The organism is Qipengyuania vesicularis (genome assembly GCF_019711415.1).
Lineage (GTDB): Bacteria > Pseudomonadota > Alphaproteobacteria > Sphingomonadales > Sphingomonadaceae > Qipengyuania > Qipengyuania vesicularis.
Map to the genome: position 1 here is coordinate 956272 of NZ_JAIGNJ010000001.1, position 114400 is coordinate 1070671.

At 61.9% G+C, this 114400-nt stretch carries 112 protein-coding genes and 1 tRNA gene (2 of these 113 running past the window's edge); 37 read left to right on the forward strand and 76 right to left on the reverse strand.

The genetic code is table 11. The features are described from left to right. A protein-coding gene (locus K3146_RS04775) for a lipoprotein-releasing ABC transporter permease subunit (RefSeq protein WP_221545024.1) crosses the window boundary here: on the reverse strand, positions 1-305 show its 5' portion. 937 nt of this gene lie to the left of the window's left edge; only the first 305 of its 1242 coding nucleotides appear in the window; the start codon lies at positions 303-305; the stop codon falls past the left edge of the window. A 168-nt stretch (positions 306-473) separates the two neighbouring features. Between K3146_RS04775 and purF the strand changes: the two genes are divergently transcribed. The 3 genes from purF (at position 474) to K3146_RS04790 (ending at position 3140) form a co-directional block, all read left to right on the forward strand. Continuing rightward, positions 474-1961, forward strand: coding sequence for an amidophosphoribosyltransferase (gene purF / locus K3146_RS04780; protein WP_221545025.1), 1488 nt, complete (start codon positions 474-476; stop codon positions 1959-1961). A 1-nt stretch (position 1962) separates the two neighbouring features. Then, a complete protein-coding gene (locus K3146_RS04785; RefSeq protein WP_221545026.1) occupies positions 1963-2679 on the forward strand; it encodes an SDR family NAD(P)-dependent oxidoreductase in 717 nt (238 codons plus the stop codon). 113 nt (positions 2680-2792) lie between these two features. Then, positions 2793-3140, forward strand: coding sequence for a PilZ domain-containing protein (locus K3146_RS04790; RefSeq protein ID WP_221545027.1), 348 nt, complete (start codon positions 2793-2795; stop codon positions 3138-3140). 134 nt (positions 3141-3274) lie between these two features. Here the strand turns inward: K3146_RS04790 and K3146_RS04795 are convergent, their stop codons facing one another. The 7 genes from K3146_RS04795 to K3146_RS04825 form a co-directional block, all read right to left on the reverse strand. Beyond that, positions 3275-4477: a serine hydrolase domain-containing protein gene (locus K3146_RS04795; protein ID WP_221545227.1), complete on the reverse strand. Its 1203-nt coding sequence runs from the start codon at positions 4475-4477 to the stop codon at positions 3275-3277. A 2-nt stretch (positions 4478-4479) separates the two neighbouring features. After that, positions 4480-5724, reverse strand: a complete 1245-nt coding sequence (locus K3146_RS04800; protein WP_221545028.1) for an SAM-dependent methyltransferase — start codon at positions 5722-5724, stop codon at positions 4480-4482. 41 nt (positions 5725-5765) lie between these two features. After that, positions 5766-7160, reverse strand: a complete 1395-nt coding sequence (locus K3146_RS04805; protein ID WP_221545228.1) for a cryptochrome/photolyase family protein — start codon at positions 7158-7160, stop codon at positions 5766-5768. A 122-nt stretch (positions 7161-7282) separates the two neighbouring features. Further along, positions 7283-8251, reverse strand: coding sequence for a metal-dependent hydrolase (locus K3146_RS04810; RefSeq protein WP_221545029.1), 969 nt, complete (start codon positions 8249-8251; stop codon positions 7283-7285). Between the two features lie 529 nt (positions 8252-8780). Beyond that, positions 8781-9815: a 2-oxoacid:ferredoxin oxidoreductase subunit beta gene (locus K3146_RS04815; RefSeq protein WP_221545030.1), complete on the reverse strand. Its 1035-nt coding sequence runs from the start codon at positions 9813-9815 to the stop codon at positions 8781-8783. Positions 9816-9820: 5 nt separating this feature from the next. After that, positions 9821-10090, reverse strand: coding sequence for a hypothetical protein (locus K3146_RS04820; protein WP_221545031.1), 270 nt, complete (start codon positions 10088-10090; stop codon positions 9821-9823). After that, on the reverse strand, positions 10091-12034 hold the full coding sequence (locus K3146_RS04825; protein WP_221545032.1) for a 2-oxoacid:acceptor oxidoreductase subunit alpha: 1944 nt from the start codon (positions 12032-12034) through the stop codon (positions 10091-10093). A gap of 175 nt (positions 12035-12209) precedes the next feature. On the opposite strand from K3146_RS04825, the gene K3146_RS04830 reads away from it, so the two are divergent. Together K3146_RS04830 and K3146_RS04835 are read left to right on the forward strand one after the other, a co-directional pair. After that, positions 12210-13160: an alpha/beta hydrolase gene (locus K3146_RS04830; protein ID WP_221545033.1), complete on the forward strand. Its 951-nt coding sequence runs from the start codon at positions 12210-12212 to the stop codon at positions 13158-13160. Then, complete coding sequence (locus K3146_RS04835) at positions 13157-13630, forward strand: RNA pyrophosphohydrolase (RefSeq protein WP_221545034.1); 474 nt, start codon at positions 13157-13159, stop codon at positions 13628-13630. The genes K3146_RS04830 and K3146_RS04835 overlap by 4 nt, the downstream gene beginning before the upstream one ends. Positions 13631-14062: 432 nt before the next feature. Here K3146_RS04835 and K3146_RS04840 read toward each other — a convergent pair whose 3' ends face one another. The 4 genes from K3146_RS04840 to K3146_RS04855 form a co-directional block, all read right to left on the reverse strand. Then, positions 14063-14569 carry a tetratricopeptide repeat protein gene (locus K3146_RS04840; protein ID WP_221545035.1) on the reverse strand — a complete coding sequence of 169 codons (507 nt, stop codon included), beginning with the start codon at positions 14567-14569 and terminating at the stop codon, positions 14063-14065. A 61-nt stretch (positions 14570-14630) separates the two neighbouring features. Further along, on the reverse strand, positions 14631-15809 hold the full coding sequence (locus K3146_RS04845; RefSeq protein WP_221545036.1) for an RsmB/NOP family class I SAM-dependent RNA methyltransferase: 1179 nt from the start codon (positions 15807-15809) through the stop codon (positions 14631-14633). 15 nt (positions 15810-15824) lie between these two features. Next, entirely contained in the window at positions 15825-17288 is a 1464-nt protein-coding gene (gene guaB / locus K3146_RS04850; protein ID WP_221545037.1) for an IMP dehydrogenase, read from the reverse strand. Between the two features lie 399 nt (positions 17289-17687). Further along, the gene (locus K3146_RS04855; protein WP_221545038.1) at positions 17688-18443 is read right to left on the reverse strand and encodes a 3-hydroxybutyrate dehydrogenase; all 756 of its coding nucleotides are present in this window, start codon (positions 18441-18443) and stop codon (positions 17688-17690) included. A gap of 89 nt (positions 18444-18532) precedes the next feature. Between K3146_RS04855 and ypfJ the strand changes: the two genes are divergently transcribed. Then, on the forward strand, positions 18533-19387 hold the full coding sequence (ypfJ, locus tag K3146_RS04860) for a KPN_02809 family neutral zinc metallopeptidase (RefSeq protein WP_221545039.1): 855 nt from the start codon (positions 18533-18535) through the stop codon (positions 19385-19387). Between the two features lie 79 nt (positions 19388-19466). Here ypfJ and K3146_RS04865 read toward each other — a convergent pair whose 3' ends face one another. Both K3146_RS04865 and K3146_RS04870 read right to left on the reverse strand, forming a co-directional pair. Beyond that, entirely contained in the window at positions 19467-21155 is a 1689-nt protein-coding gene (locus K3146_RS04865) for a M56 family metallopeptidase (RefSeq protein WP_345723737.1), read from the reverse strand. After that, a complete protein-coding gene (locus K3146_RS04870) occupies positions 21152-21541 on the reverse strand; it encodes a BlaI/MecI/CopY family transcriptional regulator (RefSeq protein WP_221545040.1) in 390 nt (129 codons plus the stop codon). The genes K3146_RS04865 and K3146_RS04870 overlap by 4 nt, the downstream gene beginning before the upstream one ends. A gap of 155 nt (positions 21542-21696) precedes the next feature. Here K3146_RS04870 and K3146_RS04875 point away from each other — a divergent pair, with 155 nt between their 5' ends. Next, on the forward strand, positions 21697-22368 hold the full coding sequence (locus K3146_RS04875) for a peptidylprolyl isomerase (RefSeq protein ID WP_221545041.1): 672 nt from the start codon (positions 21697-21699) through the stop codon (positions 22366-22368). A 106-nt stretch (positions 22369-22474) separates the two neighbouring features. Beyond that, positions 22475-24430, forward strand: a complete 1956-nt coding sequence (locus tag K3146_RS04880; protein WP_221545042.1) for an acyltransferase family protein — start codon at positions 22475-22477, stop codon at positions 24428-24430. Here the strand turns inward: K3146_RS04880 and K3146_RS04885 are convergent. From K3146_RS04885 to sdhC, 5 genes are read right to left on the reverse strand one after another with little or no spacing between them, the layout of a single operon-like run. Beyond that, positions 24427-25305, reverse strand: a complete 879-nt coding sequence (locus K3146_RS04885) for a glycoside hydrolase (protein WP_247711006.1) — start codon at positions 25303-25305, stop codon at positions 24427-24429. The two genes, K3146_RS04880 and K3146_RS04885, sit on opposite strands and share 4 nt — an antisense overlap. Further along, a complete protein-coding gene (locus tag K3146_RS04890; RefSeq protein WP_221545043.1) occupies positions 25305-25835 on the reverse strand; it encodes a hypothetical protein in 531 nt (176 codons plus the stop codon). Before K3146_RS04890 ends, K3146_RS04885 begins: the two co-directional genes overlap by 1 nt. A gap of 26 nt (positions 25836-25861) precedes the next feature. After that, on the reverse strand, positions 25862-27703 hold the full coding sequence (sdhA, locus tag K3146_RS04895) for a succinate dehydrogenase flavoprotein subunit (RefSeq protein ID WP_221545044.1): 1842 nt from the start codon (positions 27701-27703) through the stop codon (positions 25862-25864). Beyond that, a complete protein-coding gene (gene sdhD, locus K3146_RS04900) occupies positions 27703-28089 on the reverse strand; it encodes a succinate dehydrogenase, hydrophobic membrane anchor protein (RefSeq protein WP_221545045.1) in 387 nt (128 codons plus the stop codon). Before sdhD ends, sdhA begins: the two co-directional genes overlap by 1 nt. 15 nt (positions 28090-28104) lie before the next feature. Continuing rightward, entirely contained in the window at positions 28105-28485 is a 381-nt protein-coding gene (gene sdhC, locus K3146_RS04905; protein ID WP_221545046.1) for a succinate dehydrogenase, cytochrome b556 subunit, read from the reverse strand. A gap of 109 nt (positions 28486-28594) precedes the next feature. Here sdhC and K3146_RS04910 point away from each other — a divergent pair, with 109 nt between their 5' ends. Genes K3146_RS04910 through K3146_RS04925 form a run of 4 tightly spaced genes read left to right on the forward strand, consistent with a single transcriptional unit; the run spans position 28595 to position 31794 of the window. Further along, on the forward strand, positions 28595-29305 hold the full coding sequence (locus K3146_RS04910) for an SDR family NAD(P)-dependent oxidoreductase (protein ID WP_221545047.1): 711 nt from the start codon (positions 28595-28597) through the stop codon (positions 29303-29305). Then, positions 29295-30218, forward strand: coding sequence for an MBL fold metallo-hydrolase (locus K3146_RS04915; protein ID WP_221545048.1), 924 nt, complete (start codon positions 29295-29297; stop codon positions 30216-30218). The genes K3146_RS04910 and K3146_RS04915 overlap by 11 nt, the downstream gene beginning before the upstream one ends. Beyond that, positions 30215-31117 (forward strand): 50S ribosomal protein L11 methyltransferase, encoded by a 903-nt coding sequence (locus tag K3146_RS04920; RefSeq protein ID WP_221545049.1) that lies wholly within the window; start codon positions 30215-30217, stop codon positions 31115-31117. The genes K3146_RS04915 and K3146_RS04920 overlap by 4 nt, the downstream gene beginning before the upstream one ends. Then, complete coding sequence (locus tag K3146_RS04925) at positions 31114-31794, forward strand: DUF2459 domain-containing protein (protein ID WP_345723743.1); 681 nt, start codon at positions 31114-31116, stop codon at positions 31792-31794. The genes K3146_RS04920 and K3146_RS04925 overlap by 4 nt, the downstream gene beginning before the upstream one ends. On the opposite strand, the gene ligA is transcribed toward K3146_RS04925, so the two are convergent. From ligA to proB, 8 genes are all read right to left on the reverse strand, one after another. Then, positions 31791-33848 carry an NAD-dependent DNA ligase LigA gene (ligA, locus tag K3146_RS04930; protein WP_221545050.1) on the reverse strand — a complete coding sequence of 686 codons (2058 nt, stop codon included), beginning with the start codon at positions 33846-33848 and terminating at the stop codon, positions 31791-31793. The two genes, K3146_RS04925 and ligA, sit on opposite strands and share 4 nt — an antisense overlap. Beyond that, positions 33848-34498 carry a DUF4240 domain-containing protein gene (locus tag K3146_RS04935; protein ID WP_221545051.1) on the reverse strand — a complete coding sequence of 217 codons (651 nt, stop codon included), beginning with the start codon at positions 34496-34498 and terminating at the stop codon, positions 33848-33850. The genes ligA and K3146_RS04935 overlap by 1 nt, the downstream gene beginning before the upstream one ends. A gap of 2 nt (positions 34499-34500) precedes the next feature. Continuing rightward, the gene (gene recN, locus K3146_RS04940; RefSeq protein WP_221545052.1) at positions 34501-36165 is read right to left on the reverse strand and encodes a DNA repair protein RecN; all 1665 of its coding nucleotides are present in this window, start codon (positions 36163-36165) and stop codon (positions 34501-34503) included. Between the two features lie 54 nt (positions 36166-36219). Further along, entirely contained in the window at positions 36220-37242 is a 1023-nt protein-coding gene (locus tag K3146_RS04945; RefSeq protein WP_221545232.1) for a TerC family protein, read from the reverse strand. Continuing rightward, entirely contained in the window at positions 37242-38438 is a 1197-nt protein-coding gene (nhaA, locus tag K3146_RS04950) for a Na+/H+ antiporter NhaA (RefSeq protein WP_221545053.1), read from the reverse strand. The genes K3146_RS04945 and nhaA overlap by 1 nt, the downstream gene beginning before the upstream one ends. An 80-nt stretch (positions 38439-38518) precedes the next feature. Beyond that, the gene (locus K3146_RS04955; protein ID WP_221545054.1) at positions 38519-38692 is read right to left on the reverse strand and encodes an HP1242/YdcH family protein; all 174 of its coding nucleotides are present in this window, start codon (positions 38690-38692) and stop codon (positions 38519-38521) included. A gap of 220 nt (positions 38693-38912) precedes the next feature. Beyond that, positions 38913-39713: an outer membrane protein assembly factor BamD gene (locus K3146_RS04960; protein WP_221545055.1), complete on the reverse strand. Its 801-nt coding sequence runs from the start codon at positions 39711-39713 to the stop codon at positions 38913-38915. Positions 39714-39795: 82 nt separating this feature from the next. Next, a complete protein-coding gene (gene proB, locus K3146_RS04965; RefSeq protein ID WP_221545056.1) occupies positions 39796-40944 on the reverse strand; it encodes a glutamate 5-kinase in 1149 nt (382 codons plus the stop codon). Between the two features lie 227 nt (positions 40945-41171). On the opposite strand from proB, the gene K3146_RS13615 reads away from it, so the two are divergent. The 4 genes from K3146_RS13615 to K3146_RS04985 all read left to right on the forward strand — a co-directional run bounded on the left by K3146_RS13615 (position 41172) and on the right by K3146_RS04985 (position 45172). After that, positions 41172-41939, forward strand: coding sequence for a pyrroline-5-carboxylate reductase family protein (locus tag K3146_RS13615; RefSeq protein ID WP_345723808.1), 768 nt, complete (start codon positions 41172-41174; stop codon positions 41937-41939). A 45-nt stretch (positions 41940-41984) separates the two neighbouring features. Next, positions 41985-43250: a glutamate-5-semialdehyde dehydrogenase gene (locus K3146_RS04975; protein ID WP_221545058.1), complete on the forward strand. Its 1266-nt coding sequence runs from the start codon at positions 41985-41987 to the stop codon at positions 43248-43250. Positions 43251-43342: 92 nt separating this feature from the next. Beyond that, positions 43343-44191 (forward strand): GNAT family protein, encoded by an 849-nt coding sequence (locus K3146_RS04980; protein ID WP_221545059.1) that lies wholly within the window; start codon positions 43343-43345, stop codon positions 44189-44191. A 51-nt stretch (positions 44192-44242) separates the two neighbouring features. Then, a complete protein-coding gene (locus tag K3146_RS04985) occupies positions 44243-45172 on the forward strand; it encodes a glycosyltransferase family 2 protein (protein ID WP_221545060.1) in 930 nt (309 codons plus the stop codon). Positions 45173-45175: 3 nt separating this feature from the next. Here K3146_RS04985 and K3146_RS04990 read toward each other — a convergent pair whose 3' ends face one another. Further along, positions 45176-46114, reverse strand: coding sequence for a glucosamine inositolphosphorylceramide transferase family protein (locus tag K3146_RS04990; RefSeq protein WP_221545061.1), 939 nt, complete (start codon positions 46112-46114; stop codon positions 45176-45178). Between the two features lie 78 nt (positions 46115-46192). On the opposite strand from K3146_RS04990, the gene K3146_RS04995 reads away from it, so the two are divergent. Beyond that, on the forward strand, positions 46193-47038 hold the full coding sequence (locus tag K3146_RS04995; protein ID WP_221545062.1) for a hypothetical protein: 846 nt from the start codon (positions 46193-46195) through the stop codon (positions 47036-47038). A gap of 6 nt (positions 47039-47044) precedes the next feature. Here K3146_RS04995 and K3146_RS05000 read toward each other — a convergent pair whose 3' ends face one another. The 6 genes from K3146_RS05000 to K3146_RS05025 all read right to left on the reverse strand — a co-directional run bounded on the left by K3146_RS05000 (position 47045) and on the right by K3146_RS05025 (position 56531). Beyond that, the gene (locus K3146_RS05000; RefSeq protein WP_221545063.1) at positions 47045-48139 is read right to left on the reverse strand and encodes a DNA adenine methylase; all 1095 of its coding nucleotides are present in this window, start codon (positions 48137-48139) and stop codon (positions 47045-47047) included. Beyond that, positions 48108-48935, reverse strand: a complete 828-nt coding sequence (locus tag K3146_RS05005; RefSeq protein ID WP_221545064.1) for a DNA adenine methylase — start codon at positions 48933-48935, stop codon at positions 48108-48110. The genes K3146_RS05000 and K3146_RS05005 overlap by 32 nt, the downstream gene beginning before the upstream one ends. Next, positions 48932-50107, reverse strand: coding sequence for a phospholipase D-like domain-containing protein (locus K3146_RS05010; protein WP_221545065.1), 1176 nt, complete (start codon positions 50105-50107; stop codon positions 48932-48934). Before K3146_RS05010 ends, K3146_RS05005 begins: the two co-directional genes overlap by 4 nt. A gap of 4 nt (positions 50108-50111) precedes the next feature. Continuing rightward, a complete protein-coding gene (lepA, locus tag K3146_RS05015; RefSeq protein WP_221545066.1) occupies positions 50112-51929 on the reverse strand; it encodes a translation elongation factor 4 in 1818 nt (605 codons plus the stop codon). Positions 51930-52013: 84 nt separating this feature from the next. Beyond that, the gene (locus tag K3146_RS05020; RefSeq protein ID WP_221545067.1) at positions 52014-54230 is read right to left on the reverse strand and encodes a sensor domain-containing protein; all 2217 of its coding nucleotides are present in this window, start codon (positions 54228-54230) and stop codon (positions 52014-52016) included. Between the two features lie 114 nt (positions 54231-54344). Beyond that, positions 54345-56531: an EAL domain-containing protein gene (locus tag K3146_RS05025; RefSeq protein WP_247711008.1), complete on the reverse strand. Its 2187-nt coding sequence runs from the start codon at positions 56529-56531 to the stop codon at positions 54345-54347. A 195-nt stretch (positions 56532-56726) separates the two neighbouring features. Here K3146_RS05025 and K3146_RS05030 point away from each other — a divergent pair, with 195 nt between their 5' ends. From K3146_RS05030 to K3146_RS05050, 5 genes are all read left to right on the forward strand, one after another. Next, complete coding sequence (locus K3146_RS05030) at positions 56727-58034, forward strand: FAD-dependent oxidoreductase (RefSeq protein WP_221545068.1); 1308 nt, start codon at positions 56727-56729, stop codon at positions 58032-58034. Between the two features lie 67 nt (positions 58035-58101). After that, positions 58102-59790 carry a PHA/PHB synthase family protein gene (locus K3146_RS05035; protein ID WP_221545069.1) on the forward strand — a complete coding sequence of 563 codons (1689 nt, stop codon included), beginning with the start codon at positions 58102-58104 and terminating at the stop codon, positions 59788-59790. Between the two features lie 46 nt (positions 59791-59836). Continuing rightward, positions 59837-60673 (forward strand): alpha/beta fold hydrolase, encoded by an 837-nt coding sequence (locus K3146_RS05040; RefSeq protein WP_247711009.1) that lies wholly within the window; start codon positions 59837-59839, stop codon positions 60671-60673. Positions 60674-60691: 18 nt separating this feature from the next. Continuing rightward, positions 60692-62173, forward strand: a complete 1482-nt coding sequence (locus K3146_RS05045) for an MFS transporter (RefSeq protein ID WP_221545070.1) — start codon at positions 60692-60694, stop codon at positions 62171-62173. Positions 62174-62233: 60 nt separating this feature from the next. After that, complete coding sequence (locus K3146_RS05050; RefSeq protein ID WP_221545071.1) at positions 62234-63985, forward strand: N-acyl-D-amino-acid deacylase family protein; 1752 nt, start codon at positions 62234-62236, stop codon at positions 63983-63985. An 11-nt stretch (positions 63986-63996) separates the two neighbouring features. Here the strand turns inward: K3146_RS05050 and K3146_RS05055 are convergent, their stop codons facing one another. The 7 genes from K3146_RS05055 to K3146_RS05085 form a co-directional block, all read right to left on the reverse strand. Next, positions 63997-65079, reverse strand: a complete 1083-nt coding sequence (locus K3146_RS05055) for a DUF2855 family protein (RefSeq protein WP_221545072.1) — start codon at positions 65077-65079, stop codon at positions 63997-63999. A gap of 515 nt (positions 65080-65594) precedes the next feature. Beyond that, positions 65595-66719, reverse strand: coding sequence for a DNA polymerase III subunit beta (gene dnaN / locus K3146_RS05060; protein ID WP_221545073.1), 1125 nt, complete (start codon positions 66717-66719; stop codon positions 65595-65597). Between the two features lie 141 nt (positions 66720-66860). After that, positions 66861-67241: a P-loop NTPase family protein gene (locus K3146_RS05065; protein ID WP_221545074.1), complete on the reverse strand. Its 381-nt coding sequence runs from the start codon at positions 67239-67241 to the stop codon at positions 66861-66863. Next, positions 67234-67551 carry a hypothetical protein gene (locus K3146_RS05070; RefSeq protein WP_221545075.1) on the reverse strand — a complete coding sequence of 106 codons (318 nt, stop codon included), beginning with the start codon at positions 67549-67551 and terminating at the stop codon, positions 67234-67236. The genes K3146_RS05065 and K3146_RS05070 overlap by 8 nt, the downstream gene beginning before the upstream one ends. Before the next feature lie 16 nt (positions 67552-67567). After that, the gene (gene fabG, locus K3146_RS05075; protein ID WP_221545076.1) at positions 67568-68320 is read right to left on the reverse strand and encodes a 3-oxoacyl-[acyl-carrier-protein] reductase; all 753 of its coding nucleotides are present in this window, start codon (positions 68318-68320) and stop codon (positions 67568-67570) included. Continuing rightward, the gene (gene fabD / locus K3146_RS05080) at positions 68320-69258 is read right to left on the reverse strand and encodes an ACP S-malonyltransferase (protein ID WP_221545077.1); all 939 of its coding nucleotides are present in this window, start codon (positions 69256-69258) and stop codon (positions 68320-68322) included. Before fabD ends, fabG begins: the two co-directional genes overlap by 1 nt. 39 nt (positions 69259-69297) lie before the next feature. Further along, positions 69298-70134, reverse strand: a complete 837-nt coding sequence (locus tag K3146_RS05085) for an LD-carboxypeptidase (RefSeq protein WP_221545078.1) — start codon at positions 70132-70134, stop codon at positions 69298-69300. Between the two features lie 42 nt (positions 70135-70176). Between K3146_RS05085 and K3146_RS05090 the strand changes: the two genes are divergently transcribed. Continuing rightward, positions 70177-71604, forward strand: a complete 1428-nt coding sequence (locus K3146_RS05090; RefSeq protein ID WP_221545079.1) for a glutamate ligase domain-containing protein — start codon at positions 70177-70179, stop codon at positions 71602-71604. Here K3146_RS05090 and K3146_RS05095 read toward each other — a convergent pair. Together K3146_RS05095 and K3146_RS05100 are read right to left on the reverse strand one after the other, a co-directional pair. Beyond that, the gene (locus K3146_RS05095) at positions 71601-73322 is read right to left on the reverse strand and encodes a sensor domain-containing diguanylate cyclase (protein WP_221545080.1); all 1722 of its coding nucleotides are present in this window, start codon (positions 73320-73322) and stop codon (positions 71601-71603) included. The genes K3146_RS05090 and K3146_RS05095 overlap by 4 nt on opposite strands. Positions 73323-73421: 99 nt before the next feature. Continuing rightward, positions 73422-74366 carry a DUF808 domain-containing protein gene (locus K3146_RS05100; protein ID WP_221545081.1) on the reverse strand — a complete coding sequence of 315 codons (945 nt, stop codon included), beginning with the start codon at positions 74364-74366 and terminating at the stop codon, positions 73422-73424. Between the two features lie 204 nt (positions 74367-74570). Here K3146_RS05100 and rpsF point away from each other — a divergent pair, with 204 nt between their 5' ends. The 4 genes from rpsF to K3146_RS05120 all read left to right on the forward strand — a co-directional run bounded on the left by rpsF (position 74571) and on the right by K3146_RS05120 (position 77373). After that, positions 74571-74936, forward strand: a complete 366-nt coding sequence (gene rpsF / locus K3146_RS05105; protein WP_040964017.1) for a 30S ribosomal protein S6 — start codon at positions 74571-74573, stop codon at positions 74934-74936. Then, entirely contained in the window at positions 74936-75160 is a 225-nt protein-coding gene (rpsR, locus tag K3146_RS05110) for a 30S ribosomal protein S18 (protein ID WP_040964018.1), read from the forward strand. The genes rpsF and rpsR overlap by 1 nt, the downstream gene beginning before the upstream one ends. Positions 75161-75171: 11 nt before the next feature. Beyond that, positions 75172-75810, forward strand: coding sequence for a 50S ribosomal protein L9 (gene rplI, locus K3146_RS05115; RefSeq protein WP_221545082.1), 639 nt, complete (start codon positions 75172-75174; stop codon positions 75808-75810). Positions 75811-75882: 72 nt separating this feature from the next. After that, entirely contained in the window at positions 75883-77373 is a 1491-nt protein-coding gene (locus K3146_RS05120) for an AMP nucleosidase (protein ID WP_282098470.1), read from the forward strand. Here the strand turns inward: K3146_RS05120 and K3146_RS05125 are convergent, their stop codons facing one another. From K3146_RS05125 to K3146_RS05200, 16 genes are all read right to left on the reverse strand, one after another. Beyond that, the gene (locus K3146_RS05125) at positions 77374-78204 is read right to left on the reverse strand and encodes a hypothetical protein (protein ID WP_221545084.1); all 831 of its coding nucleotides are present in this window, start codon (positions 78202-78204) and stop codon (positions 77374-77376) included. Further along, on the reverse strand, positions 78204-79109 hold the full coding sequence (rimK, locus tag K3146_RS05130) for a 30S ribosomal protein S6--L-glutamate ligase (protein ID WP_221545085.1): 906 nt from the start codon (positions 79107-79109) through the stop codon (positions 78204-78206). Before rimK ends, K3146_RS05125 begins: the two co-directional genes overlap by 1 nt. A 10-nt stretch (positions 79110-79119) precedes the next feature. Continuing rightward, the gene (locus K3146_RS05135; RefSeq protein WP_221545086.1) at positions 79120-79584 is read right to left on the reverse strand and encodes an ATP-dependent zinc protease family protein; all 465 of its coding nucleotides are present in this window, start codon (positions 79582-79584) and stop codon (positions 79120-79122) included. After that, positions 79581-80585 (reverse strand): YncE family protein, encoded by a 1005-nt coding sequence (locus K3146_RS05140; RefSeq protein WP_221545087.1) that lies wholly within the window; start codon positions 80583-80585, stop codon positions 79581-79583. Before K3146_RS05140 ends, K3146_RS05135 begins: the two co-directional genes overlap by 4 nt. A 43-nt stretch (positions 80586-80628) precedes the next feature. Further along, complete coding sequence (locus K3146_RS05145; RefSeq protein WP_221545088.1) at positions 80629-82491, reverse strand: M2 family metallopeptidase; 1863 nt, start codon at positions 82489-82491, stop codon at positions 80629-80631. Positions 82492-82560: 69 nt separating this feature from the next. Further along, positions 82561-83079, reverse strand: coding sequence for a hypothetical protein (locus K3146_RS05150; protein WP_221545089.1), 519 nt, complete (start codon positions 83077-83079; stop codon positions 82561-82563). Then, positions 83076-83831, reverse strand: coding sequence for an alpha/beta fold hydrolase (locus tag K3146_RS05155; RefSeq protein WP_221545090.1), 756 nt, complete (start codon positions 83829-83831; stop codon positions 83076-83078). The genes K3146_RS05150 and K3146_RS05155 overlap by 4 nt, the downstream gene beginning before the upstream one ends. Next, the gene (locus K3146_RS05160) at positions 83828-84598 is read right to left on the reverse strand and encodes a hypothetical protein (RefSeq protein WP_221545091.1); all 771 of its coding nucleotides are present in this window, start codon (positions 84596-84598) and stop codon (positions 83828-83830) included. The genes K3146_RS05155 and K3146_RS05160 overlap by 4 nt, the downstream gene beginning before the upstream one ends. Beyond that, the gene (locus K3146_RS05165) at positions 84562-85209 is read right to left on the reverse strand and encodes a 2-hydroxychromene-2-carboxylate isomerase (RefSeq protein ID WP_221545092.1); all 648 of its coding nucleotides are present in this window, start codon (positions 85207-85209) and stop codon (positions 84562-84564) included. The genes K3146_RS05160 and K3146_RS05165 overlap by 37 nt, the downstream gene beginning before the upstream one ends. Before the next feature lie 26 nt (positions 85210-85235). Continuing rightward, complete coding sequence (locus K3146_RS05170; protein WP_221545093.1) at positions 85236-85811, reverse strand: hypothetical protein; 576 nt, start codon at positions 85809-85811, stop codon at positions 85236-85238. Continuing rightward, a complete protein-coding gene (locus K3146_RS05175) occupies positions 85808-86833 on the reverse strand; it encodes an aspartate-semialdehyde dehydrogenase (RefSeq protein WP_221545094.1) in 1026 nt (341 codons plus the stop codon). Before K3146_RS05175 ends, K3146_RS05170 begins: the two co-directional genes overlap by 4 nt. Positions 86834-87277: 444 nt before the next feature. After that, positions 87278-87646: a 50S ribosomal protein L19 gene (gene rplS, locus K3146_RS05180; protein WP_247711010.1), complete on the reverse strand. Its 369-nt coding sequence runs from the start codon at positions 87644-87646 to the stop codon at positions 87278-87280. A gap of 13 nt (positions 87647-87659) precedes the next feature. Beyond that, on the reverse strand, positions 87660-88496 hold the full coding sequence (trmD, locus tag K3146_RS05185; RefSeq protein ID WP_221545095.1) for a tRNA (guanosine(37)-N1)-methyltransferase TrmD: 837 nt from the start codon (positions 88494-88496) through the stop codon (positions 87660-87662). Next, on the reverse strand, positions 88493-88843 hold the full coding sequence (locus K3146_RS05190; RefSeq protein ID WP_221545096.1) for a hypothetical protein: 351 nt from the start codon (positions 88841-88843) through the stop codon (positions 88493-88495). The genes trmD and K3146_RS05190 overlap by 4 nt, the downstream gene beginning before the upstream one ends. After that, positions 88836-89801, reverse strand: a complete 966-nt coding sequence (locus tag K3146_RS05195) for a carbon-nitrogen hydrolase family protein (RefSeq protein WP_221545097.1) — start codon at positions 89799-89801, stop codon at positions 88836-88838. Before K3146_RS05195 ends, K3146_RS05190 begins: the two co-directional genes overlap by 8 nt. A gap of 58 nt (positions 89802-89859) precedes the next feature. Then, on the reverse strand, positions 89860-90156 hold the full coding sequence (locus K3146_RS05200; protein ID WP_221545098.1) for a hypothetical protein: 297 nt from the start codon (positions 90154-90156) through the stop codon (positions 89860-89862). Between the two features lie 145 nt (positions 90157-90301). On the opposite strand from K3146_RS05200, the gene K3146_RS05205 reads away from it, so the two are divergent. Then, complete coding sequence (locus tag K3146_RS05205; RefSeq protein ID WP_221545099.1) at positions 90302-91216, forward strand: NAD(P)/FAD-dependent oxidoreductase; 915 nt, start codon at positions 90302-90304, stop codon at positions 91214-91216. Here the strand turns inward: K3146_RS05205 and K3146_RS05210 are convergent. Further along, positions 91213-92130: a LysR substrate-binding domain-containing protein gene (locus K3146_RS05210; RefSeq protein WP_221545100.1), complete on the reverse strand. Its 918-nt coding sequence runs from the start codon at positions 92128-92130 to the stop codon at positions 91213-91215. The two genes, K3146_RS05205 and K3146_RS05210, sit on opposite strands and share 4 nt — an antisense overlap. 103 nt (positions 92131-92233) lie before the next feature. Here K3146_RS05210 and K3146_RS05215 point away from each other — a divergent pair, with 103 nt between their 5' ends. Then, the gene (locus K3146_RS05215; protein ID WP_221545101.1) at positions 92234-92446 is read left to right on the forward strand and encodes a hypothetical protein; all 213 of its coding nucleotides are present in this window, start codon (positions 92234-92236) and stop codon (positions 92444-92446) included. A 157-nt stretch (positions 92447-92603) separates the two neighbouring features. Here the strand turns inward: K3146_RS05215 and rimM are convergent, their stop codons facing one another. The 5 genes from rimM to K3146_RS05240 form a co-directional block, all read right to left on the reverse strand. Beyond that, on the reverse strand, positions 92604-93089 hold the full coding sequence (gene rimM / locus K3146_RS05220; RefSeq protein WP_221545102.1) for a ribosome maturation factor RimM: 486 nt from the start codon (positions 93087-93089) through the stop codon (positions 92604-92606). A 9-nt stretch (positions 93090-93098) separates the two neighbouring features. Then, positions 93099-93602 (reverse strand): 30S ribosomal protein S16, encoded by a 504-nt coding sequence (gene rpsP, locus K3146_RS05225; protein WP_221545103.1) that lies wholly within the window; start codon positions 93600-93602, stop codon positions 93099-93101. Between the two features lie 39 nt (positions 93603-93641). Next, positions 93642-95141 (reverse strand): signal recognition particle protein, encoded by a 1500-nt coding sequence (gene ffh, locus K3146_RS05230; RefSeq protein WP_221545104.1) that lies wholly within the window; start codon positions 95139-95141, stop codon positions 93642-93644. 177 nt (positions 95142-95318) lie between these two features. Continuing rightward, positions 95319-95394 (reverse strand) — tRNA-Ala (locus K3146_RS05235). A gap of 92 nt (positions 95395-95486) precedes the next feature. Then, on the reverse strand, positions 95487-95831 hold the full coding sequence (locus K3146_RS05240; protein ID WP_221545105.1) for an FYDLN acid domain-containing protein: 345 nt from the start codon (positions 95829-95831) through the stop codon (positions 95487-95489). 116 nt (positions 95832-95947) lie between these two features. Here K3146_RS05240 and aroA point away from each other — a divergent pair, with 116 nt between their 5' ends. From aroA to K3146_RS05255, 3 genes are read left to right on the forward strand one after another with little or no spacing between them, the layout of a single operon-like run. Further along, on the forward strand, positions 95948-97297 hold the full coding sequence (gene aroA / locus K3146_RS05245) for a 3-phosphoshikimate 1-carboxyvinyltransferase (RefSeq protein WP_221545106.1): 1350 nt from the start codon (positions 95948-95950) through the stop codon (positions 97295-97297). Beyond that, a complete protein-coding gene (locus K3146_RS05250) occupies positions 97294-97554 on the forward strand; it encodes a CBU_0592 family membrane protein (RefSeq protein ID WP_221545107.1) in 261 nt (86 codons plus the stop codon). Before aroA ends, K3146_RS05250 begins: the two co-directional genes overlap by 4 nt. Then, positions 97551-98174 (forward strand): (d)CMP kinase, encoded by a 624-nt coding sequence (locus K3146_RS05255; protein ID WP_221545108.1) that lies wholly within the window; start codon positions 97551-97553, stop codon positions 98172-98174. Before K3146_RS05250 ends, K3146_RS05255 begins: the two co-directional genes overlap by 4 nt. Here the strand turns inward: K3146_RS05255 and K3146_RS05260 are convergent. Then, entirely contained in the window at positions 98164-98673 is a 510-nt protein-coding gene (locus tag K3146_RS05260; RefSeq protein WP_221545109.1) for an Mpo1 family 2-hydroxy fatty acid dioxygenase, read from the reverse strand. The genes K3146_RS05255 and K3146_RS05260 overlap by 11 nt on opposite strands. Positions 98674-98937: 264 nt before the next feature. Here K3146_RS05260 and rpsA point away from each other — a divergent pair, with 264 nt between their 5' ends. The 3 genes from rpsA to K3146_RS05275 all read left to right on the forward strand — a co-directional run bounded on the left by rpsA (position 98938) and on the right by K3146_RS05275 (position 102474). Beyond that, positions 98938-100641, forward strand: coding sequence for a 30S ribosomal protein S1 (gene rpsA, locus K3146_RS05265; protein WP_221545110.1), 1704 nt, complete (start codon positions 98938-98940; stop codon positions 100639-100641). Positions 100642-100739: 98 nt separating this feature from the next. Then, on the forward strand, positions 100740-101495 hold the full coding sequence (gene gloB / locus K3146_RS05270) for a hydroxyacylglutathione hydrolase (protein WP_221545111.1): 756 nt from the start codon (positions 100740-100742) through the stop codon (positions 101493-101495). A 4-nt stretch (positions 101496-101499) separates the two neighbouring features. Further along, a complete protein-coding gene (locus K3146_RS05275; protein ID WP_221545112.1) occupies positions 101500-102474 on the forward strand; it encodes an NADPH:quinone oxidoreductase family protein in 975 nt (324 codons plus the stop codon). Here the strand turns inward: K3146_RS05275 and K3146_RS05280 are convergent. The 9 genes from K3146_RS05280 to K3146_RS05320 form a co-directional block, all read right to left on the reverse strand. After that, positions 102471-103028 carry a PepSY domain-containing protein gene (locus K3146_RS05280; protein ID WP_221545113.1) on the reverse strand — a complete coding sequence of 186 codons (558 nt, stop codon included), beginning with the start codon at positions 103026-103028 and terminating at the stop codon, positions 102471-102473. The two genes, K3146_RS05275 and K3146_RS05280, sit on opposite strands and share 4 nt — an antisense overlap. 115 nt (positions 103029-103143) lie before the next feature. Further along, positions 103144-103725, reverse strand: a complete 582-nt coding sequence (locus tag K3146_RS05285) for a F0F1 ATP synthase subunit B family protein (RefSeq protein WP_221545114.1) — start codon at positions 103723-103725, stop codon at positions 103144-103146. Then, positions 103718-104212, reverse strand: coding sequence for a F0F1 ATP synthase subunit B family protein (locus K3146_RS05290; RefSeq protein WP_221545115.1), 495 nt, complete (start codon positions 104210-104212; stop codon positions 103718-103720). Before K3146_RS05290 ends, K3146_RS05285 begins: the two co-directional genes overlap by 8 nt. Before the next feature lie 82 nt (positions 104213-104294). Then, a complete protein-coding gene (locus tag K3146_RS05295; RefSeq protein ID WP_138615694.1) occupies positions 104295-104522 on the reverse strand; it encodes a F0F1 ATP synthase subunit C in 228 nt (75 codons plus the stop codon). 36 nt (positions 104523-104558) lie between these two features. After that, positions 104559-105347: a F0F1 ATP synthase subunit A gene (locus K3146_RS05300; RefSeq protein ID WP_345723767.1), complete on the reverse strand. Its 789-nt coding sequence runs from the start codon at positions 105345-105347 to the stop codon at positions 104559-104561. Between the two features lie 54 nt (positions 105348-105401). Next, a complete protein-coding gene (locus tag K3146_RS05305; protein WP_221545116.1) occupies positions 105402-105722 on the reverse strand; it encodes an AtpZ/AtpI family protein in 321 nt (106 codons plus the stop codon). A gap of 190 nt (positions 105723-105912) precedes the next feature. Further along, the gene (locus tag K3146_RS05310) at positions 105913-106317 is read right to left on the reverse strand and encodes a YdbL family probable chaperone protein (protein WP_247711011.1); all 405 of its coding nucleotides are present in this window, start codon (positions 106315-106317) and stop codon (positions 105913-105915) included. Further along, entirely contained in the window at positions 106317-106502 is a 186-nt protein-coding gene (locus K3146_RS05315; RefSeq protein WP_221545117.1) for a YnbE family lipoprotein, read from the reverse strand. Before K3146_RS05315 ends, K3146_RS05310 begins: the two co-directional genes overlap by 1 nt. Before the next feature lie 74 nt (positions 106503-106576). Then, the gene (locus K3146_RS05320; RefSeq protein WP_345723770.1) at positions 106577-109765 is read right to left on the reverse strand and encodes an intermembrane phospholipid transport protein YdbH family protein; all 3189 of its coding nucleotides are present in this window, start codon (positions 109763-109765) and stop codon (positions 106577-106579) included. Between the two features lie 97 nt (positions 109766-109862). Between K3146_RS05320 and radC the strand changes: the two genes are divergently transcribed. Further along, positions 109863-110561 (forward strand): RadC family protein, encoded by a 699-nt coding sequence (gene radC / locus K3146_RS05325; RefSeq protein WP_221545119.1) that lies wholly within the window; start codon positions 109863-109865, stop codon positions 110559-110561. Positions 110562-110567: 6 nt separating this feature from the next. Here the strand turns inward: radC and K3146_RS05330 are convergent, their stop codons facing one another. Next, a complete protein-coding gene (locus K3146_RS05330; protein WP_221545120.1) occupies positions 110568-113381 on the reverse strand; it encodes a DUF3857 domain-containing protein in 2814 nt (937 codons plus the stop codon). 168 nt (positions 113382-113549) lie between these two features. Between K3146_RS05330 and purB the strand changes: the two genes are divergently transcribed. Continuing rightward, on the forward strand, positions 113550-114400 hold the 5' portion of the coding sequence (gene purB / locus K3146_RS05335) for an adenylosuccinate lyase (RefSeq protein WP_221545121.1). It continues 460 nt past the right edge of the window; the window shows 851 of its 1311 coding nt (coding positions 1-851); its start codon is at positions 113550-113552; the stop codon falls past the right edge of the window.

The following is a 114400-nucleotide window of genomic DNA, read 5'->3' on the forward strand; positions in this document are numbered from 1 at the left end:
GGCTGCTCGATCAGAGGCGAGGCCTCGACCACGCCGGGAGTCTGCTCGATTTCCTCAAGGACGCTTTCCCAGTTGTCGAGACGCCCACCATAGGCCTGCACGATCGCGTGGCCGTTGAGCCCCACTATCTTGTCGAGCAACTCGGCGCGAAAGCCGTTCATCACGCTCATCACGATGACCAGCATGGCAACCGACAGCATGACCACCGTGATCGAGATCCCGGCGACGAGCGCAATAAATGCCTCGCTCCTGCCCGGAAGCAGGTAGCGCTTGGCGATCGTCCATTCGAAAGGTGATAGCAGCAAGACGGCCCTTGGGTATGGTTGCCTGTTGGGTTGCGCGTTTAGGCAGAGAATTCTGGCGGCGCAATGAATGCAGGCAAAAACTCCCCCGCCGCGTGGCGGACAAGCCTTGTAATCACGCCGTAACATCGCCATTGGGGCCGCACCGGACGGCAGCGCGGACAGCACCCTGTGGACACCTCTTTTGGGAATTGCACCCACCCCTTCCTCGACGCGGATGGAGACAAGCTGCGCGAGGAATGCGGCGTTTTCGGCGCGATAAACGCAGCCGATGCGGCCGCTGCGACGGCCCTGGGACTCCACGCCCTCCAGCATCGTGGGCAGGAAGCCGCCGGCATCATCGCCTGGGACGGCGCCGAATTTCGCGCCCGCCGCGGTCTCGGCCACGTCGCCGAGAACTTCTCCTCGCAGGAAGCGATCGCCGAACTTCCGGGTCACATGGCCGCCGGTCATGTCCGCTATTCGACCACTGGCGGCGCAGGACTACGCAATGTGCAGCCGCTTTATGCGGACCTCGCAAGCGGCGGTTTCGCAGTCGCCCATAACGGCAATATCTCGAACGCGGGCAAGCTGCGCGCCGAATTGGTCGGACGCGGTGCCATCTTCCAGTCCACCTCCGACACCGAAGTCATCATCCACCTGGTGGCGACGAGCCGCTACCCCACGATAGTCGACCGACTGATCGACGCGTTACGCCTGCTCGAGGGTGCCTATGCGCTGATCGTGATGACGCCCGAAGGCATGATCGCCTGCCGCGACCCGCTCGGCATCCGCCCGCTGGTGATGGGCCGCATCGGTGATGCGACGCTCTTCGCCAGCGAAAGCGTCGCCTTCGATGTCGTCGGCGCGGAAATGGTCCGCGAAGTCGAGCCGGGCGAGCTGATCCGGGTCGATTTCAACGGCAATGTCGATTCGCTGCACCCCTTCGGCACTCACAAGCCGCGCCCCTGCATCTTCGAGCATGTCTATTTCAGCCGCCCCGACAGCTTTTTCGCCGGTCGCAGCGTCTACGAGGCGCGCAAGGCGATCGGCGCGGAGCTGGCAAAGGAATCCCTGGTCGAGGCCGATCTCGTGGTACCCGTGCCCGACAGCGGAGTTCCCGCAGCCATCGGATATGCCCAAGAAGCGGGCATCCCCTTCGAGCTCGGCATTATCCGCTCGCACTACGTCGGGCGCACCTTCATCCAGCCCTCCGACGGCGCGCGCCATGCAGGCGTCAAGCGCAAGCACAATGCCAACCGCAGTCTCGTCGCTGGAAAACGCATCGTCCTGATCGACGATTCCATCGTGCGCGGCACGACCTCGCTCCAGATCGTCGAGATGATGCGCGACGCTGGTGCCAAGGAAGTGCACTTCCGCGTCGCCAGCCCACCGACCGCACATAGCTGCTTCTACGGCGTCGACACGCCCGAACGCTCCAAGCTGCTGGCCGCGCGCATGGATCTCGAGCCGATGCGCGAATTCATCAAGGCTGATAGCCTCGCTTTCGTCTCGATCGACGGCCTCTATCGTGCTGTGGGCGAGAAGCCGAGGGTCAAGAGCTGCCCGCAATTCTGCGATGCTTGCTTTACGGGCGATTACCCCACGTCTTTGACCGATCTTGCCGCGCGCGAGGAAAAGCAGCGGCAACTCGCTCTGCCGGTGGACCAGGTAGCCTGACATGACCAAGCCGCTCGACGGAAAACTCGCGCTCGTGACAGGCGCCAGCAAGGGCATCGGGGCTTCGACTGCCATAGCATTGGCCGAAGCGGGAGCGCATGTGGTGCTGACCGGGCGCGACGTGCGCTCGCTCGAGGCCGTGGAAGACCGGATCCACGAAGCACGCGGCGCCTCGACCATTGCCCCTGTCGATCTGGCCGAAAGCGACGGCATTGCCCGTCTCGCCTCGGCGATCGCCGGTCGCTGGGACAAACTCGACATTCTGGTGATCTCGGCAGCGTACCTGCCAGCGCTGACCCCGGTCACGCAGATCGATGGCAAGCAATTCAGCCAGGCTGTCACCATCAACCTTCTTGCCACACAGGCGCTGCTCGCCAATTTCGATCCGCTGCTCAAGCGGGCCGATGCAGGTCGCGTTATCGGCCTGACCAGCAGCGTCGGCAAGGATGCGCGGGCCTACTGGTCCGCCTATGGCGCGACCAAAGCCGCCTTCGACAACCTGCTCGAATCCTATGCGCAGGAGGTCGAGAAGATCGGCAACGTACGCGTCGCAATCCTCGATCCGGGCGCAACCCGCACCGCGATGCGCGCCAAGGCCTATCCCGGCGAAGACCCGCAAACGGTCAAGCCGCCCGAGGATGTGGCGGCCAGGATCGTGGAGCTGGTGGTTAACGACTACCCGACCGGCCACCGAGAGCGCGTCGGCGAGTCGAATTAACCCTCCGGGGTCACGTCTTCTTAATCCTGTTGCGGCAGTGTCCGATAAATGCCGCGCGCGTGGTTGGCGTGCGGGACTCGGTACTCGGAACTCAGGGCAAGAGGTCTTTGCACATGAACTACCAGACGCAAGATCGCTACACGATGGTCGCACAGGAAGACCGGTGCGCACCACGTACGAAGATCACCATTCCCGGTCAGCTGCGCGCCAGCGGTGGCCGCGCCTTCCAGACAGTCGTCCACGACCTTTCGATCTCGGGCTTCTCGGCTGCTGCGATCAATCGCATGCATGAAGGCCAGATGTGCTGGCTGACGCTGCCGGGTCTCGAATCGCTCCAGGCGCAGGTCGTCTGGTGGGAAAACTGCATGGTCGGCTGCGCTTTCAACGAGCTGCTCTCGCCAATCGTGCATGACAACATCATCGCGCGTTACAGCGGCCAGGGCGCCTACCGCCCTTACTGATCCTAGCAAGACAGGCGACGACACCGACAGTCTTGGCGGCGGCCTGATGGGCCTGGCCTGAACCGTGTCCGGATGGCTCGTCGTCGGTGGCCGTGCGCTCTTGAGCCTCGGCCACCACTTGTTTGAGGCGCTCGCTATTCAGCGTTCAAGGCGATCTCGCGCACCAATCCCTGGAACTTTGCCCTGTTCTCCGAGCTTGTCGCCGTCGGCCAATTGCTGATCACGGCAACCACCAGGTTATGGCTCGGCACGATTGTGATTGCCTGGCCGAAGATGCCCTGCGCCCCGAAGGTTTCGCCGGGATAGGTCCACCACTGGTAGCCATAGCCATAGCCGGGCGCTCTTGGAGAAAAGTCCACCAGCGGAGCACCAGCCTCGGCAAACCAGTTCTCCGGCACGACACCTTCTCCGCCCTCGAGAACAAACTGGCCGAAACGCGCATAGTCGGAGAGGGTGATTGAAAGGCAGCATCCGCCGATGTTCCCGCCGGTCAGGTCCTGCATCCAGAACAGACCGCCCTCGAACCCGGCCGGAGCGACGATTTTCTCGGCCGAATAGGCAGCCAAGGATTTCCCGGTTGCCTCTTCCACGATCAGGCCGAGCAGATTTGTCTCGAGCGTCTTGTAGACCCACTTCTCTCCAGCCGGTGCCTCGCGTTCGAGCGTTCGGGCATAGGTTACCGCTTGGGATTCCCCGGCGACCGGAGTGACCGCAAGCATCTTTGCCACGTCGCTCTCGGGATCGGTGTAATCCTCGTTCCAGGCTACGCCCGAGGTCATCGCGGCGATCTGGCCCACAGTCACACCTTCATAGGCTGTCCCCGCAAGCGCAGGGATCACGTCCGTCACCGGCGTGTCGAGGCTTTCGATCTTCCCGTCCTCGATCGCCGCGCCGAGCAAGGTCGAGGTGAAGCTCTTTGCTACCGAGAAGCTGGTCCACCGGTCATCGCCCGTCATGCCGAGGGCATAGTCCTCGAAAACGACCTTCCCGTCCTTGAGGACCATAACACCCGCCGCCGAAGTCTCCTGCATGAATGTGCGAATCTTTGCCGAAGTATCCGCAGCGAGCGGAGCCCCCTCGCTCAGCTTGCGGGGAAGTGGGGCGGGTTCCACTTCGAGGCCGGGGAACATCGACTCCATGTCACGGAAAGCGGCGGAGCGGCGTTCATCGCTCCAGAACAGGATCGAGTCCGAAGGATCCATGCTCGCCATCTGTTCGGGCATGGACTGAGACACTGCGGGCGGATCAAGCGGAGGAGGCGGCGCGGAGGCAACGTCCTCGACAGTTGTGCAGCCGACAAGCGCTATCGCCAGTGTCGAAGCCAGAATCGCACGCATCATCACTCTCCCTCTTTCACCAGCGTAACCTGGTGGACATCGATCCCGCCGCCGCGGAACCCGCCTTCGCAATACATCAGGTAGAACCGCCAGAGATTGCAGAAGCGCTCGTCGAAACCGGCAGGCAGGTCGCCATTCTCAACCGCGTCATCGAACCTCTCGCGCCAAATCCGCAGTGTTTCGGCGTAGTCGAGCCCGAAATCATTCTGGTCCTGCCAGGAAAGGCCGCGCGCCTTGGCCAGTCGCTTGAATTCGCTGGTTCGGATCAGCAGGCCGCCCGGGAATATATACGCCTGGATGAAGTCGGCGCTCTTCGCATAGGCATCGAACAGCGCGTCGCGAATCGAGATGTACTGGATCGCGGCCCGGCCGCCCGGTTTCAGGTTGCGGGCAATGCAGTCCATGAATGTCGGCCAGTATTCGCGTCCCAAGGCCTCAACCATCTCGACGCTGACGATGGCATCGTATTGCCCGGCCGTATCGCGATAGTCCTGCTTGCGGAAATCGATCTCAGCGGGATGGTGCGCGCGTGCCCAACGCAATTGCTCATCCGACAGGCTGATGGCGGTGACGTGGCTGCCCTCGCCGGCGAGATATCCCGCGAGCGAGCCCCAGCCGCAGCCGATCTCGAGCACCTCGTCAGGATCGCCGATCCGCTTGGCCAGAGCCTCCCACTTGCGCTTTTGCGCCTTGGCCAGCCCGTCCTCGCCAACCGACAATGCAGAAGAGTAGCTCATCGTCGGATCGAGCCAGGCCTGGTAGAAATCATTGCCCAGATCGTAATGCGCGGAGATATTCTTCTGTGCGCCCTTGTGCGTATTGCGATTGAACAGATGCGCGAACTTGAGCGCCTGGCGGAAAGGCCCCTTGGCCCGCGCCGTATCGCCCAGCCGCTCCCCATGCTGCATGAAGAGAGCGAAGAGCGGCACGGGATCGGGGCTCCACCACTCACCCGCCTCCCACGCCTGGTAGAGGCCGACCGAGCCATTGGTGGCGATCCGGATAAGCGCCTTGTAGCTGCGAAGCTCGAACTCGCATTCGAAGCCGGGCGCGCGGCCCCCAAGCTTGCGCGGCGTGCCGTCCGGGAGCGTCCCGTGGATCGTGCCGCTCACCAGCGCCCGGTCGATCCGGTCGAGCATCTTGCCGAATCCCGGCGCCACGAACCTTGCGATCAGACCGGGCTTGCGCGCGAAGGCCTTCGAGCCTTCGATCAGATCGCGTCCGCGCTGGCTGGTCTGCATGTCCATGCCAGCGCCTATGCCGCGCGTTAACCTGATCGACAAGTCCGCTAGGGCTTGGCTGCCCGGTAAGCCTCAAGCGCCCGCTCGCGCGCTTCCTTGTGCCCGATCATCTTGACCGGATAGTCTCCCCGCCGGTCATCGGGCGGGTCGTGAATGCAGGCGTCATCAAGATCGGCAAGCTCGGGCACATATTCGCGAATGTAATCCGCAGCGTCGAACTTTTCGCTCTGCGTGAGCGGCGCCATGATGCGGCTGAACATGTTGGAATCGACGCCGGTGCCGCTGATCCACTGCCAGTTTACGCCATTGTTGCCGTAGTCCGCATCGACGAGGCAGTCCCAATACCATTGCTCGCCGAAACGCCAGTCGATCAGCAGGTGCTTCACGAGGAAGCTGGCCGCGATCATCCGCACGCGGTTGTGCATCCAGCCCGTCTGCCACAGCTGGCGCATCCCTGCATCGACGATCGGATAGCCGGTCATCCCGCGCTGCCAGCATTCGAGGTCCTGTTGGATCAGGTGCCCCGCATTGGGGTTCCGCCACAAGGTCCGCTCGTCATAGTCGCGATAGCTTTCGCGGGGATAGTCGGGGAACTGGTCGATCACATTTTGCGCATAGTCGCGCCAGATGATCTCCTTGGCGTAGGTCTTCCACCCGTCGCTGCGCTTGTCCTTGAGCTTGTGCCAGACCTGCGCGGGGCTGATTTCGCCCCAGTGGAGATGCGGCGAGAGGCGAGAGGTGATGTCGTCCGAAGGAAGGTTGCGGCCCTCGTCATAGTCCGCCACCTGGTCGGTCCACCAGTCAAGCCGCTCATGCGCGGCAGCCTCGCCGAACTCCCAGAACTCGCGAATGCCCCCTGCCCAGTCGGGTTTGGTGGGCAGCAGATTCCACTCCGCGAGGCCGTCGCTGTCGGGCCAGCTGTCGGGTGAGGAGATGGTCTCCGGCTCCCCCAACACATCGCGCGGAGGCATGCATTCGAGCATCGATTTCGAGAACGGCGTGTAGATCTTGTAGGGATCGCCTGATCCTGTGGTGACCGAGCCGGGAGGTAGGAGGTAATTGCCATCGTAAAGGCACAACTTTCGGTCCTCGCCGACCGCATCCCTTAGCTCGTCTTCGGCTTCCTTCCACCACGGTTCGTAATGGCGCATGGCGTGGATGCAGGTCGCGCCCACCTCATCGGCAATCGCGGCGAGGATTTGCGGGGCATCGCCCTTGCGCAGCACGATTTTCGAGCGGCGGCTCCCGAAGCTCTTGCCGAGGCTTTCGAGCGAATGATGCAGCCACACGAGCGACGCGCCGCCGTAGGCATGGTCGCCCGCACGATCCTGGTCGAGCACGAACACCGGAATGACGGGCCCGGCCATGGCGGCAGCATGAAGCGCGGGCTGGTCCGCCATTCGCAGATCGCGCCGCAGCCAGACGATTTGGGGTTCCGAAATCCGATCTCTCCCTTGCGGAAATTTGCTTTCCTCCAACCAACCCCGTCATGCTGAACTTGTTTCAGCATCCATGCTTCAATCTTGTCGACAGGCTGGGCGGAGAGATGGACCCTGAAACAAGTTCAGGGTGACGGCTTTTTCAGCGGTTCGCATTCGACATCGGACAAGGCGACGGTGAACCGATCACGGGCGCGTGGATCGTAGAAGCGGGCGTCGCGTAGGAGGATGGAGCCGTCCGGTGCTCGTTCAGCAAATGGCGCGCGAGACCAGAAAAGAAAGGCCGACGCCTGAGCATCTCCCTCCGCTGCTACGACAACCGGACCTAAAGCGCATGCGCCAAGCTCCAAGACATTTCCTCCCACATCCAAATCACCGCCACCGAGTCCGCTCAGATCGTAGACAAATATTGTGTGCTTTCCGCGCTCAGCAATGATGATCTCGCGCTGCCAGAACCAAAATGGCAGTGGGCTAGAAATTGTCCTAGCCGATGGGAAAAGCACGGTACCTGGCTCGGCACTTTTCTGGGAAATGACCCAGTTCACCCCAATATACGCGAGCGCCACCGCAATCGCCACGCGCGCAGGGTTCTTCCACTCCCCGCCCCGCTTCTCGCGCCTTAGCGAAAACCACGTCGCAAAGCCCATCAGCGCCCACAGCCAAATGTCGATAATGAACAGCGTGTCGCCATAGAACCATTGGCTTGAGAATGGCTCCAGCAGGCGAATGCCGTAGACATTCAGCCAGTCGAGCGCCGGGTGGGTCAGGCAGCCGATGAAGCTCAGCAAGAACAGCCATTTGAAGCTCACCGGCAAGCGGTCCTCGGGGCGTTTCCCGCGGCTCGCCTGCCAGCGGTCGAAGCCGTAGAGCAGCCCGGCCAGGATCAGCGGCAGCAAGACCATGGCGGGCGGCCCATGGGTGATGCCGCGGCGGAAGCCGAGATGCTCCGCTCCCTCCAGCCAGAAGAAGCACGCCGCATCCACATCAGGCAGGTTCGCACCGATGATCAGCGCAGGCATGGCCAGCCCGGTCTTCTTCTTGAGCCCCGCCTGCCCTAGCAATGCGCCGACGAGGGAGTGGGTGAGGTTATCCATTAGTCGATAGCTTGCCGTTCAAAGCAAACTTCGTCACCGCTTAGGACCAATCCACGGTTCTCCAGAACTCTGCGTCGAATGTCTTCAGGACCTAGACTGAAGCAAACCTGTTGACCTCTGAAATCCCCGGCTTCGAGGGCCCAAAGCCTGCCGTCTGATCGTCGGCTCAACATTACCGGCAATTCAATGTCCGTGCCAAGCGAATGCCTTAACCAGTAGAACTTTCTATCCTCCGGAGCTTCGCCATGGTGGACAGAAATGTCTTCGAATGGAATCTCGTACACGCTCCGCCAGCACATCGTGAAAGCAGTGGTGGCGCCGTCTTCCTCGAGGACCCGAACTGTACTCTTGCACGGAGATCCGACGGTGCGATGTCGGATCATCTTTGTTGTCAGAACAATAATGTCCTCTTCAGCGTAATCGGGAATTGGATCGACTGAGAAATCGGGTGAATAGCTCGAGCAGCTTGAGAAAATGAAAGCCACAACAAGCGAAATACCTGCGCGCAGTGGAGTTCTCGTCGCCAATCCTACACCGGATCCTGCGCGGTGCCGCTGACGGTCCAGGTCTGGCCCTTGCCGAGCAGCTTGGCGAGATTGGCTTCCTTGCCCTCGCTCGCTTTCTTGCGCTCTTCGACCACCGCATCCTCGAAGGTCGGGTGCGGATCGTCGTAGAGCACGCCGAGTGCCATCGGGAACGGGCCGAAGGGCATTTCGACCAGCATATGCGCGATCGAGCGGTTGGTGACGTCGTGGACGATCACGCCCGCGCCTTCCCAGTCGCCATCGGCCACATCGACCACTTCGAGGCTCAGCGTTTCGCGATTGAGCGTGATGCCCTTCGCGCCGCCGGCGAACAGCATGGGCTCGCCGTTCTGGAGCCAGAGCTGCTGGTCCTCCGCACCCTTGGGCGCGGCGAAATCGTTGAAGACGTCCTTGTTGTAGACGATACAGTTCTGGAAAATCTCGATGAAGGCTGCACCCTTATGGGCGTGTGCGGCCTTGAGCACGTCGGGCAGGTTCTTCGACACGTCGAACCCGCGACCCACGAAGCGCGCGCCAGCACCCAGCGCAAAGGCCGCCGGGCGAGCGGGATGGTCATAGCTCCCGATCGGTGTCGAGGGCGACTTGGTGCCTTCACGGCTGGTCGGCGAGGCCTGTCCCTTGGTGAGGCCGTAAATCTCGTTGTTGAACAGCATGATCTGCATGTTCACGTTGCGGCGCAGGACATGCATCAGGTGATTGCCGCCGATGGAAAGCCCGTCGCCGTCACCCGTCACCAGCCACACGTCGAGCTCCGGATTGGCGAGCTTTGCGCCGGTCGCAAACGCGGGCGCACGGCCGTGGATCGTGTGGAAGCCGTAGGTCTCCATGTAATAGGGGAAACGGCTCGAACAGCCGATGCCGCTGATGAAGACGGTCTTGGTCGGATCGCACCCAAGCTGCGGCAGCGTGCGCTGCACGGCCTTGAGGATGGCATAGTCGCCACAACCCGGACACCAGCGAACCTCCTGGTCGGTTTCCCAGTCCTTCAGCGTGGTTTCGATCTTAACGGGTGCGTTCATTTTTTTCAATCCGCCAACAAAGGTATGAGAACTGGAAAAGTGCTTGAGATGAAGAAGCCATAGCCAAGCATTCGCGAAAGGTATTGGGCACCACCATGCGCCGACATGCTCGTAGCTGGTTTTGTTTTCCCAAAAACAAACAAAAGGGTGCCAAGAACTAACGCCATCAGTACAAAGGCCCAATCGGTTAGTCCAAATATGTCAGTCAAAGCTGCGCCCAGTGCCGCAGCAAAGATCGTCGCAAGCGGGACCATGCAGGCACTGAGAAATTTCAACTACATCTCCGTGCTCGGAAGCTGCTCGTCATTGGCGGGGACCTGCCCGCCTTCGTTGCCGGGAATGCCGTCGAAGAACTTGGCGATCTCTGCTTCGAGTTCGGCGATCTGGAAGGGCTGGCCGCTGGTCTTTGTCAGCGCTTGCGCATCGACGAGGAACTGGTCGCGCAGCACGGTCTTGAACTGGCCCGTGTTCATTTCCGGCACCAGCACGTGGTCGAACCCACGCAGCAGGTCGCCCAAATTCTTCGGCATCGGCCAGATATGGCGCACATGGATGTGGCTGACCGAGCAGCCCTTCTCGATGCTGCGACGCACGGCCTGGTGGATCGGGCCATAGGTACTGCCCCAGCCCACCACGGCGAGCTTGCCCGAGGTCTCGCCCAGAGCGACTTCCTGATCGGGCACGGCAATGCCCTCGACCTTCTGCTTGCGCAGGTCGGTCATCCGTTGGTGGTTGTCGGGCGAATAGTCGATATTGCCGGTCAGCTCGTGCTTCTCGATTCCGCCGATGCGGTGCATCAGGTCGGGTGTGCCGGGCTTGACCCAGGGACGCGCGCCCTTCTCGTCGCGCTTGTAGGGGAGGAAGGTCGGATTGCCTTCCTCGTCCTCGCCATTCTTCTCCGTCAGGAACTTGGCCGGGAACGGCTCGAATGTATCGGGATCGGGCACCTTCCAGGGCTCTGCGGCATTGGCGATGTAGCCATCGGTGAGCAGCATGACCGGGGTCATGTATTGCGTCGCGATGCGGCAGGCCTCGATTGCGACTTCGAACGCGTCCGAGGGGCTGCGCGCGGCGATGACCGGCATCGGCGCATCGCCATTGCGGCCATAGACCGCTTGGTAGAGATCGCTCTGCTCGGTCTTGGTGGGCAGGCCCGTCGAGGGGCCGCCGCGCTGCGAATTGACGATCACCAGCGGCAGTTCGGTCATGATGCCCAGGCCGATGGCTTCGGTCTTCAAGGCAATGCCGGGGCCCGATGACGACGTGACGCCAAGCTGCCCCGCCCAGCTCGCGCCGATAGCGGCGCAGACGGCCGCGATCTCGTCTTCCGCCTGGAAGGTCGTGACGCCGAATTCCTTCAAGCGTGCGAGGTGATGGAGGATCGCCGAGGCGGGCGTGATCGGATAGCCGCCGAAGAACATCGGGAGTTCGGCCAACTGCGCACCCGCAACCAACCCGAGGCTGACGGCTTCTGCGCCCGTTACGGTGCGATAGAGGCCGGGATCGGTCGGTACTGGGTCGACATGGACCTGCTTCAGAGGCCCTGCCAGCTCCGCCGTTTCGCCATAGGCATGGCCTGCATCGAGCGCGGCGATATTGGCATCGGCGATATCGGGCTTCGATTTGAACTTTGCCTTCAGCCATGCGTGGATCGGCTCGCGCTCGCGGTCGAACATCCACAGCGCTAGGCCCAGCGTCCACATGTTCTTGGACCGCAGCGCATCCTTGTTGCCCAGACCGAAGGGCTTCACCGCCTCAATCGTCTTCTCACTGATGTCGAAGGCCAGCACGTCATACTTCGCAAGGCTGCCGTCCTCGAGCGGATTGGCGGCATATTTCGCCTTGTCGAGGTTGCGCTTGGTAAAAGCGCCGGTGTCGGCAATGATCAGGCCGCCGGGCTTGAGTGCCGAAAGGTTCACCTTCAATGCCGCCGGGTTCATCGCCACCAGCACATCCGGTGCATCGCCTGCGGTGTTGATCGAGCGGCTGCCGAAATTGATCTGGAACGCCGACACGCCGAACAGCGTGCCCTGCGGCGCGCGGATCTCGGCGGGGAAATCGGGAAAGGTCGCAAGATCGTTGCCCGCCAGCGCGGTGGAGAGCGTGAACTGCCCCCCGGTGAGCTGCATGCCGTCGCCCGAGTCGCCGGCGAACCGCACGACAATGGCTTCTGGAGATGCGGGGAGGCCGTCCTGCGGCGCGGTGGCGGCTGTTGCCATCCGGTCAATTCCTTGTCGCGCGCCGTCTCGAGCGGCGCTGTTTCATCGGGAGGGCCCGCCTAGAGGCCGCCCCAACCTCTCGCAATGAAGTTTCTCTGCTAGCCGGAAAAAGCGCGGTGGAAAAGCGCGCAGGAGGGGGTTAGTCCCGATTTGCAACGAATAGTGGAGAGACTCGATGGCCGACACCGAACATTTCGTGCGCGACGACGTGCGCGCCTTCCTCGACATGCTGGAACAGATGGGCGGCCAGGGTGTGGAGGAAGTCGGCGCCGAGGCGGGTCGCACGCAAATGAAGACTTTGGGCATGTTGGCCGAAGCCCCCGCCCGCGACCTCGCGGTGATCAAGGACGTATCCTGCCCCGGCCCTGCGGGTGATATTCCGCTGCGCTTCTATGACGCCAAGGAAAGCCGCGGCCCCTCGCCCTGCGTGATCTTCATCCATGGCGGAGGCTTCGTGATCGGCGACCGCGACGTCTACAACGCCCTCTGCACCGAGATCGCGCATCGGCTCGACCTGCCGGTCGTCTCGGTCGAGTACCGACTCGCGCCGGAACACCCCTTCCCTGCCGCGCCCGACGATTGCGAGGCGGCAGCACGCTGGATCGCCACCTCTCCCGAGGCGCTGGGCCGCGACATCACCGGCCTGGTCATCACGGGCGATAGCGCAGGCGGGAACCTCACCATCGTAACCACCAACCAGCTGATGAACGAGCCAGCAGATGTGCCGGTGATCGTCCAGGCGCCCATCTACCCGGTGGCCAGCGACGTCAGCCAGCACGAAAGCCTGCGCCTCTTTGCCGAAGGCTTCCTGCTGACCGGCGCTGCCATGAGTTGGTTCACCGAGCAATATGCCGCTAATCCCGACGATCCGCGCAACCTGCCTATGATCGGCGATTGTTCGAACACGCCGCCCACCGTCGTGTGCACCGCCGGGCTCGACCCCTTGCGCGACTCCGGACGCGAGTATGCCGCGCACCTGATCCAGCAGGGCACCGAGGTGGTCTATCTCGAATTTCCCGGGATCATCCATGGCTTCACGACGCTGAGAAAGGCGATGCCCAGCGGGCAAGCGGACCTCGATGCCTTTCTCGACGCGGTGGAATTGATGGTGGAGCGCTACAAGTGAGCGAGTTGGGATACCGACCCTGCGTCGGCGTGATGCTCGTCAATGGCGACGGGCGTGCCTTTGTCGGTCGCAGGATCGACAACAAGGAGGGCGACTGGTGGCAAATGCCCCAGGGCGGCGTCGATGAAGGCGAGGACCTCGAGGCAGCCGCGCTCCGCGAACTGGCAGAAGAGACGGGAGCAAAGGCGGAACATGTCTCGCTGATCCAGCAGACACGCGAACCGATCCGTTACGACCTGCCCGAAGAGCTTATCGGCAAACTATGGGGCGGGAAGTATCGCGGGCAGGAGCAGATCTGGTTCCTCGCCCGCTTTTCAGGCGCTGACGAAGATATCGACCTCGAAGCGCATGATCCGGCCGAGTTCTGTGACTGGAAATGGGTCGATCCCGAGCAATTGCCCGATTTGATCGTGCCGTTCAAGAAGCGGGTCTACCGCGCGGTTCTCGAGGAGTTTCGGGAGCTGGTTTGAAGACACGAAACCCTAGCCATCCCCCTAAGAAGCACGCGAGGCACTGAAAGAAATTCGAGATCCAGATCCATTCCGGATATTCTCGCTCGTGGCTCGACAGAAAGAGCGAAGCCATCGCGATAAGGTATGAGGTGGCCATGCCCGCAACGAGCCAAATGACGATATGACGGAAGGGAGAAAGGCGGTCAGCCAAGAATATCATTATCGCGGCGATGGCCATCGGAATGAAGCCAAAAATTGGTGAAACCAGCGCCCAAACGGGGGTCATCGCAATTTCAACCAACACATCGGTAAGACCAACTTCGTCAAGTCGAAATTCGAACCGGTTCAACAGCCTAGTTGGCGGCATCGCTAGTCCAAACCCCAACGCATTGCCGATCAACGCGAATAGAAATGCGCGCGGGGCGCCCGGCCCGCTGTAAGGGCTGTAGCTCAATTCGACTGCGGCGTGGTCGCGTCGGGTACGTTCACTTCGGCCGTTACCACCTGCGCGCGAGCGCCCGCTGCAATCGAATTGGCAAGGCTGAGCGTTTCAGGGCAGCTGTCGCCGCACAGCGACTGGACCTTGGCGAGATTGAGCCGCGCCTTGTCGAGCGCGCCCTTTTCGGCCAGCGCCTCGCCCTCGCCCGCAATGGCGGCGAGGTTGCCGGGATCGCGGTCGATCGCTTCACGGTAGTAACGGATGGCCTTGCCCTGCAGCCCGTCGGACCTTGCGGCCTCGGCAAGCAGGACGAAGACCGGCGTATAGCCCGGATCAACCGCCAATGCGGCCTCGAATGCATCGATCGCGCCCTGCGTGTCGCCAGCGTTCAACGCCGATTTACCCTCGGCAATCAGAACGCCAGCGCGCGGATCGGGATCGCGTTCCTGCCCGATACTGACGCTCGCAGTCATGGCCAGGGCCAGGGACAGGGCGGCGGCGGCAGGGGCAAAACGCATTATCGTCTCCGTTAGCGATCTTTTCGCGGAAGGCTGCATGGTAGCCATAACGGGAAGGCTATCACGATCTAGCTGCACGGGCGATGAAAAATCCGTCCGTGCCGTCGTGATACGGCGTCAGGCGAATCCCGTTCCCGCGCGGGCGACCGAGGGGCAGCGAAATCTCCCGCGATGTGAATGCATTGGCGCGGGAGAGGAAGCTGTCGAACTGCCCAGCGCCCTCCTCGTCCAGCAGCGAGCATGTGACATAGATGAGACGGCCGCCGGGCTTCACCAGCCTTGCCGCAAGATCGAGCAGCTCCGCCTGCAACGCCGTCAAACGTGCCAGTTCTGACTCGTCGAGCCGCCAGCGCGCCTCCGGGTTGCGCCGCCAGGTGCCTGTGCCGGAACAGGGCGCATCGACCATCACGGCGCCGGCCTGCCCCTCGAGATCGGCCAGCGCCTCGAATTCGCGCTTGGGGTCGAGCAGCCGTGTCTCGATGATGGATGCCCCCGCCCGCTCGGCCCGGGGCGCAAGGCGCGAGAGGCGGCCCCGATCGGTGTCGGATGCGATGAGGCGGCCGAGATTGTCCATCGTCGCGGCCAGTGCCAGCGTCTTGCCGCCACCACCGGCGCATAGATCGACCACTGTCTCGCCGGGCTGCGCATCCACTGCCAGGCAAGCGAGCTGGGAGCCCGTATCCTGCACCTCGACCTTGCCTTCGCGCCATTCGGCCCATTGCTCGACCTGCGTGCCCGGCTCGAGCCGGAGACCATTCGGCGCGTCGGTGTTCGCCGCCCCGACTGGAAGGGAAAGCGTAGCGCGGCTGGCCTTGAGTGTGTTGACCCGCAAATCGAGCGGTGCCCGTGACAGGAGCGCGTCGGCATCCGGTCCCGCGATGTCACTGGCAGCGAGCCGCTCGTTCAGCCACAGCGGTGCTACCCCATCTTCCGCAGGTGTATCGGCATCGCCAATTGGCGTGGGACCGTAGTTCGACCCGTCGAACAGGGGAGCGATTGCGGGATCGGTCTCCGCCAGTCGTAGCATGGCTGCGCGCCCGCTATCTGGCATCGGACCACAGGTGCGGATGGCAGAGAAGACGAGCTCGCGGATCGCACGCCGGTCCTTCGATCCGGCGAAACGGTTGTTGCGGAACCACTCGGCAAGGATGCGGTCTGCGGGAGCGCCTTTGGAGCGCGCTGCCTCGATGATCGCATCAAGCATTTCGATCGAGGTCTGTACGCGGGCAGCGGGGGTCATGCTTCCCCTCTCCGATCAGCGCGTCGGATAGTTCGGTGCCTCACGCGTGATCGACACGTCGTGGACGTGGCTCTCGGTCAGGCCGGCGTTGGTGATGCGCACGAAGTTCGCATTCTTGCGCAGGTCTTCGATCGTGGCGCTCCCGGTATAACCCATCGCCGCCTTGATGCCGCCGACAAGCTGGTGGATCACAGCGGCCGCGTGGCCCTTGTAAGGAACCTGGCCTTCGATCCCCTCGGGCACCAGCTTCTGCTGGCTGACATCGGCCTGGAAATAGCGGTCGGCGCTGCCGCGCGCCATCGCGCCCACGCTGCCCATGCCGCGATAGGCCTTGTAGCTGCGACCCTGGTAGATGAATGTCTCGCCCGGTGCCTCTTCGGTCCCGGCAAGCATCGAACCTATCATGATGCTGGAGGCACCCGCGGCAAGCGCCTTGGCCGCATCGCCGCTGGTGCGCAGGCCGCCGTCGCCGATGACGGGCACGCCCTGCTTCTCGGCTTCCTCGACGCTGTCCATGATCGCTGTAAGCTGCGGCACGCCGACGCCTGCGACCACGCGCGTGGTGCAGATCGAGCCCGGGCCGATACCAACCTTCACTGCGTCGGCTCCCGCGCCGCACAGCGCCTTGGTAGCTTCACCAGTGGCGACATTGCCCGCCACCACCTGCACGGCGTTGGAGAGCTTTTTCACGCGCTCGACCGCCTTGGAGACTTCCTTGTTGTGGCCATGCGCGGTGTCGATGACGACCACGTCCACGCCCGCATCGATCAGCGCCTCGGTGCGCTCGAAACCCTTGTCGCCAACAGTCGTGGCCGCCGCGACGCGCAGGCGGCCCTGCTCGTCCTTGGTGGCGTCGGGATAGGCGACTGCCTTCTCGATGTCCTTGACCGTGATAAGGCCGACGCAGCGTCCGCCATCGTCGATTACGAGCAGCTTCTCGATCCGGCGCTGGTGGAGCAGTTTCCGCGCCTCCTCCTGACTTGTCCCGAGCGGCACGGTGGCGAGGTTCTCGGTCGTCATCAGCTCGCTGACGGGCTGGCGCGGGTTCTCCGCAAAGCGCACGTCGCGATTGGTCAGGATTCCGACCAGCTTGCCGCCGCGATCGGTCACTGGGATGCCGCTGATGCGGTTTGCCGTCATGATCTGCTGCGCATCGCCCAGCGTGGCGTCGGGATGGATGGTGATCGGGTTGACCACCATGCCGCTTTCGTACCGCTTTACGGCGCGGACAGCGGCGGCCTGATCATCGACTTCGAAATTGCGATGCAGCACGCCGATCCCGCCCAGCTGCGCCATCGCAATCGCCATGTCCGCCTCGGTCACCGTATCCATCGCGGAGGAGATCACGGGGATGTTGAGGTGGATCCCGCGCGTAAGCCGCGTGGCGGTATTGGCCATCGAGGGAAGGATATCGCTCTCGGCCGGACGCAGGAGAACGTCGTCGAAGGTAAGGCCAAGGGGAATGTCGAGATGTGCCACGTAGAGAATCGCCTGCCGGGAGGAATGTGGCGGCCCATGTAACGACGGTTTGGGGGATTAGCTAGGGGGCGAAGAGCTATTTGGCAGCGAAGCAGCCAGCTGGGCTGACTTCCACTGAATGCTTGCGCCTGATGATCTCGATTCGATCGCCGATCCGGCATCCGACGAGAAGCCTTCTCGGCGCTTGCAGCTGTCTCGTGTCACCGTTTGAATTACGGATGACAACAATGGCGTTCTGACCCTCGGAGCCGACTGAATTGCTCAGTGACACAATCGTGGCGGTTTCCTCTGAACTCGGCCCTGCTGTCTGTAACCAGAAGAAACCAGCACTAACCGCCGTCAGAAAAAGCAGACCAGCCACTAACAAGAAGTCAGCCTTGCGCCGACCCGGCTGAAACATCACTCCGCTGTCCACCCGCCATCGACGCTCCAGTTCGCCCCGTTCACGTTCTGCGCTTCGTCGCGGCACAGGAAGGCGGCCAGAGCGCCAATTTCCTCTGGCTGGACGAATTTCTTGGTCGCCTGTTTCACCAGCAGCACATCGTTGATCACCTGTTCGCGCGTCATGTTGCGCGCTTTCATCGTGTCGGGGATCTGGCCTTCGATAAGTGGGGTCCAAACATAGCCGGGGCTGATGCAGTTCGCCGTGACGCCGAACTCGGCCAGCTCCAGCGCGATGGTCTTGGTGAAGCCGTCCACGCCATGCTTGGTGGCGTTGTAGGCGCTCTTGAAAGGGCTCGCGACCTTCGAATGGGCGCTGGCGGTGTTGATGATCCGCCCCCACCCGCGCTTCTTCATACCCGGCACGACGAGCCGAGTGCAGTGAAACACGGCGGAGAGGTTCAGCGCGACGAGCTTGTCCCACTTCTCGACCGGGAAATCCTCCACCGGGGAGACATGTTGCATGCCGGCGTTGTTGACGAGGATGTCGATATCGCCCGCCTCGGCCATCATCGCCTCGACCGCAGTCACATCGGTGAGGTCTGCGCCGCTGTGGGTCGCGCCCAGTTCCTCGCACAAGGCTGCAATCTCACCTTCGTTGCCGAAGCCGTTGAGGACCACTTGCGCGCCCTCTGCCGCGAGCGAACGGGCAATGGCGAGGCCGATGCCGCTGGTCGATCCGGTAACAAGGGCGCGCTTACCTTCGAGAAACATTTGGCTCTCCGAGCGTTTGGATGTCAGTAAGACAGGCCATCGCGCAGCTGGACGTAGCTGTAAAGCGGGGAAGCACGAAGGGGAGACAGATGCGGCTTAATCCGTTCAACACCAGCAATATCAATGTGCGTTCGAGCAGCGGGGGCGGCATGCCCGGCGGCCGCGCGGGTGGGCTCGGCTGCGGGACGATCATCATCGCCGCGCTGGGCTATTTCGTGTTCGGGCTCGATCCGTTCCAGACCGCCGCTACGGTGGAGAGCGTTCAGCAAGGATCGCAGCAGGCAGGCCCGGCAAGCACCAACGAGGAAGAGATCTGCAACTCGAGCCAATATGCCAATGAGGCGTGCAATGGCTTGCAGTCACTCAATCAGACATGGGCGCGCGTCTTCCAGGAACAGGGCCTCGGCGATCGGTTCCAGCAGCCCACGCTCGACCTGTTCAGCGGATCGGTCCGCACTGCCTGCGGAAGCGGCAGCTCGGCCATGGGTCCGTTCTACTGCCCCGGCGACCAGACCATCTATATCGACACCAGCTTCTATGACCAGTTGGCCCGCATGGCAGGCAACAGCGGCGATTTCGCGCGTTACTACGTCCTTGCGCATGAATATGGCCATCACATCCAGACCATTACCGGGATTTCCGGCCAGATCCGCAGCGCGCAGCAGCAGAACCCGCGCTTGGCGAACCAGCTCAGCGTACGCATGGAGTTGCAGGCCGATTGCTATGCCGGGGTCTGGGCGGGTCGGAACCGCAATCTGATCGAGCCCGGCGATATCGAGGAGGGCATGGAAGCCGCCGCAGCGATCGGCGACGATACGCTGACCAGGGGCCGTGTCTCGTCCGAGAACTTCACCCACGGCACCAGCGCCCAGCGCAGCGAGGCTCTTCGCGCAGGATTGCGCGGCGACGACCGGGTTTGCGACGAGTATACCGTGCTTCGGTAATTGCAGGCCGAGCCAGAATCGAAGACGGCCGGCTCCCGAATGGGGGCCGGCCGCTTTCTTTGATCTATGGTGAGCTAGTTCACTTCTTGCGCTTCAGCTCTGCGATCTCTGCATCGAGCGAGCGCAACGCCTCTGCCCGTTCTTCGGCCGAAAGCGATTTCTCCGAAGCGATCGCCGCGCGAGCCTGGGTCATGGCGCGCAGGGCCATCTTCTCGGTGGCAGTCTCGCAGACGAACAGCGTGGTCTTGCCATTCGCGTCGGTTTCCGACGTTACCGGCGTGAATTCGTCTTTGCACGAAACCACCACCTTGGGCGCATTGGCACTTGCGATGGCACCCGCCTGCTCTGCTTCGGCCAATGCGAGGCGAATCTCGCGGCGCATCTCGCCGTTCTCGCCAAACTGCTTGCGAAGCTTCTCCATTTCCATGTGCAGCTCGCCGCCTTCGGCCAGCTGCGCGCGCAATTCGGCCATCTCGGCACGAAGCTCTGCGCGCTCCTCGGCATCGAGTTCGTCCCATTCCTTGCCATTGACGACTACGTGGCGACGCTTGGACTTGCTGCCATGCTCTCCGGCCAGCTCACGCTCGATCTCGATGATCTCGCGGCGCGCTTCCTCGATTTCGATCTGCGCTTCGGCAATTTCGCGCTCGACCTCGTCGAATTCGCGGTCGAACTCGGAAGGCTCGGGCGGGGCCGGTGGCGCCGGAGGTGCGGGGACTTCCGCCCAAACGGCAGGCGACGGAGGCTGCGGCGGCTCGGGCACCTCGCTTGCCGAAACCTCGGCGAAGCAAATCGTTGCGGTGAGCGGCACGGCCAGGAAGGCGCTTGCCAGTGCGCCCCGGCCCATCAGGCGGCGGCGCGGCGAAATATCGGACATGGATAAACTCCTCAAACGGTGGATTATCGACTTGTCCCCCAGAACTGGACAGGCCATCGGCGCCGCCAGCGCAGGGCGCGGCGTCAGACCCGGAAGGCGAGCGAAATCGGCAATGATACCGGCATAGGCGGCACGCTCCTCGCGGGGGCGGGCGGCGACGACGCGGGTATCGCAGAAGGCTTCCTGGTCGCGCCGCAGCGCGTTCCACCCAAGATAGGCCAGCGGATTGAACCAATGGACCGCGAACAGCGGCTGCACGGCCATATTGACCAGCAAATCGCCGCCGCGATGGTGGGCCAGCTCGTGCTCGATGGCGAGATCACGCTGCTGGCGTGCACGGCTCGCCATGAAGCCTTCGGGCAGCGCGATCACGCGGTCGATGACACCGAAGGCCATGGGTCCGGAGATCGCCGGCGTTTCGATAAGGCGGATCGACCCGACATCGCCGACGGGCCGCGCATCTTCGAGCAGGTCGCGGCGAAGCGCGAAATAGAGCCAGAACCGCCGCACGAGGAAAACCACTGCCCCGCCCAGCCACAAGAGCAGCAATGGCGTCAGGAAGTCGAACGTCGGCGCAGCCTCGACAAGTACCGTCGGAGCGTTGCTGCCCGGCTCGGCGACAGGCATGACGATGGTCTCGGCCTCGAAGGCAAGGACCGGCTCTGCAACCTCCTCTGCCGTCGGTGCCAGCGGACGCATCCAGCTAGGAAGGGTGAACGGTGGAATGACGAGGCGTGCCAGCGGCAGGAACCACAGCGCATAGGCTGCCCCTGCCCCGAAATTTCGTGCGACCGGCCGCCGCAGCAGCATGACCAGCGCGATCAGCGCCCCGGTCCACAATAAGGTGTCGAAGAGGAACCAGTCCCAATAAGCCCGCAAAAGCTCGGTCACTTTCGCATCTCCCTCAGCAGCGCCTCGATTTCCTCGAGATCGTCATCCGTTAGCGCCTCGTTCTCGGCCAGATGGGCGAAAAGCGGCGCCGCGCGCCCGCCGAAAAGGCGATCGACCAGGCGGCGGCTTTCCCCGCCGACATAATCGGATCGTTCGACAAGCGGGTGGTAGAGGAACTTGCGCCCCTCCGGCTCGGTGCCGACCGCGCCCTTGGAGACGAGGCGGCTGAGGAGTGTCTTCACGGTCGGGATCGACCAGTCGTTTGCGGCACAGACGCGGTCGCAGACATCGGCGGCGGACAGCGGGCTCTGGTCCCACAGCGCCTCCATCACGGCGTGTTCGGCTTCACTGATCCGTTCGCCGGGTCCCTGCTTGCGCTTGGCCATTCTCGACTAACTCCCCTCTAGGCGCTTCGTGTACGATTACGCCTGTAGCCATGTCGACTACGATTGTAAACATGAAGCGTGCATGAATGGATGTTCAGCCTCGCGCGGCTGCTGTGGAAAGCAAGCACGCATCTGCGCAGGCATGGCGGAAATCGATGGACGTCGAGCGCGTTAGGCGTATCTTCTCATCCATGACCCTTCGCATGCTCCTGCCCCTCGCCCTTCTCGCCACTCCGCTCGCCGCGCAGGATGAGGCGCCAGTCGAAATTGAAGAGCCCGAGACCACCCTGGTCGTGATCGAAACGACGATGGGCGACATCACGGTGGCGCTGGAGACCGAACGGGCCCCGATCACTGCCGCCAACTTCCTGCGCTATGCCGATGAAGACCGCTTCGACGGCACGATCTTCTACCGTGCCATGCACCTTGATTGGGGCGAGCCGCCCAACGGATTGCTGCAGGGCGGGACGCAAAACAATCCCGACCGCATCGTCGATGGGATCGCGCACGAGCCGACCAGTGAAACCGGCCTCAGCCACACCAATGGAGCGCTTTCGATGGCACGTCTCGATCCGGGCACGGCGACGGGCGATTTCTCGATCATGATCAAGGACCAGACCGGTCTCGACGCCCAACCCGATAGCGATGATCCCAACATGCAGCTTGGCTATGCGGTGTTCGGCTATGTCGTGGACGGCATGGACGTGGTTCTCGCCATCCACGCAAGTCCGCGCGACCCGGAACTAGGCGAAGGCTGGATGAAGGGTCAGATGCTCGCCGATCCGGTCGAGATCGTCGACGTGCGCCGGGTCGAAACCGTCCAATAGTGAGGCGGTCGGTGAAAATGGTCCGCGCGGCCATGAACACGCAGCGTTTTCCCGCTATGCCCTCCGCAAGCAGCTAGACGGGCAGTTGAGGGGCGGGCAAGAGCGAGTGGCAATTTCCTATCGTCCAGAGATAGACGGTATGCGCGCGGTCGCGGTGGTATCGGTCTTGATCTACCACCTGCGCATGCCCTCGCCCGACAGCTATATCCTGCCGGGCGGGTTCCTGGGCGTGGACGTCTTCTTCGTCCTCTCCGGCTTCCTCATCACCAGTATCGTCGCCAAGGAGATCGCGGCGAGCGGACGGATCGATTTCAGCGGTTTCTATCTGAGGCGCGCGAGGCGCATCCTGCCGCCGCTCTTCCTCGTCCTGTTCGCAAGCATTCCGGTTGCCTATGCCGTGCTGCTGCCGAGCGAGATGCAGAGCTTCGCCAACTCGCTGTGGGCGGCGCTTGGCTTCTACAGCAATTTCTTCTGGTATTTCGAACTCGGCGAGTACGGCTCTCAATCGGGGCTGTTGCAGCCGTTCCTGCACACATGGTCGCTCGCGATCGAGGAGCAGTTCTACCTCGTCTGGCCGATCCTGCTCTTGCTGCTGATGCGGTTCGCCCGCAATCGGATCGTCCTCGTTACTGTCGGGCTTCTTGTGGCCAGCCTTGCGCTCGCCCAGCTATCGACCTTCTGGCGCGGCGATTTTTCCTTCTTCTCGACCGCCAGCCGGGCCTGGGAATTGCTCGCAGGCGCAGTCCTTGCGCTTTCGACCAGGGATTTCCGCGCGATGGCGGACAAGTCCATTCTGCTGCGATACGCCCCGTCGCTCGGCCTTGCTGCAGTCATCGTCTCGATGGTGTTCCTGAAGGTCGAGAGCCCCTATCACCCGGGCCTCGCGACGATACCGACGATTCTCGGCACTTGCATGATGATTGCATTCGCCAATCCGCGCGATCCGGCGACGCGGCTGATGGCCGCCGGACCCAGCGTGTGGATCGGCAAGCTCTCCTATTCCCTCTACCTCTGGCATTTCCCGATCTTCGCCTTCGGCCGTCTCTACTTCATCGAGCCGGCCGACTGGATTGACTGGACAGTCTGGATCGCGCTGACCTTTGCGCTGTCCTGGCTGGGCTACAGGCTGGTCGAGAAGCCCCTGCGCTTCAAGCTGGCGACCAAGCCGTTCCTCACCTTGCTGGCCTCGGCAACGGTGCTGGCGATCGCCCTGCCCTTCGGCCTGAAGCAGATCGACATGGACAAGGCCCCAATGGCGGCAAGGCTTGCCCCGATCTATGGCGCCAACGACTATGATAACCAGCGCCTCGACCGGGAAAGCTGGGAAGTCATCGATGCCGTGCCCGGAGGGACGATCGGCAAGACCGAGGCGCACAGCCCCTCGCCCAATGAGCTCGGTGGCCTCTGGTTTAGCCCCGATGCGCGGCTCAAAGTGCTGGTGGTCGGCAATTCGCACGGCAAGGACATGTTCAACGCGCTCTACCTCAACCGCGAGCGCTTCGAGGGCGTGGAGTTTGCCCGTTTCGGCCTCGGCGGGCATTTCGGCGCCGACCAGGTCGCGCAGCTCGTCGCCAGCCCGAATTACAAGGCGGCAAATGTCATCGCGATCGCTCCGCTGTGGGCAGGCGTCGCCGAGCGGCATCTCGAAGTCATCCGGCAGTTTCTTGCGGATGGCAAACAGGTGGTACTCATCGACAATACGGCGAAGTTCGACCAGCCGAGCCAGCTTCCCATCCTCGACTACGAAGCGCGACTGACGGGTGAGATGCCGGACACCGACGAGTTCAATCGTCGCGCCTTCAAGGTTCAGGAAGCGAACGTCGCGCAGGAGAATCGTGAGATCGCCGAGCTTGGCCGCAGGGCCGGAGTGCCGGTCTACTCGCGTTATCGACTGGTTTGCGATGACGCGCTCGGCAGCTGCAGCCAGCTGACCCCGGCGGGCAAGAAGACGGTCTACGACTATGGCCACTGGACCGTCGATGGCGCCCGCCTTTTCGGGGAGCGGGCGGCGGATGCTGGCTGGTTTTCCGAGTTCCTCTCCGCGGGCGATAGCGCGGACTAGCACTCTTCGGCGGTATTCTCCGGGACCGGACCCGGCGGTACGCGCGCGGGGCTCATCCAGAAGGGATCGGACTTGAGGCGGTGGCTATCGCCATAAGCCCTTGCGAGCGCGGCGTAGAGTTGGGGATCGTAGGACTGAAGGTCCGGGTGGTTCAGGATTTGCCGCCCGTCAACGACCACCAGCCGGTTCGAATTGAACCAGATTTGCGTCCCTTCAGCCCAATATTCCTGAATGGTCGTGGTGGCGTATTCATTAAGCCACAGATCATTCGCCAGCGCGTGGGCATAGGCCGCTTCGACTTGCGAATAGAGCGCCGGATCGGTCGCCTGGATCGCATCGAGCACTAGATGCGCGAGCTCGTGGACGAAGATCGTCTCGCCATAGTAGCGGCTCGAATAGAGCCCGAGCACGTCTTCCACCCCGTCGGCCATGCGCTTGCCGCCAATTGCGCGGGCGCGCTCGTCCCAGTATTCGCGGTCGGTCTTGGAGCCGATGCGGGCATCGTAGTGCTTGATCTCACAGCGCGTCAGCCGCGGATCGTCTCGCGCAGGCTTGGTCCAGTGGGCGTTCTCGGGAAGGTCGAGCAGCGCCTCGCTCTCGGCCATGATGGCGATGCGATAGTCGTTGTCGGCGAGCCAGCTCGCGAGCTCGGGCCGATGCGCAAGAATGCTGCGAGTCATATCGCGAGCGGCGACAAGCGCTTCATCGGGGACGCGGGAGGACGACAGGATCGGGATGCCGCGGGCCGAGGCGTGTTTTGAGTAGAAGCTGTTCGTCTCCAGCTCGGCTGGTGGGTCGCCGACTGTCGCGCAGGAGGCGGCCAGCAGCAGGCACGCTCCGCCGAACAGCATCCGTTGCAGCTGGCCGATCGACATCAGGGCGTCGACCTGAAGCGTTCAAGGTCTGCGGCCATCTGGGACTTTCGAAAACCTTTGCCCGATATCAGGCGCTTGAAGTCCGCGGCATTGTCGAAGTGCTGCAACTGGCGATGGTAGTAGTTGACGTATTCGAGCGCGGCCAGCAGTCCGCAGACCGTCGCAGCGATCCGGTCACCAAGCGACACGGACATCTGCGGGAAGACCCAGGATGCCAGTGCAGCTCCTAAAGCAAGGAAGCTGGTCACGCACAGAATGCCATCGAAGCGGTCGGCAATTCTTAGAGCAGCGTGCAGGGCCTCGTCATTGCCATCGAGGGCGAGCAGCTTGCCACGCCAATACAGGCCCCCAAGCACCAGCAAGGCGCACATGGGGAGGAAGGTGAGGATCGTCAGCCAGCCAATGCTCGATTCGCTGGTGTATGCGACGAAAACGGCAGTCGCAGGGACGAGAAACGCGTTCCCGATCTCCAAGCGCCAATAGTCGGAAAGGCGTTTGCGCAGTTTCTCCCGTCTGGTCGAAATTTCCAAGCGCAAACGCTCCCGATGCCTTCAGCCTAGTATACCCGCTTTTTCGGCTCGATATACTTCACATCGTCGGTCAGCGTGTATTCGTGGACCGGGCGGTAGTCGATCTTCACGCCGCCGCCGTTTCCGCCCCAGCCATCGAACCAGGCGATGGTGTGCTTCATCCAGTTCTTGTCGTCGCGCTCGGGGAAGTCCTCATGCGCGTGGGCGCCGCGGCTTTCCTTGCGGTTTTCCGCCGATGCCATGGTGACATTGGCCTGCGCCATGAGGTTGTCGAGTTCCAGCGTCTCGATGAGGTCGCTGTTCCAGATGAGCGAGCGGTCGTGGACCTTGATGTCCGCCATCCGCTTGTTGACGTCCTTGAGCACTTCCACACCCTCAGCGAGCAGCTTGCTGTCGCGGAATACCGCAGCGTGCTTCTGCATGCCCTTCTGCATGTCGGCGCGAAGGGCCGCGGTCGGAATGCCACCATCCGCATGGCGGAAGGTATCGAGACGGGTCAGCGAAAGCTCGGCGCTGTCCTTGGGCAGCTCGGCCTGGCTCACTCCGGGCTTCACGATTTCCTTCAGGCGATGGCCGGTCGCGCGGCCGAACACCACGAGGTCGATCAGCGAGTTCGAGCCAAGGCGGTTTGCGCCGTGGACCGAAACACAGGCGGCTTCGCCGACGGCGAAAAGGCCGGGGACGATCTTTTCCGGATCCTTCGGATCGCCTGCCATCACTTCGCCATGATAGTTACAGGGGATGCCGCCCATGTTGTAGTGGACCGTCGGCGTGACCGGCAGCGGCTGCTTGGTCAGGTCGACACCAGCGAAAATCTTGCCGCTTTCGGTGATGCCCGGCAGGCGCTCGCCCAGCACCTTGGGATCGATGTGGTCGAGGTGCAGGAAGATGTGGTCGCCATCCGGACCCACGCCGCGGCCTTCGCGCATTTCCAGCGCCATCGAACGCGACACGACGTCGCGCGATGCAAGGTCCTTGGCCGAAGGGGCATAGCGTTCCATGAACCGCTCGCCCTCGGAGTTGGTAAGGTAACCGCCCTCGCCGCGCGCACCCTCGGTGATGAGCACGCCCGCGCCGTAAATGCCGGTCGGGTGGAACTGGACGAATTCCATGTCCTGCAGCGGAAGGCCAGCGCGAAGCACCATGCCGCCACCGTCGCCGGTGCAGGTGTGAGCCGAAGTCGCGGTGAAGTAGCAGCGGCCATAGCCGCCGGTTGCCAGCACAACAGCCTGGCTGCGGAAGCGGTGGATGGTTCCATCGTCAAGGCACATGGCGATCACGCCGCGGCAGACCTTGCCGTCGGGTCCGTCTTCCATGATCAGGTCGAGCGCGAAATACTCGATGAAGAAGTCCGCATCATACTTCAGGCTCTGCTGGTAGAGCGCGTGGAGCATGGCGTGGCCGGTACGGTCGGCCGCGGCGCAGGTACGCTGCACCGGCGGGCCTTCACCCATGTTCTGCATGTGGCCGCCGAAGGGGCGCTGGTAGATCGTGCCGTCGTCGTTGCGGCTGAAGGGCACACCTGCGTGCTCTAGCTCGTAAACCGCCTGCGGGGCTTCGCGAACCATGTATTCGATCGCGTCCTGGTCGCCGAGCCAGTCGGAGCCCTTCACGGTATCGTACATGTGCCACGACCAGTGGTCGGGCGTATTGTTGCCGAGGCTGGCGGCGATGCCGCCCTGTGCCGCGACGGTGTGCGAACGGGTCGGGAAGACCTTGGTAATGCAGGCCGTCTTCAGCCCTGCTTCCGCGCTGCCCATGGTGGCGCGCAGGCCCGAACCGCCGGCGCCGACGACGACGGTGTCATAGAGGTGGTCGACGATCGGGTAGCTGCGACCGCCGATTTCGAAAGTTTCGGTGCGTGCCATCAGGCGGCTCCTCCAAGGGCGATGCGGGCGATCGAGACGAGGCCGAAGGCGCCGCCGCCAATGGTTGCAAGGTTGAGATGGGTGAGAACGCCGAACTTGGTGCCGGCGTCGTGGACGTAGTCCTCGATCAACACCTGCAGGCCGAGGCGCGCGTGCCAGAATACGCTGACGATCAAGAGCGCCAGCGCAGTGGCGGGCAGCGTCTGCGAGGCCCACTTGGTCATGGTTGCGTAATCATAGGCCGGCAGCAGCGCGAGGCTGGTCACGAGGAACAGCATCAGCACCAGGTTGCCGATGGCGGTGAAGCGCTGCACCAGCCAGTGATGAGCGCCTTCATGCGCCGAGCCGAGCCCGCGCACGCGTTTGATGGGGGTGTCGTGTGCCATGGTCGCTTACGTCCCTTAGCGAAGCAGGACGAGGGCCCAGAAGCCCGCCGTCAGAAGGATTGCGATAATGGGCGAGAGGATCGACCACGCCTTGTTAGTGTCGAGCTCGTAACCCGCGCCGATATCGAGGACGAAGTGACGGAGGCCGCTCATCATGTGAGTGAAGAAGGCCCAGCTGAGGCCGACCAATACAATCATGCCGATGGGCGAGCCCATGGCTTCCTGGAAGGTCGCATAGCTTGCCTCGCCGCCGGCCATCGCGCCGAGCCACCAGAGCAACACGCCGAGACCGACGATCGCCAGCCCGTCGCCGGTGATGCGGTGGAGGATCGAGACCAGCATATGCGGGCCCCATTTCCAGATTTGCAGATGCGGTGAGAGCGGGCGGTTTGCCATGCGTTTTCGTCCGTTACGGGTAATTCGTCGCGCCTCCTTAGCGAAACGGGCGCGCCAAGCAAGGCGCGCGGCCTCGACATTTGACGCAAAGTTTCGAATAGCGTGATGCATGACACGCATTCTCCTTACCGGCTCCTCGCGCGGGATCGGCGCGGCGGCCCGGACGGCGCTCGAAGCGCGCGGTGCCACGGTCATCGGCCAGGCCACTTCGAGCGACGCTACGGACACCGTGCCTGCGGACTTTACCCAGCCCTATGCACCGCAAGACCTGTGGCAGGCCGCCCTCGCCCGCGCGGGCGGTAAGATCGACGTGCTGATCAACAACGCAGGGCTGTTTTCGCCCAATCCCATCGACCGCTCGGATATCGAATGGCTCGATGGGTGGGAGGATACCATGCGAATAAACCTGACCGCCGCCGCGCAGCTCAGCCGTTTCGCAATCAAGCATTGGCGCGCACGCGGGTGCGAGGGACGCATCGTCCATGTCGCCAGCCGCGCAGGGCATCGCGGCGATTCGCCCGCCCACTGGCACTATGCCGCGAGCAAAGGCGGCATGCTGGCGATGCACAAGAGCATCGCCCGCGCCTATGCGAGCGAGAAGATCTACAGCTTCGCGATCACACCGGGCTTCACCGACACATCGATGGCAGGCGACTATCTGGAAAGCCGTGGCGGTGACGGCTTGCTGGCAGACATTCCCCTGGGCCGTGTCGCTAAGCCCGAAGAAATTGCGAAGATCATCGAATTCTGTGCACTCGACGCCCCGCCAAGCATGACCGGAGCGACACTCGATGCCAATGGGGCGAGCTATGTTCGCTAGGCACCTGACCGTTCCGCTCCTGATGGCCCTAACGGCCTGCGCCTCGACATCCGCGCAGGAGGCTGCCGATGCTTCGCCTGCGATCCCTGCCGACCAGCAGGCTTTCCTCGACACGTGCGAAGACTGGGACGGCTGGGACAAGCCCGCCCCGCCCTTCAAGATCCTCGGCAACACCTATTACGTCGGAACCTGCGGCATATCCTCAATCCTGATCACGACGGATGACGGACACGCGGTCATCGATTCTGGTACCGAGGCAGGGGCCGATCTCGTGCTCGCCAACATCCGCTCGCTTGGATTCGATCCGGCAGATGTCAAACTGCTGCTCCTCAGCCATGAGCATTTCGATCATGCCGGAGGTATGGCGAAACTACAGGCGGCAACGGGCGCTGTAATCGTGGCTTCGGAAATCGGTGTCGAAACCATGAGCACCGGCAAGGCGCATGCCGCAGACCCACAATTCGGCATGCACGAGGCCATGGAGCCGGTTATCGGCGAGGCTTACCCATGGTTCTGGGGTGATGCCCCCTATCTGATCGACTACTTCGGCATCTCACCCATTGAAACTCCGGGCCATACTCCGGGCGCGATGAGTTGGCGCTGGTCGGTTTGTGACGACAGCAGCGGTTCGGATTGCACGGACATAGTCTACGCAGACAGCCTCAGCGCGGTCAGTGCCGACAATTACAAGTTCTCCGACCATCCGGAATATGTTGTCGCCTACCGCAAAGGTCTCGAGTGGCTGCGCGAAGCCGATTGCGACCTTTTGCTGACGCCGCATCCTTCGGCGAGCGATATGCTGGAACGCATGGGCGGCGAAGCTGGCCTGATGCTGAAGGGTGGTTGCGGCTGGTATCCGGACAGAATCGAACAGCGGCTCGATGCGCGCCTCGCGAAAGAGGCAGCTGAATGAGCGCATGGAAACTCTCGGGAGAGGCACCGAAGAAGATCGTGCAAGCCGCCCTGCTCGCGCATGACGAGGCGTGGGATTTCCCGGAAGAACTGGTCGTTTCCGGACGCGAGATTGCCGAGGACAAGCCCGACGACTGGATCCTCGAGGTCTGGCTCGATCGCAAGCCGACCGCTTCGGACAAGAAGGCCGTCGTTGGGCTGTTCGCGGGCGATGCGCCCGCTCTCGCCGCCGAGAAACTTCCCGAACAGGACTGGGTGACACTCAGCCAGCAAGGAGTCGAGCCGATCCGCGCGGGCCGATTCCATGTTCGCACGCCCGAATATCCCGCCGTCCCGTCACTCGTCGATTTCGTGATCCCTGCAAGCCAGGCATTCGGGACAGGCCAGCACGAGACCACCGCCGCCTGCCTCGCCATGCTCGACCTGATGAAGCGCGAGGGACTGGTCGTGAAGAACCACGCCGACATCGGCACGGGCACCGGCCTGCTCGCCTTTGCCGCCATGCATCTCTGGCCGCATGCCAAGGCGACTGCGTCGGACATCGACCATGTCTGTGCGGGTGTGGTCGAGGATAATTGCAGGGCCAATGGTGTCGCGATGGGTGCGGGTCCCGGCGAACTCACCATGGTGATCGCGCCCGGCACCGATGACCCGCTGATCCAGGCGCGCGCGCCCTACGACCTGCTGATCGCGAATATCCTCGCCGGGCCGCTGGTCGAGCTGGCGCCCGACTTCGCCTCCGTGACTCATCCCGGTGGCAGCCTGCTTCTCGCCGGATTGTTGCAAACGCAGGAGGCCGAGGTCCGCGCGGCCTATCGCAAGCAGGGCTTCCGCCTCGCGCGGCGTGTCACCAATGGCGACTGGTCGATCCTGTGGCTGCGCAAGAGCCGGGTGCGGTGAGCCGCAGGCGCGCTTTGAAACTGCTGGGCGTTGCGCTGGCAGTGCCTATCGCCGCCGTCCTGCTCTTCCTGCTTTCCGCGTGGATCGGCAGTTCGATCCCCCGCAATGCAGACTGGGTCGAACCAGCAACGGGCATCGAGATCATGATTGGCGACAACGGCGTCCACACCGAAATCGTCATGCCGCTCATCACGCCGGTTAAGGACTGGCGCGAGACTTTCCCCGCCAGCGACCTGCCCGAGCCCTATCGCCCCTACACGCATGTCGCCGTGAGCTGGGGCGAGCGTGAGGTCTTCCTCAACACGCCGACCTGGGGCGATCTCGAGCTTTCCACCGCATTTGCGGCAGCCGTCGGCGGAGACGGGCTGATCCATGCCTCGCATTACGTCCGCCCTGCACCCGGTCCGGCAAATCGCCCGCTGAGGCTGACTGAGCAACAATATGCCCGCCTCGTCGCGGCGATCGAGGCGCAGGTCCCGCCTCCGGGCGATCGTCAGACCTACCCGGGCTACGCGCATTACGACGTCTTCTACGACGCCGCAGGCACCTATCACCTAGGCAATACCTGCAATCAGTGGACGTCCGACACGCTGGCGAGTGCCGGGGTGAAGACGGGATCGTGGGCGCCGCTGCCCGGCGGGGTGATGAAGTGGGTGGAGAAACCCGCCGAACGCTAGCTCGCGGCTGCGACGATGGCCGCCCAGCCCGCTTCGTCGATCACCTCGATCCCGAGTTCCGCGGCCTTCTTGAGCTTGCTGCCCGCACCCGGCCCTGCGACGAGCAAATCGGTCTTTGCGCTCACCGATCCGCTGGCCTTGGCACCGAGGCGCTCGGCCTGCGCCTTTGCCTCATCGCGGCTCATGGTTTCGAGCTTGCCAGTGAAGACCACCGTCTTGCCGCTGACAGGACTATCCTTTGTCTCGACGATATAGGGCGGCGGAGAGACTTCCGAGAGAAGATCGTCCCACACGGCCTTGTTGTGATCTTCGTGGAAGAAGTCGCCTAGCGCTTCGACCACCGCGCCACCGATCCCATCGATGGAAGTGAGTGCCTGTGCAGCATCCTCGTCACCGGAATGCGCGGCCTCGGCGGCCTCTCGCAAGGCCGGCAACTCGTGGAAATGCTTCATTAAATCGCGTGCCGTCACGGCGCCGACATGGCGAATACCCAGCCCGAAAAGCAGCCTCGCCGCATCTGGCTCCCGCCGCGCTTCGATGCTTTCCACAAGTTTTTCCACAGACCGCTCCTGCCAGCCTTCGAGCGCCAGGATGGCGTCACGACGCTGGTGGAGACGGAAGATATCAGCAGGGCTTTCGAGCCATCCCAATGCGAAGAATTGGTCGATGGTCTTCTCGCCCAGCCCGTCGATATCGAGCGCGCCGCGGCTGACGAAATGTTTCAGTCTTTCAGTGCGTTGTGCGGGACATATCAGACCGCCTGTGCAGCGCACATCGACCTCGCCCTCCTCCGCCACGGCCTCGCTGCCGCATTCTGGGCAGTGATCGGGGAAGTGGAAGGGCTCGCGAGGGGTCTCGCGCGTGAGGTTATCCACAAGCTGTGGAATAACGTCGCCCGCGCGCTGGACCACCACCCGGTCGCCCGGACGCACGCCAAGCCGCTCGATCTCGTCACGGTTGTGGAGTGTGACGTTGGTGACAGTCACCCCGCCTACCAGCACGGGCGCAAGGCGCCCTACGGGCGTCAGCTTGCCCGTACGACCGACCTGGATATCGATAGCCTCCAGCGTAGTCTCGGCCTGCTCGGCGGGAAACTTATGCGCCAACGCCCAGCGCGGCGCCTTGGCGACAAAGCCGAGGCGCTGCTGCCAGTCGAGGCGGTCGATTTTGTAGACGACGCCATCAATTTCATACGGAAGATCAGGGCGTTGAGAAGCGATGTTCTCATAATGCGCAAGCATGGATGCGACGTCATGCACGCGGGTGAACAGGGGCGAGATCGGCACGCCCCACGCCTCGATCTGTCGCACTACCTCTTCCTGCGTTGCGCCCGGCACCTCTGAAGCCGCCCCCCAGCCATGCGCCCAGAACTTGAGCGGACGCTTCGCCGTCACGCTGGCATCCTTTTGCCGCAGCGATCCCGCCGCCGCATTGCGCGGATTGGCGAAGAGCTTGCCGCCCGCCTCCTCCTGCGCCGCGTTGAGCGCGTGAAAGTCCGCCTTCGACATGTAGACCTCGCCCCTGATCTCGAAGACCTCGGGCACATCGCCCGTCAATTGCTGCGGGATGTCGGCGATATGCGCGATGTTGGGCGTGACATCCTCACCCACCTGCCCGTCCCCGCGCGTGGCGGCGCGGACAAGCTTGCCATGTTCGTAGCGCAGCGAGCAGGACAGGCCATCGATCTTGTCCTCTGCGGTGATCGAGACCTCTTCTCCATCGTCCAGCGAAAGGAAGCGCCGCACGCGCGCCACCCATTCCTCGACCTCCTCGGCGGAAAAGGCATTGTCGAGGCTCATCATGCGAACCTCGTGCGTCACCTTGGACAGTGGCGAAGCAGCAATTTCGTGGCCCACAACCTTCGAGGGTGAGTCCTCGCGCACAAGGTGCGGGAAGGCCGCCTCCAGTTCCGCATTACGCCGGACCAGTGCATCGAACTCCTGGTCGGAGATCTCGGGATCGTCCTTGGCGTGGTAGAGCTTGTTATGCTTCGCGATCTCGCGCGCGAGCCGCATCAACTCGTTCGCGGCATCGGCTTCAGTCATATCCGGCATTAGAGGGGATTTTCTCCGAACCGCGCGTATAGCTTGGGATACTGCCTCGCGAGTCCATCCGGATCCTCGGGGAACATCTCACCGTCCGGCTCGCGCATTGGCATCATTGCGGGTTGCGCCTCGAATTCCGATCCGCCTGTCTTCTCTTCCCAGACTTCGGTCGCCACATAAACGAGAAGCTCGAACTCCGGATACCCGTCGAAATCAGGGGGGAGCATGACCGCGATGCTGTCAGGGTCGGCGACAGCTCGCTCGTAGAAGTCCCGTCCGCGCGAAATCAGCCAGACCCTGAAATACTCAAAACCATCGTCGCTCGCGCCGCCCATAATGAGGTAGGCAGCGCCCCAGAGGTTCCAGCTGTATGATGCATTGAGAAGGCCATCGAATGTCTGCGCGAATTGCTCGATCTCGTGTGGCGGGAGCTCCCTCAAGGCCACCCTGAGGGCATCTGCTTGCGCATCCTCATCTGGATTTCCGGGACCGCTTCGTTCGATAAGGGACCAGAACTTGTCGAGGTCCGCCTCCGAAATCGCAGAAACTGGATCCTGATCCGACACTCTCGCTTCTCCTTCTACCGATTCGGCCCACAATGTGCTTGGCGCAAGGAATGCGAAAACTGCCAGCAAGGGCAGGACGAGCCTGATCCGCATACTCAAACCCCCTCCAGCAGCCGGTCCGCCTGCGCGCGCGCCTCTGGCGTGACCTCCGCGCCGGATAGCATTCTTGCGATCTCTTCCTGTCGCCCGGCGTCGTCCAGCAGGGCGACGCTGGTGCGGGTCACCGTACCGTCGCTGCTCTTCGCGATCATGTAGTGCGTCTGCCCGCGCGCGGCGACCTGCGGGCTGTGCGTGACGGCGAGCAATTGTCCTTCGCTGGCCAGCCTTGCGAGCCGCTCACCGATGGCGCTCGCCACTGCACCGCCCACACCGCGGTCGATCTCGTCAAAGATCACCGTCGCCGCCCCGCCCTGCTCTGCCAGGGCGACTTTCAGCGCCAAAATGAAGCGCGACAGCTCTCCGCCGCTGGCGATCTTGTTCAGGGGTGCAAAATCGGCGCCGGGATTGGTGGCGATCAGGAATTCCACGCTATCCATGCCGTGTGCACCCCAACGTTCTTCAGGCAATTCCGCTACTGCCGTCTTGAACCGCGCCGCATCGAGCTTGAGCGGTGCGAGTTCGCGCGCCACCGCCTCGTCGAGCCGCATGGCCGCAGCCACGCGGTTCGCATGGAGCGCCTCGGCCTCGGCCTTGTAGCGCTTGCCCGCATCGGCGGCGGCGGCTTCCAAGGCGTCAAGTTCGGCCTCGCCGCCCTCGATCGAGTCGAGCCGGCTACGCATGGAGCGCATGATTTCGGGCAATTCGTCGACCTCGCAGCGATGCTTTCGTGCAAGCGCGCGCAGTTCGAATAGCCGCGTTTCGGCCTCTTCCAGCGCGGCGGGATCGTGGACCAGTGCCTCGGCTGCCTTTTCGAGCTTTTCCTCGGCCTCGCCCGCCTCGATCACGGCACGATCAAGCGCGGCCAGCGCGTCCGCCAGCAAGGGATGCTCGGCAGCGATCCGGTCGAGCTTGCGCGCGGCCACGCGCAAGGACGCGAGCGGCGAATCCGATCCTTCCCAGAGGTGTCGCAATTCCTCGAGATCGCCCGAGAGCCGCTCACCCTTCTGCATATCGGCGCGGGTACCCGCGAGCCGCGCTTCCTCGCCAGCCTGCGGTTCGAGAGTTGTTAATTCGGCGAGATGTGCGAGCAGCAGGTCCTGGTCGAGCTTGGCCTGTTCCACCGCTTCGCGGGCTTCGGCCAGCCGCGCTTCTGTTTCGCGCCACTTGCTCCACGCCTGTTCCACCCGCGCCGTGTCCGAACCGGCGAAGCGATCGAGCAGCGCCCGGTGACCGCGCGGATTGACGAGGCCGCGGTCGTCATGCTGGCCGTGCAGTTCGACCAGCGCGCCCGCAATCTCGCGCAGCAGCGCAACGCCCACGCCCTGGTCGTTGATGAAGGCCTTGCTGCCCCCGTCCGCCTTCAGCTGGCGACGGATGATCAGCGGTTCGCCCGGCTCGATCTCGATATCGGCATCGTCGAGCGCCTCAGCCACGGCATCGGGAAGCTGCGCGAATTCGAAACTGGCCGATACGCCGGCCTTCTCCTCGCCCGCGCGCACCAATCCGCTGTCGGCACGATTGCCCAGTACGAGACCGAGCGAATCGAGCAGGATCGACTTGCCCGCCCCCGTCTCGCCCGTAAGCACGCCCAGCCCGCGCCCGAAATCGAGGTCGAGCGCCTCGATCAACACGATGTTGCGGATGGACAGGCGGGTCAGCATTTCCGGCTTTTCCTAGCCCAGCCTCACCCGCGCGTCATCCTTTCCCGCGCAGTTTCAAACAGGCGGGCTTGCCGCGCTCTTTTCCGGCTGTGCGGGCCAGTCCTCTTCCTCGCCTCCGCGGGTCTTCCACAAGGAGTAGAAAATACCCGCGGCGATGAGCCCGAAGGTCACGCCAAGGCTGATCCAGGCAGGCATTTTTCCACCATCGAGCAGGAAGTCAGTGACGAAGATCTTGCTGCCGATGAAGACGAGCACCGCGGCCAGCGCGTATTTCAGGTAATGGAAGCGGTGTATCATGGCTGCCAGCGCGAAATAGAGCGCACGCAGGCCGAGGATGGCGAAGATGTTCGACGTGTAGACGATGAAAGTGTCGGTCGTGATCGCGAAGATCGCCGGCACGCTGTCGAGCGCGAACACGAGGTCGGCGAGGTTGATCACCACCAGCGCGAGGAACAGCGGCGTTGCCGCGCGAACCAGCTTGCCGGTCTTTTCGTCGGGCACCTTCACGAAGAACTTCTGCGCATGCAGTTCCTTGGTCACGCGCATATGCGTGCTGATCCAGCGGATCACGGGGTTCTTGCCGACATCCATCGGCTCGTCCCCGGCGAAGAACATCTTGATGCCGGTCACGATCAGGAAGGCCGCGAAGAGGTAGAGCACCCAATATGCCTGCGCCAGCAGCGCCGCACCGCCGGCGATCATCAACCCGCGCAGCACGATCACTGCCATGATGCCCCACAACAGCGCGCGATACTGGTATTTCGGTGGGATCGCGAAGTATGTGAAGATCAGGCTGATGACGAAGACGTTGTCGATCGACAGCGCCTTCTCGATGAAGAAACCGGTGAAATACTCCATGCCGGACTGCTCGCCGCGGGCGAACCAGACCCAGCCGCCGAACAGAAGCGCCACGCCGATGTAGAAGACGCTGAGTTTGAGGCTTTCCCTTATGCCGAGTTCGCGGTCTTCCTTGTGCAGGATACCGAGATCGAAGGCGGTCAGCGCGATCACGATGACCAGGAAGGCGGCCCAGAACCACACGGGGGTTCCGAGCCAGTCCTGCATGATGAATTCGATCATTCGACGTAGCTTTCTTCAGGCGCTGCGGTTTCGGGCAGCGCCGTTTTGAGGAGAAGGTATCCGGCAATCGCGGCGATGGTCGAACCGCTGAGCACGCCCAGCTTGACCGCATCGACCTGTTCGGGGGTCGCAAAGGCGAGGTTGCCGATAAACAGGCTCATGGTGAAACCGATCGCAGCGAGCAGGGACAGAGCGTGGATCTGTCGCCAGTTCACCTCGTCCGGCAGGGCTGCCAGCTTCGCCTTCACGGCGAGCCAGGCGAAACCGAAGATGCCAACCTGCTTGCCGATGAGGAGGCCAAGCGCGATGCCGAGGGGCAAGGGCTCGATCAGGGCGGAAGGCTCGAGACCGACAAGGGTCACGCCGGCATTGGCAAAGCCGAAGATGGGGATCACCAGGAACGCGACCCAGGGGTGAAGCGCATGCTCCATCCGTTCCAGCGGGCCGTGATCGCTCTTCGCGTCGAGCGGGATCGTGAGCGCAGCCGCCACGCCTGCAAGTGTAGCGTGCACGCCGGACTTGAGCACGAAGGCCCACATCAGGATGGCGAGGAGGATGTAGGGAATGGTCGACTGCACCTTCGCCCGGCCGACTGCCAGCATGATCACGAAGACGACTGCGGCCGCGCCCAGCATGCCGGTGTCGAGTTCGCCCGAGTAGAACAGCGCGATAATCGCGATCGCGCCGATGTCGTCGATCACGGCGATTGCCAGCAGCAGCGCCTTGAGCGCCACGGGCACGCGCGGGCCGAGCAGCGAGAGGATACCGAGCGCAAAAGCGATGTCGGTCGCCGCCGGAATCGCCCAGCCGCGGATGTTTTCGGGACTGTCGAGATTGAGGCCGATGAAGACGAGAGCGGGAATCGCCATGCCCCCGACCGCCGCGATCAGGGGGAGTGAAGCCTTGTTCCAGCTCGACAGCTGGCCTTCGAGGACCTCGCGTTTCACTTCGAGGCCGACGAGGAAGAAGAATACCGCCATCAACCCGTCATTGATCCAAAGCAGGAGCGGCTTGTCGATGACGAAGCTGCCGATCGCGGCCACGACGGGGATGTCGAGGAACCCGGTATAGGCCGATGCGAGCGGTGAATTCGCTACCGCCAACGCAAGCGCCGCTGCGAAGATCAGAACGATGCCGCCCGCCGATTCCTTTTGCAGGAAGTCGCGCAGCATGGGTGCGATGGCTTTTACCATGGTTGAATTTCCCTCATGATTTTGGGGGTAAGCGTTCCGCGGCATGCCGGGGTTCCGGCCATGCCGCGGATTTTCGCTATTCATGCAGTCGCTTTGCGACGCAGGATCCTGTGGAGCGCGTCTTTTGCGCGCAGTTTCATCTTCTTGAGGCGCGAGATTTCCCATGGATCGGGTGCGCGCTTCTTCAATTCCATGCGCAGACGCTCGTCGATGCGCTGGTGGATCTGGGTAAGTCGAAAACTTCGGGCCGTCATCATTGTCTCCTTGATCGAGGCAAAGTCGATCGGACACCGATGGCGTGGCAAGCTGGGATGGGGAGGAAGAGGGCCCGCCAGCGCGCATCGGATGTCCGATGCGGTCCGACATCACGTGGGCTGGAAAGCGCACGCCAGAGGGGCCCGGTCCGCATTGACTAAATGCGACAGGATCGATCTGGTTTCAAGATGCTGGAAAAAATTTCCCGGCAGGCGGAAATCAGCTGGCGGTCACGCCTTCGGCATGATCCTCGATGAGCTCGAAGGCCTTCTCGTACCACTCCGTACCTGGATAATTTGCACCAAGGACCGCGGCATACTTCACCGCTTCGGGCTTGATGCCGAGCGCAAGGCTGCTCTCCACAAGGCGATAGAGCGCTTCGGGAACGTGACTGGTGGTCTGGTAATCGTCGAGCACGTTCTGGAACCGGATCTGCGCCGCGATCCACTTGCCCGAACGCTGGTAATAGCGCCCGATTTCCATTTCCTTGCCCGCAAGGTGGTCTTCGACGAGGTCGATCTTGAGGCGCGCATCGGCGGCATATTGCGTCGAGGGGAAACGACGGTTCACTTCACGCAGCGCGGTCAGCGCCTGCTCGGTGATCTTCTGGTCGCGCTGCACGTCGCTGATCTGCTCGTAATAGCTGAGCCCGATCAGGTAATAGGCATAGGGCGCGTCCTTGTTACCCGGGTGGATCGACAGGAAGCGCTGCGCCGAGGCGACAGTCTTGTTGTAATCGCCAGCGACGTAATAGCTAAACGCGCTCATCAGCTGTGCCCGGCGCGCCCAGGGCGAATAGGGGTGCTGGCGCTCGACCTCGTCGAACAGTGAGGCAGCGATGCGCGGGCGTCCACGATCGAGCAGCGACCTCGCTTCGGCATAAAGGGATTCGACATCGCGCGCGACATAGGCGGTGTCTTCGGGCCGATTGGAACCGCCCCCGCAGGCGGCGGTGAAAACGGTTGCGGCGAGAAGCGTGCCGACAGCCAGTGTGCGGCGGTTGCGCGAATTCGTGGTCATGGGGCGAGCCTATAGCCACGCCCCCGCTGAACGCCAAGTGAAGTTCGTGCAGCTTTCCCCCCGTAAGGTTTGGCCAGCGCGATCAACCGTCGCCAAGCGCCTCCGGCGCGTCCCACAACAGGTGCCGCGTATCGAGCATGACGAGGTTGTTGGCGCGCACGACATTGCCGCGCGTCTTGTAACCGAGCAATTGCTCGGCCGCCGTGTCGGGGTTGTTTGCCAGCACGCGTAGTTCTTCGGAGGTGAAATCCGAAAGGCCGCGCGCGATCTCCGTACCCTTGTTGTCATAGACATGCAGCACGTCGCCGCGGGTGAAATCGCCATCGAGCGAGAGGATGTCTTCACGCCGGATCGGACGATCGCCTTCTGCAAGCGCATCGGCCACGTCTTCACCCACCACCAGGCTCCCCGCCATCTGGAGGCGATTGGCGATCCAGCTATCCCAGCCCGACAGCGGATTGGGATGCGGCAAGATCTTGGTTGCCCTACGGCTGCCGTCGAGCACGGTTGAAAGCGGCCGGTCGGTTTCACCCTGCGCGATCCAGGTGGTGACGCCCGCTTCCTGCGCCATGTTTGCCGCCTGCAACTTGGTTTCCATTCCGCCCGTGCCCAGCGTGCTCTTGCCGCGCGTCGCTTCCATATAGGGCGCGACATCGGTCACTTCGGAGATGAACTGCGCACCCGGCTCGTCCGGATTGCGATCGTAGAGGCCATCGACGCCTGTCAGGATGATGAGATCGCTCGCCCCGACCATCTGCGCGACCTTGGCAGCGAGGCGATCATTGTCACCCACGCGAATTTCCTCGGTGGTGATCGTGTCGTTTTCGTTCACGATCGGCATGACGCCGGCCTGGAGCAGGCGATGCACCGTATTGCGCGTGTTGAGGAAGCGGCGATGGTCCTCGAAATCCCCCAGCGTCAGCAGCACCTGCGCAATTTCGAAACCGAATTCGTGGCCGACCTGCTTGTAGGCATTGAGCAGCAGCGGCATTCCGCAAGCGGCCGCCGCCTGCTTGTCGGAGATGCCCGCGCTTTCGGGCGTCTCTCCGATGATCCGCAAGCCGAGCGCGACCGAGCCCGATGAACAAAGGATCACGTTGTTACCTTGCGAGCGGAGCACGGCGACGTCTTCCAGCAGGCGCTGGAGAAAGCCGTAGCGGGGTGTCAGGAGCTCCTGATTGGCGAGGAGCGCCGAACCGATTTTGACAACAATATTGCGCTTCTTGGTCATAAAATGAAAATGCATCTGCCTTGAAATTTCTACCGCAGGATGTAGATAGGGATGGTGCAGTGCACAACCCAAATTTGAAAAATATAGAATGCAAAAGTCTTCATCAGTATTCATAGAATAAGCGATCAAGACAAAATATTTATCTATTTGATTTTGAAGACGAACGAACAATTAATCAAAACGCCCACGGGCAGGAACGGATTTCTAATATCATAAATTCTATTCTTATAGTCGGATGCGGAAAGATGGGGTCCGCATTACTGTCGCAATGGGTCAAGGGTGATGAGACCATCACCGTTGTCGATCCCATGGCCGCAGGCCTCCCTGATGGCGTCAGGCTGGTCGGCGACCGCGATCAGATCGAGGGCGAAAGCTTCGATTGCATCGTGGCAGCAATCAAACCGCAGATGATCGACGATGTAATGGCGGATTATGCCGCCAACCTAGCACCCGGCGGATACGTCCTCTCGATCGCGGCTGGATATTCCGCGGACCGCCTCTCGCGGCTCATGGGCGATGCCCCGGTCGTACGCACAATGCCCAACCTGCCCGCCGCAGTCGGCAAGGGCGTCAGCGGGTTGTGCCCAGGACCGCATGCCGGCGAAGTCCACATGGCTCATGCCGAGGCCTTCATGCGCCGCGCAGGGATAGTCATCACCGTCGAGAGCGAAGACCGGCTCGACCGGGTGACCGCTGTGGCCGGATCGGGCCCCGGCTATGTCTTCGAGATCGCCCGCGCCTATGCCGAGGCTGCCATGGCGCAAGGCTTCAGCGAAGACGAAGCACGCGAGATGGTGCTCGGCACCATCGGCGGTGCCATCGCAATGGCCAACGAGCCGGACGCGCCGATGCTCGAGGAATTGCGCAATTCGGTGACCAGCAAGGGCGGCACCACGGCTGCCGGTCTCGAAGCCCTCAATGGAGACAATGGCCTTTCCGACCGCCTGCATGCTACACTGCAGGCAGCCTATGACCGGGCGGTCGAGCTGCGCTGAGAATTGCGCCTCCCTCCCCTGAACGAACTACGATAGAGAAAAGACATGAACGACCAGACGCAAGACCCCCAGATCCACATCGCCACGCTTGGCCGCAATGCCCGAAAGGCGGCGCGCGGCCTGATGTCGGCCAGTACCGATGCCAAGAACACCGCCCTGCGCGAAGCCGCCAACGCCCTGCGCGTGGCGACGCCCGAATTGCTCGCGGCCAATGCCGAGGACGTGAAAAGCGTCGAGGGCACCAAGCCCGACAGCTTCATTGATCGCCTTCGCCTGACCGAGGACCGTATCGAGGGGATGGCAGCCGCGCTCGAACAGATCGCCGAACTGCCCGACCCCGTCGGGCGCTCGCTCGCGACCTTCGAACGCCCCAATGGTCTCAGGATCGAACGAGTTGCGGTGCCCATCGGCGTGATCGGCATGATCTACGAGAGCCGTCCCAATGTCGGCGCGGATGCCAGCGCGCTCTGCCTCAAGAGCGGCAATGCGGTGATCCTGCGCGGCGGCAGCGAGAGCCGCCATTCGACTCGCGTGATCGTCGACTGCATGCGCGCCGGACTGAAGGCTGCGGGCCTGCCCGAGGACGCCGTCCAGACCGTCGGGACCACCAGTCGCGATGCCGTTGCCGCTCTGCTCAAGGCCGATGAATTCGTCGACCTCGTAATCCCGCGCGGAGGCCGCGGCCTCGTCGAACTGGTCCGCGACCAGGCGAGCGTCCCCACCCTCCTCCACCTCGATGGCAACTGCCACAGCTATGTCCACGAAAGCGCCGATCTCGATAAGGCTGCTGCAGTGATCCACAATGCCAAGCTGCGGCGTACCGGCATTTGCGGCGCGACCGAGAGCATCGTGGTGGACCGAGCGGTCGCCGAACAGTTCATCCCGATCCTCGTGCGCATCATGGGCGAGGATTGCGAATTGCGCGGCGACGAGGAATCGGTCGCGATCAACAGCTCGATCACACAGGCGACCGAGGCCGACTGGGACACCGAATATCTCGACACGATCGCCAGCGTGAAGGTGGTCGGCGGGCTCGATGAAGCCATCGCCTGGGTGGAAGAGCACAGCTCGCATCACACCGACGCGATCATGGCGGAGGACGAGGAGGCGGCGCGCCGATTCCTGACCGGCATCGACAGCGCCATCGTGATGCACAATGCCTCCACGCAGTTCGCCGACGGCGGCGAATTCGGCATGGGCGCCGAAATCGGCATCGCCACCGGCAAGATGCACGCCCGCGGCCCGGTGGGGCTTGAGCAGCTGTGCAGCTTCAAATACCTGGTGCACGGTAACGGGCAGATGCGTCCCTGATGTGTCTTGGCGAGACAATTGTCCGCCACGCCTTTCCTTTTCGTGCTTAGCCCATTAGCCAATTCCCTCAGGTTTCAGGGGGAACTGGGCTGATGTCCGACGTGAACATCGAATTCGTGACTATCGATTCAATCGATACGGATTCCGATATCGCGCGGCAGATCGAGACGGTGGTTCGGCAAGCGCTCGGCCTCGACCAACCGCTGGAGAAGACCCTTCGTCAGATCAATTTCGGTGATGGCGGCACGGTTATCGTCTTGGGCAAGGTCGGTGATGATCTTGCTACGATGAATGCCTTCATGGGCCACCCTTTCAGCAATGGGAAAGACAAGTTCACCGCTTATCAGTCGGGCTTCAGTGCGACGGCCAATGACTATCGGGGAAAAGGTCTGTGGCCGAAAATGCTGGTGGCTAGCGAAGCCATGCTGGCGGAGCGTGGTGGGCGGTTTATTTTCGGCTTTCCCAATCCGGTTTCGCACCCCCTGTTCGTCAACAAGCTTGGCTACGTGACGCAGAACATGATGCGCACCGTGCTCCCATCTCTCGCCGCCGCCCTGCTGCGCCACGAACCAGACGCGGATCGCTACAGGCCCGATGTGAGAGCGACCTATCGCTGGAAACAGGCAAACAGCGAAGAATTCCTTGTAAGCCATGAGTATCAAGACGCCTTCCTGTTCGGTCGGATGAGTGCGGCAAGGGGTGTGAGATACCTCGACATAGGCGCGGTAGACTTCGGCACGTGCGATCCGCGAGATGTCGTCAGGGCAGCTTGCAAGGCAACCGGGGCGCATCTGTTCCGCCTAGAGGTTTCCCAGGGCTCGCGCCTCGCATCCACTACTCCGCTCATGCGGCAATCCCGGCCGGTAATCTTCAAGCCGCTCGGCGGGCAAGCCCTGCCTTCGAAAGTGGACATCTTCGGCGGCCTTGCCGACACCTATTGATCGGTGGCGATCGAAGGGTACTGACGCAGAGCAAACCTCGGAAAGATATTGATGCCAGCTGGATCGCGCCCAAAGGTTATCCTTGCCGTCTGCACCTACTATCGCAACGAGCCGCTCACCTTGCTGCTTGAACGGGCAGCCGAGTTGTCGCGCACGCATTGGGCGTCGGTGGAAATCGGCGTCACTGTCGTCGACGACAGTCCGGAAGGCCAAGCCCGTCCGGTCGCGGATAGGATGCGCGAACGGTTTCCCCTCGGCCTCGAATACTGCCAATGCGGCCATGGCAATATCTCGCTAGCGCGAAACATGGCGATCGAAAATGCCATGCATCGCGGCGATTTCATCGCCATGACCGATGACGATTGCGAACCTCATACCGAATGGCTTTCCGAGTTGATGTCGGTGCAGGCGGCAACCGGGGCACAGGCAGCTACGGGCTTGATGCTACGCCGCGCACCTGAGCACGCGCCCAGATGGCTAACGGAGCAGCCTTTCCTTGAACTGGGTGAATTCGACGCAAAGGACGGGCAAGACCTGGAAACCGGCTACACCAACAACTGCCTGCTGAAGAGCAGCGTGATCCGGGACAACCCGCAGCTGCGGTTCGATCCGGCGCTCGGAAAGACGGGCGGCGAAGACATGGTGTTCTTCCAGAACTTCCGAAAAGCGGGGAACCGTATCGCCTTTGCCGCGAATGCCTTCGTCTACGAGAACGAGCCGGACGAACGTCTGACATTGAACTATCAGCTCGGGCGCTACTTTTGGCACGGTAACTCTTCGATCGTCACCTCCCTAAGGGCAGGCCAGTCGCGCCCGCGCATGGGCATTCACGCCGGTGCCACGATCGCCCGCGCGGCCCTGCATCCACTACGGCGGATCGGATCGGGCAAGCGGCCGCAGCTGCTCTACAGCCTTGCCAAGCTTAGCGAGGGATTGGGCAAGCTGGTCGGCGTGTTCGGGGTCCAGGTCGACCATCACTAGCGGCTAGCGGGTCAGGCGGCCCAGTCCGTCGAGCGCAGGGGAGAGAGTGCTCTCGAGCCGCGCTGCGTCGAGTACGCACACTTCACCAGCATGCGACAGCGTGTGGCAGCCGTAGTCATATGCGCCACCCTCGGGCATGCGCACTTCAGCCGCTGCGCTTTCCTCGAAACCGTCTTGGTCGAGCCGTGTCACCTCGTTGATCACGATGCTCTCGCCGTAGAAGCTGGCGCAGTTCTGGGCCGGGCGGAACAGCGCGCCCTTGTGTTCGAAGAGCTGCCCCGCTGGCCTCGCATTGGCGCGCTCGCGCTTCACCGGATTGCCTGGATGCGCGGTCCATGGGCCGGCCAGCGTATCGGCGTGGTAGAGATGGAGCGCCTCGTTTTCGCTCCCGTCGAGATGGGTGGCGAAGAGCCATAGCTTGCCGCCATGGCGCACCAACGTGCTGTCGATCAGCGGCTTGCCCTGGAAGAGCACCCTCGGCTCCCCCCACTCCCCCTCGCCCGACAACGGAAAGGCCCGCAGCTGCCGCGCCTCCCCTTCCTCGGGCAGGACCAGCACCTCGCCGCCATCCTCGAACACAAAGGGATAGGACAGGTGATGCCCCTCGCGCAGCACCGGTACGGGCGAGCCGAACCCCGCCTCGCTCCAGTCGACACAGGCGATCGTCCCGCGATCCTCGGCCCACAGCAGGCTCTCGTAGAAGATCCGATAGCGCCCCGTGCCAAGCGGCACGACGAAGGGATCGGCGCGAAACTCCGCCCGGTCCTCCGCCATCCACGCGATCCGCCCGTGCGCTTCGGCCTGCGCCGCCGCGCCCTCCAGCCCGGCCACCACGGCCACCGGCGCACGCACCGCGCCCACGTTCCACTTCTGCCGGAACAGGCTGTAGCGCGCCTTGCGCTTCAATCGTTCGAGCACGCGCGTGACCCCCTCAAGCTGCACCGCCCCCGCCCGCCATGCGCGAGGGCCCGCCAACGTAGCATTTTCCTACCACCCCCCACCTGTGCTGCAAGGCCCCGCATGACCCGCCGCAAGAACCCCCGCGAAACCCGCCTCCCCGTTCCCGCAGGAGAGCTCCCCGCCTTCACCCCCGTCCCGCGCAAGCGCAACCGGCACGATGGCTGGACCGAGGACCGCCAGCGCCGCTTCATCGAGGCGCTCGCCAGCACAGGCAGCGTTATGGCCGCAGCACGCGCGGTGAACATGAGCCAGGAGGGCGCCTACCACCTCCGCCGCCAACCCGGCGCGGAAAGCTTCCGCAAGGCCTGGCAGACCGCGCTCGACCTCGGCGTGCAACGGATCGAGGACGTCGCCATGGACCGCGCATTGAACGGGGTGGAGGTGCCCGTCTACTCCTACGGCCAGCTCGTCGGCACGCGCACCGCCTATAACGACCGCCTGCTCATGTTCATGCTGAGAAACCGCGCGCCCGAGCGGTTTGCGGATGGCCGCGCCAAGGGCATGAACGCGATCGGCAAGATGGACCTGAAGCGCAAGAAGAAGCAGTGGCGCAAGGAATGGGAGGAGGAGCAGGCCCAAGTCTCCCCCGCCGAGATCCGCGCCAGCATCGAGCGCAAGGTGCAGGCCCTGCGCCAGCAGATCGCCGAGCGAGAACGCCGCGAAAGCCCCCGCGTGAAGCGCCTACGCGAGCAACTGGAACAAGCCCTCGAAGCCGACCGCGCCGCAGGCTACCAGCCCGAACGCGACCCGGAGCATGAGCTGTATGACCCCAACTATGGCAAATGGGGGCACGCGGGGCCGAGCCTGCCGCTACTCTCGCCGAATCGGGGCGAGAGTGGGCTGGAGGAGGACAGCGAGGAGGAGAACCCGCGCTGGCGGACGATCAAGGATGAGGGGTGGGATTAGGTCAGCCTATTCCGCAATAAACAACAGCTCTTTCACCTTGTTGCGCACCGGTTGCTTCGCATTCGCTTGATTTGCGAACGAGTATCTATGATCGACCTCACGGATTGTGCAATGACGACCATGCCTCTCAACAATTCGTTTTATGGCCGAAGCGTTCGGCAGGGAGTTGGAGCTGTAGGACAGTATAACCGGTACCTTTCGGTATCCATCGAGCACTCGTTCAATCGTTTGAGCGCAGCTAAGTTCTTTGGCAAACGGATTGGCGTAATTTTTAAATTTCTTAGTCTTTGTTCGCTCTTGGATCTCAATACCGTCCCAATCACGTGCGATCGCCTCAGTGAAGTGATATCTCCGGACATAGTGATTATCGGAGAGCGGACTATAATATGGCGGGTCCATGTAGACCACGTCCACATCTACTGCTGGCAATTGCTCACTGAGATCAATTTTTGTAACCTGGCTCTCGCGTCCATTATCGAAAACTGCTTCGCTAAGTTTCTCGCAAGCCAACCGAAAGTGATCGCGAAGGCTCACCTGCAGATCTTTACGACCGTCATCATACCGACGACCTGTGTATGTAAAAATCCCGCGAGGCCTTCGTTTTAAGCAGGCCCGAATTAATGCGGCGCGAGCAAGGCTGCGTTTATGTCCTGAGAGACGGTTGATAGCTAATCGCGCAAAATCCAAGAACCTGACGTCAGCTTCATCGTAGTAGAGGTCCTGATATATGGACCAAATCATGCCGTCCGCAGTCTCTCCTGATGACAGGCTCTCTATTTCCGACTTAGAAAGTTGGGTGGATGAATTGGCGATAAGCGCATTTGCGATGGTTGTAGCCATTGTCATCTGATCATTGGAGACGACCTCACAGCCCTGCGATTTCAGCATGTAGCCGACAACGCCCGAGCCGGAACATATGTCTAGCACTTTCTGCGGCGAGAATTGTCCTACTGCTCGCCAGATGGGTTCGAGCAGTTGCTCTTTGGAACCCATGAAGCGGGTCGAGGGAAATTTCGATGATTGAGGCGACAGATTATACCAACCCAGTTCAGGCGCTTCGCTCTCGAAATCATGCAAACTTTCTAACTTTGGGAGGTACATAAACGATAACATCCTCGCCTTTCCGGCCGCTAGCGCGTGAGTTCACATTGCGGCGGCTTTGGATCACTTCAATGTGATACCCTTGATACAAATCGTGAACAAGGGGGTGATTGGAATTTGTCACAACCGTCTCGCATCCTCGTTCGGATAGAAGCTTTACCAGTTCCGCCATCTCACGATGATCATCATCGTGAAATTGCGTACGAGTGTATCGTTTGAAATCAGAATGCTGAGAAACTGGAATATAAGGCGGGTCAAGAAAGATCAAATCGCCCGCCCGGGCCTCATCAACGAGCACGTCACGGAAATCTCCGAGTTCAATCCTCGCTCGAACAAGTAACGCGCGCGCGGCCTCAAAATGAGGCCGGCTTGGTTCAAACCGCTTCTTATAACGCCCCCATGGCACATTGAACATGCCATCCCGATTAACTCGATATAGCCCGTTGAAGCAGCTTCGATTGAGATACAAGAGCCGCGCAGCTGCTGTTACAACATCGAGATCTTCAAATCTTAACGATCGAAGTTCGTAGAATGTACTTTCGTCAAAGGGCCACGCATCGTATTGTGACAAGACAGCATCGAGATGCTCAACAATGGCCCGATAGAAGCCGACCAATTCTGGATTTACGTCAGCAATTAGCCCCCGATCAGGCGCCAAAGCGAAGAACAGAGCTCCACCTCCAATCATTGGCTCGACGTAGCGGCCGGAATGTGAATCTACATAGCGTTGTAGGGCAGGAAGTAGCTGGGCCTTTCCGCCCGCCCATTTCAGCAGTGGCTTTGTCGTCTGTTTCATACCGCAGCCCAAGCACGGAGAACTATTTCACGATCTGGCTCTCGCCAGCCGCGGGTCCCTTTGTTTGCCAAGTAGTCACCTACGATGGCACGAGTCTTAGCCGGTAGTCCACCTGTAGCATCGAGCATCGATGCTAAGGTCTCTAGGTCTTTCAACCTTAGAGAAGGATAATCCCTACCGGTGTTGGCTAGAAGCTCAATCACTTGAAGGAGTGGCCGGATTTCTGCTGCTGGCGCAGTACAATTGGTTAGGTAAAATTCGCGCACGACCTTAGGGAGGCGCCAAAATGTTGCGAATGCAATCCGTGTTTGCTCGAGCATTCCAGAAGGACTCGTAGAAGATATCTCCGCCGTCGACGCCTGTTTAAGCCATTGCATCCACAATCGAGCAATCGTTTCCTTCTGCTGACCTCTCGCCTGCATTCCCAGGGGGGTCAGTTGACCATTAGCGGCGAACCCGATGAGCTTGAATTCACTGAGGGCCTTACCTTCGAGCAAGCGTGGCTGGTCAAGAATGGCTTGGATCCTCTTAAGGGTTCGCACGTTATTTGCAGCCTTGTCGGCGTTGAGAGGAACGACCAAACTTGGAAGGGAAGCAAAAGCCGCTTCGATGGTTTCGGTGGCAACGGCGACGTCAGTCGATGCTGTGGCCTCCTTCTGAGTGCGAGCGAATACAAGGTTGCTCTTCACCCGCGCGGTATATAGCGTCTCCATCTTCTCAAGAATTTCCGTAGAAAATTCAACCGACCGATCGGAAAAAAGCCTTTCAAACCAATCTCGCGCCTTACCCTCTTTGTCATCGATCAAGCTTATAGCCTCAACACCCGATACCAACGCTGATCGACTTAAATTTGCGCTGCCCACAAGGACGCAATCTGAGCCATTATTTCTAACAATCACAACTTTAGGGTGAAATACATTAGAACCGTCGTATGCGCGAATAGATACCCCAGCTCTTTGCATAGCGATTACCGCTTTGGGGTCGGTTATTCCCAACTGGTCCGTACACAAGACACGTACTCTGTTTTCTTTCCCACGAATAAGCGGTTTTAAGATTTCCCATCCCGAAAATTGAATATAGCTTATCGCTAAGTCAATTTTTTCGAAATTCCTGATGGATTCCTTCAGGACTGATAGAATAACCTCCTTCTGTTCCCCACCGAAGCTAAGCACCTCCCTACTCCTCCCCCATCCGCAGCGCGGCGATAAATGCCTCCTGCGGAATGCTCACATTCCCATACTCGCGCATCCTTGCCTTGCCCTTCTTCTGTTTTTCCAACAGCTTTTTCTTGCGGCTGATGTCGCCGCCGTAGCATTTGGCGGTGACGTCCTTGCGCAGCGCAGCGATCGTTTCGCGGGCGATGATCTTGCCGCCGATCGCGGCCTGGATCGGGATCTTGAACAGGTGGCGCGGGATGAGGTCTTTCAGGCGCTCGCACATCCCGCGGCCGCGCTCTTCCGCCACGCTGCGGTGGACGATCAGCGATAGCGCGTCGACCGGCTCGTTATTGACCATGATGTTCATCTTCACGAGGTCGCCTTCGCGCAGGCCGATCTGCTCGTAATCGAAGCTGGCATAGCCGCGGCTGATGCTCTTCAACCGGTCGTAGAAGTCGAACACCACTTCGTTCAGCGGCAGCTCGTAGGTCACCTGCGCGCGGCCGCCGACATAGGTGAGGTCGGTCTGGATGCCGCGGCGGTCCTGGCACAGCTTGAGGATCGCGCCGAGATATTCGTCGGGCGTGTAGATCACCGCCTTGATCCACGGCTCCTCAACCGCGTCGATGCGGTTCACGTCCGGCCAGTCGGCGGGGTTGTGGATGTCGATGACCTTGGCGTCTTCCGTCTTCGTGTGGGCGAGGTGGACGCGGTAGACCACGGAGGGGGCCGTGGTGATGAGGTCGAGGTCGTATTCGCGGCTGAGGCGTTCCTGGATGATTTCCAAGTGCAGCAGGCCGAGGAAGCCGGCGCGGAAGCCGAAGCCCAGCGCGGCGGAGCTTTCCATCTCGTAGCTGAAGCTCGCATCGTTGAGGCGCAGCTTGCCGATGCTTTCGCGCAGTTTCTCGAAATCGGCGGCGTCGACTGGGAAGAGGCCGCAGAAGACCACGGGCTGGACTTCCTTGTAGCCGGCCAGCGCCTTCTCCGCCCCGCCCTTCACCGTGGTGATGGTGTCGCCGACGCGGGCCTGTTCGACTTCCTTGATCTGCGCGGTGATGAAGCCGATTTCGCCGGGGCCGAGCTCGGGCAGGTCGGTGCGCTTGGGGGTGAAGCAGCCGACGCGGTCGATCAGGTGCTGCGTGCCGCCCTGCATGAACTTGACGTTGAGGCCCTTCTTGATGACCCCGTCCATTACGCGCACGAGGATGACGACGCCGAGGTAGGGGTCGTACCATGAGTCGACGAGCATGGCCTTGAGCGGCGCCTCGCGGTCGCCCTTGGGGGCGGGGATGCGGGCGACGAGGGCTTCCAAGGTTTCCTCGATGCCGATGCCGGATTTCGCGCTGGTGAGGACGGCGTCCGACGCGTCGAGGCCGATGATGTCCTCGATTTCCGCGCGGACCTTGTCGGGTTCGGCGGCGGGGAGGTCGATCTTGTTGATGACGGGGACGATTTCGTGGTCGTGCTCGATCGACTGGTAGACGTTGGCGAGCGTCTGGGCTTCGACGCCTTGCGCGGCGTCCACCACCAGCAGCGCGCCTTCGCAAGCGGCAAGGCTGCGGGAGACCTCATAGGCAAAGTCGACATGGCCGGGCGTGTCCATGAGGTTGAGCTCATAGGTCTCGCCATCCTTGGCGGTGTAGTTGAGGCGCACGGTCTGCGCCTTGATGGTGATGCCGCGCTCCTTCTCAATGTCCATGTTATCAAGGACTTGCTCGGACATCTCGCGGTCGGTCAGCCCGCCGCAATGCTGGATCAACCGGTCGGCCAGCGTGGACTTGCCGTGGTCGATATGAGCTATGATACTGAAATTGCGTATTTTTTTGAGGTCGGTCATCGCGCTTCAATTGGCAAAAGTGCGGCAAGTTCATTGCCTTCGAGCGCGCCTTAGCCGTGCATTGACCTCAGGCCAAGAAGAAGGTCAGCTATCCTGCGGACCGCCGCCCTGCTTGGGAGCATTTGCGGAGAGCTTGAACTGGGCGAAACTGCCCGGCGCAGCTTCCGGGGCCTGGCTGTATTTGCCCGGCGGAAGTGCGGTAAGCGGTGCACCCGCGGCAGCCAGCGCGTAGGGGCTGACACGGTGGCGCGTACACAGCCCCCCTGCCCCGTCGTCGACCAGTTCCTGCTCGAATTCGACACCCTGCGTATCGTCCATTGTCCGGCGCACAGTGCACACGGCGAGCTGGCCCTGCCCGAAGTCGAGCACGAACTGCGTGCCCACCGGGACATCCTCGAGGCCCTGAATCATCGCGCCAGAGCGCGACATGTTGCGCAAGGTCACGTCGTAGTAGTGATCCTCGTGGATCAGCCCGATCTTACGGAACACAGTGCGACGGCTCGCGCGCTGGCTGCCGTTGTCCGTGGGCTCGAGCACCCAATCGCCCTTCGCGATTTCTTCGAGCACGGTTTCCTGTGCGACCGCATCGGAGAAGACGTAACCCTGGACCTGTCCGACCCCGATATTCTTCAGCTCGTTCATCAGGTCCATCGCATGGACACCGGTCGCGATGGTTTCCATTCCCATCGCCCGTGCCAGCGCGACGACCGCGCGGACGAGCTCCATATCTCCCAGGTCGTTGCCCATGACCGGTTCGAAGAAGTTCGCCCCGATCTTGAGCGAATTGAACGGTGCGCGGCGGAGATAGGCGAGCGACGAAAGTCCCGTTCCAAACTGGTCGAGCGTCAGGCGAATGCCGAGCTTGAACAGGGCCCCAAGCGCTGCGTCGACCTTGCTGGCATCGCCGAGCAGGACGGATTCGTTGAGCTCCAGCTCGAGGCGCGCCGGGTCAAGCCCGGTTTCCTTGAGTGCAGTCTCCACCATCTCTACGAAGCCGTTTGCCTCGAACTGGACGGGGGAAATGTTGATCGAAAGGCGGAGGCTTTCGGGCCATTCGCAAGCTTCCTCGCAAGCCTTGCGCAGCGCCCATTCGCCGATCGGAATGATCAGCCGGCTGCCTTCGGCTACCGGGATAAAGGTTTCCTGAGACACGCGGCCACGTTCTTCGTCTTCCCAGCAATACTGGGCTTCGAGTGCGACCACCTCGTTCGCGCCTAGCGCAACGCAAGGCTGGTATTCGAGCTTGAAATCGCCCGCTTCGATAGCGGCCGCGAGGTCTTCCTCCATGCGCTTGCGCAGGTTCGCCTCATGCTCAAGATCGGCGGCGTAGAAGCGGAATTGGCCGCGACCGCCATTCTTCGACGCGTAGAGCGCGAGGTCGGCGGCCCGGGTGAGTTCTTCGCGTTCGACCCCGTCATAGGGTGCGACAGCCACACCAACCGAGCATCCGATCGTGCAGCGCCCCTCTTCGACCGAATAGGGCTGCGAGAGCATCTGGATGATCTTCTTCGCGATCTCGCCCAGCTCGCCACGATCGTCCATGTCGGGAATGAGGACTTGGAATTCATCACCGCCCAGACGTCCGATCTCTCCGCGACCGGCGATCACGGTGTTGAGGCGTTCTGCGACCTGGCGCAGGAGCTGGTCTCCAGCAGCATGGCCGAGCGTATCGTTGACCTGCTTGAACCGGTCGAGGTCCAGCATCATCAATGCTGCTGCACGCTTGGCGCTTCGGAAGGTCTGGAGAGTCGAATCGATCCGCTGCTCCATCCGGTGGCGGTTGGACAGACCGGTCAGGGAATCGAACTTGGCAAGGCGGCTCGCCTCTTCCTCGCTACGGTACTCTTCGGTGATGTCGCTGGCGGTCCCGCGAAATCCGACGAATTCATCGGACTTGTCGTAGACCGGCCTCCCGGACAGCCGAAGCACGAGGTCCGCTTTCGGATCACCCGTTTCGACCGTCAGGTTGGCAAAGCTCTTTCGCGTACCGAGCTTCAAGCCCAATCCGCGAGCGTCGCCATCGCCCGGCACGGGAAGGAGAATTTGCTGGAGCGGCTCGCTGAAGGCCTTGTCGCCTTTCCTGCCCAGCTGCTCGAATATCGCTGGGCTGAGATAGGTCAGGACTCCGCGGACATCGGTCGCCCAGAAGCAGGCGACGCCGGAATTCTCGAGCTGCTCGACGATTGCGAGCTTGTCCGATCCCGAGAACTCGGGTGCGGGCGGTATGTAACGCCCGTCCTCTGCCGCGTTTTCGTTAGATTTGCAGCCTTTGAAGAAATCGGTGAAGGGCATGGCGCCCATGGACTCTCAACCCCGTCGAAGCGATGTTTGGTTCAGATGGCCTAGCCAGAAATGGTTAGCATTGGCCTAACGCTCGGTGCGGATTCGCCTTTGTTGCGCGACGCGATGAGGCCTCTAGATGTCGGCCTGCGCGAACAATGGAATGCTAAGCACGCGCTCGCCAGACAGCATGCCGTATGCATCCTGCGGCAAGGCAGCGAGGGGCCGACCCGCCGCCTGGATGTCGTAAGGCGAAACACGGTGTCGGGTGCATAAGCCGTCCGCACCATCACTGATGAGCTGGGTCTCGAACTCCACGCCCTGAACATGCTTTTTCGAACGGCGGACGGTGGCAACCGCCAGCTGGCCATCTCCGAGATCGAGCACGACATCTGTCCCGACGGGCACGTCGAGCAGTCCTTCGATACGCGCACCTGTCTTCGAGATGTTGCGCAGCGTGACGATATAGCGGTGATCGTCATGGATCAGGCCAATCTTGCGCAGCACTGTCTTGCGGTCGGCGCGATAGCGCTCCGGTCCCTTGGGTTCGTAGGCGAGCTCGCCCTTCTGGAGACGTTCGAGCGCTTCCTTATGGCTGATCGCCCGCGAGAAGATGTAGCCCTGGATGTGGCTGGCACCGCGCTTGATGACGAGTTCGAGTTCGTCCTTCGTCTCGGTACCTTCGGCGACAGTTTCCATCTTGAGCGCGTTGGCAAGGCTGACGATGGCGCTGATGATCGCTGAGTTGTTGTTGCCCTCTTCTGTCGAGCCGCGGACGAAGCTCTGGTCGATCTTGATCTTGTCGAAGGGCGCGTTGCGCAGATAGCTGAGCGAGGAATATCCCGTCCCAAAGTCGTCGAGCGCCAGACGGACACCCAATTCCTTGAGGCTCTTGAAAATTTCGCGCGTCAGCAGGTCATCGCCGGCAAACACGCTCTCGGTGATTTCGAGCTCGAGCCGATCAGGCGCAAGGCCCGACTTCTGCAGGGCGCGCTGCACGACCTGCACGAAATCGCTGCTCGTGAACTGGGTCGGTGACACGTTAACGGCAACGCGAAGCTCGACGGGCCACTCGGCAGCTTCTTCGCATACCCGGTGCAGTGCCCATTCGCCGATCTGACCGATCATGCCGATGTCTTCGGCGCATGAGATAAAAATTTCGGGAGACACGAACCCGCGATCGGGGTGATCCCAGCGGATCAGGGCCTCAAATCCGGAGAGCTTGTAGTCCGAAGTTTTGACGATGGGCTGGTAATGCATGACCAGCTCGTCCTTGACCAAGGCGTCGCGCAGGTCCTCTTCGAGCTGGCGGCGCATCTTCGCGCCTTCCTGCAGTTCGCGCGAATAGAAGCGGTATTGCCCGCGCCCGCCGCCCTTGGCCTCGTAGAGCGCGAGGTCGGCTGCCTTGACCAGTTCTTCGGCATCGAGCCCGTCGTAAGGGGCGATGGCCACTCCGACCGAGACGCCGATGATGGCCCGTGATCCGTTGATCGAATAGGGCTGTGCCACCATCTGGATTATGCGCGAGGCATAGTCGCCGAGTTCCCCGCGGTCGTCGATGTCGGGCAGCATGATGAGGAACTCGTCCCCGCCGAGGCGACCGATCTCCCCCTTCTGGCCGAATATCTGGCTGAGACGTGCCGCGACCTGTTTCAGCAGCTCGTCGCCCGCCGGGTGACCCAGCGTATCGTTGACCTGCTTGAACCGGTCGAGGTCGAGCATCATCAGTGCGCAGACTCGCTTCGCAGCACGATACTGGTGCAGCATCGATTCCAGCCGCTTGTTCATGCGGTGGCGGTTGGCGAGACCTGTCAGCGCGTCATATTGCGCGAGCTTCTTGGCATCGCGCTGGGTCTGGCGGGTATTTGTGATGTCCTTGGCGCTACCGCGATAGCCACAGAAACGGTGCTTCCCGTCGAATTGCGGCTTTCCGGCGATCTCCATGTAAAAATCCTGGTCCGCAGCCACGAACCTCACCGGCAGCTTCGTGATCGAATTGCGCGCCCCGAGGTAATAGGCGAGCGGGCGTTCGCCATCGCTATCCTCACCCATTTCGTCGGCATCGTCGCTTTGCAGGATATCGGTCAGCGGCTTCCCGATAATGTCGCTGTCGGAAAGACCGAGACGGTCCTTGGCGTTCTGCGAAAAATATATGATCCGGCCTTGCGCGTCGGTGGCCCAGAACCACCCCAGTCCCGAATTCTCGAAGCTGTCGAGCAATTCTACACGACGGGCGAAGTCGTCCTCGGAGATAGGCACGAACGAGGCTTCGCCGGCCGCGACTTTCTCGGACCTCGCCCCTTTCGAGAATAATCCTGCCATCCGCTTCCCAGTTCCGGACCCGCTTCCCACCGACGCATGGTCGCGTCGTTTTCCTTGCGATCCGCAATTAGGCGGAATTCCTTACCAAACGCATAACCATTACCTCCCACCGTAGCCGCGCGCTGCGTCTCGAATGCTTGCCATCGGATGCCCTTCCCGCCATTGTGCCCACGCGCGCTTGGGAGAGGGCCGTTTATGCGTCACATCGCCATCGTCGGTTCGGGTCCGGCAGGGTATTACACAGCAGAAGCAGCGGGAAAGCAGTGGGGCGAGGATGTACGGATCGACGTGTTCGACACGCTCCCAGTCCCTTATGGATTGATCCGTACCGGCGTCGCCCCCGATCACCAGTCGATCAAGAAGGTCTCGCTGCGCTATGAAAAGACAGCGCTAACCGAGAACGTCCGGTTCGTCGGCAATGTCCATGTAGGCAGGGATGTAAGCGTCGACGAATTGCAGGACCTCTACGATGCTGTGGTCTTCGCGACCGGCGCACCGCATGACCGCGAGCTGGGCCTGGAGGGAGAGGGCCTCGGAAACGTCTTCGGCAGCGCGGCCTTCGTTGGTTGGTACAATGGTCACCCCCAGTTCGCTTCACTCGGCCCGGACATTTCCGGCAAGCACGCGGTGGTGGTCGGCATGGGCAATGTCGCGCTCGACGTGGCCCGGATCCTTTCAAAGACCGAGAGCGAGATGGCCGGGTCCGATATTGTCGCCCATGCACTCGACGCCCTGCGCGGTTCGCAGCTCGAAACTGTGACAATTCTCGGCAGGCGAGGCCCGCACCAGATCATGATGACACCCAAGGAACTGGGCGAGCTCATGCAGCTCGAGCGCGCCAGCCCGCAGGTCGACAAAGCCGATCTGCCCCCCGAAGACGATGATGCGATCCTCGAGCCGGGACTGCGTAAATCGGTCACGCTCCTGCGCGATTTCGCTGCCATCCCGGAAAGTATCCACGGCGAAACCCCGATCACGATCGAGTTCGACTTTTTCGCCAATCCCAAGGCCTTCTTGGGCAAGGATGGCAAGGTCAGCGCGGTCGAAGTCGAGCGCACGACGATCGAGAAGGGCCGAGCCGTGGGAACGGGCGAGACGTACGAGGTCCCCGCCGACCTGGTGGTGACATGTATCGGCTATCGCTCCTCCCCCATCGAGGGTGTGCCATTCGACGAGCGGGCAGGCCGCTTCGCCAATGACGAGGGTCGTATCCTTCCCGGGCTGTATTGCGTGGGCTGGGCCAAGCGCGGCCCCACCGGCACGATCGGCACCAACCGCCCCGATGGCTACGGTGTTATCGAGCTGGTTGCCGAAGATATCGGTGAAGGATCGCGCAAGCGCGGTCGTGATGGCTTCGACGAACTGGCGAAGGAACGCGGCCTCGACGTGGTGACGTTCCGCGACTGGCAGAAGATCGAGGAGGCCGAGGCCGCCGCAGCACGTGATGGGAGCCCGCGCGAGAAATTTGTCGACATCGAAAGCATGATCGCGGCATTACGCTGATCGGAACGGCAGGGTCGCACCGTCCGTTGATCGCCCGAACACCGAATTAGGAGGACAGACCCCGCCCATGCCCAAGCTCGAAGACGAAGCCGCCCAGCACACCAGCGCCCTCGGTCCCCTGATCGGGTTGACCCGGGAGGACATATTCGGTGCCGTAGCCGTCATGCTGCGCGAAACCGCCTCCGACCCGCAGCGCCTGATGAAACACGGACAGGCGATAGGCGAGGACATGATCAAGATCATGACCGGCCAGAGCGAGCTTGAACCCGACAAGAGGGACCGGCGCTTCCAGGACCCTGCATGGCAGTACAACCCCTTCATGCGAGCCGGCATGCAATATTATCTGGCAGTGCAAAAAGGCGCCTCACAGTGGCTGGAAGACCTCGAACTCGACGAACTGGAAAAGGATCGCGCCCGCTTCATCTCGAACATAATCATCGACAGCCTGGCGCCGACAAACACGCTGATCGGCAACCCCTCGGCGCAGAAGATGGCGATCACGAGCGGCGGCCTCTCCCTCGTGAAGGGCCTCAAGAATGCATACGACGACATGGTCCACAACAAGGGCATGGTCAGCCAGGTCGACAAGAAGCCGTTCAAACTTGGCGAGAATATCGCGACCTCGAAAGGCGATGTCGTCCTGCGCACGGAGATGATGGAACTGGTCCATTACGCACCGACGACGGACGAGGTATACGAGATCCCGCAGCTGACTATCCCGCCGCAGATCAACAAGATGTACATCAACGACCTTTCGCCGGAGAAGTCGGTCGTGAAGTACCAGGTCGACAACGGCATCCAGACCTTCGTGATCAGCTGGAAGAACCCGACTAAGGACCAGGGGCACTGGGACATGGCCGACTATGTCCGCTCCTGCCGCGAGGCGATGGAGGCGGTCAGCAAGATCACCGGCAGCAAGAAGGTCAATGTCTCGGCTGGCTGTTCGGGTGGCCAGACCGCATCCATGCTGGCCAGCAAGATGGCCTCCGACGAAGACGATCTGCTCGGCTCGCTCACGCTGATGGTCTGCGTGCTGCATCCCAAGCAGAACGATATCGAGGCAGGCTCGCTCGTCAGCGAGAACGGCCTCGAACTCGCCCGCCGCCGCGCCTCCAAGAAGGGCGTCATCAAGGGCGACGATCTGGCCCGCGGTTTTGCATGGCTGCGGCCCAACGATCTCATCTGGAACTACGTCATCAACAATTACCTGCTCGGCCAGGATCCGCCGGCATTCGACGTGCTTTTCTGGAACGCCGACGCGACCAACCTGTCCGGCGCACTGATGGGCGACTTCCTGACCGTGTTCGAAACGCTCGCCTTCACCAGGCAGGGCGAGGTCGAGATGGTCGACCACAAGATCGACCTGTCCAAGGTCACCAGCGACCTGTTCATCCTAGGGGGCGTAACTGACCACATCACCCCGTGGAAGGCGACCTATCGCTCGACCCGGCTCTTCGGATCGAAGGACATCACCTACGTTCTGTCGCATTCCGGGCACATGCAGGCGATTCTAAACCCTCCGGGTAACCCGAAGGCAAAGTATTACATCCAGAAGGACGACAAGAAGAAGCTGCCCGAAACCGCCGACCAGTGGCTCGAAGGTACCGAGGAGGTTGCGGGTTCGTGGTGGCCATATTGGATGAACTGGGTGCAGACCCGCTCGGGCAAGAAGAAAAAAGCTCCGGCGAAAACGGGGAACAAGGCCTATCCGCCTCTGGACCCCGCCCCCGGACTATACGTTATGGAAGCCTGCTAAGGGCCATTCGGGACACAATCGCGTGAATTCAAAATCGAAGAACGACATGACCGCTACGGTCGAAATGATGGACGTGGGCGGTCGCACCCTTCGGGTCGCGCACTGGCGGCTCGACAAACCCAGCGATCACCCTCCCCTGCTGTTCTTCAATGGCATCGGCGCCAATATCGAGGCAGTCGCCCCGCTCGCGGAAATGCTGACCGAGCGCGGCTTCGTGATGTTCGACATGCCGGGGACCGGCGAAAGCCCCGACCCGACCGTGCCTTATAATCCCTTCACAATGTGCTGGACTGCTGCTCAGATCCTTGGCCGGCTCGGCATCGACCAGGTCGATGTCATGGGTGTGTCCTGGGGCGGCGCGATGGCACAGCATTTCGCGCTCCAGCATCCTGGCCGTACGCGGCGGCTCGTCCTCACCGCGACCACGGCAGGCATGCTGATGATTCCGGGCAACCCCGCCGCGCTTACCAAGATGGCCGATCCGCGCCGCTACATCGATCCCGAGTTCATGAATGAGCATTTCGCCACGCTCTATGGCGGGGTCGACAAGGACGGTGCGGCACACCAGAAGGACAGCCACATCGGTCGTCTGAAGCCGCCCTCTCCGCGCGGCTATTTCTACCAGCTTATCGCCATGCTCGGCTGGACCAGCCTTCCCGCCCTTCCCTTCATGAACAAGGACGTGCTGATCATGATGGGCGACGACGATCAGATCGTCCCGCTGATCAACGGCAAGATCCTGGCCTCCGCAATCCGGAATTCTCAGCTCGAGGTGATCGAGGGTGGCGGACACCTGTTCCTGCTCACCCACGCCGACGAAAGCGTTGCGATCCTTCGCAGGTTCCTGGACGCGCCCGATGGCGAGACCCTTGCCGCGGCCTGATCCGGCACGGCGCGGCTAGTGGAAAGCGCCGCGCCCGATCCACTGGACCGCCCGCTGGCGGCGAGGCCAGTTCACGGTGACGGTGGCGCGTTGGGCAGAACCGGCTTCGCCTGGGCCGTCTTCGAGTGGGCCCGCAACCCCTACTACATCCTGATCGTCATCTACATTTTCGCGCCCTATTTCGCGCGCGACATCATCGGAGCAGACCTGCTCGCTAGTAGCGAACTGGATGGGCTTGCCGCGGAAGAAGCGCGCGCTGCCGCCAACGCGCAAGGACAGGCGACGATCGCCTCCGTAACGAAGTGGGCGGGAATGATCGCCGCCCTTACCGCTCCTTTCCTCGGCGCGGCGCTTGATCGCGGGGGCAGGCTGAAGCCGATTCTCGCCGTCTTCCTTGGCGCAATTGTGGCGTGTTCCGGTCTGCTCTGGTTCGCAATGCCCGGTGGAGAAGGCCTGTCGGTACCGACGATCATGTCGCTGCTGGTTATCGCCTACGTCGGCTACACCTATTCGGAGGTGACGCATAACGCGATGCTCAGCGTGGCGGGTGAACCGAAGCGACTGGCGATGATTTCGGGCCTTGGGCTTGGCCTCGGCAACCTCGCCGCCTCACTGATCTTCATTTCAATCGCCCTCCTCTTCGTCCTGCCGGAACTAATCTCCTGGCCGTTCTCCGAGCCGCAATTCGGAGTCGATCTCTCCAAGTTCGAACATGCAAGGCTCGCCGGTCCGATCTGCGCAGTCTGGCTGGCTGGTTTCTCGGTCCCGTTTTTCCTTCACGCCAGGGACCCCGGAACACCGGGCGCGAGCTGGCCCAAGGCGTTTCGCGAAGGAGCGCGCAGTGTCCTTCAGACCTTGCGCGAAGCAACGCATTATCGCGAGCTCATGAAGTTCCTGCTCGCCCGCATGTTCTATGCGGACGGGATGGCGGCCCTGCTTGCGCTGAGCGCGGTCTATGTAGCGCTGTTCCTAGAATGGAACTTCCTCGAGATGCTGTGTTACGCCATCTTTGCCAGCGTGTGCGCCTTTGCGGGAGGAATCTTCGGCGGCTGGCTTGAAGGCAAAGTCGGCGTCAAACGAGCCCTTGTCATCCAGGTCGTCGCGATGATTGTTGCGGGCCTTGTCCAATTATCCGTGACGCAGGATCACCTGTTTCTCGGCCTCGTCGCCAATTCGCAAATCTGGGATGGGTTGGTGTTCCAGTCCCTGTCCGACCTTGTGTATCTTGGCCTCGTAAGCATCATTGCAATCACGGTGACGGCGAGCATCTCCTCCAGCCGGACAATGCTGGTCGCTCTCGCTCCATCCGGACGGAGCGGAGAGTTCTTCGGGCTGTATGCCATCGCGGGCACGATCACTGTCTGGATGGGCCCACTGCTGGTCGAGCAATTCACGCTGTGGTCGGGCAACCAGCGGATCGGGATGCTTTCAATCAACATCCTTTTCCTGGTCGGCCTCGCGATCCTGTTGACCGTCCGGATGTCGCCCCGCTCCGACTAGTCTCTCTGGACTCATAGGTTGCAATGTGGAACCTTCTCTTCCGAGAGAGGAGCCAACACCATGCCAGCATTCGACCTGATCATTCGCGGAGGGACTGTCGTCGACGGAACCGGGGAGTCGCGCTTTACCGGCGATATTGCCGTGAAGGACGGGCTGATCGCGCAGGTGGGCCAGGTAGGCGGCGATGCTGCTGAGGAGATCGATGCCTCGGGCCTGCTGGTGACCCCCGGCTTCGTCGATATCCACACCCATTACGACGGACAGGCGACGTGGGATCAGGAAATGGCGCCAAGCAGCTGGCATGGCGTGACCACGGTCGTGATGGGCAATTGCGGCGTCGGTTTCGCCCCTGCCAAGCCAGACAAGCACGAATGGCTGATCGGCCTGATGGAAGGGGTCGAGGACATCCCCGGCACTGCACTGGCCGAAGGTATGAGCTGGGACTGGGAAACCTTTCCCGAATACCTCGATGCGCTCGAAAAGCTGCCGCGTACCGTCGATGTCGGCACGCATGTCCCGCATGGCTCGGTCCGTGCCTACGTTCTCGGTGAGCGTGAACGGCCCGGCGCAGTGCCGACGGAGGAAGACATCAGGCAAATGTCTGCCATTGTAGAGGAAGGCGTGCGGGCGGGTGCGCTAGGCTTCTCGACCTCGCGCACCGTTCTCCACCGCGATGTCGATGGCGAAGTCGTCCCCGGTACGACCGCCACCAAGGAAGAGCTTATCGAGATCGGCCGCGCGATGGGCCGCGCAGGTCATGGCGTGTTCGAAATGGCGAGCGACATGATGCGCGATTGGGACGAGTTTGGCTGGATGGGAGCGCTGAGCCGCGAGACCGGCCTTCCCTGCACCTATGCCGCGCTGCAATCGATCGCCAAGGAAATGCCGCTCGACGAGCAGATTTCCTCCATGCGCGCGGAAAACGACAATGGCGCCAACATCGTCGCTCAGATCGCGCTGCGCGGGAATGGGATCGTCATGGCATGGCGCGGCACCGTGCATCCCTTCCGCCTCAAGCCGAGCTGGAAAGAGATCGAGGAACTGCCCTGGGAAGAGCAGAAAGCGAAATTGTTCGATCCGGACTTCAAGGCCCGGATGCTGGCCGAGCAGCACGACTTTTCCGAGGTCAACCAGGACATCATCGGCCTGATCATGGTGGTCTGCGGTGGCTGGAACATGCAGTTCGAGATGGATCCCGACTTCAATTACGAACCAACTGCGGCTGAGAGCATTCTCGAACGTGCCAAGGCTGCCGGGGTCTCGGGCGACGAATACGCCTATGATCTGCTCTGCAGCGACGATGGAAAGGGCTTCATCTACCTGCCGATCCTGAATTACGCGGACGGCAATCTCGATTTCCTCCACGACCTCCAGCAGGCCGATGACACGGTAAACTCGCTGTCGGATGGGGGCGCGCATTGCGGCACGATCTGCGATGCAGCATCGCCCACCTTCATGCTGCAGCATTGGGTTCGCGACCGGTCGCGCGGCACGATCAGCCTCGAGAATGCGATCAAGCGGCAATGTTCCGATACTGCGCGGCTCTATGGGCTGGAGGATCGCGGCGTGCTCGCGCCGGGCTATCTTGCCGATATCAACATCATCGACATGGAGCGCCTGAAGCTCGGCAAGCCCTGGCTTGCCTTCGACCTTCCCGCGGGCGGCAAGCGCCTGCTGCAGAAGGCAGAGGGCTATGTCGCCACGATCAAGAACGGCACCGTCACATTTCGCGAGGGCGAATGGACAGGCGAGACACCGGGCGGCCTAATCCGTGGCCCGCAGCGCGCAGAACTGGCTGAGGCCGCCGAGTAAGGTTTTCCGGCCTAAGGCTCGATCACGATCCCCTTGGCAGGATCGATCTTGCCGCCAAGCATCTGGACGAAGACGTTGCGGGCTTCCTCGAGGCCGCTGTGGCGTTCGATCTCGATCGATCCGCCTGCATCCTCGAGGAATCCGTGCCAGCTCTCGGCCACCATCGCGCCTGCCTTCTCGGGACCGTGTTCCTTGAACAGCGCCACCGCGTGATCGGGTGCGAAGAACAGTGTCGGCGTGGGCCCGGGAAGGTCCGCACCGGCGCCAAGTCCGGCTCCGCGCTCCTCGATATGCGTAGCGCCAACGAGGCAGGAGTACTTGAGATCATCGCCGAGCTGGTGGTGCAGCTGACCGAGCAGCTTCGCATTGCCGGCAAAGTCCACGGTAACGCTGGCATCGTGGCCAAGGCTGGAAACCTCGTCATAGGACAACACTTCGTCATAAAGGCCGCTGTCGTTCACGAACTGGACGTTGCCCGACGATGTCAGCCCGATACGCTTCACCTGCGGTGAATTGCGCTTGGCCACGCTCGCGAGACCCATGGCCGTTTTCGAAGAGGCGCTGGTCAGGATCACCTGCCCTGCCCCGAACCAGTGGTTCGAGCGCATGAAATACTCGATCAGGAAACCGGTCTTGAACAGAGGACCAAAGATCATCCGCTCACCCTCGCGCGCAGGATCGTGCTCGGGATCGGCGGCTAGACGCGAATACTGGTTGTAGATCGGGCTCATCGGCTGGCGATGCTCGGCCATGTCGACGAAGCCGCCCTTGGTCACCTTGCCCGGCGAGACATCGAGCGTATCGGCCATGGGAAGATAGCCATAGACGCGCTCTCCTGCGGCGAATTCGGGATGGTTGCTCTCGACCACTTTCGCATGGCCCCACATGGGCACGATTCCCTTGCCATCGGGTGCAGGGAAGAAGTTCCAGTATCCGAACCCGTCGCCGACCACGGCGTAGGTCACATTATTCGCGGTGACCGAGAAGCTCTCGATTGCAAGCCGCACGGCCCCGTCTGCGAGAACAGGCTCTTCAATATCGGCGATTTCTGCAGAAGAGAGATCGTTCTTATCGACGTGGACGGCGTGGGCCATGTGGTACTCCTTTTGCTCGCCACATTCCTTCGGGCCACCTGAGGAGCTAGTCAACCGGCAGGACAAGCTGACCTTTGGAATGTTCCGCCAATTTGCGAGCAGTACGCGCATTGATCGACAAGAGGCGACCGGAGTTCCCGAGTTCGAGGCGATAGTATCTCGCCAACAGCAAGCGTGCGCGCTGCGGCCTCAATTGAGCCCACGGAATGAAAATTGGTCGAAGGAATGGTCCGAAGATCTTCATGATCCTGATCCTTAGGCCCGTTTCGCAAGCATCGAGTGTCAGGCAGTTGCTATAGCTTACGTTGCCCCATGGATTTCCCAAGGCACCACTACCGAGCAAGCCCGAGCGCATATGCAACCGCTTCAAGGGTCGTTCCGAGCGATCCTCGAAGACATCCTGCAACAAAATCCATCCGGATAACTTCGCCAGTACCGTTGTGACCAGGAGCCACATTCCAACGAAGAAGAATGGAAACAGGACCAAAAAAGCCTCCGGTCCTATGTCCACCTGATCACACCCGCATCGGCATCAGGACGTATAGCGCCGGGCTGTCGTCATTCTTGCGGATCAGCGTGGGGGCACCGGCGTCGGCGAGGTGGATCTCGACCTCGTCGGCATCGATCTGGCTGAGGATATCCTTGAGATAGCCCGCATTAAAGCCGATCTCGAAACCGTCCGAGGCGTACTCGGCGGCCAATTCTTCAGAGGCGGTGCCGTTGTCGGGCGAGGTCACAGTGAGAGTTACCTTGTCCTTGTCGAGGCCCATCTTCACCGCGCGGGTCTTCTCGGTGGCGATGGTCGCCACGCGGTCGACACCGGCGAAGAAGCTCTTCGGATCGATCTTGAGTAGCTTGTCATTGCCCGTCGGGATGACGCGCGAATAGTCAGGGAAAGTGCCGTCGATCAGCTTGCTGGTCAGCACCACGCCGCCTTCGCCGCCGAGCGTGAAACGGATCTTGCTGGCCGACAGGTCGATCTGGACGTCACCATCCATTTTTTCGTCGAGCAGCTTGCGCAGTTCGGCAACGGCTTTGCGCGGCACAATAACGTCCGGCATACCTTCCGCGCCATCCGGGCGCGGCAGCGTAAAGCGCGCAAGCCGGTGACCATCGGTGGCCGCAGCCTTCAGGACCGGCTGGTCCTCATCCGACACGTGCAGGAAGATACCGTTGAGATAATACCGCGTTTCCTCGGTTGAGATGGCGAAACGCGTACGGTCGATCAGCTCGGCCAAGGTCTTGGCAGGCAGCGTGAAACTGGTCGGCAGATCACCTTCCACAATCACGGGAAAATCATCACGCGGCAGTGTCGGCAGCTTGAAGCGGCTGCGACCAGCTTTCACGTCCATCCGGTTTTCGGCGGTCTCGAGGCTTACCTGGCTGCCCTCGGGCAGCTTGCGCGCGATGTCGAAGAGGAGATGCGCCGAAACGGTGATCGCTCCTTCGCTTTCTACACCTGCGGTTTCGACATGCTCGATCACCTGCAAATCGAGGTCGGTCGCCATCACCTTCAGCCCGTCGCCCTCTGCCTCGATCAGCACGTTCGAGAGGATGGGGATCGTGTTACGGCGTTCGACCACCGACTGGACGTGGGAGAGACAGCGCAGCAGCGTCGCGCGTTCGATTGTGGCCTTCATGGTCCTTCTTTCGTCCCTTCTGGGCGCGGTGAAGGCCGGAATCGCTCCACCAGCGCCGGAATACGGATAGTGACCTTAGCTATGCTGTCATGGCTCGCAAGCTTCACCCCCCAAAGCGCGGATTTCCCTTGGGGATAACCTCTAGCCAGCTTCGACTCGCACCCGTGGCCGGGAGCGGATCTTCTTGACTAATGCCGTGCTGGATTCCGCACGCCTACTCCACAGAAAGCCCGTCACGCACGCGATCCCGAACGATGCAACTGCAATCAAAAATGTCACAATGTCGGTAAAATCGGCCTTAGCAGCTTCCAATCTTAGCTGGGAAACTGCATCCAAAGCCGGGAACAACGAACCTATGAATGCGCCGATCGATACGATGCAAATCTCGCTCACTGGTTCTCGGCTCATCTGCGAAACTTTGTCCAATTCATCGTCTGTGATGTAGTGGCAAAGGCTTTCAGATTGGACGGTGACGAATGTCGCCTGCGCAGCGCTGGAAATTTTTAGTGAATCATCAGCCATCTGCTTTTTCCATCAGAGGCTTCAGGCTCTCATAGTAGATTGCCTGCAAGAACTTAGCATTCCCACAATTCTGGCATATTAGGCTAACGTGTGGAGACCCTTTTTCGGGATAACGACCAAACTTACCGTTACTTAAGTAACCCGGGGTGAAGATCAAAAGTCGTGTGTCGACATTCCAATCACTACTTCCGCATAATTCGCAAGCGGCGCTTTCACCAAGACGAGAATCTATTTCCTCTACCAACGCCTCCCTCGTCTCTTCGCTAAACTCGCTATCTTCGAATTTCAGTTTTTCATCATCGTCCTTCACTTACTTATTCCCTCTATCAGCCCTGCATCGCCATGCCGCCGTTCACATGGATCGTTTGACCCGTCACGTAAGCTGCTTCGTCGCTGGCGAGATAGGCCACGGCTGCGCCGATCTCGTCACCCTCGCCCATGCGGCCCATCGGGATACGACCATTGATCGCGGCCTTCTGGTCGTCAGTGAGTGCATCGGTCATCGCGGTTCGGATGAAGCCGGGTGCCACGCAATTGACCGTGATGTTGCGGCTGGCTAACTCCTGCGCGAGGCTCTTGCTCATACCGGTCAGGCCTGCCTTCGCCGCGACGTAGTTCATCTGGCCGGGATTGCCCGTGTGGCCGACGACACTGGTGATCGAGATGATGCGGCCGCCCCTTGCCTTCATCATTGGGCGCGCACTGGCGCGCATCAGGCGGAAGCTGGCCTCGAGGTTGATGCGGATCACTTCGTCCCATTCCTCGTCCTTCATCCGCATGGCGAGATTGTCGCGCGTTATGCCAGCGTTATTGACGAGGATGTTCATGCTGCCGAGCGTGTCGACCGTTGCGGGAATCAGCTCTTCGACTTGCGTGGTGTCCGAGAGATTGCAGGTAATCTCGACATGGTCACCGCCGGTATCGGCATTGAGCTGTTCGCGAAATGCGCGGAGCTTGTCGCCGTTCGAACCAGACAGGGCGATCCGTGCACCCTGGCGCGCCAGTGCGTAGGCGATGGAGGATCCGATACCCCCGCTTGCGCCGGTAACGAGAGCGGTCTTGCCTTCGAGGTTGAACATCAGCCGTGCTCCTTCGCGAAATTCTCGAGATCATCCATGGTGACGAGGCTGACCGTGGTCGCCTCCTTGTCGATGCGGCCGACCATTGGGCCGAGCACCTTGCCCCCAAGCTCTACGAAGCGTTCAACACCCGCCTCGCGCATGGCCAGCACGCTTTCACGCCAGCGGACGCGGCCGGTGACCTGTTCGACGAGCAGTCGCTGTTCTTCCGCCGGATCGCTGACGCGCGCGGCGGTGACATTGGCGAAGAGCGGAACGGTGAACGCACCAGGAGAGGTTTCTTCAAGCGCGGCCTTCATGCGCTGTGCAGCCGGTTCCATGAGTGAGCAGTGGAAAGGTGCCGACACCGGCAGCTTGATGCCGCGCTTGATGCCGTGTTCCTTTGCCAGCTCGATCGCGCGATCGATCGCTTCGGCATGTCCCGAGATAACGACCTGCGTGGGATCATTGTCGTTGGCGACCTCGCACACCTGACCCTCGGCGGCAGCCTCGGCGAGCGCAGTGGCTTTCTCGATATCCGCCCCGAGAAGCGCGGCCATGGCGCCGACGCCGATGGGCACGGCATCCTGCATGGCGATACCACGCAGGCGGAGCAGTTTGGCGGTCTCGGAGAGGCCGAACGCACCTGCCGCACACAGCGCACTGTATTCGCCGAGCGAGTGACCGGCGACGCAGCTTGCCTTGTCGGACAGCGCCACACCGAATTCCTTCTCCAGCACGCGCAGGGTGGCGATGGAGTTTGCCATGATGGCGGGTTGGGCGTTCGAAGTGAGTGTCAGCTCGCTTTCGGGCCCATCCCTCATCACGCCGGACAGCTTCTGCTTCAGCGCCTCATCGACTTCCTCGAACACCTCGCGCGCATGGGCGCTGGCTTCGGCGAGCTCGACGCCCATGCCGACCTTCTGGCTCCCCTGCCCGGGGAAGATGAATGCAGTCATGAATCTCTCCTTGTGCCGGGCCGCTTAGGCCCGCATCGCTCAAGCCTCAAGGCCGAAGGGCACGATCCTGTTGGTAGCAGAGTGGCCGATCGAAGCGCGGCCGAGATAGGCAATGCCGTAGCGCTCGCACCAGTATCGAACGATCTGTTCCGCGTCGGCGCCGAAGGGACGGTCATTCTCGGGAATCGCGGTCACCTCTCCCAGGCGGATACCGGCAATGCCACGCAAATGCTCGACAAGATGGAACATCAGCCGGTCGATGGCATACTCGTACTCGCCGACTTCCTCGATCAGCACTTCATGGCCCTCAAGCAGCGGCATCATCTGCGTGCCGACCAGCATGGCGAGCGTGTAGAGGTTGAAGGCCACAGCCGGCTTGCCCGACAGGCCCTGTTCCAGCCCTTCGTCGTTCCCGGACATCCAGGCAAGCGTGCGGCGGACAGCATACTCGCCACCCTCGCGCTTGATATCGACCGGCATCGGAGCGTGGACTGCCCGCCCTATTCCTGCGCGATAGAGACCGCCGAGAAGCGTGCCGCAGTCGGAATAGCCGATGTAGGTCTTCCTGCCTGCCTCCACATCAGCCTTCCCCAGGAACTCCGCTGCAATCCGGTTCGAACCATATCCACCCTTCGCGAACCAGACGGCGTCGACGGAGGCATCATTTACACAGTCCAGCAGCGCGGCGAGACGCACCTCGTCGCTTCCGGCAAAATGGCCATCCTCGACGAAGCACTGCTCGTGGAACTGGAGATCGACTGCAGGAAACTCCTCAGCCGCCAGCGCAGATACGGCTTCGGCATACTTCCGACGCAGGGGGGTCGCGGGCGCGCAGATCGCCACTTTTCGGATCGGTCGGTGCACGCGTGCGACCATGCCCGCTTGTCTTCGCGCTTACAACTGCATAGCGCGTTTGGGATGACCGACTTCCCCAGCCCTGACGAACTTTTCGCGCGCCCGTTTTTCTTCGTGGGGATCGGCGGGTCCGGTATGCTGCCGCTTGCGCAGATCCTGAAAGGCCGCGGAGCCAAGGTTGCCGGCTCCGATCGCAGCTTCGACCAGGGCCGCACGCCAGAGAAATTCGCCGCGCTCGAACGCCAGGGTTTCGAACTGCACCCGCAGGACGGCAGCGGGGTGACATCCGGGGACCAGGTGGTGGTCGCCTCCGCCGCCATCGAGGACACGGTGCCCGAGATCGGCCGCGCCAACGAATTCAGGTGCCTGAGGCTGACCCGCGCAGAGCTCAACTCGATCCTCTTCAACACCAGCGGTGCCGGTCTTGCCGTTGCCGGGACCAGCGGGAAATCGACCGTCACCGGCATGCTCGGCTGGATCCTGGAAGCAACGGGGCGCGCGCCGACGATCATGAACGGCGCGGTGATGAAGAACTTCGTCTCGCCCGAGCGCCCCTTCGCCAGCGCCGTTGTCGGCAGCCAGAGCCTTTATGTCAGCGAAGTCGATGAAAGCGACGGCTCGATCGCGCTCTATCGCCCGGCGGTCGGCGTGCTGCTCAACGTCAGCCTCGACCACAAGAGCATGGAGGAACTCCGGCAGCTTTTCGGCGACTATCTCTCCCGCAGCCGCATCTCGGTCATCAACGCCGATGACGAGGAAGCGCTGGCGCTGCTGCCACACGCCAAGGAAGTGATCACCTTCGGGATCGATCAGGAAAAGGCGCAGATCGGCATCGTGCCGGGCAGCATCGCAGAGGGGCCGACACGGCAGGCCGCGCTTGTCGTGGACCGTCACGAAGGCTCGCAGCACGCGCTGACATTGAATATGCCCGGCCAGCACAATCTGTCGAACGCGCTGGCCGCAATCGCCGGTGCGGCTGCTGCGGGCGTGCCCGTTGCCGCCTCAGTCGAGGCGTTGGCTCGCTTCGAAGGTCTTGCGCGCCGCTTCGACATCGTGGGGACTAATCACTCGGCCATCACCGTGATCGACGATTTCGGCCACAATCCGGAGAAATGCGCGGCAACCTTGCGGACGCTGCGCGCGCATCCTGGCCGTGTGCTCGCCTTCTTCCAGCCACATGGCTACGGCCCGCTGCGCCAGATGGGCGCGGAGCTCGCCCAGACCTTTGCCGACGAGCTGTCCGATGACGATCGCCTGCTCATGTGTGATCCGGTTTACTTCGGCGGCACGGTCGACCGAAGCGAGGGGAGCGAGCGGATCATCCGGCTGGTCGAGGATGCAGGAGGACGCGCCGAATACATCCCGTCACGCAAGGCAGTCGAGGACCGGCTGGTCAATCTGGCCCGCCCCGGTGACCGCATCGTCGTCATGGGCGCGCGCGACGATACACTTTCCGAATTTGCGCGCCGCCTGTTCGAGCGGTTGCCTTAGGTACCCACTCCGCGGGGCCTGAAATCGACCACGATCGGCGAGGAGCCATAGCATTTAACCGCACAGCGATTCCGCCCGGCCTGCTTCGCGCTGTAGAGCGCCTGGTCGGCTTCCTGAAACACTTCGGTCACGCTCCTGCCTCCCCCGAGTGCGCCGCCGACACTGATCGTCGCCGGAGGAATGCCGTAGGAGTTCGATGCCATCTTCCTGTCGATGGAATCGCGCAACTTCTCTCCGGCCTGGCGCAGCTTCTCCTCGTCATCGCAACGAAAGACCACCGCGAATTCCTCTCCGCCGAGGCGGTAGATCGTGGAATCCGGGACGTCGCCGAAACTGTCGCGCATCAGGCTGGACATGTGACACAGCACGGCATCGCCCATGACATGACCGTTGGTGTCGTTGATCGCCTTGAAGTGATCGATATCGGCCACGAGCATGGCTTGCCCGTCCTCGATATGGCGGAGTGAGTTGAAGGCGCGCCGGTTGCCCAGACCGGTCAGGGGGTCGCTCATCGCCATGCGGCCGAGCTTGATGGCGCTGACCCGAGCACGATCGCGCTCCACGCGCAGGACGGTAAACCGATCGCCGACGGCAGCTGCGCTGCCGAGGACGAGAACGACCATTGCGGCAAGCAGGAAGTCGTCGAGCAGGAAAGACGGCCGATACAGCCCGCTTCCGATCAGTATGCGGAGGAAGCCCGTAATGATCAGGCCGGAGAATGCGATAGCAAGGAATCCCGCCGCGCGGCTCTTCCGCGCCAAGGCCACGGCGATGATTGCGATCAGTGCGGCCGTGAGTGGCACTAGCGAGTAAAGGAAGAGCTCGTGGGAAACGATGCGAAGGGATTCGATCTCCACAAAGGTCAGGACCTTGGCGAGGATCATCAGGCCCGTTAGGCCAATCGCCGCCCGTGCGAGCCGGGTCGGGACCGTTCCCTTCTCGAGGATGTCGAGCAGGAACCCGACCGCCGCCACCAGAGCGAGTGCCAGCGTAGTCGTGTTGAGGTGCGAGCGTACGCCCAGCGGGAGATCGGGGAAGAGCTGATACACGAGGCCCGAATTCGATACGACCGATCCCAGCAGGAAAGCAGTCATAACGGCATGCCACAGCATGAAGCGGAAGGGCAGGAAACGCGCCAGCAGTAGGTCGTAGACAATCGGTAGGATCAGGAAACCACACATCAGCGCATAGACCAGGGATCGGGTGAAATGCTCTTGCTGTGCAGCCCCGCTCTCGACGAGCCGCGCGGCGCGCGCAACACTGTAGGTCTTGGGCTGTTCGACCACCATGTCGACCTCGCGGAGCGGCTGGCCGGTGGTTGGCACCCTCACGCTGAAGCGCCCCATGGCAAACCAGTTGCGGCCGGCCGTCTCGGGACCGAACTCTATCGTCCTCTGCTCTCCCCCGGCATAGGTGAACCGCAGGATCATGCGCTCGAAATTCGCCGGATCCGTTTGCCAGAGCAGCTCGTCTTCACCCTGCTCGAAATCCGCAGGCAGCTCTGCATGGGTCCGCACGAACCGATCGCGTTCGGCGAAGCGCCCATCGCCGCAGTCGAGCCGGTCGGAGGCCAAATCCAAGGCCTCGGAGGCACTTTCCGCACCGCCGACACACATGTGGGCCTGCAAATCGAGCGCGCGCGCATGTGCCGGGTTGCCGCCAGGAATAAGCCCCGCGAACAGCATTGCGCATAAAAGGAACAGAATTCCGCGGCGCACGCTACCCCCTGAAAAACGCCTGTTCTGCTAGATCATGGTGCTTATCACGTTAAGGGGGCCGGTGGGACACAAAATGATGTATTGCGCCGGCGCTCCCGCTTAGTGTGCGCCCTCGCCGCGAAACAGGACCTTGTGGATCAGGACCGCGAGGATGAATCCGAGCAGCAGGCCCACCAGCGCCGAAACGGCAGCATAGGCGGCCCAGCCCAGTATGCCCGAAAGCGAACCCGTCGCCGCCTTAACGGCATATTCTGCGCCATGTGCGATATCGTAGAGGAAATCCCACCCGATCTCATGCGTGCCGTGGACGATAATGCCGCCGCCGACCCAAAGCATGGCAATGGTTCCGATGAACGACAGTGCCACCAGTAGCTTGGGCATGGCCCGCAAAAGGAAACGACCGAAGGATTGCGCGCTTGCCGAAGGTTTTTCCGCAAGATGAAGCCCCACGTCGTCCATCTTCACGATGAGTGCCACTGCACCATAGACGACCAGCGTCACCGCAATGCCCACAACCGCAAGCACACCCGCGCGCACGATGAAGCTCTCGTCTGCCACTTCGCTCAGCGTAATCGCCATGATCTCCGCCGAAAGGATCAGATCGGTACGGATGGCCCCGGAAATCCGCTGTTTCTCGAACTCGACCGGATCCTCGATCTCGTCTTCCAGGGTCTTGCCGTGCTTCTCCTCGCCCAGCTTCTCCATGACCTTCTCGGCGCCTTCATAGGACAGGTAGGCCCCGCCGAGCATCAGGATGAAGATTATCGCCTGAGGCAAGAACCAGCTGAGCAGGAGAGCGCCGGGGAGGAGGATCAGCAGCTTGTTCTTGAGGCTGCCGAGAGTGATGCGGCCGATAATCGGGAGTTCGCGGCTCGGGTCGAGACCCGTGACATAGCTTGGCGTGACCGCGGCATCATCGATAACCACACCGGCGGTCTTGCTTCCAGCCTTGCTTGCGGCGACCGAGATATCGTCTATCGAAGCGGCGGCAGTTCTGGCAATGACCGCGACATCATCAAGCAACGCAACAAGTCCACCGGGCACACACACTCTCCTCAGTTTCAAACCCCAACGGCCCCCTGCCCTGCCCGTTCCGCCGCTGCAAGGCGTCAGATGGCTTGCAATCCTGCCGATTCCCGCTATGTGCGCGCATCCCTCGCTTCCGGGCAGGGATTCGAAGAAAGCCGGAGGGGCCCCGCAATCCCGCGGACAAGCCAACGATCGGCCAGCAGTTGAAAGGACAAGAGCATGGCTCTCTACGAGCATGTTTTCTTGGCGCGACAGGACCTGAGCCAGGCTCAGGTTGACCAGCTCGCAGCCACGGCGACCGAGATCGTCGAAGCAAACGAAGGCAAGGTCACCAAGACCGAGACCTGGGGTCTCAAGAACCTCGCCTACAAGATCGACCGTAACCGCAAGGCACACTTCGTGATGCTCAACATCGAGGGCCCCGGCTCCGTTGTTTCCGAGCTCGAGCGCCAGACGCGCATCAACGAAGATGTCATCCGTTACATGACCATTCGTGTTGAAGAGCACGAAGAAGGTCCCAGCGTAATGATGCGCAAGAACGAGCGCGACTCGAAGAAGCGCCGTGACCGTGAGGAGCGTGACTGATGGCCCGCCCGTTTTTCCGCCGCCGCAAGACCTGCCCGTTCTCCGCGAAGAACGCGCCGGCAATCGACTACAAGGACACGCGTCTGCTGCAGGGCTTCATGTCCGAGCGTGGCAAGATCGTCCCCAGCCGCATCACCGCCGTCAGCGCGAAGAAGCAGCGTGAACTGGCCAAGGCCATCAAGCGCGCTCGCCACATCGGCCTGCTGCCCTACATCGTGAAGTAAGGAGAACGACCATGGATATCATTCTCCTCCAGCGTATTGAGAAGCTCGGCACGATCGGTGACGTCGTCACCGTGAAGGACGGCTACGCACGCAACTTCCTTCTCCCGCAGAAGAAGGCCCTGCGCGCCAACGAAGCCAACAAGAAGGTCTTCGAAGCCAACCGCGATCGTCTCGAGAAGGAAAACGCCGAGCGTCGTAGCGAAGCCGAAAAGGCTGGCACGAAGGTCGATGGCGTCGAAATCATTCTGATCCGCGCTGCCTCGAACACCGGCCAGCTCTATGGTTCGGTCAACGTGCGCGACATCGTCAACGGCCTCGCCGACAAGGGTCACGAGATCGACAAGAAGCAGGTCATCATGGGCAACCCGATCAAGACGATCGGCATGCATGACGTGCGCGTCGACCTCCACCCGGAAGTCTCGGTCACAATCAAGGCAAACGTCGCCCGTTCGGACGACGAAGCCGAACTGCAGACGCAGGGCGTCGACGTTCTCGCGCAGATGTTCGAAGACGAGCAGGCTGCGATCGAGGAACAGGCCGAGGCAACCCGCATTGAGACCACCCTCGAGCCGGGCGAAATCTCCGCCGACATGCTCGAAGAAACTGCCGAGGCGGATGCTTCGGACAGCGAAGAGAACGCCGAAGGCTAATCTCTCGCTTCAAGCTAGCAAATCGGGCGCGGCGACTTCGGTCTCCGCGCCCTTTTTGTAATAGGCGCATTCCTGTGGCAGGACGCGTCACGAAAACGAAAAGAGCCAGGAGAAAAAGGCCATATGGACACGATCGAACAGATCCTCGACAAGCTTCAGGGCGTCTATGACGCAGCCGTAACCCGCCTTCGCGACGATGTGATCGCATTCGGCCGGGATCGCACCCTTCCGCCCGCAGAACGCCGCAAGGATGGCAGCTATGCCTATCCCGAACTGCGCCTGCTGTTTCGCGGCGGGGTCATGCCGGAAGGCTCCAGCCGCGCCTTCGGGCGCCTGAACATGCCGGGTCTCTATTCGACCACCGTGACCAAGCCGAGCCTCTTCCGCGACTATCTTCGCGAGCAGATCGAGCTGATCGAGAGCAATTACGAGATCGAGATCGAAGTCGGCTCCTCGCGCCAGGAAATCCCCTTCCCCTACGTGCTGGATGGAGAGGCTGGCGCAGTGCTGGCCGGTATCGATCCGAACGAGATCGCGCGTCACTTCCCTTCGACCGACCTCGCCGACATTGGCGACGAACTGGCCGACGGGATCGAGCTGGACAACCCAGATGATCCGATCCCGCTCTCGCTGTTCGACGGGCTGCGAACCGACTTCAGCCTCGCGCGACTGGCGCATTATACCGGGACCGACGTCCAGCACTTCCAGCGCTTCATCCTGTTCACCAACTATCACCGCTATGTCGATGAATTCGTTGACTGGGCGGGCGCACAGCTCGGCAACAATGGCTATACCGCGCTGGCTGGTGCGGGCGGCCTGATGCTGACCGAGAAGACCGACAATGCCCGCGCGCAACTGTCCGACACGGCATGGCGTCGCCACCAGATGCCGGCCTACCACCTAGTCGGCAAGGAACGCGGCGGCATCACGCTGGTCAACATCGGCGTCGGGCCCTCCAACGCCAAGACTATTTGCGACCACCTCGCCGTGTTGCGCCCCGAGGCATGGCTGATGATCGGCCACTGCGGCGGCCTGAGGCCGAGCCAGAAGATCGGCGATTACGTGCTCGCCCACGCCTATTTGCGCGACGACCATGTACTCGATCCCGTGCTTCCGCCAGAAATCCCTCTGCCCGCCATCGCTGAAGTCCAGCAGGCCCTCGCCGGCGCGGCAGAACATGTTTCGGGCGAACACGGCAGCGACCTGAAAAAGCGCATGCGCACCGGCACAGTCGTCACCACCGACGATCGCAACTGGGAGTTGCGCTACACCAGCTCCGCCCGCCGCCTCTCGCTCTCCCGTGCAGTCGGTATCGATATGGAAAGCGCCACCATCGCCGCCCAAGGCTACCGATTCCGCGTTCCCTATGGCACGCTTCTATGTGTTTCGGACAAGCCTCTCCACGGCGAGATCAAGCTGCCCGGCCAGGCGAACAAGTTCTACGAGGAAGCCATCGCAGCCCACCTGCAGATCGGCGTGACGGCGTGTGATTTGCTGAGACAGGAAGGGCCTAAGCTACACAGCCGCAAACTGCGGGCGTTCAACGAGCCGCCGTTCAGATGATCAAAACCTAGTGACTTCTGAAAATTCCATCTGCATCACTGACAGACTCCGGAACTGAGGGACAGCCAACGGCTTACCGTCAGCATCCCTGGCTGGTTCGAGTTTTCCTTTGGCGATAAAGTCTTGGCAGATCTTTCCGTAGATCTTCTCGTCACCGCTTGCCTTCATTAGGTCGCAGGAGGCGATTTTCCCATCGGAACTGACAGTATAGAGGATCGAGAAGCTAGTTTCCGTGTATTTCCGGGGTAGGTCGACGAACTCATGGATTTCTCCTTTCGGTGCGACGGCCATGCGATCCAAGCTATCGGTGTCGATCTCGAGAAAGGAGTGGAGGTCGGCGAGGCAGGTTTCCATTACCGCCCAAGCTTCCGAGAAACCGTCGAGAGAAAGTTCAAAGTTGTCTCCATAGTCGGTCCTGAGGGATATGCTTGATTGTGTCGCTCCAATGTCTGCGCGAGACAAATCCACGCTGAACTCCCAGATCTGAAAATCGTTCGCATATCCACGTTTGGAGTAGTGCGAGCCTTCACCAGCGCTTCCATCGATAAGCACATCAGCCCGCCCAGCCTTTGGCTTGATCTCGTCTTCTGCGCGCAAAGAAATATGCATCTTCGCGTGGGTAGGGATCGGCTCAAGCGTCAACGAGAATACAGCGTCGGCATCTTTTCCGATCATAGTTCGGTTTAGGCGGCAATGAAGATCGCCAAAATCTGCATTCCATGCGCCCGATGGTTCAAGCGCAATCCGGTCCTCTTCTTTTGCAACGGCGCCAGATGGGACAAGCACGAGGCTGCAAGCCGGGATCAATGTCAGAAAGTTCCGGTTATGCATCACCCCTTCCCCTTCGTCTTCGTCTTCCCGACCTTCGCATTGGCCGCCATGTGGTCGATGATCATCCCGGCGATGTCCTTGCCGGTCGCCTTTTCGATGCCCTCGAGCCCGGGCGACGAGTTCACTTCCATGATGACCGGGCCGTGATTGCTGCGCAGCATGTCTACGCCGCACACATTCAGCCCCATGTGCTTGGCGGCGCGGACCGCGGTGGAGCGCTCCTCGGGAGTGATCTTGATCAGCTGCGCGCTGCCGCCGCGGTGGAGGTTGCTGCGAAAATCGTCTGCCGCGCCCGTACGCTTCATGGCCGCGACGACCTTGCCGCCAATCACCAGCGCGCGGATATCGGTGCCGCCCGCTTCCTTGATGAATTCCTGCACAAGGATGTTGACGTTGGCGCCGCGGAAGGCCTCGATCACCGACTTGGCCGATGACATGGTCTCGGCGAGCACCACGCCGATGCCCTGAGTGCCTTCGAGCAGCTTGATGACGACCGGAGGGCCCTTCACCGCCTTGATGATCTCTTCGGCCTGCTTGGGATCGTTGGCATAGGCCGTGAGCGGCAGGCCGAGGCCATGCTTGGCGAGGATCTGCATGCTGCGCAGCTTGTCGCGGCTGCGACCAATGGCGACGCTCTCGTTCAGTGGCCAGCAGCCGCGCATCTCGAACTGGCGCAGGATCGAGAGCCCGTAATTGGTGATTGAGGCACCGATACGCGGGATTACCGCGTCATAGCCGGTGCAGGGTTCGCCATTGTAGAACACCTGCGGGCGGTGGCTGGCAATGTGCACGGTGCAGCGCAGCGTGTTGAGGATATCGAGCTCGTGACCGCGTTGTTCCGCGGCCTCCACTAGTCGCTGGTGCGAGTAGAGGTTCGGGTTACGCGCCAGCATGGCGATCTTCATGGGACGATCTTCATGGTTTGTGGCCTTTCTTGACCTTCATTTCCGGCGTTTGCAGCCAGGAGTATCCCGAGTCCACGACAAACCGGCGGCGCAGCGATGAGCGGCCGATCAGCATGGGGAATTTCATGTCGCGCCGGTTGGCGAGGCTGATCTCGGCACGGAATTCGAGATCGCCGATCTTTAGCGGCGTCTTGATGACATAGCGATATTGCGTCTCGCCGTTCGAGCTGGTGATGCCGCGCACATCGACATGGACCGCCTCGCACACCTGCCGGACGTGCTGCTGGTCGAAGTCGACCGCGAAACGGACGTAGCGCTGCCCGTCGCGTTCGAATTCCTCGATCACTTCGCCATGCAGCGAGGATGTGCGCGCGCCAGTATCGATCTTGGCGGGAATGGCGTGGAGGCCGAGTTCGGGCAGATGCACCAGCTCGCGCCAGCCGACCACGGGCAGGTCATTGGGCTTCTCGCTCATTCGATGATCGCGATCCCGTCTCCGCCCCCGTCGCCGGGCAGCCGGCGCAGGACCTTGCCGCTGGCGAAATCGACTTCGGCGATGGTGTTCGTGCGGGTTTCGGCGACGTAGATGCGTTCACCGTCGGGCGAGAAGAGGATTGTCACCTGCGTGCGCGCCTCGGCTTCCTCGCGGCTCGAGACGGCGATCGAGCGGGTCTTCGCTCCGGTCGCGGTATCGATGACCGATAGCCCGCCATCGGCAAGATCGGATGTTACGGCATAGTCACCCTGCGGCCGCAGCACGATGCGCAGCGGGAAATCGCCCACCGGCACGTCCTTGATCCGCTCGAGGCTCTGCGGGTCGAGTGCATAGGCCATGTCAGAGCCGCGCGCCGACACCCACAGCGTTTCTCCGTCGGGCGTCAGCGCGATGCCTTCGGGTTCCTCGCCGACGGTCGCGGAATAGGGTGCGCGCCGGGTGACCAGATCGATGCGCGTCACGGTCTTCGAGCCGAGATCGGTCGTCCAGGCATGCTGGGCATCGGGAGAGACGGCGATCATGTGACTGCCGCGCTTGCCAGTCGCATATTCGAATGTCCGCGCCTCGCCCAGCGGATCGCGGATCACGAAGACCGACTGGCGGCCTTCAGCGGTCGAATAGAGGTGGCCGTTTTCGTGCCAAACGATCCCGTGCGGGCGCGCATTGTCGCCAAGCTCGATGCTCTTGACCTTGCCGAGGTCACTGGTGCGGAAGATGTCGACGGTCGTCCCGCCGTAACAGGCCAGCGCAACATGCTGGTCATCCGGAGATGTCGCGAGCTCGTGCGGATTAGCGCAGCTATCGACGCGCGTAACCTCTTCCCCGCTCGCAAGATCGACCTTGGCCAAGGTGTTGCCGAACTTGCCGGCCACGAAAAGCGCGCCGGTCACCCCTTCCGAGGCGACCGGGGTGACACTCTCCTCAACCGTCGGCGAACATGCACCAAGGCCAATAGCCAGCAGGGGTAACATCCTTTTCATTCCGCCCTCTCCATCGTCTCATCCGGCGAAAGTGGATAGCATATTACCAGCCTTGCGGCTTGCCCTCGTTCTGCTCGTCGAGCCACTCCTTGAGGGGAGCGAAATATTCGACGAAGGCCTCGCCGCTCATTTCGCGCTGGCCGGTGAAGGTTTCCAGCGCTTCGGGCCAGCCCTTCGAACGGCCCATCGCCAGCATCGCCTCAAGCTTCGCGCCGACTTCCTTGTTGCCATAGAAGCTGCAGCGATGCAGCGGCCCGTCCCAGCCGGCCTCGTCACAGGCAGCCTTGTAGAACTGGAACATGAGGATGTGGGCGAGGAAATAGCGCGTGTAGGAGACATTGCCCGGGATGTGATATTTCGCGCCCGGGTCGAAAGCGTCTGCCGGACGATCGACCGGCGGCACCACACCCTGGTATTCGAGCCGCAGCTTCGTCCAGTCCTCGTTATACTCGGCAGGAGTGGTCGAACCGTCCGCCACGCCCCAGCGCCAGCGATCGACCAGCAGGCCCCAGGGCATGAAGGCCACGCGGTCGAGCGCCTGGTTGAGCAGCAGGCCGATATCCGCATCTGCACTCGGCACCTTGTCCGCTTCCAGCATTCCGATCTGGACGAGGTATTCGGGCGTAATCGAGAGCGCGATCAGGTCGCCGATGGCCTCGTGGAAGCCGTCATGCGCGCTGTCGCGGTAGATCATGTCCTGCGTGCCATAGGCGCGCTGGTAGTAATTGTGCCCCAGCTCGTGGTGGATGACGCTGAAATCGTCAGCATTGCGGTTGATGCACATCTTGATGCGGATGTCGTTCGGATCTTCAACGTCCCACGCGCTGGCGTGGCACACGACTTCGCGATCGTCTGGCCGAGTGAATTGCGAGCGGGTCCAGAAGGTATCGGGCAACGGATCGAAGCCGAGTGAAGAGAAGAAGTTCTCGCCCGCGCGCACCATTTCGCGTTCGTCGAGGCCCTTTTCCTCGATCAGTTCGGTGAGATCGTAGCCGATGTCACCGCCGCCTTCGGGCGCGACGATCGGATAAATCGCCGACCATTGCTGTGCCCACATATTGCCGAGCAGGTCGGCACGGATCGGGCCGCTGTCGGGCTGCACCGCGTCACCGTAATGATCGCTCAGTTCGCTGCGGACATAGGTGTGGAGCGCGACATAGAGCGGCTTCACCTCCTGCCACAGGCGCTCGGTCTCGGCGGCGAATTCATCGGGGCCCATGTCGTATTTCGAACGCTGCATGGCACCGAAATCGGCAAAGCCTAGTTCCTGCGCGCCGGCGTTCATCAACGCGATCAGGCGGACGTAGTCCTCTTTCATCGGCGCACCGGTGGTGTTGTGCCAACTCGCCCACATCTCGGCATAGTCTTCCGGATCGAGATCGAGATTGCCCATCTGGACCTCTAGCTCGCTGCCGCGCTTGGTTTCGCCGTTCAGCGTGCCCGTCCCCTTGCCGTAGGCAGAGTTGAGCGCGGTCGCGAGGCTGGCGGCCTCTTCCGCCGCGCCGGGCGTGGTCGGCGCCGGCAGCGTGATCTCGACACGCAGGATGTCGAGCTTGCGCGCGACATCCGGATCGAGCCCGTCGACCTCAGCATAGCGAGCAGCCTTGAGCGCATAATCGACGCGCTTTTCGGCAACCATTCCGTTGACCCAGGACGCCAGGCCGTCGGTATCTTCGGTGATGTTGGTCTCATTCACCCACAGAGTGCGCATCTGGAGCGTCCAGAGCTTCTCCATCTCCTCCTCGACATCCGCGATGAAGGCGGCAGCGCCAGCAGGCGTCAGCGGATGCTCCAGTGCATCGGCGGCCGGAGCCACAGGTGCGCTCGCAACGCGCTGGGTGTTGGCGGGCGAGCAGGCGGCAAGCGAGATGGCGAGCGCGGACAGCGCGACAGGTGCGAATTTCATTGTGTCTCTCTCCCCAGGGGAATGATCTTTTCTCTACTGGGGCCCGATTGCACGCCCGACGAGGCTTTATCAAGCGGTTCGGCGCGAACGCCAGTCGAGAAGCAGGGCGCTAAGGATCGCAAGTGTTGCGACTATCCAGGCGGCGACCTTGATCGGGCGCACGGTTGCGGCAAGGCCGGCAAGATCGTCGTCGCCCTCGAAACGCCAGAGCTGGATGAACTGGCTGATCGTTTCCGCGTAGTCAGTGAGCAAGAAGGTCGCCCCGGAAAGAAGCCCGACAATCCCGAGTATGCGCAAGGTCTGGTTGGTCGAAAGGAAGAACCACAGCCCACCCAACACGCAACCGATTCCGTAGACCCCGATGAAGACGAGATCCCCTGCCATGGCGATCGCGGCCTGGTTCCACAGCCCTGCAGAACGCCATGCCGCCTGGATCCGGTCAACCTCTGCGGCGGTGGCGGCAGCCTGGTGGTCGAGGATGCCACCGGGAACCTCGGTCAGCACGAGCGGCATTCCGAGTGCAACAACGATGGCAAAAAGGACCATTCCGCCGATCCAGCACCAGAGGAAGGCTCGCTTGAGGCTCACGCCGGATTCCCGAGCCAGTCGGCCATGGCTTGCCCGAGGTCGGGCTTGGTGACGCTGCCCATATGCGTGCCGGGAACTTCCACGAATGTCGCGCCCGGGATCAGCTTGGCCAATTCCTCGGCAGATCCATTGTCGCGGTCTTCGTCGCCGCACACGACCAGCGTCGGCATGGTGACATTTCCCAGCATGGCGAGATCGAGATCGGGCATGGTATCGAGCAGCAACCGTGCCGCCACGCGGTCGACGCCCTGCGATTTGAGGAACTGCATCGAGAAATAGGCGGGATCACCGCGCGGGATACTCTCGAACTCGTCGATCACGCGCTTGAAGAAGGCGCTGCGCTTGGCCCATTCGCCAAGGCCGGCCGTCCCCATTCCACCGACGATCAATCGGGCCGGATCGAGCACGCCATGCGCCACACCGTGAAGGGAAGTGCGCGCGCCAAGCGAGAACCCGCCGAGATCGTAGTCATCGAGCGCCAGGTGCTCGACCAGCGCAGCCACATCGCGCACCAGCACATTCTGAGGATAGGCTTCGGGTTCGCGCGGCGAGGCGCTTTCGCCATGTACGCGGAAATCGAGCATGAGGACCTCGTAGCCCCGCTCGGCGATCAGCTGAGCATGCCCCCACTTGATCCAGTTCATCTCCGCGCTGGAGAAGAGACCATGCAGCAGGACGAGCGGCCTGCCCTCACCCGCCCGGTGCAACGCGAGGCGCGTGCCGTCGAAGCTTTCGAAAGTTTCGAGGTTCATTCTACATATCCAAAGTCAGCCGGAGGCATCCCTCCATTTGGGTCGCGACGGAGCTCCGGTTCGCTTGCCTTGCCGGGACCTTGAGATACCCGAGACTCCAAGAGCGGTGGGATCTGCAGGCTCGCCTGGTCAATGATCGAGCCATCCGACAAATTAAATGCGACCACCCGTGCCGTACTTTGCTCGTCCCACAAGATGACCCCTACTGAGCCATCCGACCGGACAGTGGGCAGGTCAATGAATTGCACATTGGTTGCTACGACATTGCGGGTCATCGCCGGCAATGCGCCAATCACCAGATCGGCTATGCCTTTCTCCCAATCATCGCGATTGGATATTGCCGCGAGATAGCCAATTGCAGGCTGATCCTTGTCACCTTGGTCGAACAGAAACTCAAATTTGACCACAAGGTCACGACCCGATTGAGCAACCATGACCTGCCGGCCGGTCGCCGGGTCAACTAGCACTACACCCGCTTCTTCCTGACGTTCGAAGTCATCGTCGGCTTCATAGTATGCAACTACTTGCCCTCCATGCGTACCGACTGGATGTCCGATTATCGAGTTGATCTTTTCCTGCCCGCTTCCGAAAGCGCCGGAATCCTCGAAATCGTTGGTGAGATGTCTGTCCTGAATGAAGGTACCGGCCACGAAAATCGATGTCCCAAGGATCAACAGGAAGAATGCGATTGCATTGAAACGTTCGAGATAATGAAAGAACCGATCAATTGTCACCGCTTCACCAGCCCGTTCTGTTCCATCCGCCACTTCACCATCTCGATACGGTCCTGGCCGAAGAAGGGCTCGCTATCGAACACCAATGTCGGGACACCCCAATGGCCTGCCGCTTCGAGCGCGTCCTGGTTGGCGGCGATCTCTGCGTCCAGGGTTTCGGCATCGCCTTCGACTTCGGCGATGATTTCCTCGACGCCGAGCCCTGCGGCTTCGAGCGCGCGGTCGAGATGGCCGCCTTCGTGCCAGCCTTCCTGTCCGCCCCAAATCATCTTCCCCGCCTCATGCGCGAAGACGAGACCCGCACCTCGGCGGGCCGCGGCCTGCCCCATGCGGGTGACGCGGCGGATATAGGGTTGGTCATCGGCAATCTTGCGGGTTGCCATGTCCTGGATGATCGGATCGGGTCGCGGCGCGCCGAAGGGGATACCGTGGAACGCCGCCACGCGGATCATGTCGCGCATGGTGTAGCCGAGCCAGTTGGGATGGTTGCGCTCAAAGAAGTCGGGCTGGCGGATTGCGAGCGGATAGACTGGCTTCAACGCGATGTTGAGGTCGTACTCCTCCGTCATCGCGCGATAGCGGCCGATAGACAGATAGCTGTAGGGCGAACGGAAGCTGAAATAGAGCTCTGCGGTCAGGGTCATGCGACCCCTTATACGCAGCTTCGCGATTAGCGGAAGAAGCAGGTCATCCCGGCGTGGAGCGACTTGACGACACCGTCTTCGACAAAACCGCCGATCGTGCCGTAGTCTGCGCTGGTATACTCGAATTCACCGGGCAGCGTACTGTCGAGCTCACGGACCTGGCGTTCCTGCTTGAGCAGGTGGAAACTGGTCGAACCCGGCTGCACGCCATCGCTGGTGGCAGCCGCCTCGCCTTCGCGCAGGAACCAGCCCGCCAGATTACCATCCTGATAGGCTACCTGCAGCGGCCCGTAATTGCTGAACTGCATCGGCCCTGCCCCGCAATCGAAATTCTCGCCCGTTTCGGCAGCGCTGCCAAAAGCCTTGGCGAGGCCCGCATCTACCTGCGTGCGCGGAGATCCGAAGCGAAAGACGTCTGCGCCCCTCGCGCCCACGCCATTGGCGTCCACCACCAGCAAAGCGTCGGCATGGTCTTCGACCATCGAGCTCTTCGCGGAGGTCGCAGCCGGGCTTTCGCCTGCCTCGATCGTGTCAGTATCGGCCCCGCTCCCGCAAGCTGCGAGGGCGAATGGCAGGGCGAGCAGGAGCGTCTTCTTGATCATCCCTTCTTAAGGCACTCGCGCCCGAGGAGTTCCGCGATCTGCACCGCGTTGAGCGCCGCACCCTTGCGCAGGTTGTCCGAAACGCACCACAGGGTGATGCCATGATCGACGGTCGGATCGTCGCGCACGCGGCTGATGTAGGTGGCGCTGTCGCCCGCGCTTTCGACCGGGGTCACGTATCCCTCGTCCTCGCGCTTGTCGATCAGCATGATGCCCGGTGCCTCGCGGAGGATTTCCTGCGCCTGCTCTGCAGAAAGCTCGTTTTCGAACTCGATATTCACCGCTTCCGAATGGCCGACGAAGACCGGCACGCGCACGCAGGTGGCGTTGAGCTTGATCTTGGGGTCGAGGATCTTCTTGGTCTCGACCACCATCTTCCACTCTTCCTTGGTCGAGCCGTCATCCATGAAGACGTCGATATGCGGAATGACGTTGAAGGCGATCTGCTTGGTGAACTTAACCGGCTCGATCGGGTCGCCGACGAAGATCGCGCGGCTCTGCTGGAACAGCTCGTCCATGCCCGCCTTACCCGCGCCGGAGACCGACTGGTAGGTCGAGACGACGACGCGCTTGATCGTCGCGGCATCGTGCAGCGGCTTCAGCGCCACCACCAGCTGCGCGGTCGAGCAGTTGGGGTTCGCGATGATGTTGCGCTTCTTGTATTCGTGGATCGCGTCGGGGTTCACCTCGGGCACGATCAGCGGCACGTCCGGGTCCATGCGATAGAGCGAGCTATTGTCGATCACCACGCAGCCCGCCGCGGCCGCCTTGGGCGCATATTCCTTGGCCGGACCGCTACCCGCGGCGAAAAGCGCGATGTCCCAGCCCGACCAGTCGAAATGCTCGATATTCTTGCACTTGAGCATCTTGCCCGTGTCGCCGAATTCGACCTCGGTACCGTGCGAACGGCTGCTGGCCACGGCCGCAACCTCGTCACAGGGGAACTCGCGCTCGGCGAGGACCTGCATCATTTCGCGTCCGACGTTCCCGGTCGCGCCGACTACGGCAACACGATAACCCAATGCATTTCTCCAAACTGTATGCGCCGCCGAGATAGCGATTGCCGCCGCGCCCGCAAGCGTACATTCGATTGCGGGCGATGAAGTAGCGCCACCAACGCCCTCGGCGAGGGCTCCCGCGCACCTTTTTATGCCTAATTTCGAGTTAAGCGCGCTTCCTTAAGTTGTCTTAAGGAGCGGCTGTCAGAAACTGGTCTTGTCACCGGGCGGCCACTTCCGGCTCACAGGCTTCCCAGTGACATCAAGACCGGGCCATTTCGGCTCATCATGATCCCCACGTGACAAGGGCAGTGCGTTCAGGCGCACTGCCCTTACTTTTTGGGTTCCTTTGAGGCAGTGCGATCAGCCGCGCTGCCCTTACTTTTCTGGTCAGGGGATTTGGCACGAGCCTGAATCGAAAAGGGCGGCCCCGCAGGACCGCCCTTCCCTTGTTCGCTGTTGCGAGGCTCACGCCTTGGGCGCATTGTCGCGGCGTTCCGCGATACGCGCGCGCTTGCCGGTGCGGCCGCGCAGGTAATAAAGCTTCGCACGACGCACGATACCGCGGCGGACCACGGTGATGCTGTCGACGATCGGCGAGTACAGCGGGAACACACGCTCCACGCCTTCACCGAACGAGATCTTGCGGACGGTGAAGTTGCTGCCCATGCCGCGGTTCGAGCGGGCAATGACAACGCCTTCGAAATTCTGGACACGCTCGCGGGTGCCTTCGACAACCTTCACGCCGACGCGGACGGTGTCGCCTGCGCGGAATTCGGGAATGTCCTTGCCGAGGTTTTCAATTGCCTCTGCTTCGAGCTGTTGGATCAGGTTCATTTGCCTGGTCTTCCTACTTCTTTTGCCGCGCGCCAGAGGCAGGCTGGTCCCGATCGCCACTGTAGCGATCCCAAAGGTCCGGCCTGCGTAACCGTGTGTCTTCCTCGCTCCTTGCCTTGCGCCAAGCAGCGATCTTCGCATGATCCCCCGATCGCAGCACTTCAGGGATCGTGCGCCCTTCCCATTCCTGAGGTCGGGTGTATTGCGGATATTCGATGAGCCCGTTCTCGTAAGACTCTTCGACTCCGCTATCGGGCGCGCCCATTACTCCGGGAAGCAGCCGAATGCAAGCGTCGAGTATGGCGATTGCGGCGGTCTCTCCGCCCGACAGGACGATATCGGCAAGGCTGACCTGTTCGATCTGCGGATAGTGGTCGAAAATCCGCTCGTCGAAGCCCTCGAAACGCCCGCACAATATGGCGACACCGGGGCCTGCTGCGATCTCGCGAATACGCGCCTGAGTGATGGGCTTTCCACGCGGCGTCATGGCGAGGATGGGGGGCGCGGCAGAAGAACCCGTTCGCCCTGAGCTTGTCGAAGGGCCGTCCTTAACTTCTGGTGTGGCGTTCGAAGAAAAGTGCGGTGCTTCGACAAGCTCAGCACGAACGGATTGAGAGCTCAGAACATGATCAAGCGCCCGCCCCAGCACATCGGCCTTGAGCACCATGCCCGCCCCGCCTCCAGCAGGCGTATCATCGACCGTGCGGTGCCTGTCCTTGGCAAAATCACGGATCTGGACCGTCTCGCACGACCAGTCCCCCCGCTCGAGCGCCTTGCCCGCAAGCGACACGCCCAAAGGTCCTGGAAACATCTCGGGATAGAGCGTGAGGATGGTGGCAGCGAAGGTCATTTGCCTTCTTTCGAACGCTTCATGAGCAAGAATCTCGACAGAACTTGGTACGCGCGAATGCCTACACCGGCTCCAAGGAAGCTGAAGCAAAACATGACAACGAACTCAAAAAGGGCCCTCCAGTTCAAATAGTCTGTCACACCAAGGGCACCATGGCCAAAGCTAGTGAGGAACACGACGGTAAAGAACAGGAAGATTGGCAGAACACCCGAAACGACCATCATTTGTCGATCGGAGAATTTGGTCAACCACCGCAGAATAAATCCGATTACAAAGCCAATCAAGAGAATTGAACAAACAAAAGCAATTCCAAAAGCGGTGAACCACGTTTCAGCCAACTCAGTCATGCTCTTGTGCACCCCAAAAAACACTAGACTTCTCGGCCGTGTTTACGCGCAACTCGAACACATCCGGTCGCGAGTAGTGACCATCAGTATCGAGGCTCGCCAGCCCTCGCCCAATCTCAGCTAGATCAAGCTCAGCGAATAGCGTCTCTTCATCGTCGCCCGCTTGAGCCAGCACCCGCGCATTGGGCGCGATAATCATCGAGCCGCCGCGATTTAGCGCCTCGCCCTCGATCGCCTCGATTAGCTCCTTCGCCGCAGCATCGCCGCCAGCACGCTCCAGCCCGTCGAACAAATCGTCCCTCTTCTGCACCAGCCCTGCGGCCAGCACGAAGCAACGGCCCTCCATCGCATAGTGCCGCGAGGCGAGCGCGTATTCCTCGCGCACGGTTGGCCAGCAAGCGACATGCACGCTCTCGCCGAGGTTGTGCATCGCGGCGCGGGCCAAGGGCATCCAGTGCTCCCAGCAGATCAGCGAGCCGACCTTGCCCCACTCCGCCTGATGCACGCCCAGCGTAGAGCCATCGCCGCGCATCCAGATAAGCCGCTCGCCATGTGTCGGCACCAGCTTGCGGTGGTCGAGCACCGGTAGACCGGGCCGGAAGGTCATCTGGTTGTTGTAGAGGCTTGACCGCACCCGCTCATGCGCGCCGATGCTGATGACCGCGCCGGTTGCGTCGCACAGCTCCTGCAGGGGCAGCAGCCGCTCGTCATTCGCCACCACCGCCTGTTCGAGCATGATGCGGTGCAGCGCCTTGGTGCCGGGATGGTCCCACAGCGCCGCGCCGGGCGCCTCGTCGAGCCACAGCGGATAGCCGCCGAGGAAAGTCTCGCCGAACGCGACCAGTTGCGCCCCGCCCTCCACCGCCCCGCGCGCAAGACGCACGGCTTTTTCAATCCCGTCGCCTATCGCGAGCGGAATGGGAGCGGCCTGGACGATGGCGACATGGATCGTGTTCATGGCCAAGCGGTTAGCGCGCGAGGCACCGATTGGCTATCCCACGCTGCGATGGCCCAGCTTAGCTCGAAGGCAATCGCCTCGCATCTCCGCCGCGTGCAGCGACGAACCTCGTTACCCCGATGGAAGTCGCGATGCCCGCAGCCAGCAGGCCGCCAGCAGCGAGCAGGTCGTAGCTGTCGATCGCGACACTCGGCTTGCCGTCGAGCTTCGTCGCAAGCACAGCCGCGAGGGGCGCTGCACCCGTAAAGAGGTGGCGCAACCGCGGGCCGATGGAAGGTGAAAACCTGGCCACGGTGACGCTCAACCCCGCACTCATTACGATATAGGATCCTGTCAGGAAGGCGGCTTCGAGCATATTCTATCCCTTCTCATTCCAACTGTTTCGCATGCGAGGAACACAACCAAGCCCTCGCTCACAATCCAGAGGCGTTCTATACGTGTAATACAGTGATCTGCAAGCGGCTTCAGGCACCGAATTCCCGTCGAGGCGTAAGAAGGGCATGAAACCGGACGATTGCATCATCATCGGCGCGGGTCCTGCGGGTCTGACCGCGGCGATCTATCTTGCGCGCTATCACCTCGATATCCGCCTGTTCGATTGCGGCACCAGCCGCGCAAGCTGGATCCCGACCAGCCACAACCACGCAGGCTTTCCCGATGGCATCAACGGCAATGAACTGCTCGACCGCATGCGCGAACAGGCGGCGAAATATGGTGCCATGCGCGAACCGAAGCGAGTGACCGACCTGAGCAAGCCTGACGAATGTTTCACGGTTTGCTGCGACGAGGAAACCTTTCGCGCCCGCACGGTCCTGATGGCGACCGGCGTCGTCAACAATCGGCCGGAAGGGATCGACGACCAGCTGCATGACGAAGCGCTGTCGCGCGGGCTCATCCGCTACTGCCCCGTTTGCGATGGCTACGAGGTGACCGACAAGAAGGTCGCCGTGATCGGGACCGGTGATCACGGCACGGCCGAGGCGCAATTCATCCGGACCTTCACTTCCGACATCACGCTTGTCTCGCCAGACGGCGGTCACGACCTGTCCGAACAATGCAGCAAGGCGCTCGATGGCGCCGGGATCAGTCGTGTCGCTGGGCTAAGTGGCGGCTTCGCAATCGAAGGCGATACAATTGCCTTCGACACGGCGGAAGGCCGCATGAGCTTCAACAGCGTCTATCCGGCACTCGGGTCGGTAATCCGGTCGGGTCTCGCAAAGAGTTGCGGAGCCGACGTCAGCGACAGCGACTGCGTGCTGGTCGACGATCATTACGAGACCAGCGTGCCCGGTCTGTTTGCTGCCGGCGATGTCGTGGAGGGCCTCGACCAGATCAGCGCGGCGATGGGCCAGGCAGGAATAGCCTCGACCACGATCCGGAACCGGCTCGCCGAGAAGGCCCCGCTGATGCGCTAGGGACCTGGCGGCATCAATGCCTCTTGCGGGATGCCGAGTTCGGGCCGCGCCAATTCCCTGGTGATCCACTCGCGAAAACGTTCGATCTTGCGCACTCCCACTCGCCGCTCCGGATAGACGACGAAGTGGGCGATATCGGAATAGTGGATGTGATCGATCGGGCAAACGAGGCTGCCGTTCTCGATTTCCTCGCGCCACAAGAGGGGCGTGAGCAGGGCGACGCCAAAGCCGGACTTCGCAGCGCTCGCCACCTGAGACTGGTTCTCAAGCGCAATGCCGCGCATTTCCGTCGGTTTTCCGCCAATCTCCAGGCTAGCGAAATAGTCTCCCCACATCGGATCATCCGGGCTTATCCGCTCGACATCGAGCAGGTCCTCGGGCGCTCTTAGCTTGTGACTTTCGGCAAATTCGGGCGAGCACATCGGCGTAACGTAGAGCCGGAAAAGGAAGTGCTCGCGCAGACCTTCCCAGCCGCCCTTACCCAGCCGGACGGCAAGGTCGAAGTCCCCTCCCGAAAGATCGACCAGCTCATTGGTCAGCGAGAGGCGCAAGGCGAGGTCGGGGTACAGGAGCTGGAACCGCCCGATCGATCCCGAAAGCCATGTCGCCCCGAAGGATGACGGCCCGCTGATCGAGAGAATTGCGCTGCGCTCCTGCTCGAGATCGGCGAAGGCAGCGCGCATGCTGTCAAAAGCCTCGCTGATGGGTTTGTGAAGCCGACGGCCCGTCGCACTCAACCGCACCCGGCCACGCTCGCGCTCGAACAGTTTTTCTCCGAGGAAATCCTCCAACTGGCGGATCTGGTAACTTACCGCGGCCTGAGTCATGGCCAGCTCTTCCGCGGCGCGCGAGAAATGTTCGAGACGGCCTGCCGCCTCGAACGCACGCAAAGCGGGCAGCGGAGGTAACTTCATCGAATGATCATAAACCAGACTTATGACTTAGGACAATCCTTTTGTTGGAGTCGACTCAGGAGCTGAGCGATCTTCGGCTCATCAGGAATGAAAGGAATTCGCGATGAGAGACCAACAGACTTGCTGCGCAAATGGTCATGCCTGCGACGAAATCGTCGAAAGCTCGGAAGATCGGCAATCTCGGGAGCGCCTGGATGTGACCAGCCGCATCCTGGCGGCAGCGTCCGCAGTGACGCTCTCGGCAATAGTGATCGCCGGCTATTTCGCCGTACCCACAGCCGAATTGCAGAGCGCCGGGCACGGCTTTCTATTCTAACCCGACCGCTTACGTATCGAGCCGGAACGTTCGCTTCCCTCTGTCCCCTCCCGGGTGGCGAAACCAATATCCGGCATTACAGACCCCGCGCAGCAATTGTTGCGCGGGGTCCTTTTTGCCTTGGCTGCGCAACGGGCAAAGGTCCCGCTCCGCTCGGCTAATCGACGAAGTCGGCGTTGATGGTCAGCTTGTCGGCATCCCAGCCCGGCACGGCCTGCTCGGTGAGTGGGACCATGAACTTCTTACCGTCAGGCTTTTCAATCTCGACAATCTCGGTCGCGCCGAAATTCTCGACCGCGCAGACGCGGCCGATCTCATCACCCTTGTCGGTGACGACGGGCAAGTCGAGCAGGTCGGAATAGTAGAATTCGCCCTCGTCCAGCGCCGGGAGTGCGCTGCGCGGGACGGTCAGCGCGGTCCCGCGCAAGGCCTCGGCTGCAGTGCGATCCGCGATCTCGGCGAAACGCGCGATGGCGCCGCCCTTGTTGTCGCTGCGGACCTTGGACAGGGTGAGCGCACCCTCGTTGAAGCTCTTGTGAGGCTTGAGGGCTTCGAAGCCCTCGCCGAACAGCTTCAGGCGGACTTCGCCCGCCACACCATGCGCACCGGTGACGGCGGCAAGGGTGACGGGCTTGTCCTGCATCGGAAAGGCTTACTCGGCCTTTTCTTCGGTGTCTTCAGCCGGAGCTTCTTCTGCAGCAGCTTCCTCAGCGGAAGCTTCTTCAGCAGCTGCTTCTTCGGCCGGAGCTTCTTCTGCGGCGGCTTCTTCGACCGGAGCTTCGGCTTCAGCGGCTGCTTCCTTGGCAGCTTCTTCTGCTTCGGCAGCCTTGGCAGCCTTTTCTTCAGCGCGTTCCTTGGCGGCTTCGCCCGGCTCACCCTTCTTCGGGTTGTTCTTCGGCGCACGCTCGAGGATGCCGGCGGCATCGAGGAAGCGGTGGACGCGGTCCGACGGGGTCGCGCCGACCGAGAGCCAGTGACGTGCACGGTCTTCGTCGAGCTTCACGCGCTCGCCCGAATCCTTCGGCAGCATCGGGTTGTAGGTGCCGATCTGCTCCAGGTACTTGCCGTCACGCGGGCTGCGCGAGTCCGACACGACGATGCGGTAGTAAGGACGCTTCTTCGCGCCACCGCGCGACAGACGAATTGCAACTGCCATTTTACTTCACCTTTCGAATGTAAATTTCTGTAAGTTCGATTATTTCTTGTTCAACATGTCACGCAGATCTGCGGGCAGCGTATCGGGATCCACGCTCGGCCCCTTCCCGCTTCCCAGACCCGGAAGGCCGCCCATCGGGCCGGGTCCACCCGGTCCGCCAAGTCCGGGCATGGCAGTGCCTAGGCCACCCTTGCCGAAGAGCGCGCCGAGACCCTTGAGGCCGCCCATCTTCTTGATTTGCTTCATGGCCTTGGCCATTTCCTGGTGCATCTTCAGCACCTTGTTCACGTCCTGCACCTGCGTGCCGGAACCTGCCGCCACGCGCTTCTTGCGCTTGGCGTTCATCAGCTTCGGAAGCTTGCGCTCCTTCGGCGTCATCGAGCCGATGATCGCATCCATGTGGAGCAGGACCTTGTCGTCCATGCCCGACTGCTGCATCGCGGCCTTGGCCTTCTTCATGCCAGGCATCATGCCAGCGAGTGCGCCGAGGCCGCCCATGCTCTGCATCTGGCGCAGCTGCATGCGCAGATCGTCGAGGTCGAATTCGCCCTTCGCCATCTTCTTGGCGAGCGCTTCGGCCTCTTCTTCCTTAATCGTCGCGGCTGCTTTCTCGACCAGCGACACGACATCGCCCATGCCGAGGATGCGGCCGGCGACGCGGCTAGGATCGAACGCCTCGATCGCGTCGAGTTTCTCGCCCGTGCCGGCAAACTTGATCGGCTTGCCGGTGACATAGCGCATCGACAGCGCCGCACCGCCGCGCGCATCACCGTCCATGCGGGTCAACACCACGCCGGTCAGCGGAACTTCGCCGGTAAAGCTCTGCGCTACGTTTACCGCATCCTGGCCGGTCAGGCTGTCGACCACCAGCAGCACTTCGGTCGGTGCCGAAACGGTCGAGATAGCCTTCATCTCGGCCATCAGCGCTTCGTCGACGTGGAGGCGGCCCGCAGTGTCGAGCAGCAGCACGTCGGCAGCGGCCAGCTTGGCAGCTTCCATCGCGCGGCGCGCAATATCGACCGGCTGCTGGCCCGGGACGATCGGTAGCGTCGCCACATCGACCTGCTCGCCCAGAACCTTGAGCTGTTCCTGCGCGGCCGGGCGATTGACGTCGAGCGACGCCATCATCGACTTCTTGCCGTGCTTCTCTTTCAGGAGCTTGCCCAGCTTGGCGGTCGTGGTCGTCTTACCCGAGCCCTGCAGGCCGACCATCATGATGACGACGGGCGGCTTGGCATTGAGGTTCAGCTCGCGCGGTTCGGCATCATCGCCCGTGCCGCCGAGCATTTCGACCAGCTCGTCATTGACGATCTTGACGACCTGCTGGCCTGGCGTGACCGATTTCAGGACTTCCGAACCGATCGCTTTCTCGGTGACCGCATCGATGAAGCGGCGGACGACGGGAAGCGCGACATCGGCTTCGAGCAGCGCGATGCGCACTTCGCGCATGGCTTCGCGCACGTCACCTTCGGACAGCGAACCGCGGCCCTTGAGCTTGTCAAAGACATTACCGAGCCGGTCGGACAGATTGTCGAACATGTTTGTTCTACTCCTTGCCGAACCTCGAAAGGCCCGAAAACGCGAAAAACGCCGGCGGACGAGAACTCGTCGGCCAGCGTGGGGTCAGACCCCTGTGAAACCCAAACTTGTGCCCGGGTGTGGTGGAAGCAAGCCGCAGCCGTCGCCACGGCCTGCTACCATCAAATCCGGTGAAAATGGTGGAGCCTAGCGGGATCGAACCGCTGACCTCTACAATGCCATTGTAGCGCTCTCCCAGCTGAGCTAAGGCCCCGAGCCATTTTCAAACCGACGCATCCTGGGAGGTGCGTCGCCCTTGCGGGAGGCGCCCAATATAGGCCACCTCACCGCAATGCAACAGCAAAATTAGCTGTCGTCGGCGTTGTCGTCGTCGCCCTTGGACTTGGTTTCGACGCCGAGGTCGTCGTCGCCGCCAAGATCGACTTCATTGTCGGGCGAATCATCGTCTTCGTCGATGTCGATATCCAGATCGTCATCGTCGTCACCGCCCAGATCGCTATCCGCGTCGGCGTCCTTCTTCTTCTTGGCTTCGTCTTCGGCCAGGATCGGCTGCTTCGACTTGAGCACCGGCTCAGGCGTCCACTCTTCACCGCATTCGATGCAGGTGACGGGATCTTCCTTGTTCAGATCGTAGAAGCGGGTGCCGCAATTCGGGCAGGTCCGCTTGGTGCCCCATTCAGGTTTGACCATGTGTAATCCTTGGATTTGCCGCCCCTCGCCTGTCTGCAAGGGGCCGTGAATTCGTAATTGTATTGATGGGTACCTGCTCGGCAGGAATCAACAGCGCGCGCGCCTTGCCAGAAGGTATGTGCGCTGTCAAAGCGCCGCTTCAACATGGATACGCATTCTTGACCCAGCACCGCTTCATGCCTTCCGCCCCGCTTACCGGACGTATCCGCGTGCCGGGCGACAAGTCGATCAGCCACCGTTCCCTGATGTTCGGTGCGCTGGCAGTGGGGCGCAGCCGGATTTCCGGCCTGCTGGAGGGCGAGGACGTGCTGGCCACGGCTGCGGCATTGCGCGCGATGGGCGCGGTCATCGAGAAGGACGGTGACGACTGGGTGGTCGATGGAGTAGGCGTCGGAACGCTGCTCCAGCCGAACGGCGCGCTCGACATGGGCAATTCGGGGACCTCCACTCGCTTGCTTATGGGGCTGGTCGCCAGCCACGGCATCACGGCGACCTTCACCGGCGATGCAAGCCTCTCGAAGCGACCGATGGGCCGGGTGATCGACCCGCTTTCCACCATGGGCGCAAGCTTCACCCCCTCCCCTGGCGGCACTTTGCCGCTGGTGATGGAAGGCATGCAGCCGGCCGTGCCGATTACCTATCGCCTTCCTGTAGCCAGTGCGCAGGTGAAGAGCGCAGTGCTGCTCGCCGGTCTCAACACGCCGGGCACCACCACGGTCATCGAGCCTGTCCCGACGCGCGACCATACCGAGCGTATGTTGCGCGGTTTTGGTGTCGACGTGCAGGTCGAGGAGAAGGATGGCGAGAGGATCATCAAGCTCACCGGCCCGTGCGACCTCACCCCTTGCGACATCACTGTGCCGGGCGATCCCTCATCGGCTGCGTTCTTCGCGGTCGCGGCCAGCATCGTGCCGGGCAGCGACCTCGTGATCGAGAATGTCGGCCTCAATCCCACCCGGAACGGCATCTACTGGGTCCTCGAGCAGATGGGCGCGAACATCGACTATCTCGACGAGCGGGAAGTCGGTGGCGAGCCGGTTGCCGATCTGCGCGTCCGCCACGCCATCCTGAAGGGCATCGACGTCGACCCAGCCATAGCACCCAGCATGATCGACGAATTCCCCGTCCTGTTCGTCGCCGCTGCCGTCGCCGAAGGCACCACCAGCACCAGCGGACTTGAGGAATTGCGCGTCAAGGAAAGCGACCGCCTCTCCGCCATGGCGGCCGCGCTCACGCTTGCAGGCGTCGAGCTAGAAGAACGAGAGGACGGCCTGATCATTCACGGCAGCGCGGGCAAACCGCTCTCCGGTGGAGGCGTCGTCACCACCCATCTCGACCACCGCATCGCGATGAGCATGGCGGTAGCAGGCCTCGCCAGCACGGCAGGGGTCGAGATCGACAGCACCGAACCCATCGCCACCAGCTTCCCCAATTTCACGTCACTGCTGGAAGAAGCAAGCGCATGACCGATCAGTTGGACATCTACACGCTGATCGGTTTCGTCGGCATGGCCTGCATCATTGCAGCGTATGCGTACCTGACGTGGAAGGAAGAGCCAAACCCGTTCATCCTCCACGGTACGAACCTGACGGGCGCGGTGCTGCTGACCGTTTCTCTCCTCGTCCATACCAATTGGCCGAGCCTTGTCCTCGAAGGCTTCTGGGCAGCGATTGCCATCTGGGGCTTGGCGAAAGCGTTGAAAGAGCGAAGGAAACGCGCATGATCATCGCTGTCGACGGTCCGACCGCCTCGGGGAAAGGCACGATTGCCAAGGCCCTGGCCGGCCATTTCAACCTGCCGCATCTCGATACAGGACTGCTGTACCGCGCGGTCGGCTATCAATGCGCACGGAATGGCGGCGAGCCGAATTCGCTGGCCGATGCACTGGCCGCCTGCGCTTTTGACGACAGCCTGCTCGACGATCCGGCTTTGCGGACCGAGGAAGTCGGAGGGCTTGCCAGCCGAGTTTCGGTTCACAATGCGGTGCGCAAAGCCTTGTTCGAGCGCCAGCGCGCGTTCGCGATGCAGGATGGCGGCGCAGTGCTGGACGGGCGCGATATCGGCACAGTGATAGCGCCGGAGGCCGACGCCAAGCTGTTCATCACGGCCAGCGTCGAAGCACGCGCGCGCCGACGCTTCCTGGAAATGCGCGGGCGCGGCGTGCAGGTAACGCTGCTGGAAATTCAGGACGACCTGCGCCGCCGCGACGAGCGGGATCGCAATCGCGACGTTGCGCCGCTTGTCCCGGCCGAGGATGCGATGGTCATCGACACCAGCGCCCTGGACAAGGACGAAGCTATCGCCGCGGCGATAGCGGCGGTGGAGGAAGCAGTCAGTTCTTGATCGGCGTGTCGGACGTCCCCTGTTCGACCTGACGCTGCAGGTCCGGCGCGAGACCGAGAGCGAACAATCCCTCGGCCACCATAAACAGCGGCCCCACCAGCAGGCTGCGGATATCGTCGATGAAGGCAGGTTTGCGACCTTCGTAGTGATGGCCGACGAACTGGAAGAACCAGCCCACCACAAACAGGCCGATCCCGCCGCCGAGCCAGGCGAACGTCGACACCTGCGCGATCTGGTGCCCCGCAACAGCGAATAGCGCCAGAAATGCCGCCATGAGCAATCCGAACTTGAGATCGAGCCGCAGGTACCACAGGGCAGCCAGCGCGTTCATGAAAACTGCCGGAGTCAGCGTCAGCCCGCCTACCTCCCAGACCGGCCTTGCCAGCAGCACTTCGACCGACAGCACAATCATCGGAATGCCTACCGCATGGGTCAGCACATTCCGGTGGTCACGATGGAATTCGCGGTAATTGGCGAGCGATTGGACGAGCCGGTTCATGCCCCGGCTCCTAGCACGGCGCCCAAGTGACGCAAAACGCGCGCCGCATGCCCCAAAATCCTTGCTTTCCCGCGCATTTCGGCCTAGGCGCGCGCCCGTTCACCAAATCTACGGATTCGATGGACCTTCGCGCTGGCATCCGGCCTCGCGGAGATCACGGCCCTCTTGCCCCGTACGGCCCGTGCAATGGTGCGCAGGCAGACGGAGAAAGACCCCGGTAAAACCGGTGGCCGGTAGCAAACGTTAGTTAGGACTACACAACTCATGGCAACTTCAGCCAACCCCACCCGCGACGATTTCGCGGCAATGCTCGACGAGCAGTTCGGTGGCGCAGATGACGGCGGTTTCGAAGGCCGCGTCGTCAAGGGCACCGTTACCAATATCGAAAACGGCTTCGCGCACATCGACGTCGGCCTCAAGAGCGAAGGCCGCATCGACCTCAAGGAATTCATGCGCGGCGAAGACGAGCACGGCCTCGAAGTCGGCTCGGAAGTCGAAGTCTTCGTTGACCGTATCGAGAACGCAGACGGCGAAGCCATGCTGTCACGCGACCGTGCACGTCGCGAAGCTGCCTGGGACAAGCTCGAAAGCGAATTCGGCGAAGGCAAGCGCGTCGACGGCCGCATCTTCGGCCGCGTCAAGGGCGGCTTCACCGTCGACCTCGACGGCGCAGTGGCCTTCCTCCCCGGCTCGCAGGTCGACATCCGCCCCGTGCGCGACGTCACTCCGCTGATGGACATGCCACAGCCCTTCCAGATCCTGAAGATGGACCGCCGCCGCGGTAACATCGTCGTTTCGCGCCGCGCGGTCCTCGAAGAGACCCGTGCAGAACAGCGCAGCGAGCTGATCGACAAGCTGGCCGAAGGCCAGGTGATCGACGGCGTCGTCAAGAACATCACCGACTACGGCGCATTCGTCGACCTCGGCGGTATCGACGGCCTGCTCCACGTCACCGACATGAGCTACAAGCGCGTCAACCACCCCAGCGAAATGATCGAGATCGGCCAGACCGTGACCGTCCAGATCATCCGCATCAACGAAGACACCCAGCGCATCAGCCTCGGCATGAAGCAGCTGGAATCGGATCCGTGGGACGGCGTCGCTGCCAAGTACCCGGTCGGCATGAAGATGACGGGCACCGTCACCAACATCACCGAATACGGCGCATTCGTCGAAATCGAGCCGGGCATCGAAGGTCTGGTCCACGTTTCGGAAATGAGCTGGACCAAGAAGAACGTCCACCCGGGCAAGATCGTTTCGACCTCGCAGGAAGTCGAAGTCATGGTCCTCGAAGTGGACAGCGAGAAGCGCCGCATTTCGCTCGGCCTCAAGCAGGCCCAGCGCAATCCGTGGGAAGAGTTCGCCGAGAAGCACCCGGTTGGTGCGAAGGTCGAAGGCGAAGTCAAGAATGCCACCGAATTCGGTCTCTTCATCGGCCTCGATGGCGACGTCGACGGCATGGTCCACATGTCGGACATCGCCTGGGGCATCTCGGGTGAAGACGCTCTCGCCCTGCACCGCAAGGGAGAGCAGGTCGAAGCCGTCGTTCTCGATGTCGACATCGAGAAGGAACGCATCAGCCTCGGCATGAAGCAGCTCGAAAAGGGCGCACCGACCGAAGCCGGCGCACAGAGCGACCTGCGCAAGAACCAGGTCGTCACCGTCACCGTCCTCGAAGTCCGCGATGGCGGCCTCGAAGTCCAGGTCGGCGAAGATGGCGCAACCGGCTTCATCAAGCGTTCGGACCTCGGCCGTGATCGTGACGAGCAGCGCTCGGATCGCTTCCAGCCCGGCGCCAAGGTCGATGCCATGGTCACCGGTTTCGACCGTTCGAAGAAGCCCACCTTCTCGATCAAGGCGCGTCAGATCGCCGAAGAGAAGGAAGCGGTTGCTCAGTTCGGCTCGTCGGATTCGGGTGCTTCGCTCGGCGACATCCTCGGCGAAGCGCTGAAGAAGAAGGAAGACTAAGCTCTTCCCACCCGCTTCAGGGTAATCAGGAAGGCCCGCTTGCTCGCAGGAGCAGGCGGGCCTTTCCTACATGGTCGGCTCGTCCTACACTGGGTTCCATGCTCGAAATCCACCAGTTCCCTTGCCTGTCCGACAATTACGGATTCCTCCTCCACGATCCCGAAAGCGGCGAGACTGCAGCGATCGATACCCCTGATGGTGCGGAATACCTGCGCCAAGCGGAGGCCAAGGGCTGGACCATCACCCAGATCTGGAACACGCACTGGCATCCCGACCATGCAGCCGGGAACAAGGCCATCGTCGAAGCGACCGGGGCAAAGGTCGTCGCTCCGCAGGAAGTCGAGAAGCTTTCCCCCATCGATCGCGTGGTCGGCAATGGTGACAGCGTCGAACTCGGCCAGTGGACCGCGCGCGTGATCGACGTCTCGGGCCACACCAATGGCCATATCGCCTACCATATTGCCGAGGCCGACACGGCCTTCGTTGGCGATAGCGTGTTTGCGCTCGGCTGTGGCCGGATGTTCGAGGGCGAACCGGAACAGTTCTGGCACAGCCTGGAACGGATCCGCGCCCTTCCCGAGAATACGCTGCTCTACTGCGCGCATGAATATACCGAAGCGAACGCCAGGTTCGCGCTCCACGCCGATCCCGACAATGCCGAACTGCGCCTCTATGCAGCGCGCGTCGAGGAGAAGCGCGCCAAGGGCGAACCGACTGTCCCCACCCTCCTCTCACGCGAGCTCTCGACCAACCCCTTCCTGCGCGCCGACAGCCGTGATCTGCGCAATCGCTGGGGCGGGTCAAACCCAGCAGAGACTTTCGCCGCCCTCCGCGCCGCCAAGGACAATTTCTGAAGCCATGAAGGCGCTGGTCGTCGAACAGCTTTCACCCGATCTTTCGGGCGTGACCTTGACTGAGCAACCCGATCCCAAGCGCAAGGTTGGCGAGGTCCTTGTTCAGGTGCGCGCTGCCTCGCTCAACTACCCCGACCTGCTGATGACGCGCGGGGAATACCAGTTCAAGCCAGAGCCGCCCTTCATCTCGGGTCTGGAGATGACTGGCGAAGTGATTGAGGCCGATCCCGGCAGCGGATTTGCAGCAGGCGACCGTGTGATGGGAGGCGCGAAGACCGGGGCGTTTGCCGAACAGGTTTCGCTTCCCGCCTTATCGCTGCGGAAGATCCCCGAAGGCCTCGATTTCGCACAGGCTGCCGCGATGGGCGCTGCCTACCACACGGCCTACGTCGCGCTGGTCGAGCTTGGCGGCCTCGAGGCCGGTCAGTGCGTGCTGGTCCACGGCGCGAGCGGCGGCGCAGGGCTTGCCGCCTGCGACCTGGCAAAGGCGCTGGGTGCGACGGTGATTGCCGCCAGCCACAGCGAGGACAAGCTCGACGTCCTGCGCCGCATTGCGCGTCCGCATGCGACGATCCTGAATACCGGCCGGTTTCGCGAAGAGGTATCTGCGCTCACCGACGGCAAGCTCTGCGATCTCGTTTTCGATCCCGTCGGCGGCGATGTGTTCGATGAGAGCACCCGCTGCGTCACATTCGGGGGCAAGCTTCTGGTGGTCGGATTTGTCGCGGGCCGCATTCCGGAAATCGCGGTCAATATCCCGCTCATCAAGGGATTTTCGATCGTCGGGGTTCGTGCGGGCGAATACGCTCGCCGCTTCCCCGATCGCGGTCGCCGCGTGGCGGAGGCTATCGACCGTCTTGCGAGCGAGAAGCGGATCACCCCGCATATCGATCGCATGCTGCCCCTTGCCCAATGGCGCGAGGGGTTCGACGCGATGGATCGCGGGGAAATCGTCGGGAAGGTGGTGCTGGTGCCCTAGCCCAGCAGGACGAAGCCAACGAAGGCCGCGATACCGACCAGGCTTGAATTGATCGTCAGTTTCCGCAGGTTCTTCACCTGTAGACCCATGATCACACCGCTGAGCACGAGCAGGAACAGGACCACCGCCAGCGCCGTCGCATAAGCCTTGAACCAGGTGCTGCCCTTGGCCTTGTGCAGTTGGACGAGCCAGCGGTGCAAAGATGCCTCGTTGATAGTAAGCTGTGCGGTCGTAGCGTCCGTGGCGGAAAGGCTGACGTCGCTGCGGGCACCGGTCCAGCTGAGCGAAACGTCCTCGCCTTCGCCGCTCACACTCGATGCGCCGCTGGGCAGCGCTATGTCACGGGCTTCCAATTCGCGCGCCACGATCGCTTTCATCGCGGCTTCATCGAGCGACGACAACGGCGCTTCGAGAGCGACATCCACCGTACTTTCGTGCCACTCGCCCTTGTTGCCCCAGGTATAGAGCGCACCCGTCACGAGGAACATGAGCACCGCAGGAAACATGAAGGCGGCGGCGATGAGGTGAAGTTTGGTGAGAAAGGCGCGGTTCACGGAAGATCCCTTTGTTGAGAATGCATCGCAATAGCGTCAATTCTGTCCGGGTAAAGCAAAAAGCGCGCGAAACCCGAAGCCTCGCGCGCCTTTCCTGAACTCTGGTATCAGCGGATTAGATGCCGGCGATGACCTTGTCCGCCAGCGACTTGTCAGCTTCGGCGTCGTGCTTCTCGGCGATCAGCTTGCGGCTTGCACCGGTCGCAGCGGCGACCGCGCGGTTGCGGACATCCTCTACGGCTTCGCGCTCGGCAGCGGCGATCTTGTCCTCCGCCATGCGCTTGCGGCGCTCTACCATGGCCTTGCTGTCGGCTTCGGCCTTCTCAAGAATCGCGTCGGCTTCGTGCTGCGCATTGGCGAGCATCGCCTCGGCATCCTTTTCGGCACCGGCAATCTTGTCGGCATATTCCTTGCGGAGTGCCTCTGCCTCGGCACGGAGTTGCTTGGCTTCTTCCAGCTGCTCCTTGATCGCGGCAATCTTGCTGTCGAGCCCACCGGCGATAGTCTTGTGGACCTTAGCGCCGAAGAACGCGAACATCAGCAGGACCAGCATCGCAATCGAGACGATCTGGAACGGCGCGAGGCCGAACAGTTCCGGCTCGACATGCTTGCCGGCACCGGCGTCCACTTCGACATTCGCCTGCGCGGCTTCGGTCGCGATCACCTCAGGCAGATCGGAGGGTGTGGTGTTAGCCATGAGCCATCTGCTCCTTAACTGCCGCAGTAGCGACAGGCTTGGTCACCTTCACGCCCGCAAGGGTCTTGACGATATCCTGTGCCGCTTCGCTGGCAACGGCCTCGACCTCGGCAAGCGCAGCGGTGCGCGCTTCTGCGATGCGGACTTCCGCGTCGGTAAGCTTCTTGTCGATGCGCGTCTGCGCCGCCTTGAGCTTCTTTTCGGACTTGGCAGCAGCCTCGTCCTTGGCCTTGGCAACGATCGCCTGCGCTGCAGCGCGGTTCTCGTTTTCCTTGACCCGCCAGGCTTCTTCCTGCTCGTCGGCAGCGTCACGTGCAGCCTTGGCGGCAGCAAGGTCGGCAGCGATCTGGCCGTCGCGCTGGGCAACGGTGTCCATCACCTTGGGCACCATGCCCTTGCCAATGACGAAGAAGGTAATGCCGAAGAAGACCAGCAGCCAGAAGACCTGGCTGGACCATGTATCGGCAAGCTGTGCTATCTGGGGCATTGCAGCTCTCGAAAAGCGGGTGGCAGAAAAATTGCGGGCCGGTCAGGCGAACCCGACCGGCTCCGGAACATGATTTCGTCGATTAGGCGACGAAGATCAGGATCATGGCAACGACGAACGCCAGCAGGCCGAGAAGTTCGGCAGCGGCGAAGCCGATGAACAGGCGGCCCTGCTGGCCGTCGGCAGCACCCGGGTTGCGCAGAGCGCTTTCGAGGAACGAACCGAAGACGTTACCCACGCCGATTGCAGCCATACCGGCGCCGATTGCAGCGAGGCCAGCACCGATGAGCTTTGCAGCTTCTTGTTCCATGTCAAACTCCTTTGGAAAAACGTGTAAATTGAAGACTTAGTGAAGGTTCTCGGCGTCGTTGATGTACAGCGACGTCAGAAGAGCGAAAACATAGGCCTGGATGCCGGCGACCAGCAGTTCCAGCGCGCAGATGCCGATCATCAGCAGGAAGCTCGGCAGGCCGACCAGCAGGCCGAAACCGGCACCGGCATTGGTGCCGTCGATGACGAAGCTCGACAGCACTTCGAGCAGCACGTGCCCAGCCATCATGGCCACGAAGAGACGCAGGCCGAGGCTGAAGGGACGCACCATGAAGGAAATGAATTCGATCGGCGCGATGACCGGGATCATCGGAAGCGGCGTGCCGTGCGGCACGAAGAGGCTGAAGAAGTGCAGCCCATGGCGCCAGAAACCGACGATGAGAACGATCGAGAAGCTGATGATCGCGAGCACGCCCGTCACCGTGAAGTGGCTGGTGAAGGTGAACGGGTGCAGCCCGATCACGCCCAGCGGCAGCAGGCCGAGGAGGTTCGCGAAGAGGATGAACATGAACAGGCTGAAGACGTAGGGCACATATTTGCGCCCAGCCTTGCCGATGTTGGCCTCAAGCATGTTGTCGATAAAGCCGGTGAAGCTTTCCACCATCATCTGCCAACGGCCGGGGACGAGCTCGCGCCGCATTCCGCCGAGCACGAAGAGGAAGAGCACCACCGTGGTGATCAGCATCCACAATGCGCTGTTGGTGAAGGCGATGTTGTAGCCGGCCAGCTCCCAACCACCCGAACCGGCAAGCGGCTCGATGGTGAACTGGTACATCGGATCGACTTTGGCCTGTTCGGCTGCCACGTCTGTCTAGTCCCTAAATCCTGTGTCGAAAGTCCCGCCGCGCCCCTTTCGGGATCACTCGCCGGGCTTCTGATTTGCCGCGCGGATAATATTCCTGAAGGCGACGACTATTCCGAGGAACAGGCCAACCAACAGACCCCAAGGATTGGTATCGGTGAAATAGCCGATGGCGTAACCGATGACCGAACCTCCGAGAAGCCCACCGAGCAAGTCTGCCAGTACGCGGTTGCCGCTGCGATAATTCGCATCGGCCCCGGAACCGGTCTTGCGGTTGCGCTCATCTTCGCGCTGCTGGGCGGCAGTTAACCGCTTCTCCAGCGCGTCGATCCGCGCATCCTCCTCGATGGGTTTCCGTGCGGGTTCGTCTTCGCTCATGCCTGGCTCCTTTATAGAGGGTTGCGCGGCACGCGCAGGGACTTGCCCGCCAAGGGCGCCGCCCCCTTAGAAGGGGGGCATTTGCGAGTCAACATGGAGAGCGGCCCATTTGCCCCTCTTGCGTTGCAAAAAGGCCCTCCCCCGGCGCGAGGCAGGGGGAAGGCCTTTGAAACCGTGAGTTCGAATCAGCTCAGGGGCAACGCGAATCGCGCAGAGGAGCAGCGCTGGTCCGGGTCTGCCAGCTGCCGTCGGGAGCCTGGTATTTTTCGCCCGGCGTGGTCGCGAGGATCGCCTGACAGCCTGCGGTCAGCGCGTATTCCTCGATCGTGGCATTGGTCGCCTGCGCGCGCTGCGAATAGACTGCGCGGCGCTTGATGTTGATGTCGTTGACGATGCGGCGCAGCTCGGGCGTCTCGTCGCCGACTATGCCAAGGTAGCCATCCATCTTCTCGCCAACCTGACCGGAAGCTCGCGCTTCGGCATAGGCCGGATCACGCTGGGCATAAGCAGGTACAGCAAGCCCGCCGAGCGCCACGGCAATCGCGGTACCGGACAGGACAGCCCTGGAAAGTCGCTTGGTCATAATATCACCCATCAGAAAATATCCGCATTCTCTTCGATCGTGTTCCCCGCATCTTCCGCGAGGCGATAAATAACTTCCTGGCGGATGTTGACGTTGAGCTCGATCACGATCGGCTCATCCGGCGCTTCCACCGTGATGCAGCCCGAGAGCGCAAGCGAGGCCAAGCCGACCGCCGCCGAAGTTTTCAGACCGTTCATGCGCCTGTTCCCCTGTGTTCGGCAGGTTCTCGCAGGGCCGTCCCGGACAGTCAATTCGAGGGATTTCATACGTCTTACTCGCTTTCCTGGTCCTGAATGGAGGGTTCATCCGGAATCACGTCTTCCGGATCGATTTCTGGTTCGACTTCCTCTCCGGTAATCGAGCGCCTGAGAAGGCGCGTCCCGTCATCGCTGAGCAGTCCCAGCTCGCGCGGATCGCGCACAGAAGCCGGATCATACATCGATTTGAGCGAGGTCAGCAGCTGGTAGAACTGCGCGCGAATATTGATGCGGAACTGCAGCGGGAGATTGGCGATCTGGCGGGTGATGAAATTCGTCTCCGCACCCTCGCCCTGCCGCACGCCATCGAAGCGTACGCGGGTGACGATCTCGCCCGTCAGCGGCCCGTCCATGATCACGCGCATCTGCGAATAATCGAGGCTCCGCAGCGCATCGAAGGCGAAGTCGGCGATGGCCGACAGGTCCTCATAGGTCAGTTCGCCGACATAGGAGACATTGCCGCCCGGGGGGCGCGACAGGAGGATGCCCTCCTCGATCCGCCCATTGCCCGCCCGATCGAAGATGATCGGCACCGTCCCGTCAAAAGTCCCGGTGGCGGAAATATTCTCGAGCTCCATCTGGGCCACGAATTGCGCGGCATCCAGGCCGACAATCTCGAAAATATACGAGCGCTCTTCGCTGACGCCGAGATTCAGGTCGACCTCGCGCAGGATCAGCTCGCCGCCCATGAAGGGCCAACTGCCTCCGCTTACCGCTAGCAGCTCGCCATTGGTGAGGCTGAACGAGACTTCGCCGTCGAGCACTTCGACACCCGGATTGACCGAGGCGACCCTGATCGTCTGGTTCGGCGCTGTGGTGAGGTTGAGCAGGTCGGTGAATTCGATCGTACCACTCGCGCCCTTCACCGGTCCAAAGGCGGCGGCAAAGTCGAGATCGTCGGATGAGAAGGAGCCGGTGCTGGTTACCTCCCCACTCGGCGACCAGTCGATCCTCCCCTTGCCAGTGACCACGCCCTCGGCATTGGCGATAACGCCCAGCGCCAGCTGGCTGATGTCGACCGGCTGCAATTGCTCGTCGAAGCGCAGCCCTTCGACGAGAAGATCGGCATGGCCCGCACTCGTGCCGAGATCGTGGCGGATATCGGCCCTCGTGACGATGCGACCGCTCTCAGGCTCGCGCAGGGCAGCTTCGGCCCGGATGACATTGTCGACCAGCGTCAGCGATGCATCGCGGGCGGCCAGCGGCTCGAACCGATCGGGTTCCTCGCGGTCGAGGAGGGTAAAGCGACCGTCCGAAATCGCTAGACGCCCATCGGCGTAGCTCCACTGACCCGCGGTATCGACCAGCGTCATGGGCACTGCGGCGAGCGCGATATCCGCATCAGCGAAGTCGCCGGAAATCGTGTCGCCGATGCTTGCCTCAAGCTCGGCCACGGCAAAGCGGCTCGTCTCGCCGGCAGCGCCAAGCGAGATGTCGAGATCCCGTGCGCTCAGCGCGCCGGGATAGGAAAGACTGACGGGTCCGCTTGAAAGGGCTAGCGGCGTGTCGCCGAGCGAGCCTCTGAGGTCGAGTGACGGCGTGCTCGCGGCAAGTTTCAGCCCGTCATTCCCATATCTCATTGTCGGCTGGCCCTCGGAAGGACACAGGGTAAGACCGGGGCCGGCGAGGTTGAGCTCGGCCAATGCGAGGCGGCGGAAGGATATTCGCGTGCATTCCCGCCACAGCGCCAAGTCGCCGCCCGGTTGCCACCGTCCTCGCACCGGAAGCGATAGGCCATCGACAGCACCTCCGGGGATTGGCCCCGTTGCCTCGATCTCGCCGGAGAAGCCCAGGCTGCCGCCACCACCTTGGGCGATCGTCATGCTGGGGACTGCTATTTGCGATCCGCCTGCTTCATATGGAGCCATTGTGAGGCGGAAGACCGCGTCCCCATCGCCCACGCGCTCCATCCGACCGTTGATGCGAGGGATCCCCGGACCTGCAGTTGCGAGGTTGCCTGCCAGGCGGGCCGGGCCTTCACCGCGGTCGGAATATTCGATGCGCGACGCAGAGAATATCCGCGCGCCGCTTCCACCCGTGATCTCAGCCTGCGGCACGAGGAAGGAGAAGCCACGTTCATCCGAACGATACCGCAAATCGGCGGTCAGCGCGCTACCGCGTGTCTCGTTGCGCAATGCGTTGCCCACCCGGCGCGCTATTGGCCCCAGGAACGTGTCCCCGCCCGAAGTGCTTAAGCCATCGATCGATAAAACGAGCGATTGGCCCAGGCGCAGGCCATTGCCCTCGACATCGCTCTCCACTTCCAGCCGCGCAAAGCCGTCGCGCGCCCGGATACGGCCCTCGGCCGTCAGCAGTGCGGCAAGCACCTGCGGCGCCTCCACCCCGCGCGCAGCGAGCGAGTAGCGCGCCGTCATGTCATCCTCGCGCATTTGTGCGCGCAGCGTCCCGGCGAGCGATTGCGCGCCATTTCCGGCAAGACTTGCACCGTCTGTGGCAAGCCTGACTTCGAACTGCGGGTCGGAGAGCTGTGCGTCGCTGGTCACGTCGATCTCCGCGACGGCCTGCGAGAGCGCAAGGTCCAGGTCGCCGCATGCGATGGATTGCGCCCTCAGCGGGCCGCTGAAGCTCGGCTCGCCTGCCGAAGTGCTGATTTTGCCGTAGAGCGTGGCGTCCGATGCATTGCAGTCATCGATCGAAAGATTCGGTGCTGCCGCCGCCAGGATGCCCTCAAAGCCACTGGCAAGATTGCCCGCGCCCCCGAATTTCAGCCCGATCGGACCGTAGTCGGTTTCCAGCAAACCCCGTCCATCGCGGATCGCGAGCTCGATCCCGGGGAGGACGGATGGTGCGTCGCTGCTCTCGTCGAAGAGTACGCTGTCCAGCGAACCGAAAGTGAGCTCGCCGTCGACGTAACGCCCGTAGATCCGCGGATTGACGAGCGTTACCCCGCCCACTTCCGGCAGGCCAAAGCGATGCTTGAGCTGCACGATAACGCGATCGGCGGTGAAATCGGGCGCTTCCGGGTCGCCGATCACAAGGTTGGAGATGATCTGGGTCTGGCCGCCAATCCGTTCGATGTCGTAGGTGGCCGGGAGCCCGCTCGCCTCGAGCTGGTCGGCAATATAGCCGTCCGCAATATCGATCCGGTTCGTCCAGGCGAAACCGGCCATGATGACAAGTCCGGCGGACACAAAGGAGGGAATCCCCCAGCGCTTCTTGCGCCAGCGGGGCCGTTCACTCACATATTGGCCTTCTGACCCGTCCATTCATCCCCGCACTTGCGCGCATCGCAGCGGAAAGGCAATGCAACGCATTGAAACGCCTTGGGGAGGGAAAAGGTTGCCGGACGGCGTACAAAAGACAATCGGCCATGCCGGGACAGGTCACCGTGAACGACTGCGGCGCCGGCTACTGAAGGGCGGTGCCGAATCCCTCGCCGATTACGAGCTGTTGGAATTCCTGCTTTTCGCCGCGTTTCGCCAAGGGGATACCAAGGCTCTGGCAAACCGCCTTATCGGCCAGTTCGGCTCGTTCTCCGGGGTGCTAAATGCCGATCCCGGAGCGCTTGCCCAAGTGAAGGGCATGGGCGAAGCTAGCGCGGCGGCGCTCCATGCCGTATCGCTTTCGGCAAGGCGCATGGCCCGGGGTTCTGTCGAGAAGAAACCGGTACTCGGAAGCTGGCAGGCATTGCTCGACTATCTTGCCATCGACATGGGCAACCTCAAGCACGAGCGTGTGCGCGTGCTTTATCTCGACACGCGCAACCGGCTGATCGACGACCATCTGGCGGCCGAAGGATCTATCGACGAAGCCGCCATCCATCCGCGCGAAGTCATTCGCCGTGCGTTCGACGTGGGTGCGAGCGCGCTGATCCTCGTGCACAATCACCCGAGTGGCGATCCCGAGCCAAGCCGCGCCGACATCCACATCACCAAGCAGATCGCCGAAGCCGGGCGCCTGCTCAACGTCACGGTCCATGACCACGTGATCGTCGGGCGCGGCAGCCACGTCTCGCTGCGCGCCAAGGGATTGATCTAGCCGACCTCAGATCTCGGGGGTGATCCCGTGCATAGCGTATTGCGCCTTTACTTCCGGCGCGATCCTAAGCGCGATCTCGATATCTTCCTTGCCGCGCTTGTCGCCCTGCTCGAGCCGGATAGCACCGCGCAAATAATGCGATGCCGCAAGCCCGGGGCTGAGTTCGAGCGCGCTGTCGAGATCGGCAAGCGCAGCCTGCGGATTGCCCATCCGGTAATGGACCATGGCACGACTATCGAGCATCGGTGCACTGTTGGTCGCGCGTTCGATCGCACGAGTGCAGATGTCCAGCGCACCTTCGAGGCCAGTGTTGAACAGACCACGATACCAGCAGTCACTGTTGAGTGCGGTGGCATTTTGCGGCTTGTCCTTGACTTCTTCAGCCATGATTGAAAGGCCGCCGGCAAGATCTCCGGCCAAGCCCTTCACCGTGGCCAGCGTTCCCGCGAAGAAAGACGTTTCCTCTTCCGAGATCGGCAGGCTCTCCAGCAGTTCGATCGCTTCATCGGTCTTGCCAGCATATGCCATACGCTCAGCGAGCGTCATCGCCGTGTTGTTGTCTGGCTCGAGATCGTATGCCCGTTGGAGATCGGCGAGCCCTTCCTCGGTCCGGCCAAGCGATTGCTGGACATTGGAGCGCCATGCCAACACCCATGCCGAAGTGTCCTCTTCGACCAGCCTATCGAGATCTACCAACGCATCTTCGAAACGGTAGATTTCGTGAAGGAAGCCAGCCCGCTCCTGTAGCGGGCCGTAATCGTCCTCCTCGGCAAATTCGATTGCCTTGCCGTAAGCTTCAATGATTGGCTCCGCGCGATCGTCGAGGTCCTTGCGCGAGAGTTCCCACCGCCACACAATGTCTTCCGGCGCGATCAGACGGCTTTCCTTGCTGGCAAACCGGCGCGCCGCGCGCTTGATCTCTGGCAATTGATCGGGTGCGATTTCGCCCAGGGTCTGGATTACTTCGACCTGGCCGGTGAAGCGATTTCCATCAAGCGAGCTATTCGCCGAGATACGTGTGTTGGCGTAAGTGGCTTCGAGGTTTTCTTCGCCCTCGAACACAAACCCCGACATGCCTTTCGGAAGGATCATTTCGCCCAGGATGCGGTTGCGCATGGGGCCTGCCGTGAAGACGGGAATATTGCGCCACTCGGGCTTGGCCCTGGTGGCATCGAAAGTCGCCGCCGGAGCCATGTCGGAATCGAGTATGAGACGCCCGTCCTTCCACTCGAAATCCGAGGAAGTAATGCCGCTTACCGACATCGTCCCGAATGCCTCTTCTTCATTGTAGTCGATGGAGACCGAACTCACCGTTCCCGAGCCTTCACCCGAAGCGAAGCTCTTGCCGATCCTCTTCAGCTGGTTTTCGTCGCCTTCATCCACCAGCTGGCGAAGGGCGGCGCTTTGCGGTCCATAGAATTTCACTTCGAGAGAGAAAAGCGCCGGCAGGTCGATACCCGCCGAATAGTCCGAAACCACCGACATCACCATATTCGGTGATTCCTGTTCGCGCTGACTCATTGCCACGAGATCAGCGCCATCTTCGGTCAGCGGCAAGGCATAGTAGAATGCCGGAACCCAGCTGACATTTCCGATGCGCGTGGCTGTGCTGGTGCCGTCGAGCCAATAGTCCTGGTCATCGATCCGGGCCCTGACGATCATGTGATCAAAATTGCCCGGAATCGGCAGTAACTCGGCTACCGCGTCGCCACCGCGCGTCTGGACCAGCACGACCTGCGAATCGATGCCCATCTCGCTCAGCAGGGCATGGAGTAGAACCGACTTGGCCTTGCAGTCTCCATAGCGCTTTTCCCAGGTTTCCTCGGCGTCCTGCGGCAGGTAGTTACCGCCATCGAGGCCATTGAGCAGGTAGCTGATTTCGTCTTGCACCAGCTGGGTGGCCAGCGCTGCCCGGCGCAGCGGATCGCGCGTTTTGCCCATGATGGAGGCCGCCTGCCGGGCAATTTCGCTGTCCGGTGCAATCTGGGCCGCCTTGCTAAAATGCGGCTCCATGGTCCGCGAAAGTTCCTGCCAGTCGGCGTAGGTGCCGACGCGCAGGACGTTTGCCCGGCGATAACGCGAGGGCGCGTCGTAAGGCATCTCGGGCATCTCCGCGAGCGGCAACGTGACCTCGATCTTGCGGATGCCATTCTCTTCGACCGGCTCGCCAATCGCAGCATGATCCTCGGCCCGCCAGTAGACTTCCTCGTCGGTGGGCCAGCTGACGATGGTGCGCGCGAAACCGACCTGCCATGGCTCCGTCCCGAGGTACTGCAGGACCTGCATCTCGTCACCCAGTGCCTGGTCGTCGACAGTCACCGAGTGGGTCAGGCGAAGGACATCGCCCACCTGAAGACCGGGGACGGCCAGCGTTGCGGTCAATTGCCCGTCAAGCAGGCGCTGTTCCAGCCCCTGTTCACGACGCAGCACGTCGAACTCGGCGCCTTCGCCGAGTACATCGATCGTCTTGCCATCACGCAGGATTTGCAGGCGATGGATGGTAAGGTCGCCCTTGTCGGGTAGCCAGCCAAGCGACAGCGTCCCGTTCTCCATCAGCGCCTGCGGATTGTCGATCCGCGTGGCGCGGTCGCCATAGGTGGTAACAATTCCGTCTTCGAGTCGATGCTGCCAGTCGAACACCAGCTGCGCAGGGCCATCCTTCACCTTGGTTGGATCGAGGGGCGCCTCCTCTACCCAGGCTGGAATATCGCCATAGAGAATTTCCTCCCCAGCAAATGCAGGGGCCGAAAAGCCGCAGAAAAGGACAGAGCCGGCTAGAAGTGCGCAGCGAAACGGGCGAGTAATCGATTTATCGTTCATGCAGCACGACTTATCGACGTCGCAGCATGCGCGCAATGTTTCTGCGACGAGTGGGTTGCGCCTGTTCAACCATGGCACAACGGGCAAACGAGGGGTGCAAGCCTTGCCAGCGCGCCCGTGCCTCTCTAGCGGGTCGCGGCATATCCCAGACACATACGGAGTCGACCCATGGTCCCCCGCTACGCCCGCCCAGCCATGACTGCCATCTGGGAGCCGGAATCGAAATACCGCATCTGGTTCGAGATCGAAGCTCACGCGACCGAGAAGCTCGGCGAACTGGGCGTCGTGCCCAAGAGCGCGGCCAAGGCTCTGTGGGACTGGTGGGCAACCAATCCGAAGATCGACGTCGAGGCGATTGACGCGATCGAGGCGGTGACGAAGCACGATGTGATCGCCTTCCTCACCTGGGTGGCGGAAAACGTGGGCGACGAGGCGCGCTTCATGCACCAGGGCATGACCAGCTCCGACGTGCTCGACACGACGCTGGCAGTGCAGCTGGCGCGCTCGACCGACTTGCTGCTCGAAGACCTCAACCAGTTACTCGCCGCGATCAAGCGCCGTGCAGAAGAGCACAAGTATACGCCGACCATCGGCCGCAGCCATGGCATCCATGCAGAGCCGGTCACCTTCGGTCTCAAGCTGGCGCAGGCCTATGCCGAATTCGACCGGTGCAAGACCCGCCTGATCGCCGCGCGCGAGGAAATCGCCACCTGCGCCATCTCCGGTGCAGTCGGCACCTTCGCCAATATCGATCCGAGCGTCGAGGAATATGTCGCCGAAAAGCTGGGCCTGAAGCCCGAGCCGGTCTCGACGCAGGTAATCCCGCGCGATCGCCACGCCATGTATTTCGCGACGCTGGCCGTCATTGCCGGGTCTATAGAGCGTCTATCGGTCGAAGTGCGCCATCTCCAGCGCACCGAAGTGCTCGAGGCCGAGGAGTTCTTCTCCAAGGGCCAGAAGGGCTCAAGCGCGATGCCCCACAAGCGCAATCCGATCCTCACCGAGAACCTGACAGGCCA

Excerpts from the sequence above, each read along its gene's own strand:
- K3146_RS04785 (WP_221545026.1), top strand. The coding sequence starts at position 1,963 with ATGACCAAGCCGCTCGACGGAAAACTCGCGCTCGTGACAGGCGCCAGC.
- K3146_RS04790 (WP_221545027.1), top strand. The coding sequence starts at position 2,793 with ATGAACTACCAGACGCAAGATCGCTACACGATGGTCGCACAGGAAGAC.
- K3146_RS04795 (WP_221545227.1), bottom strand. The coding sequence starts at position 4,477 with ATGCGTGCGATTCTGGCTTCGACACTGGCGATAGCGCTTGTCGGCTGC.
- K3146_RS04800 (WP_221545028.1), bottom strand. The coding sequence starts at position 5,724 with ATGGACATGCAGACCAGCCAGCGCGGACGCGATCTGATCGAAGGCTCG.
- K3146_RS04810 (WP_221545029.1), bottom strand. The coding sequence starts at position 8,251 with ATGGATAACCTCACCCACTCCCTCGTCGGCGCATTGCTAGGGCAGGCG.
- K3146_RS04815 (WP_221545030.1), bottom strand. The coding sequence starts at position 9,815 with ATGAACGCACCCGTTAAGATCGAAACCACGCTGAAGGACTGGGAAACC.
- K3146_RS04825 (WP_221545032.1), bottom strand. The coding sequence starts at position 12,034 with ATGGCAACAGCCGCCACCGCGCCGCAGGACGGCCTCCCCGCATCTCCA.
- K3146_RS04830 (WP_221545033.1), top strand. The coding sequence starts at position 12,210 with ATGGCCGACACCGAACATTTCGTGCGCGACGACGTGCGCGCCTTCCTC.
- K3146_RS04840 (WP_221545035.1), bottom strand. The coding sequence starts at position 14,569 with ATGCGTTTTGCCCCTGCCGCCGCCGCCCTGTCCCTGGCCCTGGCCATG.
- K3146_RS04845 (WP_221545036.1), bottom strand. The coding sequence starts at position 15,809 with ATGACCCCCGCTGCCCGCGTACAGACCTCGATCGAAATGCTTGATGCG.
- K3146_RS04855 (WP_221545038.1), bottom strand. The coding sequence starts at position 18,443 with ATGTTTCTCGAAGGTAAGCGCGCCCTTGTTACCGGATCGACCAGCGGC.
- ypfJ (WP_221545039.1), top strand. The coding sequence starts at position 18,533 with ATGCGGCTTAATCCGTTCAACACCAGCAATATCAATGTGCGTTCGAGC.
- K3146_RS04870 (WP_221545040.1), bottom strand. The coding sequence starts at position 21,541 with ATGGCCAAGCGCAAGCAGGGACCCGGCGAACGGATCAGTGAAGCCGAA.
- K3146_RS04875 (WP_221545041.1), top strand. The coding sequence starts at position 21,697 with ATGGACGTCGAGCGCGTTAGGCGTATCTTCTCATCCATGACCCTTCGC.
- K3146_RS04885 (WP_247711006.1), bottom strand. The coding sequence starts at position 25,305 with ATGTCGATCGGCCAGCTGCAACGGATGCTGTTCGGCGGAGCGTGCCTG.
- sdhA (WP_221545044.1), bottom strand. The coding sequence starts at position 27,703 with ATGGCACGCACCGAAACTTTCGAAATCGGCGGTCGCAGCTACCCGATC.
- sdhD (WP_221545045.1), bottom strand. The coding sequence starts at position 28,089 with ATGGCACACGACACCCCCATCAAACGCGTGCGCGGGCTCGGCTCGGCG.
- sdhC (WP_221545046.1), bottom strand. The coding sequence starts at position 28,485 with ATGGCAAACCGCCCGCTCTCACCGCATCTGCAAATCTGGAAATGGGGC.
- K3146_RS04910 (WP_221545047.1), top strand. The coding sequence starts at position 28,595 with ATGACACGCATTCTCCTTACCGGCTCCTCGCGCGGGATCGGCGCGGCG.
- K3146_RS04915 (WP_221545048.1), top strand. The coding sequence starts at position 29,295 with ATGTTCGCTAGGCACCTGACCGTTCCGCTCCTGATGGCCCTAACGGCC.
- K3146_RS04920 (WP_221545049.1), top strand. The coding sequence starts at position 30,215 with ATGAGCGCATGGAAACTCTCGGGAGAGGCACCGAAGAAGATCGTGCAA.
- ligA (WP_221545050.1), bottom strand. The coding sequence starts at position 33,848 with ATGCCGGATATGACTGAAGCCGATGCCGCGAACGAGTTGATGCGGCTC.
- K3146_RS04935 (WP_221545051.1), bottom strand. The coding sequence starts at position 34,498 with ATGCGGATCAGGCTCGTCCTGCCCTTGCTGGCAGTTTTCGCATTCCTT.
- recN (WP_221545052.1), bottom strand. The coding sequence starts at position 36,165 with ATGCTGACCCGCCTGTCCATCCGCAACATCGTGTTGATCGAGGCGCTC.
- nhaA (WP_221545053.1), bottom strand. The coding sequence starts at position 38,438 with ATGGTAAAAGCCATCGCACCCATGCTGCGCGACTTCCTGCAAAAGGAA.
- K3146_RS04955 (WP_221545054.1), bottom strand. The coding sequence starts at position 38,692 with ATGACGGCCCGAAGTTTTCGACTTACCCAGATCCACCAGCGCATCGAC.
- K3146_RS04960 (WP_221545055.1), bottom strand. The coding sequence starts at position 39,713 with ATGACCACGAATTCGCGCAACCGCCGCACACTGGCTGTCGGCACGCTT.
- proB (WP_221545056.1), bottom strand. The coding sequence starts at position 40,944 with ATGACCAAGAAGCGCAATATTGTTGTCAAAATCGGTTCGGCGCTCCTC.
- K3146_RS04975 (WP_221545058.1), top strand. The coding sequence starts at position 41,985 with ATGAACGACCAGACGCAAGACCCCCAGATCCACATCGCCACGCTTGGC.
- K3146_RS04980 (WP_221545059.1), top strand. The coding sequence starts at position 43,343 with ATGTCCGACGTGAACATCGAATTCGTGACTATCGATTCAATCGATACG.
- K3146_RS04985 (WP_221545060.1), top strand. The coding sequence starts at position 44,243 with ATGCCAGCTGGATCGCGCCCAAAGGTTATCCTTGCCGTCTGCACCTAC.
- K3146_RS04995 (WP_221545062.1), top strand. The coding sequence starts at position 46,193 with ATGACCCGCCGCAAGAACCCCCGCGAAACCCGCCTCCCCGTTCCCGCA.
- K3146_RS05000 (WP_221545063.1), bottom strand. The coding sequence starts at position 48,139 with ATGTACCTCCCAAAGTTAGAAAGTTTGCATGATTTCGAGAGCGAAGCG.
- K3146_RS05005 (WP_221545064.1), bottom strand. The coding sequence starts at position 48,935 with ATGAAACAGACGACAAAGCCACTGCTGAAATGGGCGGGCGGAAAGGCC.
- lepA (WP_221545066.1), bottom strand. The coding sequence starts at position 51,929 with ATGACCGACCTCAAAAAAATACGCAATTTCAGTATCATAGCTCATATC.
- K3146_RS05020 (WP_221545067.1), bottom strand. The coding sequence starts at position 54,230 with ATGGGCGCCATGCCCTTCACCGATTTCTTCAAAGGCTGCAAATCTAAC.
- K3146_RS05025 (WP_247711008.1), bottom strand. The coding sequence starts at position 56,531 with ATGGCAGGATTATTCTCGAAAGGGGCGAGGTCCGAGAAAGTCGCGGCC.
- K3146_RS05030 (WP_221545068.1), top strand. The coding sequence starts at position 56,727 with ATGCGTCACATCGCCATCGTCGGTTCGGGTCCGGCAGGGTATTACACA.
- K3146_RS05035 (WP_221545069.1), top strand. The coding sequence starts at position 58,102 with ATGCCCAAGCTCGAAGACGAAGCCGCCCAGCACACCAGCGCCCTCGGT.
- K3146_RS05040 (WP_247711009.1), top strand. The coding sequence starts at position 59,837 with ATGACCGCTACGGTCGAAATGATGGACGTGGGCGGTCGCACCCTTCGG.
- K3146_RS05050 (WP_221545071.1), top strand. The coding sequence starts at position 62,234 with ATGCCAGCATTCGACCTGATCATTCGCGGAGGGACTGTCGTCGACGGA.
- K3146_RS05055 (WP_221545072.1), bottom strand. The coding sequence starts at position 65,079 with ATGGCCCACGCCGTCCACGTCGATAAGAACGATCTCTCTTCTGCAGAA.
- dnaN (WP_221545073.1), bottom strand. The coding sequence starts at position 66,719 with ATGAAGGCCACAATCGAACGCGCGACGCTGCTGCGCTGTCTCTCCCAC.
- K3146_RS05065 (WP_221545074.1), bottom strand. The coding sequence starts at position 67,241 with ATGGCTGATGATTCACTAAAAATTTCCAGCGCTGCGCAGGCGACATTC.
- fabG (WP_221545076.1), bottom strand. The coding sequence starts at position 68,320 with ATGTTCAACCTCGAAGGCAAGACCGCTCTCGTTACCGGCGCAAGCGGG.
- fabD (WP_221545077.1), bottom strand. The coding sequence starts at position 69,258 with ATGACTGCATTCATCTTCCCCGGGCAGGGGAGCCAGAAGGTCGGCATG.
- K3146_RS05085 (WP_221545078.1), bottom strand. The coding sequence starts at position 70,134 with ATGGTCGCACGCGTGCACCGACCGATCCGAAAAGTGGCGATCTGCGCG.
- K3146_RS05090 (WP_221545079.1), top strand. The coding sequence starts at position 70,177 with ATGACCGACTTCCCCAGCCCTGACGAACTTTTCGCGCGCCCGTTTTTC.
- rpsF (WP_040964017.1), top strand. The coding sequence starts at position 74,571 with ATGGCTCTCTACGAGCATGTTTTCTTGGCGCGACAGGACCTGAGCCAG.
- rpsR (WP_040964018.1), top strand. The coding sequence starts at position 74,936 with ATGGCCCGCCCGTTTTTCCGCCGCCGCAAGACCTGCCCGTTCTCCGCG.
- rplI (WP_221545082.1), top strand. The coding sequence starts at position 75,172 with ATGGATATCATTCTCCTCCAGCGTATTGAGAAGCTCGGCACGATCGGT.
- K3146_RS05125 (WP_221545084.1), bottom strand. The coding sequence starts at position 78,204 with ATGCATAACCGGAACTTTCTGACATTGATCCCGGCTTGCAGCCTCGTG.
- rimK (WP_221545085.1), bottom strand. The coding sequence starts at position 79,109 with ATGAAGATCGCCATGCTGGCGCGTAACCCGAACCTCTACTCGCACCAG.
- K3146_RS05135 (WP_221545086.1), bottom strand. The coding sequence starts at position 79,584 with ATGAGCGAGAAGCCCAATGACCTGCCCGTGGTCGGCTGGCGCGAGCTG.
- K3146_RS05140 (WP_221545087.1), bottom strand. The coding sequence starts at position 80,585 with ATGAAAAGGATGTTACCCCTGCTGGCTATTGGCCTTGGTGCATGTTCG.
- K3146_RS05145 (WP_221545088.1), bottom strand. The coding sequence starts at position 82,491 with ATGAAATTCGCACCTGTCGCGCTGTCCGCGCTCGCCATCTCGCTTGCC.
- K3146_RS05155 (WP_221545090.1), bottom strand. The coding sequence starts at position 83,831 with ATGAACCTCGAAACTTTCGAAAGCTTCGACGGCACGCGCCTCGCGTTG.
- K3146_RS05165 (WP_221545092.1), bottom strand. The coding sequence starts at position 85,209 with ATGACCCTGACCGCAGAGCTCTATTTCAGCTTCCGTTCGCCCTACAGC.
- K3146_RS05170 (WP_221545093.1), bottom strand. The coding sequence starts at position 85,811 with ATGATCAAGAAGACGCTCCTGCTCGCCCTGCCATTCGCCCTCGCAGCT.
- rplS (WP_247711010.1), bottom strand. The coding sequence starts at position 87,646 with ATGAACCTGATCCAACAGCTCGAAGCAGAGGCAATTGAAAACCTCGGC.
- trmD (WP_221545095.1), bottom strand. The coding sequence starts at position 88,496 with ATGACCTTCGCTGCCACCATCCTCACGCTCTATCCCGAGATGTTTCCA.
- K3146_RS05190 (WP_221545096.1), bottom strand. The coding sequence starts at position 88,843 with ATGACTGAGTTGGCTGAAACGTGGTTCACCGCTTTTGGAATTGCTTTT.
- K3146_RS05195 (WP_221545097.1), bottom strand. The coding sequence starts at position 89,801 with ATGAACACGATCCATGTCGCCATCGTCCAGGCCGCTCCCATTCCGCTC.
- K3146_RS05200 (WP_221545098.1), bottom strand. The coding sequence starts at position 90,156 with ATGCTCGAAGCCGCCTTCCTGACAGGATCCTATATCGTAATGAGTGCG.
- K3146_RS05205 (WP_221545099.1), top strand. The coding sequence starts at position 90,302 with ATGAAACCGGACGATTGCATCATCATCGGCGCGGGTCCTGCGGGTCTG.
- K3146_RS05210 (WP_221545100.1), bottom strand. The coding sequence starts at position 92,130 with ATGAAGTTACCTCCGCTGCCCGCTTTGCGTGCGTTCGAGGCGGCAGGC.
- K3146_RS05215 (WP_221545101.1), top strand. The coding sequence starts at position 92,234 with ATGAGAGACCAACAGACTTGCTGCGCAAATGGTCATGCCTGCGACGAA.
- rimM (WP_221545102.1), bottom strand. The coding sequence starts at position 93,089 with ATGCAGGACAAGCCCGTCACCCTTGCCGCCGTCACCGGTGCGCATGGT.
- rpsP (WP_221545103.1), bottom strand. The coding sequence starts at position 93,602 with ATGGCAGTTGCAATTCGTCTGTCGCGCGGTGGCGCGAAGAAGCGTCCT.
- ffh (WP_221545104.1), bottom strand. The coding sequence starts at position 95,141 with ATGTTCGACAATCTGTCCGACCGGCTCGGTAATGTCTTTGACAAGCTC.
- K3146_RS05240 (WP_221545105.1), bottom strand. The coding sequence starts at position 95,831 with ATGGTCAAACCTGAATGGGGCACCAAGCGGACCTGCCCGAATTGCGGC.
- aroA (WP_221545106.1), top strand. The coding sequence starts at position 95,948 with ATGTGCGCTGTCAAAGCGCCGCTTCAACATGGATACGCATTCTTGACC.
- K3146_RS05250 (WP_221545107.1), top strand. The coding sequence starts at position 97,294 with ATGACCGATCAGTTGGACATCTACACGCTGATCGGTTTCGTCGGCATG.
- K3146_RS05255 (WP_221545108.1), top strand. The coding sequence starts at position 97,551 with ATGATCATCGCTGTCGACGGTCCGACCGCCTCGGGGAAAGGCACGATT.
- K3146_RS05260 (WP_221545109.1), bottom strand. The coding sequence starts at position 98,673 with ATGAACCGGCTCGTCCAATCGCTCGCCAATTACCGCGAATTCCATCGT.
- rpsA (WP_221545110.1), top strand. The coding sequence starts at position 98,938 with ATGGCAACTTCAGCCAACCCCACCCGCGACGATTTCGCGGCAATGCTC.
- gloB (WP_221545111.1), top strand. The coding sequence starts at position 100,740 with ATGCTCGAAATCCACCAGTTCCCTTGCCTGTCCGACAATTACGGATTC.
- K3146_RS05275 (WP_221545112.1), top strand. The coding sequence starts at position 101,500 with ATGAAGGCGCTGGTCGTCGAACAGCTTTCACCCGATCTTTCGGGCGTG.
- K3146_RS05285 (WP_221545114.1), bottom strand. The coding sequence starts at position 103,725 with ATGGCTAACACCACACCCTCCGATCTGCCTGAGGTGATCGCGACCGAA.
- K3146_RS05290 (WP_221545115.1), bottom strand. The coding sequence starts at position 104,212 with ATGCCCCAGATAGCACAGCTTGCCGATACATGGTCCAGCCAGGTCTTC.
- K3146_RS05295 (WP_138615694.1), bottom strand. The coding sequence starts at position 104,522 with ATGGAACAAGAAGCTGCAAAGCTCATCGGTGCTGGCCTCGCTGCAATC.
- K3146_RS05305 (WP_221545116.1), bottom strand. The coding sequence starts at position 105,722 with ATGAGCGAAGACGAACCCGCACGGAAACCCATCGAGGAGGATGCGCGG.
- K3146_RS05310 (WP_247711011.1), bottom strand. The coding sequence starts at position 106,317 with ATGGGTGATATTATGACCAAGCGACTTTCCAGGGCTGTCCTGTCCGGT.
- K3146_RS05315 (WP_221545117.1), bottom strand. The coding sequence starts at position 106,502 with ATGAACGGTCTGAAAACTTCGGCGGCGGTCGGCTTGGCCTCGCTTGCG.
- K3146_RS05330 (WP_221545120.1), bottom strand. The coding sequence starts at position 113,381 with ATGAACGATAAATCGATTACTCGCCCGTTTCGCTGCGCACTTCTAGCC.